The organism is Marivivens donghaensis, assembly GCF_030410045.1.
GTDB classification, from domain to species: domain Bacteria; phylum Pseudomonadota; class Alphaproteobacteria; order Rhodobacterales; family Rhodobacteraceae; genus Marivivens; species Marivivens donghaensis.
The window spans coordinates 57672-173014 of the sequence record NZ_JAUFRA010000009.1; the positions used below are offsets into that span (position 1 = coordinate 57672).

Here is a 115343-nt window from a genome sequence, read left to right on the forward strand (position 1 = left end):
GATGAAACCGTCAGCGCCATGCACAAAGGGGCAGGGGCATCGGGTGCGAACTCTGGCAGCCGTGCGCAATCCCTGACCAACCGCCTGTGGGAAGGCCTCTCGGCTCATGTCTACGTCTTCCTTCATCAGGCCCGCCTGTCAGACGTGATCAACAACGGCCTCGCGCCGTGCCCTGCCGTTCCAGCCCTATTTGAGGTGGTGGACGAGTGACCCGCACGTATCTGGATCATAACGCGACGGCGCCCTTACGTGCTGAGGCCAAAGAGGCCATGATTGCCGCGATGGATATCGTCGGCAATCCGTCGTCTGTGCATTCGGAAGGTCGTGCGGCGAAGGCTTTGCTTGAAAAATCCCGTCAGCAGATTGCTGAGGCTTTGGGTGCAGGCAATGCTGATCTGGTGATTGTCTCTGGCGCGACAGAGGCGGCGGCGTTGGCCTGTGCAGGTCGCACGCTCAAAGGTGCGCAGATTGAACACGACGCTGTAGGCGCGTGGCTCGATATGTCGTTGCCTGTTAATGCGAACGGGATTGTGACGGTCGACGATCCTGCGAATAGCTGCCTGCAACTGGCAAACTCCGAAACGGGAGTCATTCAGAGCCTCCCTAACGGTTTGGCGGTATCCGACGTGACCCAAGGGTTCGGCCGCATCCCGTTTGCCTATAGCTGGGCGGGCGTTGAAATGGTCTTTGCCTCCGCGCACAAAATTGGCGGGCCCAAAGGCGTCGGTGTTCTCGTGATCCCGCAAGGTCACGACCTCAAGGCGCAGTTGTTGGGCGGTGGTCAGGAAATGGGACGCCGTGCTGGGACTGAGAATTTGATCGGCATCGCGGGCTTTGCGGCTGCTGCGGTTGCGGGGCAGAAAGACCTCGCTGATGGGCGCTGGGACGAAGTCGCAGAATTGCGGAATTTGTTAGAGGCACGTATTGCCGATGCCTCAAAAGAAACTATTTTTGTCGGGAATGCTGTTACGCGGTTGCCCAACACCTCGTGCTATGTGACACGGGGCTGGAAAGGCGAAACCCAAGTAATGGCAATGGACCTCGCCGGATTTGCGATTTCAGCAGGATCAGCCTGTTCATCCGGCAAGGTAAAAGCCAGCAGAGTTTTGCAGGCGATGGGATTGGACGAAGTCGAAGCCGCTAGCGCGACGCGGATTTCGCTTGGTCTGGAAACAACGAAGGCCGAAGTGCTGGCATATGCCGATGCTTGGGCTGATCGATACAAAAAGATGCGCGCACGCGCCGCTTAAGAGAGGAAAGGTCATGGCTGCACTAGACCGCCCCGAGATGGACGTAAAAGAAGGTGTCGATCAGGACACCGTAGATGCCGTTGCAAAGCTGTCGGGCAAATACAAATACGGTTGGGAAACCGAGATCGAGATGGAATACGCCCCCAAGGGCGTAAACCCCGATATCGTGCGCCTGATCTCTGAAAAGAACGAAGAGCCAGAGTGGATGACCGAATGGCGTCTGGCTGCGTTCGAACGTTGGGAGACGATGACTGAACCCAAATGGGCGATGGTCAACTATCCCGAGATCGATTTTCAGGACCAGTATTACTACGCCCGTCCGAAATCGATGGCTGAGAAGCCCAAGTCGCTCGACGACGTCGATCCGAAACTCCTTGAGACCTACAAAAAGCTCGGCATCCCGCTCAAAGAGCAGATGATCCTTGCGGGTGTTGAGGGCGCTGAGGACTACAAAGAAGGCGAACGTAAGGTCGCCGTCGATGCCGTCTTTGACTCTGTGTCGGTCGGTACAACGTTTAAGAAAGAGTTGGAAAAGGCTGGCGTCATTTTCTGTTCAATCTCTGAAGCGATCAAAGATCACCCTGAGCTGGTCAAAAAATACCTCGGCTCTGTGGTTCCTGTGTCTGATAACTACTATGCTACGCTGAACTCTGCCGTGTTCTCGGACGGGTCGTTTGTCTACATCCCGCCGAACACCCGCTGCCCGATGGAATTGTCGACCTATTTCCGCATCAACGCGGAAAACACGGGTCAGTTCGAACGCACGCTGATCATCGCGGACAAGGGCTCTTATGTGTCCTACCTCGAAGGCTGCACCGCGCCGCAACGCGATACCGCACAGCTCCATGCTGCGGTCGTTGAGATCATCGTCGAAGAAGACGCAGAAGTGAAATACTCCACCGTTCAGAACTGGTTCCCAGGTGATGAAAACGGCAAAGGCGGCATCTATAACTTTGTGACCAAACGCGCAGACTGCCGCGGTGATCGGTCCAAAGTGATGTGGACGCAGGTCGAAACAGGCTCTGCCGTCACTTGGAAATACCCGTCCTGCATCCTGCGTGGCAACGATAGCCAAGGCGAGTTCTACTCGATCGCGATCGCCAACAACTACCAGCAGGCCGATACGGGCACAAAGATGATCCACCTTGGTAAAAACACCAAGAGCCGGATCGTGTCCAAAGGCATCTCGGCAGGTAAGGCGCAGAACACCTACCGTGGTCTGGTGTCGATGCACCCGAAAGCTAAAAACAGCCGCAACTACACCCAATGTGACAGCTTGCTGATCGGCTCGCAGTGTGGCGCGCATACCGTGCCTTACATCGAGGTTAAAAATAACTCGTCCCGCGTGGAACACGAGGCAACCACCTCCAAGGTGGATGACGATCAACTCTTCTACTGCCGCCAGCGCGGCATGGACGAAGAAGAGGCCGTTGCTCTGGTGGTGAACGGGTTCTGTAAGGAAGTGCTTCAGGCGCTGCCGATGGAATTCGCTATGGAAGCCCAACAGCTCGTCGCGATCAGCCTCGAAGGCTCGGTCGGTTAAGATATTCGCCCGCGCAGGGCACAACAGTTAGTGCGGGTGGCGCGACACCCGAAGGAGATAAAGATGCTGGAAATCAAGAACCTGCATGTCAAACTTGAAAACGAGGACAAGCAGATCCTCAAAGGTGTGAACCTCACGGTTGAGGCTGGTAAGGTCCACGCGATCATGGGTCCGAACGGGTCGGGTAAATCGACGCTGTCCTACGTTCTGTCGGGCCGCGATGGCTACGAGGTCACAGACGGTGAAGCAACGCTTGATGGTGCTGACCTGCTCGATCTGGAACCCGAAGAGCGCGCCGCTGCAGGCCTGTTCCTCGCGTTCCAATATCCCGTAGAAATACCGGGCGTTGGTAACCTGACGTTCTTGCGCACCGCTGTGAACGCACAGCGCAAGGCACGCGGCGAAGAAGAACTGTCCAGCGCAGACTTCCTCAAGGTCGTGCGTGAACGCGCAAAGACCCTGAAAATCGATGCGGATATGCTCAAACGTCCTGTGAACGTTGGTTTCTCGGGTGGTGAGAAGAAACGCAACGAAATCCTTCAGATGGCGATGCTCGAGCCAAAGATGTGCATCCTCGACGAGACCGACTCTGGCCTCGATGTGGACGCGATGAAACTGGTGTCCGAGGGCGTGAATGCGCTGCGCTCTGAGGGACGTTCGTTCCTCGTGATCACGCACTATCAGCGTCTCCTCGACCACATCAAACCTGACGTCGTGCACATTATGGCAAATGGCCGTATCATCAAAACGGGTGGCCCAGAGCTGGCGCTCGAAGTTGAAAATAACGGTTACGCTGACCTCTTGGCGGAGGTGGAATAATGGCTCTTCCCAAGATCAAGGCCGACGCGACCGACGCGCGTCTAGCGGCCCTGACCTTGCCGGATGGGGCAGGTTGGGCGGCCGAGGCGCGTCAGTCCGCACTCTCTCGTGTTGCGGCGATGGGTCTGCCGATCAAACGTGACGAATATTGGCGCTACACCGATCCGACCTCGCTGACGTCGATTGACGCGCCCGAGGCTGCGGTATTTGAGAACGACGAAGCACCTGTTTTCAACGATCTCGACCGTCTGAAAATCGTTTTCGTTGATGGGGTATTCGATGCCGAGGCGTCCGACGATCTGTCGCTCGACGGTGTGGAAATCGAACGTGTCTCGGATGCGATGAACCGCGATATTCACTGGGCCAAAGACCTCTACGGTGTTCTGGAAACCCGTGGTCAAACACCGGTTCAGCGTCCTCTGGCCGCGTTGAACACCGCCTTCGCGACCGATGGGATCGTGATCCGTGTGACCAAAGAGGTGAGCAAGCCGATCAACCTGACCTACTTGCACAAAGACGTGTCCTCTGACGCGATCCTCCACAATTTGGTAAAGGTCGAAGAGGGCGCATCGGTCACTTTGTTGGAAAATGGCCCAGGGGCTGCACGTTTCAACAAGGTGCTTGAGGTCGAAGTCGCTGATAAAGCGTCCTTCCACCACGTTCGCGCCCAAGGTCGTGACCACGAACGCCGTGCTGTGACGGGCATCTTTACCCGCCTCGGCACAGAGTCCGCGTTCAAATCGTTCACCCTAACCGTGAACGGCGTTCTGACCCGCAACGAGACCGTGATTGAACTCACGGGCGATGATGCGATTGCGCATGTTGCTGGTGCCTGCGTTGGCGATGGCCGCGATTTCTTGCACGATGATACGGTGTTCATCACCCACGATGCAGAGCGTTGCGAAAGCCGTCAGGTGTTCAAAAAGGTGCTCCGCAACGGTGCGACGGGCGTGTTTCAGGGCAAAATCCTCGTCAAAGAGGGCGCTCAGAAAACCGACGGTTACCAGATTTCCCAAGGTCTCTTGCTGGACGACGATTCAAACTTCCTCGCGAAGCCAGAGTTGGAAATCTACGCCGATGACGTGGCTTGTTCGCACGGTTCGACCTGTGGCGCACTCGACGATACGGCGCTCTACTACCTGCGTTCGCGCGGTGTTCCAAAGGGCGAAGCCACAGACATGCTGACGCTGGCGTTCCTCGCCGAAGCTCTGCAAGAGATCGAAAACGAGGAAATCGCGGACGAGCTTGGCCAACGTCTTGAACAATGGTTGGGGCGTCGTCGGTGAGCGTCACTCGCGATATGGTCGCCACATGGCGCGGACCGCGTGCGGTGATGGACAAACTTCTGTCCATGGGTCACCGCGAGGACCGCGCCTTGGCTTTCCTCATGGGCGGCTGCGCACTCAACTTCCTCGCCACATGGCCCTACGCCGTGCGGGTCGAGGAAATGACGGGCGTCAGCTCGCGTGAACAAATCACGGGGGCGCTGTTCCTCTGGGTCTTTATCGCACCGCTGTTTTTCTACGCCCTCGCCGCCTTCAGCCATCTGATAGCTAAGGCAATGGGTGGCAAAGGTAGCTTCTACTCTGCCCGCGTTGCGCTGTTTTGGTCCATCCTCGCGACCACACCGCTCGCGCTCTTTTACGGGCTGCTGCGTGGGTTCAATGGTGATGTTGCTGCGACCAATATCATTGGTGGGCTTTGGGGGCTTTCGTTCCTCTCTATCTGGGTCAAAAGCCTGATTGAGGCTGAAAAGGACGTCTGACATGTATGACGTAAATGCCATCCGCAAGGATTTCCCGATCCTATCGCGCACGGTCAATAATAAACCGCTGGTCTACCTTGATAACGGTGCCTCTGCGCAAAAGCCGCAGGTGGTGATCGACGCCGTGACCCGCGCGTATTCCGAGGAATACGCGAACGTCCACCGCGGTCTGCATTTCCTGTCGAACCTCGCGACCGACAAATACGAAAGCGTGCGTGGCGTTGTGGCAAAGTTCCTGAACGCTGCCGATGAGGACGAGATCATCCTCAATTCAGGCACGACCGAGGGTATCAATATGGTGGCCTACGCTTGGGCTGCGCCGCGCCTTCAGGCGGGGGACGAGATCGTTTTATCGTTGCTCGAACACCATGCGAATATCGTTCCATGGCATTTCCTGCGCGAACGTCAGGGTGTTGTCCTGAAATGGGTTGAACCTGATGCCGACGGCAACCTTGACCCGCAAGCTGTGATTGACGCCATTTCGCCCAAAACAAAACTTGTCGCAATTACGCAATGTTCCAACGTGTTAGGGACCGTTGTTGATGTAAAAACCATCTGCCACGCGGCCCGCGAGAAAGGCGTTCCTGTTCTCGTCGATGGCAGCCAAGGCGCGGTTCACATGTCTGTCGATGTCCAAGACATCGGCGCGGATTTCTATCCGATCACAGGGCACAAACTCTACGGCCCGTCAGGCTCTGGCGCGATCTATGTGCGCAAGGAACGTCAGGCGGAAATGCAGCCCTTTATGGGCGGTGGCGACATGATCCGTGACGTGACCCGCGATGCAGTGACCTATAACGACCCGCCGATGAAGTTTGAGGCCGGCACTCCAGGCATCGTGCAAACCATCGGCATGGGCGTCGCTCTCGACTACCTTATGCAAATCGGGATGGAGAATATCGCGGCCCATGAACACGCGCTTCGCGATTATGCGAACGATCGCCTGCGCGGTTTGAATTGGCTGAAACTTCAGGGCAACCCTAAGGATAAAGCCGCGATTTTCTCGTTCACTTTGGACGGTGCAGCCCACGCGCATGACATCTCGACCGTGCTTGATAAAAAAGGCGTTGCGGTCCGTGCGGGCACCCACTGCGCCATGCCCTTGATGGAGCATATGGGCGTTGGCGCGACCTGCCGTGCATCCTTTGGCATGTATAACACCAAGGCCGAAGTCGACGTTCTCGTGGACGCGCTAGAGTTCTGTCACGAACTTTTCGGTTAAGATTGGCCAAGTGGCGATTTCGCATTGCGACCAGAAATCGCCACGGCTATAGAACGGCTTAGGCACCCGTAGCTCAGCTGGATAGAGCGCTGCCCTCCGAAGGCAGAGGCCACAGGTTCGAATCCTGTCGGGTGCGCCATTTTTCCGAAAAAATTTTGCGCCTTTTTGTCAAAAATCCTTGTAAATAAGGGGTTTTGTGTACAGTTTCGGGTTCGATCTTCTTTGGTACAAACTTTGGTACAAAGAGGAAGATGTGACTAGATTTGTATTCGATTACGGGATGTTTAGTGTGTCTGCAAAATATCTGAGTAAGCAAAACGGTAGCAACAACTATTACTATACCCGCAGAATACCTGCCGGCGTAGTCAGAGCATTAAAGGCTCAGAGCGGCTTTAAAGGGCCTGCAAAAATCAAAGAGGTCATCTCGACACGTACCGCTGATAGGCAGAAGGCTCTCAAGGAGGCTAGTCGTATCAATAGGTACCTTGAGGCTCAGTGGGCCGCTATTGAGGCTGGTGAGCCTACGATCGAGGTTATTAAGAGTTCTGAAGAGCTTTTCAAAACATATCACAATCAGCCTTTTGATCTTGGCGATTTCATCGAAGAGCGTCTTAGCGGCGAAGCTAAGAAAGAACTCTTTGATATAGCTTTGGCGGGTGGGAACCGCGAACGCGAAGATGACATCCTGGAGCAAAATCTCGATGATGTCACATGGCAGGCTTTGCAGCGTTCAAGAGGTATTGACCTGTGGTCTTTGTCTGCAATTCAGCAGGAGTACCTTGAGTTAAAAGGTTGGGCAAATAACCGTAAACAGAGGAACTCGGTAGACGGAGCCTTTGCAACATTTATTTCTGCACTGGGAGATATCTCGACCTCTGATGTAAGTCGATTGGACGTCCATCGGTTGGTGAAAAATCTAATAGAAGAGCAGGGGCTAAAGACCGCTACTGTAAAGCGTAAGCTAAGCGTTATCCGTGCGGCCATCAACTACGTCGGTCAGTTACGTGAAATCGAACTTCATAATCCGTTCAAGAATGTCGAAATCCCCAATCTGTTAGAAGATGCCAAAGACCGAGAAGATTTCACTAAAGAGCAGCAAGAAATGATCCGAACAAGGCTCACGACGACCAACGAGCCTAATGAGATAGACAATCTTATCGGGCTCCTTATGGATACAGGTATGAGGGTTGCAGAGGTGGTTGGTTTGCAGGCCGATGATATCGTCTTAGATGCTGAAGTGCCTCATATTCGACTTCATCGGAACTCAATGCGGCGTTTGAAGACTAAAAGTTCGAAGCGGCTTGTGCCCCTTGTCGGAGCCGCACTTTCCTCGGCACTACGTGTCAAAGGAAATTCTGATACTTTTGTTTTTCCCCGCTACGTTGATGAAGATAGTGGAACTCTAAAAAACGACACAGCGTCTGCGTCTGTTAATAAGCGTCTAAAGGTGTGGTTGGGCGAGGGGGCTCCTACTTGTCATAGCTTTAGGCATACTATGGCAACGCGCCTTAGAAATGTTGGGTGCCCCAAGGATGTTCGTGACGAGTTAGGTGGCTGGGCAAAGAGTATCAGTGACAACTACGGTAGCCCTACTGACCTACGGTTAAAGCGAGAATATCTTCAGAATTCTATCGATACCGTTCGACGCTGAGAGCTGGCTTGGTCCAGATATATCAAAGCCAGCATAGAGCATGAGGCTGACAGCCCTTTTCTTGATAATGACCAGAGATCGGGATTCAGCGTAGTCGGTCGAAAAAGTAGTCGCCTTTTGCAATCCTATTTTCAATGAAAAGACCCAATCGGATTAGCATAACGAATAAGCTTTGGTGCCTTGGCCTCGACAACTCCATCCGCACAGCGTCATGTTAATCACAGGCCGTACCAAAATACGCAAAAAGCACCTACTCGAGAACATAGCTGAGTGCTCTCAGCAGTGGCTTCTATCGAGTCACACCCTGACTGGTGTGAGCAGACGACTGAGCATTTTGTCGCTGTAGAGCTGAACACGTGATCTAGTGTGCTTGTGTCCTAAGACCTCTCCTCCACTCCCAAGCCTCGCATAGGCGGTCTCAATCCTTTCCATGAATGTCTCTTAACGGCGGATTAACGTGATCCGCCGAGCGTTGTCGTTGGCGCGTGAGAGGCATTCATCGAGCGGATTGCTCGACAACGAAAATCAACGAAAGACGGAGAAATCCCATGAATATTATGATGACTGGCAAAGAGTGCCCTGTCATTATCCACGACTATGGCTGTGGGTATGGCAAAACGACAATGATGATCGAAGGCTTCACTGATAATGAGCGTTACCTAGTAATCGTTCCTTACATCTCGGAGGTCACTTGGACTATTGACCGTGATATGATTGTGTTCACTGAGCAGGTTGCTGATTGGGAGGGTGAGGAATGACTGCGGTTCCCAATAAAAAGAAACCGAACTCAGTTGCCAAGAAGAAGTTCGGCAAGACCTATCCAATCGTTAATAGCCCAGAGACAACGCTTAAAGATTTCTGGCTACTTCCTTTGTCAAAGGTCACAAACCGAGATGGCTCTGTGATCTTTAAGCATGAGGCGGAGCTTGAATCTGGACACAAGCTAATTGTTGAAGCAAGTGCCCAACTCAAAATCGGTCACACAAAACTATTTGATGTGCTGATGGAGAGTCTATGGACGCACAGTTACTACGATAAGGCCGAGCTTCTGACTGTAGATATCGTATCTGAAGCAATCGGCGTTGCTTATGAAAAACTCGATGCCGATTTAAGGCGTAGTATCACTTGCGAAAAGTATGATGCTGAACGTCTGAGCGCGGTTAAGGCCCTTCTGAATAATGCTCAACTCGAACGTTTCGAGTCCAAAAAGCCAACGGCTGCAAAGATACGCCAGAAGCTTAAAGACTTCGTTGACGCAATGCTTGAAGTCAGTGCAGCCCGAAGCAAGAAAAGCAGTGTTCGTGATACTATCGTACTGGGCGTACGGGGCACATTGAACCGCGTGGGCCGTAATGATCATAGGAAAACCCAGCGAGAGCTATTGTTCGCGGAACTAAAAACTTTGCAGAACACCTTTGTCTGCGTCGAGAATGCCGAAGGCTCATGGTTTAGGTACGGATTGATCAAATCGGTAGCATACGATCAGGCATATGACCGCATTGCTGTGACGTTCACTGAGGAATACCTGAAGCACTTTGGGTCGAGTGAGTACAGTCTCAAGTTCCTGTCGTCACAAGCTCGAGATAAGCTCACTTCAACGATCTCTCTCGGCATGATGCGATACTTGCAGGTTGCAGGTGCTAGCCGTCAGCGAGATGGGACCTTCGGGGTGAAAACATCCGTGTCTCGCGATGAGTTGATCAAGGTGCTTTCGCTCGAAGGCTCTGTGCGCCCAGACAACGCAATCACTCGAGCTTTTAGGGACATCAAAAAAGCAGTTGGCATCAAGTACGATTACAACAGAGGGACACAACTCTATACCCTGAATAAATCAGCGTATAAGGTTGTAGACCTTCTTCCGGAGGGTTTTGTTGATCAGGACGAATACATCACGGACGACCAGAACAACTAAGGTAGGCCTTCGGGCCTTCCTCACATAGAAATTATCGCCGTGATTTGATGCGTTGGTGTCATAACTTGGTGCTAATACAACATAGATTGATTCATTTGTAACATTGATTGGTTCATGTGAATCATGAGTTGATTCAAATGCACTTGTATTAATCAATAAAATAAGGAATTTTTGAAGTCACCATATAGCTAACAGATAGATACATATATCTATCAAATAGCTTTCATGGCGCTACGCTGCCGCCCCCTTTGAGGGGGGGCGTCCGCTGCACCCTGGGAAAAAGAAGTCCCGAAAGCGAACCTAGAGCGCTGTGTGATCTTTGGCTGTATGTGATCTGCTCACGCAGTGAGCTTTAAGACGAATTCGCCTTTTTTAAAAAGTCGCGATGGGCCAAAGTATGCCGCCTAGCCTTTGGGTGGTCAGCTTAAACTCACCTACTGTGGTCAGGGCTCTCAGAACCCGATTACAGGTGCATTTCAGATTTTGCTGGAGGTTACTGCTGAAGCTTTCGATACCCCTCCCCGCGAGGCTGTGAATGGCCTTGCGAAGCTTAAAGCGATCGAATGGATGACGCTTCGGTTAAGCTGCTTAATGCAGGTAGGCCCGTACAGCCACGGAGGGCCCTGTGTGGCGACGGTTATGATTGTGCTGCCTTTGGGCGACTTGGTTCGTCATGGGCTCCAGCGAGCTTCTCCGCGGCTCTAAGGTGCTTGTGGCGAGGTGCGCGTATCCGCCGGGTTCCTATGCATCTATTTAGGTGGGGATTGCTGGCCGTGGCCATGCCTGCCTCTCAGAGCCTAATGTTGCTTCAGTTGTGGTTGGATGGTGATGTAAGCAGGCTATCGGGCAACCATCAGGGTTGGCGCATTATGTGTTGAGAGAGTAGCGTCCTATTTTTTTGCTGTTTGTTGAGTGGGTTTGCTAAGATTGCAGTAAGGTTTCATGTGCAAGCACATACTTTTGATGTAAAAAGCGGTGCGTATCTACTGTCCAATCCTAAAGCTAGCCTGTCAGGACTCCAAAGATCAGATATGCACGCACTGTGAAATTGGATCGGTCGAATGAGGCTGCTAATATTCTGATGATGTCGAAGAGGAACTGCAGATGTTTAGTTCTAAGCAGGTGATCGCGATTTTAGGAGCGGCGATATTGAACGTTATGGCGGGGGCAGCGCCTGCCGACGAAGTAGTGCTGTATTGTGCGGAACAGCACATGGCGGGCATGCAGAACCAGGATGGTAATTGGTCGGGATTTTATGGCGGTGAGGAGTTTGGTCGCCGTTATGCTATCAGGTTCAATGATGGCATGACTGAAGTATCTGGCGTACAAGGTTCGGATACGGTGCATCGCTGTGAGAGGTATTTTCCTAACAAAGCTCCAGACGTCGTTACCTGCGTAAACTCTCAAGTTGCTACAATGCACTTTAGTTATTCGACTGAAAGCAAGCGTTTTGTGCTGGCAATGCTTGGGCCCGGTGGATGGCTGGCAGAGGGTACCGAGCGCGGGGAGCAATATGATGATTACCTGCCAGAGCAAGTAATAATGGGTCAATGCCAATCCTTCTAATTTAAATCTGCTTGCTTTTAGTCTCAGAGTGGTAGTCTATGGTTGGGAGTGAAATTTAGACTTCTCAGTCGATAAATTTGAATAGGGCTTTGAACATGAGAACAGCGGCTCTCTTTGCATTTTCTGTAGTTTGCTTATCAACTTTAGCGGGCTGTAAGGATCAGGTCTATGGTATGGGGTTAGTGCCCCAAAACGTTACTGGTGACGAGCATCATGTGAGTGTTTTTAATGTTTGGAAGGCATCTGATGCACAGCCCCTAGCGGATAGATGGTGCCTGCAATACGACAAAAGGGCAGTCTTTTCGAGTTCGGCTCCGATCACAATGATTTTTGATTGTGTCTAACTTCGATTGTGATGGCGACATACTATTCACGTGCAAGGAAAAATGGGTCAATAAATGGATTATCAAATTATTTTGATCATTACTGTATTGGGCGCGATCATCGCAACGGTGCTTAACAATGATAAAAGGCGCGCAGTCCAAGAAATTAAGGATGCACATCGAAAAGAAAAAGAAGATGCCGCCCTCGCTCACCTTAGTCGTGAAGAGCGAGCCAAAAGAGATTTGGAGCTCAAGGGAAATATGCATGATTGGTTGGTTTTGGGGGTCATAGATGCGCAACAGCACAGCGATAAAGTAATTGAGATAAATAAAAAATATGGTCTAAAAGCGACTTTCACGGGGTATTAGTAATTCCTGATGTGAAATTGGTGGTGGTCTGGAGATTAAGTTAATGACGAGCAATAGGTTATTTGGTTTGAGTGGGCTTTTTGTGGCTTTTTTATTTCCAAGCTTTGCATTGTCTGAGGTTGTAGCTGGAGACTTTACCTGTAGAGTGAGGGATAATTTCGAAGTTGGTATTGGTTTTGATGGTCGAACATTTATTGAAAAGCGTGAAGTTGGCGAACAATTCGTAATCCACTATGAGATCAACCATTGGCCTATTATTCAAAAAGCTACCGTAACATTTGGGACGGATTTTTTTCATAATCACAGGGACATTCAGACAATTTTTGATGCGAAGGATTCGAATGATCTATCGGTTATGAATCCAGATGCAGAAGTACCTTTTGTTGTACTTAATCACGGGAAAGAATTTAGTGTGAGCATGATTGGCTGGCACATCCCTGAATTCACCATGATATTTAAAAACGGGGTTTGGTTGGGTGCATACTCATATAGCTTTAGTGGCCATTCGGGTGCATCAGCCATAACTACACTAAGTGTTTGTGATACCAACCCAGAAGATTACGAAGTTTTCGTTGATACTCTTTTAAGTTACGTGAATTGAATGCAATTTTCAGTCGCAGAAATTAGTCGAACTTCAAGTGACAGATTACCTCTGATGTTCCAAATTGGGTACTCGATTTGCACTAATTTAGTGAAAGAACTTCCAAATTTTGATCACTGTATCTGGAATGGCATCTGCAGCGTCATCTACCGTCAAACTCCTGAAATACCATTACGTGTTGAGCTAGCTTGCAATAATCATCAGGATGAAGCCACGACCTTTTTGTTTCTGAGGTAAGCCATGGCCTCGTTTGACCAGTTTATAGCATCTCTTGAGGAAGAGTTTGGTGAACAAGGCAAAGGGAAGCCCTTTGAGCTGTTTTGTAAGTGGTTCTTGGAGAATGACCCTGAATGGTCAGCTACGATTGATAAGGTCTGGTTGTGGGACGATTACCCAGAGAAGTGGCAACGTCAGGACCTTGGGACTGACTTAGTCTTCAGAGATAATGATGGGTTGATCTGGGCCGTCCAAGCCAAGTGCTATTCCGAGCATCGAACTACGACCAAAGGGGACCTGAACTCGTTCCTTGCCGATACTGGTCGCAAGGAGGTCGATAAGCGGCTCTGGATGCAAACCACCAACAAGATGGAAGCCAAGGCTTTGAAGACCATCAAAGGTCAGGACAAGCCTGTCACAGTATTCCAGCTTCATGACTTTCGTGACGCCCAGATTGTTTACCCAGAGAGCTTCTCGAATATTCACAAGGCTAAGGTCAAGGATAAGCCCAAACCCGACACGCATCAGTTAGAGGCCATTCAGGCTGTTCGGGAAGGCTTACAGGCCAATGACCGTGGTCAACTCATCATGGCCTGCGGCACGGGCAAGACCTTCACGACCCTATGGATCAAAGAAGCGCTGGGCGCTGAGACTACCCTCGTACTACTGCCATCGCTGAGCCTCTTGTCTCAGACAATGCGAGAGTGGGCTTGGGCCAAGAACCAGCACTTTGAAATTCTGAACGTCTGTTCGGACAAGTCTGTCGGGGCACGATCCAAAGACGCCGAAGATATGCTTGTTGCAGATGCGTCCTTCCCTGTAACATCAGACACCGAAGAGATCGGCAGGTTTCTTCAAAAAGCTGGCCCAAAGGTTCTCTTCTGCACCTACCAATCGTCAGAGCTCATAGCTCAGGTTCAGGCTGACATTTCTGTTCCAGCATTTGATCTGGCTATTGCGGACGAGGCTCATAGATGTGCAGGTAAGGCTGATGCAGGTTTTGCAACGATCTTGGATGGTGAAAAGATCAGAGCAGCCAAAAGGCTCTTCACGACAGCTACACCTCGCTACTTTGGCAAAGCCATCAAGGACGAGGCTAATGCTCGGTCCATCGATGTCATCGGAATGGACAACGAGGAAATCTTTGGTCCTGTCGTCCACAAGCTTAGCTTCGGAGAGGCAATCCAAAGGGAACTCCTAACTGACTACCAAGTGGTTATTGTTGGTGTCGATGAGCCGATGGTGAAGGAGTGGATCGACAACTATGAAATCGTTTCAGCTAACCCCGATAAACAGCACGATGCTCGGACTCTGGCAGCAAAGATCGGCTTAATCAAAGCAATCAAGGACTACGATCTAGAAAGGGTGATCTCGTTCCACAGCAATATCCGCAGGGCAAGAGACTTCTCTGAAGAGTTACCCGAGATTGTTGAGATGGTTGAGGCAGAGCATCGCCCAAGTGGTGAGTTTCTCTCGAACTATGTCTCTGGCGAAATGAAGGCTGGTGACAGGAAAGATAAGATCGAAAAGCTCAAGAAGCTGGAAGGCTTCGACAGAGGCATCCTCACCAATGCTCGTTGTCTAGCTGAGGGTGTCGACGTTCCGTCTCTTGACGGTGTCGCCTTCATTGATCCACGTGGCAGTCAGGTAGACATCATTCAGGCTGTTGGACGGGCAATCAGGAAGGTCCGAGGGGCAATAGTCCAAAAGAAGGGTACCATCGTTATACCAGTCTTCATTGAGGATGGTGACAACGCAGAAGCCTCCATTGAGGCAAGCAACTTCAAACCTGTTTGGGATATCCTAAAGGCTCTTCGTTCCCATGACGAAGAATTAGCGGTAGTGCTCGATGCTTATCGGACCAACATGGCTAAGAATGCCAGTCAGTCGAAGGAAAACATCAGTGACAAGGTAATCTTCGACCTCCCACACTGTGTGAGAGCAGAGTTTGCAGGAGCTTTGAGGACTGTTCTGGTCGAAGCTACCACCGCTTCATGGGAGTTCTGGTTTGGGCTGTTGGAGCAGTTCAAACTAGAGAAAGGCCACTGCCGAGTTCCTAAACGCTTTAAACTAGGGGGGGGCAATCTTGGGTTTTGGGTGGCAACTCAAAGGCAAGCAGGGGGCGACCTGTCTCCTGACCGGATGAAGAGATTGGATGACATAGGCTTTGTCTGGGACGCAGTATCCGATGCATGGGACGAGGGTTTCACTAAGCTGGTTCAGTTCAAAGAACGGGAAGGTCACTGCAGAGTTCCCCAACGTTTTAAGCTAGATGGGTTCAATCTTGGGACTTGGGTGAGCAATAAGAGAGCCACACAATGCAAGCTGTCCTCTGAACACAGGCATAGACTGGATGGCATAGGGTTCGTTTGGGACCCCAATGCCGACCGATGGGAAGAAGGCTTCAGCAAACTGCTTCAGTTCAAAGAACTTGTAGGCCATTGCAGAGTTCCCCAACGTTTTAAGCTAGATGGGTTCAATCTTGGGCCTTGGGTTGGTACTCAAAGGACTATTCAAGACAAACTGCCCCCTGATCGGAAGAAGAGATTAAATGACTTAGGTTTCATCTGGGATGTAATTACCGAACAGTGGGAAGAAGGTTTTAGAAAGCTGCTTCAGTTCAAAGAGCGGGAAGGCCATTGCAGGGTGCCTGATGGTTATAACCCAGATGGATATAACCTTGGGAATTGGATTACGGTTCAAAGGCGGATTGAAGACAAACTGCCCCTCGATCGCAAGACGAGATTGGATGAATTAGGCTTCGTCTGGGACCCTCTATCCGAACAGTGGGCAGAAGGCTTCAGCAAACTGCTTCAGTTCAAAGAGCAGGAGGGTCACTGCAAAGTTCCGCAAGGCTTTGGCATGGATGGGTTCAACCTTGGGACTTGGGTATCCAATCAAAGGAGCAAAAAGGACCGCTTGTCCCCTGACCGGAAGCGGAGACTAGATGAGATTGGCTTTGTCTGGGATACCTCAAACCGTTGAACTCCAGCCATTGTAACCCCTTACAACACAGATCAGGCTGACCATTTCGTCTTTTAATGGCGCTTTTTGACAGCGTAAACAAGCAACCAAGTCTGTATGTCACCATCCTAAGTGAAGAGGGTTTGGCTGTGTTCGCCTCAGACTGCCATGCCATTGCACGGGCCAACGCCTGCTTGGCAGGTACCTTCAGCATCGTCATCGCCACCACCCTGCATGTCAAAGACTATATCAGTTCGGTTGCCAATAACTGCAATCATGGATCGCTGTAGGAAACTACTTCTACCCATTCACCTTCTTCGATGCGCAGTTCTCTTAGAAGCGGCACAATCGACTGAAACGTCTCCCAGTATTCATTCCATGTAGCCATGGCGAAGCAAGTATCGGCCCCAGCCATGCTCTCACCTGCGGCACCCTCATATGATGTTCCGTGCAGGGGGACCAATTAACCACATTAAGGGAAGTCCTGCCATCATTCTTCCTCCTTAGGTAGGCTCTCAGCGGCCACAGTTCTTGTAGTCTTGAGCGAGGCATTTGGATGCGAGAGCTTGTGCCTCCGCGATTTGAGCAGGAGTCATTTTGACTGCAATTAGTGTATCTCGCTGAGCCGCGGCGTCTGGGAATCCACCTGCAGCGGCCAAGTTACTCCACATGTGCGCGATAACGTAATCCTGCGGTACGCCGTCACCTGTTAGGTACATTGAGCTGAGAAGCCCTTGAGCATTCATATGGCCTTGCTCTGCTGCCAACCTTAGCCAGCGGGCTGCTTCCGCAGGATTTTTCGATACGCCCCGCCCTAAAATGTACATCCCGCCGAGATAGAATTGGGCTATGCTATTCCCTTGCTCTGCGGCTTGTTGATACCAATGCAGCGCCTGTGAATAATCTTGCGGAACAGCTTGTCCCTCATAGTAAAGAGCGCCGAGGTCGAATTGGGCGCTCATTTCGCCTTGCTCTGCAGCCATTTGATACCAGTGAAAAGCCTCGGCGTAATCTTGTGATACTCCATTTCCCTTTCGATACATCTCCCCAAGGGCGGCTTGCGCTCTCATGTCTCCCAACTCGGCCAACGGATAAAATTCCGCGAATGCCGCCTCAAAATCCCCGCGGGAATAAGCCAGCAAGGCCCTGTCGTAATCTTGCGACAATGCATTGCTTCCAATGCTAGCTGTAAAAGTAGAAGCTAAGAGAAGAGTCTTCATGCTGATCATGTTGTTGGTTACGCTTCCTGCCAAAATTTAAGGTTCAAATTCCTAAATCCGATTTAGGCTTGAATGGATAGGTTTCGCCGGGGAACTCTATAATATGCATCTTGACGATGTCTTTCTCAAACTCGTTTAGGCAAGTAAGAAAACAATGTCCGCTCCTCCGAGCGAGAACTTCGAGAACTCTATAACGCCATATGGTAAGTTTTCAAACCTTAGCTGGCTTTACCGCAGTCGGAATACTCCGAACGGCTTGATATCATCATGCAATCTTCAGGGCTGTCATCGGACGATAAATAGACGTCGAGGCGGTCGAGGTTTGTGGTCAAGATGGGCTCACTTTCAATAGTCGGACATATTAAGAAAAAGACAGAGTAATTGGCCAGGAAATTCTCCGGCCGCGTACATTGAGAGCGGACAAATCTACAATGAAACGCCCCTATGAAGGAGAACCTCGGGTGAATGGAGATAGGCGGGCGCAGTACGACTAGAAGGCTGAAATATCACCTTTGCAGAAAGCCCCCAAATGAAGGGGCTGCAAGCCATTTCTCTCCCGAGAGTACGCCCTTTGTGTATCCCTCGTCTTCAGCCAATATTTATGAGTGCACAACAGCCAAGTTGATCCCTCAGGCGGCACTACGATTGCGTAACGTTGGGCTGCAAAAAAATATTTAAAAAATCTGAAGGGGAATTCATCGAGAGGTGAATGGCGGTTTCCCCCATGCCCCCCCGCCAATAGTGATTAGTTGATGGAATACTTGCAGTTTCGCACCTTCAAATAAAGCCTTGGTGTGGGTGAGGGGAGGTGCGTGAGAAGTTCCGATCTACTTCGTAAATAATAGCTCTCATCATAGACCGAACTTTGGTACGAACTTTGGTACAAAATGAAGGTAGTGGTGGACTTGATGTTTTGGTTATAACCTTTTAAATAAGGTGTGCATTCGCTTGCGAGTGCAGGGAGTTCGAATCCTGTCGGGTGCGCCATTTACCTCTGAATATCGAACTCTGGCGGCGCGAGGGTGAAGCCTTCGAACTGGAACGCGGGCGATACCGTGCAGCCGACGAGCGTCCAATCACCAGTCGTTTTCGCGGCCTGCCAGTGATCTTTGGGCACGATGATTTGCGGGGCTTCGCCATTGAGCAGATCAGGCCCGAGGATGTGATCAACGGCTGGTCCATCATCATCCGCAGCCATCGACAGAATGATCGGGGCACCCGCGTAATAGTGCCAAATCTCGACCGCATCGACCTTGTGCCAATGACTGCTTTCGCCTGATTTGAGCAGGAAATAGATGCAAGTCCCCGCAGGGCGGCCTTCACCGTCCGCAATCCACGTTTGGCGGTAATACCCGCCTTCGGGATGTGGCTGCAGATCAAGGTGCGCAATGATATCGTCGGCTGTCATGCACTTAGCCTAAGACGCAACCAAACGTCCTACAACGAAAAAGCCCCGCACAAGGCGGGGCTTCTCAATCAGTTTTCGACCTGATTACTTCAGGATCGAACGACCTGCGTATTGAGCGGTCGCACCCAGCATTTCCTCAATACGGATCAGCTGGTTGTATTTTGCCAGACGGTCAGAGCGCGACAGCGAACCCGTTTTGATCTGACCGCAGTTGGTTGCAACTGCGAGGTCAGCGATGGTCGCGTCCTCGGTTTCGCCCGAACGGTGCGACATGACGTTAGTGTAACGTGCACGATGCGCCATATCGACGGCCTTCAGGGTTTCTGTCAGCGAACCGATTTGGTTCACTTTCACCAGCATGGAGTTCGCAACGCCCTGAGCGATGCCATCTGCCAGACGGGCAGGGTTCGTCACAAAGAGGTCGTCGCCAACCAGCTGTACCTTGTCGCCGAGCTTTTCAGTCAGCAGTTTCCAGCCAGCCCAGTCGTCTTCTGCCATGCCATCTTCGATCGAGATGATCGGGTAGTCAGCGCAGAGAGCGGCGAGGTAGTCAGCGTTTTCTTCAGAGGTCAGCGATTTGCCTTCGCCCTTCATCTCGTATTTGCCATCGACGAAGTATTCGGTCGATGCGCAGTCGAGAGCGAGGTAGATGTCTTCGCCAGCTTTGTAGCCCGCTTTTTCAATCGCGGTCAGGATGAAATCGAGAGCCTTACGGGTCGATTCCAGCGCAGGTGCGAAGCCACCTTCGTCGCCGATACCAGTGTTGTAACCAGCAGCAGAGAGTTCTTTTTTCAGGGTGTGGAACACCTCAGAACCCATGCGGATCGCTTCTTTCACGTTCGCTGCCGAAACTGGCATGATCATGAATTCTTGGATGTCGATTGGGTTGTCTGCGTGCTCGCCACCGTTGATGATGTTCATCATTGGAACAGGCAGAACGCGTGCGGAGGTGCCGCCAACGTAACGGAACAGCGGCTGACCTGTGTATTCTGCCGCAGCTTTGGCAACAGCGAGCGATACGCCGAGGATCGCGTTTGCGCCCAGACGACCTTTGTTCGGGGTGCCGTCGAGTTCGATCATCGCTTCGTCGATCTCAACTTGCTCCAGAACATCGTAACCGACGAGGGTTTCTGCGATTTCGCCGTTGACTGCAGCAACCGCTTCGAGAACGCCTTTGCCCATGTAACGGGATTTGTCGCCGTCACGCTTTTCTACGGCTTCATGTGCGCCGGTCGATGCGCCCGAAGGAACCGCAGCGCGGCCCATGGTGCCATCCTCAAGGATGACGTCGACTTCGACAGTCGGGTTGCCGCGGCTATCAAGGATTTCGCGGGCGTGGATGTCGATGATTGTGCTCATGAAGACAGGTCCTGTGCTGAAATGTCGTTATTTTCGTCCGCTCTATAACCGTCAACTTGACGAAGGGGAAGCGGAACGAGAGCGGGATTCGCGGTAGAACGTATAAATCCCCGATGTAATGACAATAAGAACGCCTAAGAGCATGACGCCATTGATCGAGTCACCTTCGTCAAACACGATCAGACCAACGGCCAGCGCAAAGACAATTCGTGTGTAACGGAACGGTGCGATCACCGCCATATCACCAAGCCGCGAGGCCATGATCAAAAGATAATACGCGCCCGTGCCGATCAGAACGCCCGCAACGATGTAGACCCATTGCAGTGCCGTCGGACGGACGAAGCTCTCGCCGGAATAGAGCAGAATGGCCCAGCCCAATGGCACGATTGTCAAAAATCCCCATGCGGCAAGCTGGAGCGAATGCAGGTGTCCCTTAAGCGCCCGTGTGGTCACATCGCGCATCGCCATGCCGAGAACACCGATAAACGCTAGGATCAGCAGCGGATCGTAGTTCGAACTCCCTGGCTGGATCACGAGGAGAACCCCGAGAAAGCCCACGCCAATCGCGGTCCAACGCCGCCAGCCAACCTTTTGACCGAGGAACAGCGCAGCCCCCATCGTCACAAACAAGGGCAGGGCCTGCATGACCGAAGAGGTCGCCGCCAATGCGCCACTTGTGAACGCTAGAACGTATGCACCCGTGCCGATGAACTCGCCAATGTTGCGGATCACCACGCCTTTTTCGATCAGTTTGGGCGAGAGCAGGCGAATCCCCTTGGGCAACATGAACGCCCAATAGGCCATCGTGCCGAGTGCGCCGAGGATGATTAGAACCTGACCGGTCGGCATGCCGTTCTCGCTGGCCAGCTTGATAAACATATCCTCAAGCGCAAAGCCTGCCATTGCGATGGTCATCAATATCGCGCCGCGGATGTTTTCCATGGTCTAGCCCCAAATATGTTCGCGCAATCGACTTAGCTGGAAATTTGATCAAACGGAATAGAGTGTCGCAACTTAACCACGAAAAAGGGCGGCCCACTGGACCGCCCCGTTATTCGGTTCTGTCAGATCGTTTAACCGATCGTCACCAGCGCATGGCGTTTCTTACCCGCCGAGAGCTTGAGCGGCTCTGCCAGATCAGCCGCGCTGAACATACGACCCGCATCCGAGCAAGGCTCGTCATTAACGCGCAAGCCACCTTCAGAGATCAGGCGCTTGCCGTCCTTACCCGTTTTGGCGAGGCCCGAGCGGACAACGAGTTGCGCTAGCGAAATACCATCGGCCACTTCTCCCGCGTCGAGCGTCAGCGTGGGCAGATCATCACCCACGCCACCTTTTTCGAACACTTCGCGCGCGGTGGCCTCAGCCGCAGCCGCAGCTTCGGCACCGTGTAGAAGGGTTGTGACCTCGTTTGCGAGGATGATCTTCGCCGCGTTGATCTCGGACCCTTCAAGAGCGCCAAGACGTTCGCACTCTTCGACTGGAAGTTCAGTGTAGAGCTTCAGGAAACGACCCGTGTCGGCGTCGGTGGTGTTGCGCCAGAACTGCCAGAATTCGTAGGGCGATTTCATATCGGCGTTCAGCCAGACCGCACCATCCTGCGATTTGCCCATCTTCTTGCCGTCCGAGGTGGTCAGAAGCGGCGAGGTCAGGCCAAAGATTTGTTCGTCCACAACGCGGCGCGTCAGGTCGATACCGTTGACGATGTTGCCCCACTGGTCCGATCCGCCCATCTGCAACAGACAGCCATAACGGCGGTTCAGTTCGAGGAAGTCGTAAGCCTGAAGGATCATGTAGTTGAATTCGAGGAACGACAGCGATTGTTCACGGTCGAGGCGCGATTTCACCGATTCAAACGACAGCATTCGGTTGACCGAGAAGTGGCGACCGATATCGCGCAGGAACTCGAGGTAGTTCAAACCGTCGAGCCACTCTGCGTTGTTGAGCATCAGCGCTTTGTTCGGGGCGTCCGTGTCGTAGTCGATGTAGGCCGCGAACACCTTCTTGATGCCTGCTATGTTGTCGTTGATCTGGTCTTCGGTCAGCAACGGGCGTTCGTCCGCACGGAACGACGGGTCGCCCACCTTTGTCGTGCCGCCGCCCATCAGGGTGATCGGCTGGTGACCGGTCTTTTGCAGCCAACGCAGCATCATGATCTGGATCAGCGATCCGACGTGCAGCGACTTCGCCGTTGCGTCAAAGCCGATATAGGCCGGAACCACGCCCTTGCTCAGTGCCTCATCGAGGCCTTGATAATCCGTGCAGTCCGAAAGGAAGCCGCGTTGCATCATGACAGCCATGAAATCGGATTTGGGATGGTAGGTCATCGTCTTGTCCTTGGTTTTCGTTCGCGGCACTCTATAAGCGGCTCAACGGGTGAGGGAAAGCGTATGTTGAAGTCTGGGGTAATTCGGGCGCTTGGTGCGATGTCTGGGACATCGTTAGACGGCGTAGATGCGGCTGTTTTGGTGACAGATGGCGTCACGATCACCGAATTCGGCCCGTCCGATTTCCGTCCCTATTCCAAAGAGGAATCATCGGTGCTCCGCGCGGCCTTGGGGAAATGGGGTGGCGCAGAGGTCGAAGCGGCCGCCGAAGTCATCGAAACAGCCCATGCGCAAATCCTGTCAGGGTTCGAAGATGTCGACCTGATTGGCTTCCACGGCCAGACCGTCGCCCATGACCCCGCCAACCGTGGCACGCTCCAAATCGGGGACGGCGCACTGCTGGCCGAAGTGCTCGAACGACCTGTCGTCTGGGACTTCCGCAGCAACGATGTGAAACTGGGCGGGCAGGGTGCGCCACTCGCCCCGTTCTACCACTTCGCCCTCGCGAAATTCATCGGCGCCACCGCGCCCGTCGCGTTCCTGAACCTCGGCGGCGTAGGCAACATCACGTGGGTCGATCCGACAAAAGCAAAGCCAGAGGACGCAGGCGCGCTGATCGCCTTTGACACTGGCCCCGCCAACGCGCCAATCAACGATCTGATGGTCAAACGCTTGCGCGTGGATCGGGATGAAAACGGTGACCTCGCTGCCGAAGGTAACGTGGATGAAGACATCCTGAACCGCTTCCTCGACCACCGCTATTTCTACAAAATCCCGCCCAAATCCCTAGACCGCGATGATTTCGCAGCTTTGGCGACTGAGGTCGAAGCCCTATCCGACGCCGACGCCGCAGCGACCCTAACTGCCTGCGCTGCGATGGCTGTCGTCAAAGGGATGGAACACTGTCCCTCGGTCCCCGCGAAATTGCTCGTCACAGGGGGCGGGAGGCACAATGCAACCCTCATGGCGATGCTCTCCGCTGGCCTCGATTGCGAGGTTGCGCCTGTCGAGGATGCCGGCCTCGATGGGGATATGCTAGAGGCCCAAGCCTTTGCCTTTCTCGCCGTCCGCTTGGCCCGTGGTTTGCCGACCTCTTGTCCTTCGACGACAGGCGTTGGTGCGGCCGTGGGGGGCGGCACGGTCAGCCATCCCCTGCGCTGATCTATAGACAGCCCCGTATTCCAGTGCTAACGATAGCCTCATGAAGAGCAACGCAATCATTATCAACTGCATTATTACCTGCTGACAAACGTCACGCGGGCCGCTCTTTCACGTTTCATTCGGATCAGTAAGTTGCTAAGCCCGCAGGCGAAAACCCTGTGTGAGAGGCCGTATGACCACGATCAAACTCCATAACTCGAAGACCCGCAAAAAAGAGGTCTTTGAACCGATCGACCCGCAGAACGTGCGCATGTATGTCTGCGGCCCGACCGTTTATGACCGCGCTCACCTTGGGAACGCGCGGCCAGTACTGGTGTTTGATATTCTCTACCGTCTTCTTCGCCATGTTTATGGTCCAGATGCAGTGACTTACGTGCGGAACTTCACTGACGTTGATGACAAAATCAACGCCCGTGCCGCCCGCGATAATCGCTCGATCCGTGACATCACCGATGAAACGATCGCGTGGTATCATGACGATATGGATGCACTCGGCGCGATGCGTCCGAACCATGAACCCCGTGCGACCGAATGGATCGGCGCGATGGTGTCGATGATCGAGGACCTGATCGCCAAAGGTCATGCCTACGAAAAAGAAGGCCACGTGCTTTTCCGCGTGCGGTCCTACGAAAACTACGGCGCCCTGTCGGGTCGTTCGGTTGACGACATGATCGCCGGCGCCCGGGTCGAGGTCGCACCGTTCAAAGAAGACCCGATGGATTTCGTCCTCTGGAAACCCTCGGACGCTCAAACACCTGGTTGGGACAGCCCTTGGGGATATGGTCGCCCTGGCTGGCACATCGAATGTTCCGCCATGTCCTATGAACTCTTGGGCGCATCGTTCGATATCCACGGCGGCGGCAACGACCTCCAGTTCCCGCACCACGAAAACGAAATCGCCCAAAGCTGCTGCGCCCACCCCGAAGGTGGCTTTGCGAACGTCTGGCTGCACAACGAAATGCTTCAGGTTGAGGGCAAGAAGATGTCCAAATCCTTGGGCAACTTCTTTACCGTCCGCGACCTCTTGGATCAGGGCATCCCGGGAGAGGTCGTGCGCCTCGTGATGCTCGGCACCCACTATGGCAAACCGATGGACTGGACCGAAAAGAAACGGTCCGAGGCAGAGGCGACACTGCGAAATTGGCGCGGGCTGGTCGCTGGGGTTGACGCGGGTGCCGTGGATCAAGAATTGATCGACACGCTGGCCGATGACCTGAATACCGCGGGTGCCATCGCGCGCCTCTACGTTCTGGCAAAAGGCGATGCTTCGGTCTTCAAAGCTTCGGCAGAGTTCATGGGCTTCCTCACCGATGCCCTCGGCGATTGGGCCAAGGTTGATGATGTTGATCTGTCCGCCCTTGCTGACAAACTCGCCGCTCTGCGCACGGCAGCAATGGAAACCAAAGATTTCAGCGCTGTTGATGCGATAAAAAACGCACTAATGGAGGCGGGCGTTGAGGTCCGCATGTCCAAAGCTGGAGTGGAACTTCTGCCCGCCGCAGGGTTCGATGCCGCGAAACTGGAGGGTCTATAATGACCAAAGAACGTCTTTACCTTTTCGACACCACACTGCGCGACGGTCAACAGACCCAAGGCGTGCAGTTCTCAACGGGTGAAAAGCAAAAGATTGCGGCCGCTCTGGATAAGCTCGGCATCGACTACATCGAAGGCGGCTGGCCGGGTGCGAACCCGACCGATAGCGATTTCTTTGACGCGGTGCCTGCGCTGGCGAACGCGACGATGACGGCCTTTGGGATGACCAAACGGGCAGGGCGTTCGGCTGAAAATGACGATGTTCTAGCGGCGGTGATGAACGCGAATACGCCTGCAGTGTGCCTTGTCGGTAAGACGCATGATTTCCATGTGACCACCGCGCTTGGCATCACGTATCAAGAAAACACTGAAAACGTCCGCGCCTCGATCGCGCATATCGTGGCCTCGGGCCGCGAGGCGTTGTTCGATGCAGAGCACTTCTTTGACGGCTACAAGTCGAACCCAGAGTATGCGCTCGAAGTGGTAAAGGCCGCGTTTGACGCGGGCGCTCGTTGGATCGTGCTCTGCGACACCAACGGCGGCACCCTGCCGTCCGAGGTGAAGGCGATCGTTGGCAAAGTGATCGAGGCGGGCATCCCAGGGTCCCACATCGGTATCCATTGCCATGATGACACGGGCCACGCTGTCGCGAACTCTCTCGCGGCAGTGGATGCGGGGGCGCGTCAAATTCAGGGCACGCTGAACGGTCTGGGCGAACGCTGCGGCAACGCGAACCTGACGACGATCATCCCGACGCTCTTGCTCAAAGAACCGTATAAATCGACGCTCGACACGGGCATCACGACCGAGGCTTTGGCGGGGATGCGTAAACTCTCGCGTCTGCTCGACGATATCCTGAACCGCGTGCCTGCGAAACAGGCGCCTTACGTTGGGGCCTCGGCCTTTGCGCATAAGGCGGGCCTTCATGCGAGCGCGATCCTCAAGGATCCATCGACTTACGAACACATCGACCCCGCTTTGGTCGGCAACAGCCGCATCATCCCGATGTCGAACCAAGCAGGCCAGTCGAACCTCCGCCGCCGTTTGGCAGAGGCTGGGTTTGAGGTGGACGACAAAGATCCCGCTCTGCCGCGTCTCCTCGAAGAGATCAAAGAGCGCGAGTCCCGTGGCTATTCCTACGACACCGCTCAGGCATCGTTCGAACTGCTGGCCCGTGAAACACTGTTCCAACCGCGTCCGTTCTTTGACGTGGACCGTTACCGCGTGATCACCGAACGCCGCCGTAATGCAAAGGGCGAAGTGATCAGCGTGTCCGAGGCCGTCGTCTCCGTCTGGATCGGCACACAACGCGTGACGTCCTTCTACGAGAACGAACATGCGGACCAACTCACTGACGCTGGTCCTGTGAACGCGCTGTCGATGGCGTTGGCCAAAGACCTCGGTCCGTATCAGTCCTTGATCGAGGATATGGAGCTGGTCGACTTTAAGGTCCGTATCACAAATGGCGGCACCGAGGCTGTGACCCGCGTGATCATCGACAGCGAAGACAGCACAGGCCGTCGTTGGTCCACCGTTGGCGTGTCCGCGAACATAATCGATGCGTCCTTTGATGCGCTCCTCGATGCGGTGAACTGGAAACTCGTCCAAGACGGAGCCGAACCCGTATGACCCTGAACGCCTGCGCTGAACTGGTTCGTCAGGGCGACCCTGATCGTTTTCTCGCGACAATGGCCGCCCCACCAGAGGCGCGGGCGAAACTCTTTCCGCTCTATGCCTTTAACCTAGAGGTCGCAAAGGCCCCATGGGTGACGCGCGAACCGATGATTGCGCAGATGCGGCTGCAATGGTGGCAGGACATCGTGACCGAAGTGGTCGAGGGCAAACCGCCCCGTGCGCATGAAGTGGCGGGTCCTTTTGCAGAGGTCGTGAAATCCGCTGCTCTGCCGCCGTCTGTGATCTCGACCATGATCAATGCGCGGTATTGGGACATCAACGGCGACCTCTTCGAAAACGAAGAGGCCGTGATCGCTCATATCGACCGTGGTGCAGGGAGCCTGACCGTACTGGCGGCTTTGGCGCTGGGTGCGGATGCTGAGAAAGAAGAAGCCATCCGCGAGGCCGCTATCGCCTCTGGCATCGCCAACTGGCTATTGGCCGTTCCCGCGATCAAGGCCGCGGGGCGCAAACCTTTGGCCCATGAAACACTGGCCGAGGTAAAGAACCTCGCCGACTACGGCCTTCGGATGCTTGCAAATCACCGCAGCACCGACTTTGGCCCCGCAGTTCCAGCCTTGCGCGCTGGATGGCGCGCCAAGGCGATCCTCTCAGCCGCTATTGCTGATCCACAATCGGTCCCCGACGGACGCCTGACCACGTCAGAGTTCCGCCGCAAGGGTTCGCTCATGCTGAAACAGCTAACGGGCCGTTGGTGATCAGAGGTCTTTTGGACGCAGCGCCAACCAGATCAGCGATCCACCGGCAAGCGCGAGGAATGGCACCATCGCCACGTTGACAGCCGTCCAGCCGTCAATCGGCGACCCGCCCGAACAGTTCATCAGACCGCCCGACGCCAGCGACGCCACCGTCACGCCGCCAAAGACCAACAGGTCGTTCAGCCCCTGAATGACACCGCGTTCATGCGGCTCGTGCGCCTGTGCCAACATCGTTGTTGCGCCGATAAAGCCAAAGTTCCAACCTACACCCAAGAGGATCAAACCGGCGTAAAAGCTCAACAGCGACGGCGACGACGCCTCATCAGCGAGCTGCACACCAGCGAGTGCCGCGATCCCAGCAAAGGCGAGGATCACAAGGCCCGTCGCCATGATCGTTTTTACGCCAAAGCGTGCAATCAGGTGACCGGTAAAGAACGACGGAATGAACATCGCCAGAACGTGCGCGGTGACGATATCGTTTGAACTATCAACGCCGTAGCCGCAGCCCACAACCGCCAGTGGGGTCGAGGTCATCACAAGGTTCATCAGCGCATAGCTGACCATACCAACGATGATTGCCACGATGATCGGCGGATGTGCGAGCAGCGCTTTACGTGTCCGCGCAATTGGCGCATCCAGAACTTTCGGCGCCGACTTGCTGCCTTTTGGCAAGTCGAGCGCGAGGAAAAGGAACAGACCAAACAGGTTGATCGCCACGATCGCGAGGTAACTGCCAAGGAACGGAATGACCGGATTGATGTCACCGACCACTTTGTTCAACTGTGGCCCAACGATTGCGGAAATCAGACCACCCGCCATCACATAAGAAATCGCCTTGGGCTTGAACGTGTCAGTCGCTGTGTCTGTCGCGGCAAAGCGGTAGAAGCCCTGCGCCGACATATAGATACCCGTGATATAGGACCCCAAGAGGAACAACGGGAAGTTCGCGAAATAGAGGCCAGCCGCCGAAATCATCGCGCCCAGCATCCCCGCAAAAGCACCGAGCATGAACCCAAACTGACGCCCGTTGCGCTGCATTAGCGGCGACAGCCACGGTGCAGTGGTCATTGACCCGAACACGATCATCGAAATCGGCAATGTCGCCCAGCAAGGGTTCGACGCCAATTGTTTGCCCGCAAGACCGCCAATGGCAAAGATCATCGGCATTTGTGCGCCCAAAATCGCTTGGGCCACCACCAGCACTGCTACGTTGCGTTTCGCGCGGCGGTCGTCGGTATAGATCGTATCCATGGGAAGTCCTAAATTCGTTACCGCCTTTGTGACGGCCTTAACACATGGCGTCAATCACATGTGCAAACGATCCATAGGCGCGGCCGAGCCGCAGTCCCATCGCGGGCAGGTCGTTGCCCTCGGCATCTTGGGCAGTAAACAACGCGTCACCTTCCGCGTTTATCGTGGTCGCATAGTGGAACTCATGCGCGGCCCAATGCCCTGCGAATGGACCCTGTGTGCCCGTCACTGTCCGATACCCCAGATGCAGTTTTCGTTGTGCAAACGATGTTTCCAATCGCAACAGCCCAGCCATCTCGTGTCGCGTTCCATCGGCATCAATCAGACCGTCACCCATGACCATATAGCCACCACATTCTCCATAAATATCAGTGGTTAATGCGGTGCCCTTTAGGTTCTGGATAAACCCTGATCCGACAATCTGACCCGCGTAAAGCTCTGGATAGCCACCAGGTAGATAAACCAGATCAGCCTCTGGGATCGGATCCCCATTGAGCGGTGAAAATGGAATGACTTCAGCCCCATTGCGTCGCCAATCTGCAATCATATGCGGATAGGAAAAGGCAAACGCGCGGTCTTGGGCCAGTGCAATACGCTGCGCGGGTGCTGTGAGGCCAGCGTGGGTGCCTGTCGCAACTGGGCGCAACAACTGCCGCAGCGTGTCAATGTCCACATGACGACGGACAAGAGCGGCAGCACTGTCCAAAAACGCATCTAAATCTTCGCGCTCGTCCGCTTGAACTAGACCAAGGTGACGGGACGGCTGAACGATCTGCGCATCACGTGGAACGGCCCCAAGAACGGGAATGCCTGTCGCGCTAAGTGCGCGGCGTAGAATGCCCTCGTGTCGCGGCGATCCGACTTTGTTCAGGATCACGCCCGCAACGGTCACGTCCGACGCAAAGCCCGCAAAGCCAGCGACCAGTGCTGCGATCGAACCCGCCATCCGCGCCGCATCAACCACCAAAACGACCGAGAGGCCCAGCGCACGGGCCAAATCCGCGCTTGACCCACGGTCATCAGGCGGTGCGCCGTCAAAGAGGCCCATCGCGCCCTCGACAATGAGCGGCCCATCACCAGCGGCGAGCGACCGAATACGATCAGGCGTCATCGCCCAAGCGTCCAAGTTTACACAGGGTTGTCCGCTGGCAACCGCATGAAATCGAGGGTCAATGTAATCAGGGCCAGATTTCGCACCGCGTACGTTCAGCCCGTCTTGGGCCATGGCGCGCAAAAGGCCCAAGGTGATCGTCGTCTTGCCCGATCCCGAAGCGGGTGCAGCAATGACGATCCCTGTCATGCGCTCTCTGCCGGACGACCACGCCCAAGGGGATCGAGGTTGCGCGGTTCAATGCCCTCAGCAAGGCTCTGCCAATCTAGAACCTGACGCATGAGGACCGAACGGCCCACGCAAATAATCGCAGGTGGTTCTAGCCCAGCGGCCGCGATGTCGGCCTCTAGGGTGCCCAAGGTGGACTCCAAAACCTGCTGGTTCGGCGTTGTAGCATTGGTCACGACAGCAACAGGTTCCGACAGCGGACGACCTGCATCAATCAGGCTACCTGCGATCAGGGCGATATGCTTCATCCCCATGTAGATCACGAGGACTTGCGACCCTTTGCTGATCGCCGCCCAATCGAGCGACTGTGGCGTTTCACCCGACTGGTCGTGCCCCGTGACAAAGGTCACCGATTGGTTCACGTCGCGGTGGGTGACAGGAATGCCTGCGTATGCCAAACCGCCGATACCTGCCGAAATGCCGGGGATAATCCGCACCGGAACGCCATGCTGGATCAGGGTTTGCGCTTCTTCGCCACCGCGGCCAAAGACAAACGGATCGCCGCCCTTGAGACGCAGAACCTTTTTGCCCTCTTTCGCCATATCGACGAGCTGGAGCGAGATGTCGCGCTGCTTTGCCGACGGTTTGCCGCCGCGCTTGCCCGCGTAGATATGTTCCGCATTCGGGGCGAGCGCGAGGATCGCCTCATCCACGAGCGCGTCATAGATCACCACATCCGCTTGTTGGAGGCCGTTCACAGCATGCAAAGTCAGCAGCCCAGGGTCACCAGGGCCAGCACCACAGAGCCATACCCAACCGGGTTTCAAAACGGGCCATGTCTGGCCGGAAAAGGGAAGCGAGTCGATCATGGGGTGGTTATGCCCCGTAAGCGGACCTGAATAAAGGCGACAAACGACGCAGTTTGCTGGATTGGCGGCACGGATAACCCGTTCTATAGTCACGCCATGACGCGTAAACCTGACACTCCTTTGCGCCGTGGCTGGACCACGGGCGCTTGTGCCACCGCCGCCACCAAGGCGGCGTTGCTGCGTTTGTGGGGCGGGGCGTGGCCTGAAACGGTCTCAATCACTTTGCCCAAGGGCGAAACACCTGTGTTCGAACTGGCCTATATGGACGCGGGCGAGGGCTATGCCGAAGCTGGAATCATCAAAGATGCAGGCGACGACCCTGACGTGACCCACGGTGCCTTGATCCGTGCGCGGGTCGAACGGTCGACGGGGGGCGTCACGTTCCATGCGGGCGTCGGTGTCGGGATGGTGACAAAAGCGGGATTGCCGATCCCTGTGGGTGAGCCTGCTATCAACCCCGTGCCGCGTGGCTTAATGGATGAGGTTGTCGCGGAATTGGCCAGCGAATTTGGCCAATCCCCCGATATTGCGATCACGATCACCGTGCCCAACGGGGCAGAGCTTGCGCAGAAAACATGGAACCCGCGTTTGGGGATCAAGGGTGGTTTGTCGATCCTTGGTACGACAGGCGTGGTGCGTCCGTTCTCTTGTGCGGCGTGGATCGCGTCGATCCACCGTGGGGTCGATGTGGCGCGGGCAGGGAACACGACCCATGTTGCGGGCTGCACAGGTGCGACGTCAGAGCGGATCGTGCAGGGGCTCTATGGTCTGCCCGATCACGCGATGCTCGACATGGGGGATTTCGCGGGTGGTCTGCTGAAATACATGCGTCAACATCCCGTGCCGCGCCTGACGATCGGTGGCGGCATCGGTAAGCTGGCAAAGCTGGCGCAGGGGGCGATGGACCTCCATTCTGGGCGGTCGCAGGTGGATTTCGACATGCTTGCCGATTGGATGGGTCACGACAGGTTGCGCGGTGCGAATACCGTCCTTGAGGCTTATGAGATTTGCGGCGCGCCTCTGGCCGACCTTATTGCCGTCAAAGCCCGTGAACAGGCGTTGTCGGTGGTGCGCGATGCGGGTATCGACATCGACGTTGTGGTCATCGACCGCGCAGGCAAGATTTTGACGAGGACAGGCGCGTGATCCTTTTATTGGCTGGTACGACAGAAGCCCGCAAAATGGCATGGCTGCTCCATGACTACGGGATCAAAGCGGTTGCCTCTCTAGCAGGTGAAACCGCATCCCCCACGGCCTATCCGATCGCAACCCGTATCGGTGGGTTCGGCGGTGAGGATGGCTTTATCCAGTATCTCGACGAGAACGGTATCACCGCGGTCATCGACGCCACGCACCCCTTTGCCACTGCGATCACCGAACGAACGGCGCGTGTCTGTGCCCAGCGCGGATTGCCCTATATCCAACTGATCCGCGCCGAGTGGGAGCCTGAGCCAGAGGATAAATGGATCATGGTTCCCGACATGGCGAGCGTGTCTGCTGTCGTCCCCGATGGCACGCGTGTCTTTGCTGCCGTGGGTCGCAAAGGTGCGGCAGAGTTGAACCTACCGAATTGTCACCTCGTGATCCGCACCGTTGATCCGCAGCCTGCTGAAGATGGCGTGACCTATATCACGGGCCGTCCGCCATTCCCCGAGGCGGATGAGGTGGATCTGCTCAAACAGCATGAGATCGACATCGTAGTTGCCAAAAACGCAGGCGGCATGACCGAAGGCAAACTCCTCGCTGCGCGGCAATTGGGAATACCTGTTGTCATGGTTCAGCGCCCGCCGATGGCGGATGCCTTGCGGCGTGAACGGGTTCAAGATGTCTTGGACTGGGTCATGGACCTATGATCGGGCGGATCATCGAAACCGATGATTGCATCCTCGAAGGGATCGCGTGGTTGTCAGCCGCCCATCCCGAATTCAAAGCTGCCTATGAACTGACTGGACCATTGCCTCTGCGTCGTACCAATGACGGGTTTGATCGGCTTTTGTCTGCGATTGTCAGCCAGCAGGTAAGCGTCGCAGCCGCCAGTGCGATCTGGTCACGGGTTGAGGCGGCGGGCATGACTGACCCAGAGAATGTCCTAAACGCCACTGAGGACGACCTTCGCGCCTTGGGCATGAGTCGCCAAAAAGTGCGTTATGCAAAGGCACTTGCGGGGGCTGGAATTGACTTTAACAATTTGCGGCAACTCCCTGATTTAGAAATCATTAAGGAGTTGACAGCTGTCAACGGAATAGGTGTTTGGACGGCTGAGATTTACGCAATGTTCGCGTTGGGTCGGGCGGATGTATTCGCCCCCGGTGATCTGGCTCTGCAAGAGGCCGCGCGGATGTTGTTCAACCTCGACGCCCGACCGACAGAGCGGGCACTGCGGAAAATGGCCGAAGACTGGAGCCCGTGGCGTGCCGTTGCGGCTCGGCTCTTGTGGGCCTACTACAAGGTAGCGAAAGACAGGGAAGGTATCCTATGACACGTGCTCTTCAGGCGGACCGGCGCGAACCGGTATCGGGCGATCTGCGCTCAGCTGTTGTGTTCCTGCATGGCTACGGTGCCAATGGGGCCGACCTTTTGGGGCTGGCTGATGTGCTGGGCGAACACCTTCCCGACACGATGTTCATTGCCCCCGATGCGCCCGAAGCTTGCGCAGGTGCGCCGATGGGGTTCCAGTGGTTCCCGATCCCGTGGATCGACGGGTCGAGCGAAGAGGAATCGCGTCAGGGTCTTGATCGTGCGTCTGACGATCTGAACGCGTTCTTGGACGGTGTGATGGTTGATTACGATCTTCTGCCTGAACAGGTTATGATCTTTGGCTTTTCCCAAGGCACGATGATGTCGCTGCACGTGGCACCTCGTCGTGAAGATGCCGTCGCGGGGATCTGTGCGTTCTCGGGTCGTCTGCTCGAACCAGAGTTGCTCGCCGACGAACTGTCCTGCCGCCCGCCAGTTCTATTGGTCCATGGCGACCAAGACGATGTCGTCCCCGTGCAATCGCTGCCCCAAGCCGCAGAGGCGCTTCAGGCCGCTGGATGGAAAGAGGTCTATGCGCACATCATGAAGGGCACAGGCCACGGCATCGCGCCTGATGGACTTTCGGTCGCCCTCGCGTTCATGCGTGAGCGGTTGGGCTACTGATCAAAGTCAGGGCAAATTGCCTAAAGTCGCGTCACTCGGCTGTTACATCCCTGCGGTTATCTGCGGGCACGCGTTGACGATATCGTGAGGCTTGATCCGTTTGGGCTACGATATATAGTTAATGCTATGCTGGGGCGGGTTGCTCCCGCTCTGGTGCCTAGAGCAGACAGAGTAGTGGAGATATGCTCCGATGGATGGCGATTTTAGGATAAATTTTGTTAGAGATCAGGCTGGGCCGCGGTCGCATCCCGCGCTCGTGCTGAACGCGGACTATCGACCGTTGTCGTATTACCCGCTTTCGCTTTGGCCTTGGCAAGAAGCGGTCAAGGCGGTCTTTCTCGATAGGGTGGATATCGTTGCCACCTACGATGAAGTGGTCCGCAGCCCATCGACAGAGTTCTTGATCCCGTCGGTTGTCGTCCTCAAAGATTATGTCAAACCTCAAAAGCGCGTGGCCTTCACGCGCTTTAATCTTTTCTTGAGGGACGAATTTCAGTGCCAATACTGCGGTGGGCATGGTGATCTAACGTTCGACCATGTCGTGCCACGGGCGCGGGGCGGGATCACCAGTTGGGAAAATGTGGTGGCGGCTTGTTCGCCCTGTAACCTCGCCAAAGGGTCAAAAAGCCTTCGGCAGGCGGGGATGCATCTGCGTAAACCGCCACGCCAGCCCAGCGCCGAGGAATTGCGAAACCTTGGGCGCAAATTCCGACCGAACCACCTGCATGAAAGCTGGTTGGATTACCTCTATTGGGACACCGAATTGGACGCATAAGCCGAGGAAGGTTTCATTTCCGTGCTAAGCCGCTAGACTTTATCCGTAGAGAATTGTAAGTCGCGAGCGTTAACGCTAACATAGCTAGCGTGATGTGATCTACGAGAGAGAAGCGGAGAACAGCATGGTATCGCGTGTCATTCCGGTCGAACCCTTCGACCTAGTGATTTTTGGGGGCACGGGCGATCTGGCCCGCCGTAAAATCCTGCCTGGCTTGTTCCGCCGTTATCTGTCGGGGCAAATGACCCCTGAATCGCGGATCATTGGTGCTGCGCGCTCTGAGATGGATGCCGAAGGGTTCCGCCAGCTTGTGGCAGACGCGATCCAAGAATTCGGCGGTGCCGAGAAGTCTGAAAAGAAAGCGATCGCAGAGTTCCTTGCGCGTCTCGACTATGTTGCGATTGATGCCAAAGGCGAGGGCGGTTGGGCGCAGCTTGCTGGTCTGATGCGGGACGGCGTTGTGCGCGCGTTCTATTTCTCTGTCGCACCGAGCCTGTTTGGCGATCTCGCAGAACGTCTGCACCTGCATGGCATTGCAAACCGCGAAAGCCGTATCGTTGTTGAGAAACCGTTCGGTCGCGATCTGGCGTCTGCCAAGGCGTTGAACGCGGTTCTTGCGACGCATTTCGACGAAACACAGATTTACCGCATCGACCACTATCTGGGCAAAGAAACCGTTCAGAACCTCATGGCTGTCCGCTTTGGTAACGTGCTGTTTGAGCCGCTGTGGAACAACCACTACGTCGATCACATCCAGATCACCGTGGCGGAAACCGTGGGTGTTGGCGGGCGCGGTGCATACTACGATAAATCGGGTGCAATGCGCGATATGGTGCAAAACCACCTGATGCAGCTTTTGTGCCTGATCGCGATGGAACCACCGAGCAAGTTTGAGGCCGATGAGGTCCGCAACGAAAAGCTCAAGGTTATCCGTGCCTTGCAGAACGTGGATCACCACCACATTGTGCGCGGTCAGTATGATGCCGATGGCAGCAGCCCGTCCTATCGTGACGACGCGGAAAACCCGCGTTCGTTCACCGAGAGCTTTATCGCGATGCGCTGCCATATCAACAACTGGCGTTGGGCTGGCGTGCCGTTCTACCTGCGCACTGGTAAAAAGATGAAAGCGCGGTCGTCCGAGATCGCCGTGGTGTTCAAAGACCTTGGTCACTCGATTTTTGAAGGGGACGAAGCGCGTCACCGCAACATCCTCGCCATCCGTTTGCAGCCGAACGAAGGCATCGACCTGCAAGTGACGATCAAGGAACCGGGTCCGGGGGGTATGCGTCTGATCGACGTGCCGCTGGATATGACGTTCTCTGAGGCCCTAGGTGATGATGCAGAGGATGTGACCGATGCTTACGAGCGTCTGATCATGGACGTGATCCGTGGCAACCAGACCCTGTTCATGCGTGGCGACGAGGTCGAGGCGGCTTGGGCTTGGACTGATCCGTTGATCAATGATTGGGAACGTCGCAACGATGTGCCTAAGCTTTACGATCAAGGCTCTGCTGGTCCAGATGATGCCCTCATGCTGATGCATCGTGACGGTCGTCGCTGGCGCGATATCAAAGGTTAAGCAAACGACGGCGGGCTGGTCCCGCCGTTGATCTGAAAGGACAAAACGATGGATTTCATCGAATACGCCGACGCGGAACTTATGATGATGAATCTGGCGGATAAGATCGCCAGCGAATTACGCGAAACGCTCCAGCATGATGAGTTTGCGACCTTGGCTGTTCCGGGTGGCACGACCCCTGGTCCGATTTTTGACTCGCTTTGTGCGGTTGATCTGGATTGGGCGCGGGTCAATGTGATGCTGACCGATGAACGCTGGGTGCCTGAAACCTCTGAACGGTCGAATACCCGCTTGATCAAGGAACGCCTGCTGATCAATCACGCTGCCGCCGCGACTTACCTGCCGTTGTTCAAAGAAGGCGGTTCGGCTGAGGAAAAACTGCCCGAATTGTCGGCTGTGATCGCGCCAAAGCTGCCGATTTCGGTCTGTGTGTTGGGTATGGGCGCGGACATGCATACGGCGTCGATCTTCCCTGAGGCGGATCGTCTGGCGGATGCGCTGCATGGCACCGATATCCTTTATCCGATGCGGGCACCCGGTGCGCCTGAGCCGCGGATCACACTCTCTGCGCATGTCCTGAAAGACGCAATGCGCCGTCATATCGTAATCAAAGGTGCCGACAAACGTGAGGCACTGGAAAAGGCTCGTCATCTGAGCGCGGATGACGCCCCTGTCGCCGCTGTTCTGTCGGGCGCAACTGTTCACTGGGCTGAAGCATGACCATTTTTGACGACCTGAAATCCCACTACGCGTCTATCAAAGACCGCCGTATCGAGAGCATGTTGGACGCACGTCGCGCCGATGATTTCTCGTCGCAGGCAGGGGATATGCTGTTCGATTACTCGAAGACCAATATCGACACCGATGCGCGGGACATGCTGATCGGTCTGTTGGAGACAACAGGCGTTGCCGCACGGCGCGATGCGATGTTTGCAGGCGAAAAGATCAACGAGACCGAAGGGCGCGCGGTGCTGCATACGGCGCTGCGGAACCTCGACGGTGGTGCGGTGAAGGTCGATGGCGAGGATGTGATCCCCGCCGTTCGCGACACACTCGCACGGATGGAGGCATTTGCGTCAGATGTCCGCGAAGGCCGTTACACAGGGCAGGGTGGCAAGATCACGGATGTGATCAACATCGGCATCGGTGGATCTGACTTGGGCCCTGCGATGGCGTATCGTGCGCTGGCGCCTTACGCTGATGGCCCGCGGTGCCATTTCGTATCGAACGTTGACCCTGCGGATATTGCGCAAATTCTGCGGTCTTGCGATCCCGCGACGACATTGGTGATCGTCGCGTCCAAGACCTTTACCACGATTGAAACCATGACCAACGCCCGCACTGCAAAGGCGTGGATGAGCGAACAGGTCACGGACCCTGCGGCGCAATTCGCGGCTCTGTCAACGGCGATGGATAAGACAGCGGCCTTTGGCATTCCTGCGTCCCGCGTGTTTGGGTTCGAGGATTGGGTCGGTGGTCGTTATTCCATGTGGGGGCCGATTGGCCTGTCGCTGATGATCGCCATTGGCGCGGATGCGTTCCGGGCGTTCTTGCGCGGTGGTCAGGCGATGGACACCCACTTCCGCGCTGCAAAGTGGGAAGAAAACCTGCCTGCATTGCTGGCTCTGGTTGGGATTTGGCACAATCAGATTTGCGGGTTCGCAACCCGTGCAGTGCTGCCCTATGACAACAACCTTGCGCGTCTGCCTGCCTACCTCCAGCAGCTCGAGATGGAGAGCAACGGCAAAGGCGTCAGCATGGATGGCGCTGACCTGCCGTTTGAAAGCGGTCCTGTTGTTTGGGGTGAGCCCGGCACCAACGGTCAGCACGCGTTCTATCAGTTGATCCACCAAGGCACGCGGGTGATCCCCTGCGAATTCCTCGTTGCTGCGACGGGTCATGATGAAGGGCTGCACCATCAGCACCAGTTGTTGGTGGCGAATTGTCTTGCCCAGTCTGAGGCCCTGATGAAGGGTCGGACGCTGGATGAGGCGCGCGCAAAGAACGCGGATAAATTCGAGGGCGCAGAACTGGAACGCCAAGCGGCCCACCGTGTGTTTACGGGGAACCGCCCGTCCGTGACGATTGCCTATCCAAAGCTGGATCCATTCATGCTCGGCCAGATTATCGCGCTGTATGAACACCGCGTGTTTGTTGAAGGCGTGGTTCTGGGCATCAACTCTTACGACCAGTGGGGAGTTGAGTTGGGTAAGGAGCTTGCCACCGCGCTTCAGCCGATTGTGGAGGGCAAAGCGGATGCCACGTCCAAAGATGGATCGACGGCGCAGCTCGTTGGGTTCTTGCGGACCAACGGCCTATAATAAAAAGGGCCGCTGCGACCTTAATCGCAGCGGCCCCATCGTAGTCCCTGGGAGGGATTACATTGCAGGCAGCATCACCGCGTCGATCACGTGGATCACGCCGTTCGACTGCTTCACATCCGCAATCGTGACAGTCGCAACGTTGCCGTTTTCATCGGTCAACGACATGACGCCGTCAGCGTAGCTTGCCTTGAGAACGCAACCGCCGAGGGTCGGCACGTCATGCACGCCGCCGTCATCGTCGATCATGCCCATCATTGCGTCCGACATGACTTCTTTGCCGACCACATGGCAGGTCAGGATTTTTACCAGCTGATCTTTGTTTTCAGGCTGGAGGAGCGTTTCAACAGTGCCCTCTGGCAGGGCGGCGAAGGCGTCATTCACTGGTGCAAATACGGTGAACGGGCCGTCACCTGCGAGGGTATCAACGAGGCCTGCAGCCTGAACTGCAGCAACTAGCGTGGTGTGATCCGCCGAGTTCACCGCGTTTTCTACGATGTTCATAGTCGGGAACATTTCAGCGCCACCCACCATCGGGTTCGCAGCCGAATGGCCATCAGCAAAGCTAGCAATAGGAGCAGCGAAAAGCGTTGCGGTGAGTGCGGTTACAGAAAGAATGTTTTTCATGATGTCCTCTACATCGGGGTTAAGATGTGAGGGATACGGGGCGGAGGCGGTTTTGGTTCTCGCGTTTTGTTCACAAGTACTAAACATAAACGTGTGTGATTTGTGTTTGCTAAAACCAAAGGGCGACCTACCGGCCGCCCTTTTAAATTCCGTATGTGTGATGTGGATTACATCAGTTGCAGCAGCAAGTAGGGCAACCCAAGCATCCCTGCGGTGGTCAGCACAATTGACAGAAACAGGCCTTTAAACATCGTCATCCTCCATAGTGTTTGGAGGGAGATAGGGGGTTAAAATCCCTATTCAAGATACGAAATTAAAGAGAATTTGGAGCGGGTAGCGGGAATCGAACCCGCACGTTCAGCTTGGGAAGCTGACAGGCTACCACTACATCATACCCGCAGCCCTGCGCGACGAAGTAGTCGCGAGGTCAGCCAGCGTCAAGGGGCATTTAGCCCCTCCGACGACGGCGTCCGCCAGCCTCTCCGCCACTGCTGGCCGTGTTAAAGGACACGTCGGGCAGGTCGACAATCGACAGCAAGTTCGGGAACGGATCCGTCGCGTGCGGGATTGCGTTCGCGTTGACGAAGTGTTCTTGGAACTTTGGCTCGATCGCGGTTTCGATCTTGGTGATCTCGCGCACGGTGTGTTCGATGCTGGACCGCGCAGCCTTGGAACAAAGCGCGATACGTGCACCTGTGCCAGCGGCGTTGCCAGCGGAGGACACTTTATCCAGCGGCACGTCAGGGATCATGCCAAGAACCATCGCGTGTTTCGCACTGATATGCGCACCAAAGGCACCAGCGAGCACCACACGATCCACGGTATCGACGCCCATTTCATCCATCAGCAACCGTGCTCCCGCATAGAGCGCGGATTTGGCGAGCTGGATGGCGCGGATGTCGCCTTGGGTCACGGTGATGCGCGGGCCGCCGTCGGCGCTGGCGTCATGGATCAGGTAGCTGTTGGTGCGGCCCGTGGCCTCGCAGCGTGGGGTTCCTGTCTGTTCTGCGCTGCCGATCAGACCTTTGGGGTCCAAGAGGCCCGCGATGCGGAGTTCAGCGACGGCCTCAATGATACCCGAGCCACAGATGCCCGTGATGCCAGAGCCAGCGGTCGCCTCGGCAAAGCCTTCCTCGTCCGACCAGAGGTCGCAGCCGATGACACGGAAGCGGGGCTCTTTGGTGACGGGGTCAATTTCGATCCGTTCGATAGCACCCGGCGCTGCGCGTTGACCGCTGCTGATCTGTGCGCCCTCAAATGCGGGGCCAGTGGGCGACGAACAGGCGAGAACCCGTTCGGTATTGCCAAGAAGGATTTCCGCGTTGGTGCCCACGTCGACGATGAGCGCGAGGTCTTTGGACTTTTGCGGTTCCTCAGACAAGGCGACCGCGGCGCAGTCCGCACCGACGTGGCCAGCGATACATGGCAGGATGTAAACGCGGCCTGCAGCATTTAACGCCGTAAGGTCCAGATCGCGGGCGTCGAGTGTCATGCTCTCTGCCGTAGCGAGGGCGAAGGGCGCCTGACCCAGTTCAACAGGATCGATGCCCAGCAAGAGGTGGTGCATTACGGGGTTACAAACGAACACGGTTTCCATGATCCGCGCCGCGTCAATCTGCGCCTCAGATGCGAGTTCGGAGGCCAGCGTATTGATCGCCTCACGTACGACGGTCGTCATTTCCACATCGCCGCCCTTGTTCATCATCGAATAGGACACGCGGGACATGAGGTCTTCGCCAAAGCGGATTTGCGGGTTCATGATGCCCGACGATCCGATCACAGCACCTGTTTTCAGGTCGCACAAATGCGCCGCGATGGTGGTCGAACCGAGGTCGATGGCGAGGCCAAAGATCGGCGTTTCATCAAAGCCCGGGAAGATATCGATAAGGCGATGTTTGCCACCGTGGTGATCGCGGTTCAGGGCAACGGTTGCCTTGAACGCGCCTTTGCGCAGGACGGGCTGAAGTTTGCGCAACACGCTGAGGGGGGCCGAGATACCGTCGATGTCCCATTGTTCGCGCAGCGCGGTTTCCAGACGTTCGAGGTCGCCCGACGGGTCGTGCATATCTGCTTCGGCCACTTCGACGTAGTAAAGCGCGGTTGCGGGGTCCATCACGATGTCACGGTCGGTGGCGGCTTTGCGCACGACCTGACGGTGGACTTGGCTCTCTGGTGGGACGTCGATGACCACATCAGACTGGATGCAGGCCTGACAGCCCAAGCGACGACCCGTTTTCAGGCCGCGCACACGGTCGTAGCGCTCTTCGACCGCGTTGAATTCGGTGAGCGCATCATCCGCGACGGTCACGCCATGTTTCGAAAACTCGCCATAGGACGGTTGGATTTGGCATTTAGAGCAAATGCCACGGCCACCGCAGACAGAGTCCAGATCAACACCCAACTGACGTGCAGCCGTCAGAACGGGGGTGCCGACCGGAAAACGGCCGCGTTTGCCAGAGGGTGTGAAAATCACAAGAGGATCGGTCATGGTGTGGTCCTGTTCGCTATCGCAAAAGGTATAGCCCGATTGGGTCCAGTAAAAAGCCGGATCGCGTCATTTGGCGCACCGGAAACGGCATTTGTCCAAAGGTCAAAGCCCAACCATCGCACGGATATCGTCGGGCGTCGCACCTTCGGCACGGAATTTCGAAATTGCCTTAGCGTCTGTGCGTTTGGCGAGGCGTTTGCCATCGGCGTCACGGATCAGATCGTGGTGATGATAGAGCGGGGTGGGCAGGTCCAGAAGGGCTTGGAGCAGGCGGTGAATAACGGTCGCTTCAATGAGGTCTGCACCGCGCACGGCTTCGGTCACGTTTTGGGCGGCGTCATCGACAACGACGGACAGGTGGTAAGCCGCCATGCCTGTGTCTTTGCGAAAAAGGACGATATCGCCCACGTTTTCGATAAGGTGTTGTGCGGAAAGTGCGTGATTACCGGTCTCGAACGGACCTGTTTCGGTGTAAAACAGGTGCGATACGTCGCCGAGGTGGGCAATCGCGGCCGCCATGTTCAGGCGGATCGCGTCGTTTGAGGATGCCTCGGACATGGATTTGGAGCGACAGGTGCCCGGATAGACGATGCCGTCAGGTCCTATTGGCACGCCTTCTTGCGGGGCGGAAAAGGCGGATTGGATGTCCTTGCGGGTGCAAGAACAGGGATACAGCAGTCCTAGGTTTTGAAGGCGGTCACGGGCCGCATCGTATAGGGGGATGCGATCCGTCACTCGCGCAATCGGTTCGGGCCACGAGAGGCCAAGCCAGTGCAGGTCCTCATAGATCAAAGCCTCCCATTCGGGACGGCAGCGAGTGGTGTCGCCATCCTCGATCCGAAGGAGAAATTGCCCGCCGTTGGCCTGCGCGCGGTCCCACGCGATCAGCGCAGAAAAGGCGTGACCCAGATGCAGCGGACCTGTTGGGCTCGGTGCGAAGCGGGTCACGTAGTTCATTAGCTTTGCGCCGCAAGCCATTGATTGAAATCTTCTTTGGCGCGATCCGTGTAGCCTTTGTAGCGCTCTTTGCGACCCTTACGGCCACCGCGCATCCCGTCGAGCGGCGGGAACAGGCCGAAGTTCACGTTCATCGGCTGGAAGGTTTTTGCCTCGGCCCCGCCAGAGATATGGGTCACAAGTGCCCCCATCGCAGTTGTGTTCGGGATTGGATCGACGCTGCGGCCTTGGATTTCGGCAGCGGCCAAACGGCCCGCCAAAAGACCCATCGCGGCGCTTTCAACGTAGCCTTCAACGCCCGTGATTTGACCCGCGAAACGGATGTTCGGTCGGGATTTCAAGCGCATTTCAGCATCAAGAAGCGTGGGCGAGTTGATAAAGGTATTACGGTGAATACCCCCAAGTCGCGCGAATTCAGCATTCTCCAGACCGGGGATCATGGTAAACACTTCTTTTTGCGCGCCGTATTTCATTTTGGTCTGGAAGCCGACGATATTATACAACGTTCCCAATGCGTTATCGCGGCGAAGTTGAACCACGGCATAGGGTTTGTTGTCCGGGTCGTTGGCGTTGGTGAGGCCCACGGGCTTCATCGGACCAAAGCGGAGGGTTTCACGACCACGTTCCGCCATCACCTCAATCGGGAGGCAGCCGTCGAAATAACCCGCGGTTTCGCCTTCGTGGAATTCGGTTTTATCCGCGGCCAAAAGCGCGTCGATGAAGGCCTCATATTGGTCTTTGGTCATCGGGCAATTGAGGTAGGCGGTGCGCTCTTCCTCGGTTTCGCCTTTGTCGTAGCGGGACTGCATCCATGCCACATCCATATTCACGCTGTCGAAATAGACGATGGGCGCGATGGCATCAAAGAAGGCGAGCGCTTCAGCGCCTGTCTCTGCCTGAATGGCTTTGCCTAGGCCCTCGGACGTGAGCGGGCCTGTTGCGATGATCCAATGACCGTCGGAAGGAAGCTCTGTAATCTCTTCATAAGACACAGAAATATTCGGGTGCGCCATCAGTGCGGCAGTCACGCTTTCGGCAAAGGGATCACGGTCAACGGCCAGCGCGCCGCCTGCAGGGAGACGGTGTTTCGCGGCCATTTCCATAATGATCCCGCCCGCCTGACGCATTTCCCAATGCAAAAGACCCACGGCGTTTTGTTCGTGATCATCTGAACGGAACGAGTTCGAACAGACCATCTCGGCGAGGTTGCCCGTGCGATGCGCAAAGGTTTCGACCTTGGGACGCATTTCGTGGATAACCACTTGAACGCCTGCGTTTGCAGCCTGCCAAGCAGCCTCTGATCCGGCCATTCCGCCGCCGATAATATGAAGTGTCTGTGTCATGGTCGGGGATTTAGCTGTGGTGGGGGCAAAAGAAAAGGGCCGCGAGATGCGGCCCTGTCCTTATTCTTCGGTTGCCGGTGTTTCGGCTTCGCCCGTATCTGGGGCTTCTTCTTCGGCCTCTTCGATGCGGGCCACGGAAACGACCGTTTCGTCGGCTCGGGTGTTGAACACCTTTACGCCGCCAGCAGAACGTGAGCGGAAGCTGATGCCCTCGACAGGGACGCGGATCGATTGGCCAGTCGAGGTGACGAGCATGATCTGGTTGTCCATGTCGATTGGGAAGCAGGACACAATCTCGCCGCCGCGCATCTGTTTTTCAAACGCTGTGACACCCATGCCGCCACGTCCGCGCACAGGGTAATCGTGGGACGAGGTGATCTTACCAATGCCTTTGGCGGTGATGGTCAGGATCAGGTTTTCTGCCGCCGACATCTCTGCATAGCGTTCGGTGGACAGTTCGCCTGCTGGAACGTCATCCTCATCCGTCGCGTCATCCTCTGTCACGCCAGCCATAGCGCGGCGCATTTTGAGGTAAGCGGCGCGTTCTTGCGGATCAGCCTCAAAGTGGCGGATGACCGACATCGACACTACACGATCGTCGCCATTCAGACGAATACCGCGTACACCAGTGGAGGCACGCGAGTTAAACACGCGAACGTCCGTCGATGGGAAGCGGATCGCACGGCCAGAGTTGGTGACGAGCATAACGTCGTCATCCTCAGATGCGATGCGTGCGTTCACCAGTTCAACGCCATCAGGCAGTTTCATTGCGATTTTACCGTTACGCATAACGTTGGTGAAATCGGAGAGACGGTTACGGCGCACATCACCTGCGGAGGTCGCAAAGACGATTTGCAGGTTGTCCCATTCTTCATCCGGACGGTCGACGGGCATGATCGCCGCGATCGAGACGCCTTGCGGAATTGGCAGAATGTTGATGATCGCTTTGCCCTTGGCAGTGCGGCCACCTGCGGGCAGGCGCCACGTCTTGAGCTTGTAGACCATACCATCGGTCGTGAAGAACAAGAGCTGCGTGTGGGTGTTGGCCACAAAGAGGGTGGTGACCACGTCCTCTTCTTTGGTTTGCATACCCGACAGGCCTTTGCCGCCGCGACGCTGCGACCGGAATTCGGCGAGAGGGGTGCGTTTGATGTAGCCACCCGAAGTTACGGTCACGACCATATCCTCGCGTTCGATCAGATCCTCGTCGTCCATATCGGCGGCCCATTCGACGATCTCTGTGCGGCGCGGAACCGCAAAGAGTTCACGCACTTCGCGTAGTTCGTCGGAAATGATGCCCATGATCCGTTCGCGAGAGGCGAGGATTTCGAGGTATTCTTTGATCTTCTTCGCCAGCTCTTGCAGTTCGTCGGTGACCTCTTGGACACCGATTTGTGTCAGACGCTGGAGACGCAGTTCGAGGATTGCACGGGCCTGAGCCTCGGAGAGGTTATAGGTGCCGTCGTCGTTCACAGGGTGAAGCGGATCGTCGATCAGTTTCAGGTATTCGATGATCGAGCCAGCGGGCCAGCGACGAGTCATCAGTTTTTCGCGTGCATCCGCTGCGTCAGCAGAGGCGCGGATGGTTGCAACAACTTCGTCTACGTTGGTCACGGCAACTGCCAGACCACAGAGGATGTGCGAACGGTCACGTGCCTTGCGCAGTTCAAATGCGGTGCGGCGGGCGACGACTTCTTCGCGGAAGGTCACGAAGGCCGAAAGGAAGCCGTAAAGCGTCAGGGTTTCAGGCTTACCACCGTTCAGCGCGAGCATGTTGCAGCCAAAGCTGACTTGCATCGGGGTGAAGCGGAACAGCTGGTTCAGCACGACCTCGGCAGTGGCATCGCGTTTGAGTTCGACAACAACGCGAACGCCGTTACGGTCGGATTCGTCCTGAACGTGGGCGATGCCTTCGATCTTTTTGTCGCGGGCACACTCGGCGATCTTTTCGATCATCGACGCTTTGTTCACCTGATAGGGGATTTCGTCGACGACGATGGCCCAACGATCTTTGCGGATTTCTTCGACGTGGGTTTTGGCGCGGAGCACAACAGAACCACGCCCCTCAAGATACGCTTTGCGCGCACCAGAGCGGCCCATCATGACGCCGCCCGTAGGGAAGTCAGGACCCGGAACGTATTCGATCAGGTCAGCCGACGACAAATCGGGATTGTCGATCAGAGCAAGGGTGGCATCCACAACTTCGCCAAGGTTATGCGGCGGAATGTTGGTCGCCATACCCACCGCGATACCGCCCGCGCCGTTGACCAGCATGTTCGGGAAGCGCGACGGAAGAACGGTCGGCTCTTTATCTTTGCCGTCGTAGTTGTCGACAAAATCAACGGTGTCTTTGTCGATGTCAGCCAGCATATAGGCAGCTGGTTTATCCATGCGCACTTCGGTGTAGCGCATCGCCGCGGCACGGTCGCCGTCCATCGAACCAAAGTTACCCTGACCATCGAGCAAGGGCAGCGACATAGAGAAGTCCTGCGCCATGCGGACCAAGGCGTCATAGATCGCAGAGTCGCCGTGCGGGTGATATTTACCCATCACATCGCCCACTGGACGCGCCGATTTGCGGTAGGGTTTATCGTGCCCGTTGTTGGTCTCGTGCATCGCGAAAAGGATGCGACGGTGCACGGGTTTTAGACCGTCCCGAAGGTCGGGAATGGCACGGCTCACGATCACGCTCATCGCGTAATCGAGATACGAGGTCTTCATCTCGTCGATGATAGAAATCTGCGGTCCGTCGTGGTGCATACGCACGATCGCGGTTTCTTCTTCGTTTTCAGGGGTTTCCGGAGTATCGGTCACGTTGTCCGCCTGTCTGCCTGTTGGCTTCTATATCTTGTTTGGGTTCTTATACCGCAGTCAGGATATAGGGTGCAATGGCGGAAGGCGGAAAACGTCACCTGATTGGAAATACGGCCTATTTTGCCCGTTGTAGCATACCGAAAAGGTCGCGGGGATCGTCAGGGTCGGCCAACATATCGATGTTCGTATAATAAGGCGTTCCTGCGATAGCGCGGTGGACGTAACGCAGGGCGCTGAAATCCTCGATCGCAAAGCCGACGCTGTCAAATAACGTGATTTGATCGGCGCTGGTGCGGCCTGCCGCGGTCCCTGACATGACTTTCCAGAGTTCGGTCACGGGGTGATCCGCGTCGAGTTGCTGAATTTCGCCTTCGACCCGTGTTTGCGGCGGGTATTCCACAAAGATCGATGACCGATGCAGGATCGCGGAAGCCAATTCCGTCTTGCCGGGGCAATCGCCGCCGATGGCGTTGATGTGCACACCTGGGCCGACCATGTTGTCCGACAGGATCGTCGCGTATTGTTTGTCCGCGGTGCAGGTCGTCAGGATCTGTGCGCCCTCAATCGCCGCTTCGGCGCTGGTGCAAGGCGTCACGTTGAGGCCCGACGCCGCGAGGTTACGGGCGCATTTGGCGGTGGCGTTCGCGTCTTTGTCATAGAGACGCACGTCGGTGATGCCGCAGATTGCCTTGAATGCGATGCACTGAAATTCCGACTGCGCACCATTGCCGATCATGGCCATCGTCGTCGCACCTTTGGGCGCGAGGTGTTTGGCGGCGAGGGCTGACATTGCTGCCGTCCGTAGCGCGGTGAGCAAAGTCATTTCAGTGAGTAAAACTGGATAACCTGTCGCCACATCGGCCAAGATACCAAAGGCGGTGACCGTTTGGAGGCCTTCGCTCGTGTTCTTTGGGTGGCCGTTGACGTATTTGAACCCGTAATTTTCGTGGTCAGCGGCGGGCATGAGTTCAATCACACCAACATCAGAGTGGGACGCCACGCGCGGGGTTTTGTCGAATTCTTCCCAACGTTTGAAATCGCTTTCGATCTCGTCCGCGAGGTCACGCAGGATAGTCTCGAGGCCGATATGATGGACCAGTCCCATCATGTGGTCGACGGAGACAAACGGCACGAGGGCTTTGTCAGAGGGAAGGGTCATGCATAGCTCCGTGTAGGTCGGTCAAAGACGCGGCGACCAAGGAGAGAGGCCGTCAGGTCCACCATGAGGGACGCGGTTTTGCCGCGATCGTCGAGGAATGGGTTGAGTTCAACGAGGTCAAGCGAACAGACCGCGCCGCTGTCGCAGAGCATCTCCATCACGAGGTGCGCTTCGCGGACGGTTGCGCCGCCGGGGACGGTTGTGCCGACTGCAGGGGCGACCGAAGGGTCAAGGAAATCAACGTCGAGCGAAACGTGAAGGATGCCGTTCGCGGCTGCGACCTTATCAAGGAAAGATTGCAGCGGTTTGACGATGCCGACCTCGTCGATGGTGCGCATATCAACCAGCGTCGCGTCCGTGTCCGAGAGTGCATCATGTTCGGCAGGATCAACGGACCGCAGGCCAATCATGCAAAGGCGATCTGCGGGAATGGGAGCGGCAAGCGGCGGGAAATCTTCAAAGCCCTCACGGCCCGACACATAGCCCAACGGAGTGCCGTGTAGGTTGCCCGTCGTTGTGGTGTTGGGCGTGTGGTAATCGGTATGCGCGTCGAGCCAGAGCACGAAAAGAGGGCGCCCAATCTCCTGCGCATACTCCGCCATGCCCGCAACAGAACCGAGCGACAGCGCGTGGTCGCCACCTAAAAACACAGGCATCCCGTTTGGCGCATGGTCAACTGCCGCTTTGGCCAAGGTCCGTGTCCAGCCGACCGTTTCGTCGAGCTTGTAAACCTCGGGGTTTGAATGCGCGGGCAGGGGTCGCGTATCGGGCGTCAGGTTCCCGATGTCTGTCACGCTATGGCCGAGTTCAGTGATCGCTTCGGCAATGCCAGCGGTGCGAAAGGCGTCAGGCCCCATAAGGCAACCCCGACGGCGTTTGCCGCAGTCGACTGGTGCCCCGATTAAGATAAGGTGTTTCTGTGTCATAGGCCAAATATCCTTGCGAAATGGGGATGACAGAAGCGATCAAAATGTGCGAAATGAGCCAGCACTGATCAAATTGGAAAGCTAAGATGGACGAACTGGATCAACGCCTCATTGTCGCATTGAAACGTGACGCGCGTGCGAGCCTGTCCGAACTGGCTGCTGATTTGAACGTCACGCGCACGACGATCCGGTCACGGCTCGCGCGGCTTCAGGACAGCGGGGAAATCGTAGGCTTTACCGTGTTGACCCGCAACGACGTAGCGAAGAGCCCTGTGCGTGGTTTGATGATGTTAGAGATTGAGGGGCGCGGGACAGAGCGGATCATGTCCCGACTTTCTGCCATGCCAGAGGTAATGGCGGTTCATTCAACCAACGGTCAGTGGGATCTTATCGCTGAGATCGGGACGATGACCCTCGAAAAATTCGACGAAGTGCTGTTTGCCATTCGCCGTTTGGACGGGATCACGAGCAGTGAAACGAACCTACTGCTTTCAACCCGCCGTGGGGCGCGACGCTAGGACTGCTTTGATCCAGATGACCGCGAGGATGAAGGAAATAATCGCGTTCCAGCCTGGCATTGAAATACCCAAAAGCTCCCAGCTGATCTGATCGCACATCACGAGCTTTGGCCCGCTATCAACCGCGAGAAGGTCGTTGACGTTCATGCCTGAAAGGCCAGACCCCGTGCAAGAGGCTGGGCCATCCCAGTATTTGTGCTCAACGCCGAAGTGGTAAACGCCAATTGCACCAGTCGTCAGCGCGGCGAGTGCACCGAGTCCCGGCAAGAGGCGACCTTGGATCATCAGTGCGAGAAGGCCGATAACAACAGCAGCCGCATGGGGCCAACGTTGCCAGATGCACATTGCGCATGGCGGCAGGGCCATCAGCCGTTGAAACACGACCATCGCACCAAAGAGCATCGCGGCCGAACCGCCAGCCGCCAAAAGAACGTAGGTTTTGCGCGATGTGGTCATAGGTATTTCACCAGATAGAAGCCGCCGAACAAAAGAACGCAGCAGATTGCAAAGACGAGGCCGAGGCGTTTTTCGATAAAGTCACGGATCGGTTCGCCGAATTTCCACAACAGGCCTGCAACGATAAAGAAGCGCAGCGCGCGTGCCACGATGGCCGAGAGGATAAACGGGATCAGTGCGAATTGCAGCACGCCCGACGCGATTGTGATGACCTTGAACGGGAAGGGGGTCACACCTGCGACGAGGACGGCCCAGATACCAAAGCTGTCGAACTTGGCCTTGAACACTTCAAACTCGGCGCCTTTGCCGTAGAAATCGAGGATCGGTTTGCCGATGACGTCAAAGAGGCCGTAGCCGATATAATAGCCGAGCAGTGCACCAAGGACCGAGGCAATGGTCGCAACAGCTGCAATAAGGAACGCGCGGTTCGGGCGCGCCATGATCATCGGGATCATCAGGACATCTGGCGGAATTGGAAAAACGGACGATTCAATGAACGAAAGAAACGCTAGAACCCAGAGTGCATGCGGGTGATCCGCCAGCGACATGGTCCAAGAATAAAGTTTGCGAAGCATATGCGCCGTGCCTGTGTTGTTTTGCGCTTTAGGCCATGCAGGACCATCGGCGTCAAGCTTGCAGACGAACACGTTTTTGTTCAGAAACGCATGAGTTGAGTTGCGACAGGCGGGTGCATCATGAAATGGCAAGGACGGCGACAGAGTAAGAACATTGTTGATCGGCGTCGCGGCGGAGCCACGGGTGCCGTCGGTGGTGTGGGGGTTGTCGTGGTTCTATTGATCGGATGGGCGCTGGGTGTGGATGTCACGCCGCTCTTGTCAGAGCTCGAAGGGCAGGGTGGGACAACACAACTTTCGGCCGCCGATGAACGTGCGGCTGAGTTTGTTGCCGTGGCTCTTGCGGACACCGAAGAGATTTGGGCCGATATTTTGCCCGATCAGGCAGGGCAACAGTATGCAGAACCTGCCTTGGTTCTGTTTTCGGGCGCAACGCAGTCTGCTTGTGGTGGGGCTTCGGCGGCGACGGGGCCGTTTTATTGTCCCGCGGACAAACAGATTTATCTCGATACGGATTTCTTTGTGACGATGGAGCGGCAGTTGGGCGCGGGCGGTGATTTCGCTGCTGCCTATGTCGTCGCGCACGAGGTCGCACATTCTGTCCAGGATCAGCTAGGCATCTTGGGCGAAGCAAATCGAGTTCGTGCGCAGGTGAGCGAGGCGCAAAGCAATGCCATCTCTGTTCGGATTGAGCTTCAAGCGGATTGCTATTCGGGGATCTGGGCGCGTGCCGCGTCTCGAACATTGGGTACCGTTGAACGGGGTGATTTGGATGAGGCACTGAATGCGGCGCGGCAAATCGGCGACGATACATTGCAGCGCAATGCAGGGCGGAGCGTGCAGCCGCATACCTTTACGCACGGGACGTCGGATCAACGCGAACGTTGGTTCGAAAAGGGGTATCAGAGCGGCGACATGCGCCAATGCGATACATTTTCAGTTCAGCGACTTTGAGCGTTGACGACCCTGAAACAGCAGGATAAACGACCGCCACTGGCCGGTGTGGCGGAATGGTAGACGCAGGGGATTCAAAATCCCCCGACCCTAGGTCGTAAGAGTTCGAGTCTCTTCACCGGCACCAGTATTCTCTTAACAACACGATCTACCTTGCACCTGATGCGCTGTCGCGCGGCGGGTTCTTTTGTGCCGTTTGGCATGGTGTTTGCATCCGCTCTGACCACTTACGAATCAAATTCACCAAAGGGTGATTTTTTATATCCTTTCGAGAAGCTTTTTGGCCTCGATTCTTCAAAATATGCCGCCAATTAGAGCAAAATGTTCAAAATGTTTCTGTTTGGGAAACGAAGGGGCGACTTTGTCAGGATTTTTTTCGTGCTCAAATGAGGAAACTTTGTGTCGGGTTGGTTGATCACCAAGTCGAACCAATTTTCCACTATAGCGTTAGTTGGCTGGGCACCTTCTGATTTAAAATAAAGGAAAAATTCAGAATTTGGATTTTGGCGCTGTTGCGGTGAGATAAACAATAGCGTGTTTTTATGCGGCATCTTTCACGCATAAGGACGCAGAAACGCCACAGGTCTTTCTGTTAGGTTAAGGCGTTCATTACATTTTTCTCTTTGTTTGACCTATCCAATCGAATATCCAGTAATAGCCTAACTGGGGGGGGCAAATGACCGATTGGTGCGGTCATGGTGAGTGTCGGTTGCCGACATGAGCCGAATTGTGTCTGCGAAAGGGTTTTCCTTTTTGCCGATTTTTGGATCAACGCGCTTGAGGTGACTCTAGCGTGCGAGGTCCGAGTGTGTGCCCCTTGCAGGGGAGTGCACCGGAACTCGCATTTCCGGTCGGTTTTACCGATCGGGTGGGCAAATGGAGTTATAAGGTATGTCACTGTTCCTGCTGGATTGGACAAAGTGTCTTTTTGGTTCGACAAACACATTTACGGGTAGCTGGGGCAGCCTTGACTGCTACACCTCGTCAACATCAGGCTGCCATACGGTGTCGTATAACAACGACGACTGTTTGAAGCTCGATAACCACTATTCGGGTAACACTTACGACTTCGGTTTTGGGTGCGATGTTCAGGACGTCAGCTTTAACCTCTACGACATCAGCCTGAGCAAGTGTGGCACAGGCAACCTCTGTGACGTGGTATTTAAGAACGCTCTCGGTGAGATTGTTGAAGCGAAATATGAATGGATCAACAACTGCGTGTGCGTAACCTGCGCCGAGCCGATTGAAACGATCAAAATCTGCTACGATCCGAGCTGGCTCAATTATTGTGACCTGAAAATCGGTACTATCAGCTGCGCCCCCGTGCCCACCGAGGATGGCGTTGTTGAAGGCACTGCAGGCGATGATCTGATCGACGTAGCCTACGTTGGTGATCCTGACGGCGACAAAATCGACAATAACGATGCGATCTTGGCTGGTGAGACAGGCAATGACGACATTGTTGTTGCAGGTGACGGCGACGACACCGTGATCGCGGCTGATGGCAATGACGAAGTTTACGGCGGCGCTGGAAATGACGACCTCTACGGTGGTGCTGGCAACGACGTTCTGATTGGCGATCGTGAGAGCGCTGTTTACGGTTCGCCAAGCACGACAACGACTGTCCGCGAAAGCTTTAACTGGTCGCAGGCGCCCGATCCGCATGACAACACGTCGATCGATAATGACGATGATCTGAACACATTTACCCAGAACACAGGTTCGGTAAATGTGACCTTCTCGACCATTGCGACGGTGTATAGCCCTGACACGAACTTTGCGACCGATCAGCAAAAGGTTCACTCGATCGACAGCGGTACTGAAACGGTTAACGCTTATTCCTCGCTGGAATCTGAGTTGAACGCGAAGGGCGAAAGCGCGACCTACCAGTGGAGCTTTGACACCTCGGTCGAGAATATCTCGTTCCGTATCAACGACGTCGATTTTGACTCGACCGTTCAGGTTTATGCCTATGACGCCAACGGTGTTGCAGTTCCTGTCGATATCTCGGCTGGTGGCGGTGTAACGCTCAAGAACCTCGATGGCGTTGCTGGCTATGAAACTGGCGTCTCAAACGGTGGCGGCTCTGCCGATACTGACCCGTATTATTCGATGCTGGTGAATGTTGCTGGCCCTGTAACCAAGTTGGTCGTGAAGCACCTACAGGACGGCTACGACAATGCGGGCGTGAACATCACCGACTTGTTCTATGACGTAACGGTCAGCACCGACGATGGCGTTCCTGGTGACGATTTCATCGACGGCGGTGCTGGTGATGACATCATTGAAGGCAATGAAGGGAACGATACCCTTATCGGTGGTTCTGGCGACGACATGATCCACGGTGGTAGTGGCGACGACACCATTCAGGGTGACGGCGATAGCACAGGCAACGTGAGCCCCCAACCAGCTGTTTTGGATTGGAGCGATTTCGGTAGCACAGGTGCGACCGTTGCTAACGGCGCAACCCAAGATCTGGGCGGCGTCACTGTAACCTTTGGTTTTGATCCAGCGGTATCGGGTGCGACTGCGACTGTTTCGGGTGCTGCTCAATACGTCGAAACTGGCGAGAACTTTGACAATCACTCTGGTCTGCAGCTTTACGGTCCGACCACGGGTCACGCTGGTGATACCTCGACTGTTACGCTTGATTTCGCATCGAACACAGGCGGTTACTCTGACGAAGTTCAGAACGTAGCGTTCCGTATCAACGATATCGATGTCGGTACATCCTCCGATCCTCACCAAGATATCCTGACCATCCACGCCTATGACGCGAACGGCGTTGAGGTTCCTGTGACCTTTGTGGCCGAAGGTGGTCAGACGATCTCTGGCAACACGATTACCGCGCATGATCTGGACAACGGCACGATCAACACGGGCACTGCGAAAGGCTCTGTCCTGATCCAAATCGCGGATCCTGTGGCCCGCATCGTGATCGACTACGGTAACGGCGCGACCACGGACCAAGCGGTCACGATCACCGATATGTCGCTGGAAACCATTTTGGCGGATGACGATGCTGGTAATGACTACCTTGACGGTGGCGACGGCAACGACTTGATCGAAGGCAATGAAGGCGATGACCGTCTCATCGGCGGCGACGGCAATGACACTCTTTTGGGGGGCGACGGCAACGACATCATCGACGACGTGCGCGGCACCGACAATGACGGCAACGGCGATGACTACGCTGACGGCGGCGCAGGCAACGATGAAGTTTGGACTGGCAAAGGCAACGATACGCTTCTGGGTGGTGATGGCGACGATACCCTGGGCGGTGAAGCTGGCGACGACATCCTTGATGGTGGAGAAGGTGCGGATATCATCCTTGGCGGTGATGATGCTGACGTTATCTATGGTGGCGCTGGCGACTACGTCGACGGCGGCGCTGGTGGCAACGACTTCGATGTTCTCGACCTGACGGGTAAAGGCCCGTTCTACCTCGAGAATGTGACACCTGACAGCAACGGCAACGGCACCAACGGTACCGTCGTCTTTGTTGACGCCAACGGCGTACCGACGGGTGAAACCCTGAACTACGTCGAAATCGAACAGATCATCGGTGATGAGTTCAATCGCGCTCCGGAAGCCAATGATGACTCGATTACCACGGATGAAGATACAGCCGTGACCATCAATGTGCTGGCAAACGATACGGACCCAGATGGCGACACGCTGACCATCACCGAAGCCACGGTTCCTGCTGAGCAGGGCTCGGTCGAGATTGTGAACGGCCAGCTGGTGTTCACTCCTGCCGATGATTTCAACGGTGAAGCGACGATCAGCTACACGGTCACCGATCCAGACGGCAACACGGACACTGCCAATGTTGTGGTCACCGTTAACCCTGTTGATGACGCACCAGAAGCTAACGACGACACCGCGACCACCGATGAGGACACCGCTGTCACCATCGACGTGCTCGACAACGACAGCGATCCGGACAACCAGCCGCTGACGATTACTGAGGCGACGGTTCCTGCTGAGCAGGGCTCGGTCGAGATCGTGAACGGTCAACTGGTGTTCACCCCTGCCGATGACTTCAACGGCGAGGCAACGATCAGCTACACGGTCACCGATCCCGATGGGAACACGGACACCGCCAATGTTGTGGTCACTGTTAACCCTGTTGACGATGCGCCGGAAGCGTTGGACGACACGGCGACCACCGATGAGGACACCGCTGTCACCATCGACGTGCTCGACAACGACAGCGATCCGGACAACCAGCCGCTGACCATCACCGAAGCCACGGTTCCTGCCGAGCAGGGCTCGGTCGAGATTGTGAACGGCCAGCTGGTGTTCACCCCTGCCGATGACTTCAACGGCGAGGCAACGATCAGCTACACGGTCACCGATCCCGATGGGAACACGGACACCGCCAATGTTGTGGTCACTGTTAACCCTGTTGACGATGCACCGGAAGCTAACGACGACATCGCAACCACCGATGAGGACACAGCTGTCACCATCGACGTGCTCGACAACGATAGCGATCCGGACAACCAGCCGCTGACGATTACGGAAGCCACGGTGCCTGCTGAGCAGGGCTCGGTCGAGATTGTGAACGGTCAACTGGTGTTCACCCCTGCCGATGACTTCAACGGCGAGGCGACGATCAGCTACACGGTCTCTGATCCAGACGGCAACACGGACACAGCGAATGTTGTGGTCACCGTTAACCCTGTCGACGATGCACCGGAAGCGTTGGACGACACGGCGACCACCGATGAGGACACCGCTGTCACCATCGACGTGCTCGACAACGACAGCGATCCGGACAACCAGCCGCTGACGATTACAGAAGCCACGGTTCCTGCCGAGCAGGGCACGGTTGAGATCGTGAACGGTCAACTGGTGTTCACACCTGCCGATGACTTCAACGGCGAGGCAACGATCAGCTACACGGTCTCTGATCCAGACGGCAACACGGACACTGCCAATGTTGTGGTCACCGTTAACCCTGTTGATGACGCACCAGAAGCTAACGACGACACCGCGACCACCGATGAGGACACCGCTGTCACCATCGACGTGCTCGACAACGACAGCGATCCAGACAACCAGCCGCTGACGATTACTGAGGCGACGGTTCCGGCAGAGTAGGGCTCGGTCGAGATTGTGAACGGTCAACTGGTGTTCACACCTGCCGATGACTTCAACGGCGAGGCAACGATCAGCTACACGGTCGCGGATCCAGACGGCAACACGGACACCGCCAATGTAGTTGTGACGGTGAACCCTGTTGACGATGCACCAGAAGCGTTGGACGACACCGCGACCACCGATGAGGACACCGCTGTCACCATCGACGTGCTCGACAACGACAGCGATCCAGACAACCAGCCGCTGACGATTACTGAGGCGACGGTTCCTGCTGAGCAGGGCTCGGTCGAGATCGTGAACGGTCAACTGGTGTTCACCCCGGCGCCTGACTTCAACGGCGAGGCGACGATCAGCTACACGGTCACCGATCCCGATGGCAACACGGACACAGCGAATGTTGTGGTCACCGTTAACCCTGTTGATGACGCACCGGAAGCGGTGGACGACACCGCGACCACCGATGAGGACACAGCTGTCACCATCGACGTGCTCGACAACGACAGCGATCCAGACAACCAGCCGCTGACGATTACAGAAGCCACGGTTCCGGCCGAGCAGGGCTCGGTCGAGATCGTGAACGGTCAGCTGGTGTTCACCCCGGCGCCGGACTTCAACGGCGAGGCGACGATCAGCTACACGGTCACCGATCCCGATGGGAACACGGACACAGCGGTTGTGAATGTTGATGTTCTGCCGGTGAATGACCTCGTTGCGGTGGATGACGTTGCGCAGACGGACGAAGATACGCCTGTAACCATCGACGTTGTGGCCAACGACCAGAACCCAGATGGCGGTGCGCCTACTGTGATTGGTGCAACTGTCCCTGCAGCCCAAGGCACTGTGGCGATTGTTGGTAATAAGCTGGTCTTTACACCTGCAACGAACTTCTTTGGTGAGGCGACGATCGACTACACCATCGAGGACGAAGAGGGTGCGGTCGATGTGGCTAAAGTCACGGTCACTGTAAACAGCGTTCTTGAGGCACCGATTGCGGTTGATGATGTTGAAACGACTGACTTTGAAACGGCAGTCACCATTGACGTTCTGGAAAACGACAGCGATCCAGATGGCACTGTCCTAACGGTGACAAATGCATCTGTCCCTGACGTTCATGGCAGCGTCGCAATCGTTGACAATAAGGTTGTCTTTACACCTGCAGCTGGCTTCGAAGGTGAGGCGACAATCAGCTATACCATCGAAGATGCGGATGGTCTGACCGCTGATGCTGTTGTCACTGTGACGGTGAATGATACGCCTCCGCCGCCTCCGCCAGTTCCAGATGGAACGGTCGAAGGGACCTCGGGCGACGATATCATTGACGACAACTATGCGGACGATCCGAATGGTGACTTCGTTGACAATGATGACGCGATCCTGCCGGGTGACACTGGTAATGACGACCTGATCTATGGCTACGAGGGTGATGACACCATCCTCTCGGGCGATGGAGATGACGAAGTCTATGGCGGCGTCGGCAATGATACGATCCTAGATGATAGTGGTTCGGATACAGTCTTTGGTGAAGATGGTGACGATATCATCAACACCGCAGGTGGTCAGCAAAGCCCCGATACGGCCTATCCAGGTGTCTATGCGGCTGATAGCGATCCATTCGATGATCGGGATACCGTTTATGGCGGAGCTGGCAACGACACGATCACCACGGGCGATGACAATGACACCATTTATGGTGGCACTGGCAATGACACGATTGACGGTGGCGTCGATGACGACCTGATCTACGGTGAGGATGGCAACGATACCATCATCGGCAGCGAAGGCGATGACCAGATCCTCGGCGGTGACGGCGACGACCTGATCTACGGTGGTTTGACGACTGATGTCCTCGACCTTCCTGATGATCTGGATGGCGACGGTGATAGCAACGACCTCGGTGAAGACCTTGTTACCAATAACAACAAGGACATCATTTCGGGCGGTGCTGGCAACGACACCATCTACGGCGGCGATGACGATGACCTGATCAGCGGTGGCGCTGGCAACGACTTCGTTGATGGCGGTATTGATGACGACGTCATTCACGGCAACGCTGGTGATGACACGCTGCAAGGTGGCCAAGGTGACGACCTCATCTTTGGTGGGGACGATGATGACATCATCATCGGTGGCCCGGGCGAAGACATCATGCAGGGTGGCTTCGGGAATGACACCTTCTACGGCGGCAACGGTGGCGACATTGTTGTCGGTGGCGAAGACGCTGATGGTCTAGATGTTGACGTGCTGAACCTGACCGGCAGCGGTGTCGATCATATCGTCTACAACAGCAACGATCCTGAAGCTGGGACTGTGTTCTTCAACGATGGGTCCGTGATGACCTTCTCGGAAATCGAGAATGTTATTCCGTGCTTCACACCAGGTACGTTGATCGCGACACCGCGTGGCCAGGTTCCTGTGGAACAGCTCCATGTTGGTGACAAGATCATCACCCGCGACAATGGCATCCAAGAGATTGCTTGGTTGGGTCAGAAAGAGATGCCGGGCAAGCAGCTGATTGCGAACCCGCACCTCAAGCCGATCCTGATCAAGGCAGGCGCTTTGGGTAACGGTCTGCCGGAACGTGATATGCTTGTGTCGCCGAACCACCGTGTTCTGGTCGCCTCTGACCTCACGCAACTCTACTTTGAAGAGCGTGAAGTTCTGGCTGCGGCGAAACACTTGGTCGGTAGCGGGGGTATCCATCAGGTTGATGTGACCAACACGACTTACATTCACTTCATGTTTGAACGTCATGAAGTGGTGCTGTCGGATGGCGCGTGGACAGAGAGCTTCCAGCCGGGTGATTACAGCCTCAAAGGTATCGGCAACAGCCAACGGAACGAGATTTTCGAACTCTTCCCAGAGCTGAAAGAGAAAGCGGGCATTCAGGATTATCAATCCGCTCGTCGTGCGCTGAAAAAACACGAGGCCAAACTTCTGGTCCGTTAAGACGTGCAGCTGACCGGAAGGGGGCTACTTTTCCGGTCGCAAGTCTGAAGGTGGGTCAGACAGCCATCCCGATGATCTTGGGCGACACCCTCGTGGCCCGAGACATCGGGATGTTGCGTTTCAGCGGCCTGTTTCTGCGCGAAATTCGGCCCAGTCCTCGGGCGTGTCGAGGTCGCGTCGGGCGCGTTGATCGGGCAGGGGAATGAGGTGCATTCGGTCGCGATATGGGCGCACGATGCAGTTGCCACCTTGATCGCCGCTAATCGTAGCAAAATTTTCGCGCAACGAGCCGTCGAAAAGGATCGGATGACCGGGTTGCAGGTCTTCGGTTGCGCCGCGCCAAATGAGGGCATCGGGGGCAATGGTTGGACCCGCTAGAACAGCGGCCATATCTGTGGTTTCAATTTCAACCAAATCAGGCAGAACCATGAGCAAATGGGACCACTCCGGCATTTGCGCGACTGCTCCACGCATGGAACCTGACATTCCCTCGGATGCTTCGGGGACGATGAGATGGTTCACGGGCAGGTCCGCGATGAGCGCCAGACGCGGGTGGTCTGCCGATGACAGGGCGACGTAGACGGGAAGGCCAAGCCCGAGCGCGCGTTCACACTGAAGCCGCAACAAGGGCACGCCATCGACAAGCTCGCACAGTTTATCACCGCCGCGCATCCGCGACGACTGCCCAGCAGCGAGGATCAGGACGACAGTGCCAACGGAGGGTGCCGGCGCTGTCATGATTTTACGGAAGGATGCGGGTGTATTTGGTGCCTTCAAGCGTGGCGCCAACGCGGAACCCCGCCTGAGCGAACACGACCGCAATCACGGGTGACAGCGAAGTCGTCGTCTGAGCGCGCAGTGTATCGCCCTGATCGTTCAGCGCGTATTCGATGTCCGCACCTGCGGCCCAACCCGTAGAGGAACGGAACTCCATCAGCGCTTCTTCGGTCATGAAGAACAGGACGTGGCTATATTGCTGACCGCCAAGCTGGAGGCCCGCGCTTGCCGATGCGGCAGAGTAGTAATCGACGGTGGATTGGCTGATCCGCAGGGCACCACGACCGAACGATCCACCTAGGCCAAAGCCAACTTCGGTGACGAGCGGCATAACCAGCATACCAGCGGCTTTCATCGAAAGATCGCGGGTCGCAGGGTAGGTGCTATACATATACGACAGCGTGCTATCGACGCGCGCGTCAATTGTCGCGGCGGCATTTGTGCCAACACCGTTGGAACAGGCGGCGACAGTCGTTGCCAAAGAGCCTAGCGCAAAATTGCGACGGGTAAGAAGGGTCATTGCTCGTGCCTCTATCTGGGGGCGGCTTATGCCGCTCTATCACGCGAACTATAGGCGCGATTTTCGCTCCTGTCATCCACTACATAAGGTGTGCGCGGGTGTCAGCCGTTTAAGAGCCGCGCCGCCTCGGGGGCGAAATACGTCAGGATGCCGTCGCAGCCTGCGCGTTTAAAGCACAGGAGGCTTTCGAGCATGACTTTTTCCCCATCGAGCCAACCGTTTTGAACGGCCGCTTGGATCATCGCGTATTCGCCTGAAACTTGATAGGCATAGGTCGGCACGCCAAAGCTGTCTTTCACACGACGACAGATGTCGAGGTAGGGCATTCCCGGTTTCACCATAACCATATCCGCGCCTTCCATTAGGTCGCGTTCAACAAGTCGCAGCGCCTCATCACTGTTGCCCGGATCCATTTGGTAGGTCTTTTTATCGCCCTTTAGCGCGCCCGATGCACCAACGGCATCTCGGAACGGACCATAGAAACCCGACGCGTATTTGGCGGTGTAGGACAGGATCGCAACGTTCTGATGGCCTTCGCTCTCTAGCGCTGATCGCATTGCGCCGATGCGGCCATCCATCATGTCGGACGGGCCGAGGATATCCGCACCAGCTTCTGCCTGAGCCAGTGCCATTTTCACCAATGCCTCTACCGTTTCATCATTGATGATCTCGCCATCGACCACATAACCGTCGTGCCCATTGATGTTATATGGATCGAGCGCGATGTCCGTCATGATTGCCATTTCGGGAACGGCATCTTTGATCGCGCGAATTGCTGTGTTCGTCAGGTTGTCGGGTGACCACGCCATCGCGCAATCTTCGGTCCGATGTTCCATCGAGGTGTAGGGAAACAGGCACATCGCGGGGATACCCAAGTCGTGCGCTTCTTTGGCCGCCTTTACCACGCGGTCGATCGTTTTACGGGTCACACCTGGCATCGACGCGATTGAGGTTTCATCGTCGCGGCCTTCCATGAGGAAGACGGGCCAGATGAAATCGTCTGTGGTCAGCGTGTTTTCACGAACCAAAGCGCGAATGGCAGGGGATTTACGAACGCGGCGCAAACGAGCGGCAGGGTATTGGGCGACGGTGGGTTTCATAGCGGGCCTTTCATGTCACACACGATGGGTGCCACGGAAATTTCATGACGACAAGTCTAGGCTTTGCCGCAGGTGAAGTTTAGGTTGGCGCAAAACAAAGATCAGGCACGACAGTGAACTGGACCCAGACGGTATTTGAAGTCATCGATTTGCGCTCTTTCTCGAACCTTTGGTTCTGGATTGCGCTCGCTGTGCTGTGGTCGACGACCAGCCATTGGGTGATTGGTGTTCCCTTTGACCTTATTCAACGTGCCGCCCGCGAGGGTGGAGAGCCGTTTGCAGACCTTCAAGCTATTGTTCGGGTCAACGTGAATCGTCTTTTGTATATCTCTCATCAATCCGGGCTATGGCTTACGGGCTTTATGTGCTTTGTGCTGACGGGGCTGTTTTTGTTGGCGTTCGTTTACCATATCGAATTCGCAGAAGCGCTGTTCCTCCTCGGGTTTCCGTTGTCATTGGTTGGACTTTTGTCGATCAATACGGCGATGCTGATTAGGTCCGAGGGCATGGAGCCTGAGGTGCTGTTTCGCCGTTTGCGACGTCACCGCACCTATGTGCAATTCATCGGTATGTTCTCAATCTTTGTGACTGCGACTTACGGGATGTATCAGAACCTTGGCGGTGCCTACGGGTTCTGAGTTGACTTTACCCCGTGGCGGGGTAGGTCTCGCGCATGAAATCACAATCCCACATTACCGTTTGCGGCGCCCCCGAAGGGTTTGACGCGAAATTGATCCTTGATGAAGTCGGAAAATCCGGCGCTCCCGTGCTCCACATCGCACGGGATGATCGTCGATTGACCGAAATGCAGGCGGCCTTGGCGTTTTACGCGCCTGAGGTGCCTGTAGTCGTGTTCCCTGCGTGGGATTGTTTGCCTTATGACCGTGTGTCACCGAACGCTGATATTTGTGCGGCCCGTATGGCGACCTTGGCGGCATTGGCGCATGGAATGCCAAAGCAGTTCGTTCTGCTGACGACGCTCAATGCAGCGACACAACGTGTCCCTGCGCGGGGGCTGCTGAAAGAGGCGTCCTTTACGGCGCGGGTGAATAGCCGCATCGATGAGGCTGCGTTAAAACAGTATTTGGTCCGCATGGGATTTACCCAATCGCCGACGGTGATGGAGCCTGGCGACTATGCGGTTCGGGGCGGGATCATTGATATCTTCCCTCCAGGTGAAGCGGGTCCTGTACGACTGGACCTCTTTGGTGACGTTCTCGACAGTGCGCGACGGTTTGATCCAGCGAGCCAGAGGACAACGGAAAAGCTCGATGTCGTAGAACTCGCGCCTGTCTCAGAGGTGATCCTCGATGAGGCAGCGATCACGCGTTTTCGTCAGAACTACCGTATCGAATTTGGCGCGGCTGGCACTGACGATCCGCTGTATGAGGCGATCAGTGCGGGGCGCAAACATGCGGGCGCGGAACATTGGCTCGGGTTTTTCCACGACCACCTCGAGACGCTGTTTGATTACGTCCCAACCGCAACGGTGACGATTGACGATCAGGTCACGCCAACGCGGCTCGCCCGATGGACGATGATCGAAGACGCCTATGACACGCGGATGTTTGCCCTGAAACAAAAGGGGCGGATGGACAGCGTTTATAAGCCAGCACCGCCCGCCTTGATGTATATGGACGATCCCACATGGGATGCCGTCATCGCGGATCGTCGTGTGCTGCAATTTACGCCGCTCAAACAATCGACTGGTCTGGGTGTGATCGACGCAGGCGGTCGTATTGGTCGCGATTTCGCACCTGAGCGCCAGCAGGAAAACGTAAACCTTTTCAAAGCTCTGATGCTGCACGTTAAGGCGCGGGCGTCTGAAGGGCCTGTTGTTGTTGCCTCCTATTCCGAGGGTGCGCGCGAACGTCTGATGGGGCTTTTGGAGGATGAGGGCGCTGGCGAAGTGATCCCCGTGCAGAACTTCTCTCGCGTTGGGAAATCAGGTCTACACCTCGCCATATGGCCCCTTGAAAAAGGATTTGAAACCAAAGGCCTGACGGTCATTTCAGAACAGGATGTTCTGGGTGATCGCCTCATTCGCCAGACCAAGAAAAAGCGTAAAGCTGAGAATTTCCTGACCGAAACGCAGAGCCTGACACCCGGTGATCTGGTCGTGCACGTTGATCACGGTGTCGGACGATACAAGGGGCTTGAGGTCGTTCAAGCCTTGGGCGCCGCGCATGAGTGTATTCTCCTTGAATATGCCGAAGGATCAAAGCTTTACCTGCCTGTTGAGAACATCGAACTGCTGTCCAAATTTGGGCACGAAGATGGTCTCTTAGATCGTCTGGGCGGTGGTGCATGGCAGGCGAAGAAAGCCCGCATGAAAGAGCGTATTCGCCAGATGGCGGAACGTTTGATCCGCGTAGCGGCCGAACGTGAGTTGCGCAAAGCGCCTGTTCTGTCACCACCCGATGGCATGTGGGATCAGTTCCTTGCGCGTTTCCCCTATGCAGAAACCGAGGATCAGCTACAAGCGATTTCCGATGTGCTAGAGGATCTAGATTCAGGTCGTCCGATGGATCGTTTGATCTGCGGCGATGTGGGTTTTGGCAAGACCGAGGTTGCAATCCGCGCCGCCTTTGTTGCGGCGATGTCGGGTGTTCAGGTGGCGGTGATTGCGCCGACGACTCTGCTTGCGCGTCAGCACTATAAGAACTTCGCCGAACGGTTCCGTGGCTTCCCGATCAACGTCGCGCCTCTGTCGCGGTTTGTCAGTGCTGGGAATGCGGCGAAAACCCGTGAGGGCATGGCGAACGGGCAGGTCGATATTGTTGTCGGAACCCATGCGCTGCTGGCGAAAGGCGTGAAATTCAACAACATCGGCCTCCTGATCATCGACGAAGAGCAGCACTTTGGCGTTCAGCATAAGGAACGTCTGAAACAATTGCGCTCTGATATTCACGTTCTCACGCTGACCGCGACGCCGATCCCACGGACGCTGCAATTGTCGCTCTCTGGGGTGCGCGATCTGTCGATCATCGGCACGCCACCCATCGACCGTTTGGCAATCCGTACTTATGTCAGCGAGTTTGACACCATCACGATCCGCGAGGCGCTCTTGCGCGAGCATTATCGTGGTGGCCAGTCGTTCTTTGTTGTGCCGCGTCTGTCTGATCTGCCTGAAATGGAGGATTGGCTCAAACGCGAAGTGCCAGAAGTGTCGTTCGTCGTTGCACACGGTCAAATGGCGGCGGGTGAGCTCGATGATCGTATGAACGCGTTCTACGACGGGAAATACGACGTGCTGTTGGCAACAACGATTGTCGAGAGCGGGTTGGATATTCCGACAGCGAACACTATGATCGTGCATCGTGCTGATATGTTTGGTCTGGCACAGCTCTATCAAATCCGAGGGCGTGTTGGTCGATCGAAGACCCGAGCCTATGCCTATCTGACGACGAAGCCGCGTGCGAAACTGACGCCTCAGGCTGAAAAGCGTCTTCGAGTACTAGGGAGCCTCGATACCCTCGGGGCTGGATTTACCCTTGCGTCGCAAGACCTTGATATCCGTGGTGCAGGTAATCTGCTCGGTGAAGAGCAGTCGGGCCACATCAATGAGGTCGGGTACGAGTTGTATCAGCAAATGCTGGAAGACGAGATTGCGCGGATCAAGTCTGGCGCGATTGGTCTGTCGGATGATGATGGACAGTGGGCGCCTCAGATCAACCTTGGCGTTTCTGTATTGATCCCAGAGACTTATGTGGCTGACCTTGATGTGCGTCTTGGTCTCTATCGTCGCTTGTCTGCGCTGACCAAGAAGGTCGAACTCGAAGGGTTCGCGGCTGAACTGATCGACCGTTTCGGTCCGTTGCCGAAAGAGGTGAACACCCTGATGCTCATCGTGCGGATCAAAGCGATGTGCAAACGCGCGGGTATTAGCCAGCTAGACGGTGGACCGAAGGGTGCTACCATTCGGTTCCACAACGATAAATTCGCATCACCTAAAGGGTTGGTCGAATTTATTCAGGCGCAAAAAGGCATGGCGAAGGTCAAAGACAACAAGATCGTCGTTGGCCGCGAGTGGAAAACTGAAGCGGACAAGATCAAAGGGGCCTTTGCAATTGCCAAAGACCTTGCTGAAAAAGTTGCTGAGGATAAAAAAAGTAAGCAGGCGTAACGCGTTACGCCTGCCTTTTTATGCATCTGTTGCGATCATCTCTTTGATGTCAGCGATGACTTTCGACCACAGGTCGGTCGGTTGTGCGCCCGCGATAGCGTGTTGGCCGCCGACGATATAGGTCGGCACCGAACGGACACCCATTTCGCGGCTGTGCGCCTCGCGGTTAAGAATACTTTCCACATCTGAGTCCGACTTCAAAAGTCGTGCAATAACAGCCGCGTCCAGTCCGATGCTATCAGCGATATCGCAAAGGACCTCGGCGCTACCGATGTCTCGACCTTCGGTCCAGTAGGCCTTCAGCAGGGCAGACATGGCTGCCGTTTGACGGCCTTCGATCCCTGCCCAGAACACGAGGCGATGTGCGTCCAAGGTGTTCGGCGTGGTTTTCATGTCATCGAAATTGAACGTCACGCCAGCTTGATCCGCGTGTTTCTGCAGTTCGACATGAGCCGCGACTGCAGCGTCCTTGCTGCCAAAGATCCCTTCGAGGTACGCGGCGCGATCGACGCCGCCCTTGGGCAGTGCGGGGTTCAGCTGGAACGGGTGCCATTCAACGGTAAAGGGATGGTCTGGCGCTTGTTCTAGGGCACGGTCCAGATAGGCCTTGCCAATATAGCACCACGGGCATGACGGATCGGCGAAAATATCAAGCTTGACCATGTGTGGCCTCCCAATCGGCGCGCAAGTTGCGGCGCAGTAGTTTGTTGTTTGCGCCACGCGGTAACACAGAGACACGCACAAAGATACGAGGGCATTTATAGCGAGCAATTCGCGAGGCCGCAAAAGCCGCGAGCGCGTCAGTGTCGATCTCTTTGGCGCTGGTGTAAAAAGCGGCGATCACGGTTGTGTCGGCTTTGACGGTGACTTCGCTCGCGGCGACCTCGTGGATGTCGGGGTGCGTGGCGAGGGCTTCTTCGACTTCGACAGGCGAGACGCGATAGCCGCCTGCGTTCATCATATCGTCCGCGCGGCCCTCATATGTGATGGCGCCATCCTCTGACATTCGACCAACATCGCCCGTGAGGAACCAATCGCCGACAAATCGCGCTGCGGTTTCTTCGGGTTGATCGAGGTAGCCGATCATCAACCCGAGATCGGATTTGTGAACTGCGATGGTGCCTGCCGTGCCGATAGGCGCAGGGCCGTTTTCATCGATCAAAGCGATCCGTCGACCTGTCTGAGGGAAACCGAGTGTTCCAGTGGGCGCAGGGCGCGACGGGGAACTCGATAGGAACGTCGAACATTCGGACATGCCGTAAGCTTCGTAGAGTTTGGAGCCTGTCGCGGCGGTCCACGCCTTACGAAGGCTTTCGGGCAGTTTTTCGCCCGCGGAAAACCCGTGTCTGAGGGTCGACATGGCAGGAATCTCAGAGCGCAACATTTGACGATACACACCCGGTGCTGCGGCGATTAGTGTTGCCTTATGTGCTGTGATGAGCGCGGGGAGGTCCGTAGGTTTCGTCCCGTTTGCCGGGATGAGGGCCGTTGCACCAGCTGCCCAAGGGTCCATGAGCCCCGTGCCCAGCGTATAGGTCCAGTTGAATGCGCCTGCGTGCATCAGGCGGTCTGTCGGACGCAAATCATACCAGCCCGTCCACATCATTTGACGCGCCCAGACTGCGCGGTGGGCGTGAACGACGGCACGAGGTTTTCCAGAGGTGCCAGAGGTGTAGATGATATAGGCGGGTCGATCAGACGGTCCGAAATCAAACGGCGCAGGGGCGAGGCTGTGAAACGCCTCCAGTTCTGACGCCATCAGGATAGGAGCGGAGTGATCGGGGAGGGCGATCCCGTCATCGGCAACGATGAGGGCTGGGTCAATCTCTTTTGCGATCTTGCCGATCTCTGTCGCGGTGAGCTGCGAGGAGGTCGGGACAGGAATGAGCCCGACGGCAATGGACGCCAGATAGCAAATCGGGAACTCGGGCGTATTGCCCAAGCGCATCAAAACGCGGTCACCAACGGTCAATCCTTTGGCCAGAAGTCCAGCCGCGACGCCACGGATTGCGGTTTCTAGATCCGCAAAAGTCCATTCCTCGGATGTGTTTTCGCTGATCACAGAGAGGGCGACCTTGTCGGGCGTTGCACGGCCAGCCTGCAGGACGTGGTCGGCCATATTGAACGGCTCAGGACAGGCAGTGAAAGGGCTGGTGTCGATTTCGCTAATCATGTGACATCGCTAGAAGGGCTTTGAGGTCATTGCAAGCATATCAATCAAAGCCGTATACAGACGCCATGACAAAAAACGACAATACGAGCCTCATCCGCATTGCCCGCGAAAGCGGCGAAACTGAATCGGCACTGCCTCTCGATTTAGGGGTGCGGGTTCGTGAGTTGCGCAAAGAACGGGATTGGACGCTTGAGCAAGCGGCCCAACAGGCGGGGCTTGCGCGGTCGACCTTGTCAAAGATTGAAAACGGGCAAATGTCACCGACCTATGACGCACTTAAAAAGCTCGCTGTCGGGTTGGGAATTTCCGTGCCTCAGTTGTTCACGCCGCCCAGTCGGACTCAGGTCAATGGCCGCATGGTCATGACACGTGGTGGCGAAGGTGGTGCGCATATCACCGCAACCTATGAACATGAGATGCTGGCGGATCAGTTGACCAAAAAGCAAATGCTGCCGTATCGCGCTCGTGTCCGAGCACGCAGCATGGATGAGTTCGACGGTTGGGTGCGCCACGATGGCGAAGAGTTTTTGTATGTGCTGACGGGCACGGTCAAACTATTCACCGAATTTTACGAGCCTGTTGAGATGAAACGCGGCGATAGCGCCTACTACGATGCGTCAATGGGGCATAACGTTGTGTCGACCAGCCCCGAAGATGCATTGATCCTTTGGGTCACTTCGCTCGCCTAATGAAAAGGGCCGGCGAGCCGGCCCGAATTTCAGCTTAGAACCACGTTTGAACCGTGCGTGCACCGCCTGCGATATCTTCGCCGACGCCTGCAACCGTGTTGCAGCCAGCGAGAGCCAGAAGCGTCGCAGCGACTAGGACGGCCTTAGTCTTCATGCCACCAGACATCCGGTTGCCAGCCTGGCCAGTCGCCAAAGATGGGCATTTCTGCGGGGTAGTGGAGGTCTTTGTCATGCGCAATCCGTGTGATGTTCCATTGGTAGATCGGTAGGACGTATCGCCCCGAAGTGAGGACGCGGTCAAGTGCCCGTACTGCCGCTACAAAATCGTCTTGGCTCTCTGAGGTCAAGAGATGCCCGATTAAGGCGTCTACAGCTTCGGACTTTACGCCCATGAGGTTACGCCCGCCTTGGGTGTCAGCATATTCAGAGCCGTAGTAGGCGTATTGTTCGTTGCCAGGCGAGAGTGACAGGCCACGTCGGTAATAGGTCACATCGAAATCATAGGTGCCGTTGCGTTCTGCAAACTGGGCGCTGTCGACGTTTGTCACTTTGGCCTGAACCCCGACCCGCTGGAGGGCTTGGACATACATATCGGCGATGGCTTCGATTTCGCTTGCGCCTGTTTGGATCAGGATTTCGAATTCAAAGGCCTGACCGTCAGCATCGCGTAGAACGCCGTCAGCACCGGGCGTCCAACCAGCTTCTTCGAACATGGCGAGAGCTGCGCGCACTCCACGACGGTTAAACTCACTGCCATCACTTACGGGCAGTTCGTATCCGTCAATCGCACCAGGCAGGAGGCTATCTGCGAAGGGTTCTAGGAACTCACGAACGCGGCCCTCAGCGGGACCATTTCTCATCCCGAGCGGCGAGTTTGAATAATAAGAGGTAATGCGCGGCTGGCTGCCACCTGTCATCGCCTCGTTGATGAATTCAAAGTTGAACACCTGCAGCATCGCATCACGCACGCGCCAATCGTCGAACGGGGCGCGGCGGGTGTTCATCACAAAGCCTGTCATCCCAGAAGGACGTTCGTGTGTCAGGACGGCCTTTACCACGTCGCCGTCTTGAACGCGGGGGAAGTCGTATTGGGTGTCCCAGCGGGCCTCGTTGAATTCACGGGTGAAGTTGACTTCGCCTGTTTTGAACGCCTCAAACGCTGGGGTTTCGTCGCCGAAGAATTCAATGCGCAGAGTGTCAAAGTTCGCTGTGCCACGGCGGAACGGGACATCCTTGCCCCAATAATCAGGGTTTCGGGTCAATTCGACGTAACGGCCCATCTCATAATCGGTGATCACGTAAGGCGATGATGTGATCGGGATCATGTCTGGCCCATCGTTGGCAAAATCGACGCCTTCGAACTGGGCCTTTTGCAAGATCGGACGCAGACCCGCGAGTAGGGCGAGTTCGCGGTCTTCGGTATTGAAGGTCAGGCGGACGGTGCGGTCACCCTTTGCTTCAATGCTCTCGACCTTTGACCAGAAGCCACGGTAGCGACCATTGCCGACCGTGCCGAGCGTTTCAAAGGACCATATCACATCGTCAACAGTGACAGGACTTCCGTCCGAGAATGCAGCCTCTGGACGCAAGGTGAACTCGACCCATTCGCGGTTCGGCCCTGTCTCAATGCTTTCGGCCAGAAGTCCGTAAAGAGAGAAAGGTTCATCCAAAGACCGCCCCATCAGGCTTTCACCCGCGAGGTAGCTGATCTGCCAAGGAACCTTGCCGCTGTCGGTATAGGGATTGAGGCTGTCAAAGCTGCCGACCTCGGCAGTGATCATAGCGCCACCCTTTGGCGCATCTGTATTGGCATAGGGAAGGGAGATGAAGCCATCCGCCAATGCAGGTTCCCCATACATCGAAATGCCATGCATTGGTTCTGCAAACGCAAAGGTGGAGGCGAACAAAAGCGGAAGCGCGGTCAGCGACTGGCGCAAGTTCCTGAAAAACACTGGTCTCATTTCGATAACAATCCCCCGTTGGCCTGTATTGTTTGAATCAAACCGTATCTAGGGTTCTGATCCTTTTCAAACTTTTAGCTTGGATAGTGGCAATGGATTGCTTATAAAGAAGACACTGCTCGATAGGTTTCTTGCCTGTATGAAACCTGCCTCAATGACTTAACGCCGGCCTTGTGCCGGCGTTTTTTTCTTGGGCTTTCCCGCAAATGTGATCCTGCGTGACCCTCTTAGGAATCGGTTCCCATTTGGGGCGATTCTTTTGCGTTTGGCTGGAAGATTCGTTGAATTATTTTGCAGTTGCAGCATTATGGTGCCCAACGAGTAATCGAATAGGGGACTATCTATGTCACTCAAAGGTAAGACCGCCGTCGTCACAGGTTCAAACTCTGGTATCGGTCTGGGCGTTGCGCGCGAACTCGCCAAGGCGGGTGCGGACATTGTTTTGAACTCGTTTACGGACCGTCCTGAGGATCACGACCTTGCGGCCTCTATGGCGGCGGAGTTCGGGGTGTCCGTGCGATACATACAGGCAGACATGTCCAAAGGCGAAGACTGTCGTGCCCTGATCGAAAAAGCAGGCGTCTGCGATATCCTAGTGAACAACGCGGGTATTCAATATGTGTCACCGATTGATGAGTTCCCAGTTGAGAAATGGGATGCGATCATTGCGATCAATATGAATTCTGCATTCCACACAACGGCTGCTGCATTGCCGATGATGCGTCAGGCGGGTTGGGGGCGCGTGGTGAACATCGCGTCTGCGCATGGCCTGACCGCATCGCCCTTTAAGTCGGCCTATGTTGCCGCCAAACACGGTGTAGTCGGTATGACCAAGGTGATCGCTCTCGAGACCGCGCAAGAAGACATCACATGTAATGCCATTTGCCCAGGCTACGTACTGACGCCGTTGGTCGAACAGCAAATCCCAGCGACGGCGAAGGAATACAACCTGACCGAAGAAGAAGCGGTGGCTCAGGTTATTCTCTCGCGCCAGCCATCTAAACAGTTTGCGACCACGGAACAAATCGGCGGGACGGCTGTGTTCCTGTGTTCGGATGCTGCGGCCCAAATCACTGGCACGACAATTAGCGTCGATGGCGGCTGGACTGCGCTGTAAGTGAACGATTGGCGCCCATTGGGGCGCCAGTTGACCCCCCGACGGGACATTTGTCGGGAAAGTTTCTGTACTAGAGCGGCTTATTTTTCGCTGCTTGCTGCATCATTGGGGAATTATGACCTATAAAATCAATCTTGCCCTGCAGGGCGGGGGCGCTCATGGCGCTTTTACGTGGGGTGTGTTGGATCGTTTGCTCGACGAGAGCGACGTTGAGGTCGCGGCAATTTCAGGCACATCCGCGGGAGCACTAAACGGAGCTGCGTTTAAAGCTGGCTTTGTGAATGGTGGCCGAGAAGGCGCTCGTGAGAGCCTAAATTGGGTGTGGCGTCAGGTTGGGGCTGTCACGGACACAAACCTTGCTAAATGGATTGCGCCCTTTGCGCCTGCGACTGAACTTTACACCCAAGCGTTGACCTATTCTCCTGCCTATTTTTGGTGGGATACTGCGGCGCGTGCTTTGTCGCCATATGCCTTTGGCGGAGTGATTAAGAACCCGCTGGAACGCGTTATTCGTGAATTGGAATGGGACGCCGTGTGTGCGTCCGACGGGCCTGAGCTGCATGTGTGTGCGACGAACGTGAGGACGGGCAAAATCAGAGTGTTCAAGGACGATGAGGTGACGACGAAGGCAATCCTCGCGTCGGCATGTTTGCCCACCTTGTTCGAGGCCGTTGAAATCGATGATCCACAAACAGGCAAGACAGAAGCCTATTGGGACGGCGGATATACGGGGAATCCTGCTCTTTTTCCGCTATTTCCCAACCACTTGCCAGACGACATTGTGATCGTGAACATCAACCCATTGTATCGCGATACGGTGCCGCAAGACAGCCAATCCATTCAGAACCGTATCAATGAAATCAGCTTTAACACCTCGCTCTTGCGCGAGTTGCGGGCGATCAATTTTGTAAAACGGTTGATTGCGGACGGCTCGGTCAAAAAGGGTCGGATGAAAGACGTGAACGTTCATCTGATCGAAGACGATGCCTTGATGACGGAACTTAGCGTTGCGACCAAGATGATCGCGATGCCTGTCATCCTGTCACGCCTAAAAGAAGCTGGACGTCTGGCGATGGATGACTTCTTGCGCAATCACAAACACACCATCGGAAAATCGAGCAGTTTCGACTTGGCGGGTATGTTTGATTAAGGTTTTTCCGTTGGTTTCGTGTCCGAGGGGATGACCTTTTTATCGTTCGGATACACGAGGCCTGCAGAGATCACTAATTTGGCGGCATCTTCGACCGACATGTCGAGGTAGGTGATATCCGATTCAGGCACGAACAACAGGAACCCTGATGTGGGGTTTGGTGTGGTCGGCAAGAATACCGTCATGATCTTGTCGTCGCTTTTCACCTTTGTTGCGATTTCACCTTTGGCTTTGATCGAGATGAAGCCGACAGCCCAAATGCCTTTGCGCGGGTATTCGATCATACAGGCGCGATCAAAGCTGGTTTCAGTTTGGGCAAAAACGGTTTCAGCGAGCTGTTTCGCGCCATTGTAGATCGAGCGTACGACGGGCATCCGCGATACAAGCCCTTCGCCCCAGCTGATAAAGCTGCGGCCAATCAGGCCTTTTGCGACCCAGCCGGTGAGGATCGTGACTATAAAGAAAAGCACGACACCGAGGCCACGGACGTTAATCGTGATGTGGTCAGGGCTTAGTGGATTTGGGTCACCGAACCAACGGTTGATCAGTGCTTCTGGATGGTAGGATCCAGGGACAAACGGCCAAACAAAACCATCAACCCAGCCCACGACCGTCCAGATGAGCCAAGCGGTCAAACCGATCGGGGCGATCACAACGAGACCCGCAAGGAAATTGTTGCGTAGGCCGCTGATCATGGAGTGGCGGCGCTTGGGTGGTTCGATGTGGGAGAATTCGTTCACGATTAAGCCGATCGGTTAAGTCAGTGTGATAAGTAGGGTCTGGGCGAATGCTCTGCAATCGCCCAAACACTCGAATACCTCACTTATGTGTCAGTTCGTGCAGAGCTGCTGCAATTTTGGCCGCCAAACGCGCATTATTTTGCACGAGTGCGATGTTAGCGGTCAGGCTGCGGCCTTCGGTCATTTGATACATCCGATCAAGGAGGAACGGCGTGACCTCTTTGGCGGTGATGCCTTGAGCCTCGGCTTCCTTCAGCGCAGCCTCGATCACCGGTGCGAGTTCGGAGGCAGCAATTTCAGCCTCAACTGGGATTGGGTTGGCGACGAGTTGTCCACCTGGCAGGTCGAGTAGGCCGCGCATTTGGTGTGCGCGGGCAATATCTTCGGCGCTGTCCATACGCAGTGGTGCGGGAATGCCTGAGGTACGGGACCAAAATGCTGGCAGTTCGTCTTGACCATAGGCAATCACGGGGACGCCATAGGTTTCCAAGACCTCAAAGGTTTTCGGCAGGTCGAGAATGGCTTTGGCGCCAGCAGCCACAACGGTCACGGGCGTCTGGGCGAGTTCGGGCAAGTCAGCCGAGATGTCAAAGGTTTGATCGGCACCGCGGTGTACGCCACCGATCCCGCCCGTTGCAAAAACACTGATGCCTGCGTGGTGGGCAGCGATCATCGTCGCGGCAACTGTCGTCGCACCCGTGCCACCAGACGCGAGGCATGCGGCAATGTCGGCGCGGCTGAGTTTGGCGACGCCGTCAGCTTGACCAAACATCTCGAGCTGCGCGTCATCCAGGCCGATGCAAAGAACCCCGTCGATCACCGCGATTGTGGCTGGCGCTGCGCCGTTTTCGCGGACCTCGGCCTCTACCAGTCGGGCGGTTTCGACGTTTTGCGGATAGGGCATGCCTTGGCTGATGATCGTGCTCTCGAGCGCTACAATCGGCGTGCCGAGCTTCATGGCCTCAGAGACTTCGGGGGAAAAGGACATGGGGATCATCGAGGGAGTTCTCCTGAAACGTAAGTTGCGGCGGCGGAAAGGGCGCGATGTAGCGCCTCTTCACGGTCTGCGCCAGCGTGTTCGGCAGCGATATGCGCGGCCATAAATGTATCGCCAGCACCCGTCACACGGGTAACGAGCACTTGAGGCGGGGTTTGTGTAAGGACGCTATCGCCAGTGGCCTCGGATGCGGATTTTCCGCCATCGGTCACAAGAACCCGTTTCGCACCGCGTGCGATTAGACCTCTGGCGCCGTCTTCGGAGGTTTCAAAGGTTTGACGACATAAGAGGCCAGCCTCTTCGAGGTTCACGTAAAGCGTGGCTGATGGATGGCCGAGGAGCGCCAAGAGGCGATCGGCCTTGCCGGGGCTTGCGGGGGCAACACGGAGGTCTGCAGCAGCAAAAAGCGGCGAGACGGCGATATCCCGCAGCAGGTCTACCGTCAGGTTGCCGTCGAGGGCGACAGGTCCAGCGTAGGGGGCCTCTGCGGTTCCAAGTGCGCCGTTCGACAACGGTCGAAGAATTTTTTCGCCTGCTTGTTCCAAGGAATGCGCATCGGCAATCGCAGCGATCAGGCCGTTCGCACCTTCGATAGCCATATAGGTGTCGGTCGGCAAATCCTCGGAGCGATAGACGTGATCGGTCAGGATGCCCATCCGCTGACATTCGCCAACCAGTTCTTCGCCTTCGTTATCGCGGCCAATGGCGGTGAGTAGGGTGGGTGTCATCCCAAAACGGGTGAGCGTCATCGCGATATTCATCGCAACGCCGCCAGGAATACGAGTGATGCGGCCCGGGACGTCTGACCCGACGCGCATGACCACTGAGGACCGTCCGATCACGTCCCAGAGGACCGACCCGATGCATAAGATGTCAGCTTTGGTTTTCATACGCCTGTCATGACGCGGCTACGCTGCCGCTGCAAGCTATTCTGGAACCGCAAAGGTGAGGTTGGCCCAGAGCGTTTCATAAACGGCCTCGGTCTGATCATCTTCGGACGGTTCTCGGATCACAACGGCATCCAGCATGTAAGCGTGACCCGCAGTGACGGGCAGGGTTACAATCCCTTGGTCATCGGTGCGGAGCCGCTCAATCGTCACGGTGCCATCTGGTGCTTTGTCAAAAACTTCAACCTGCTCGTTGGCGCGGACATCGTTGTGGTAGAACAGCTGAGCGGCAAAGCCGTTAGACAGATCATCAGTGTAAGGGTTCATGAGGGCGACGACTTCGGTCTCTAGCCCCACACGTCGATCCGTTCCCGCTGCGTCTGCGACGCCGACGAGTGACTTGGAAAACCGTATGTAGGTTTCTTTGAAGTTGGTGTCGGGGATACCGCGGGCATCGTGATCGGCCCGTTCAATCCCCAGATCTTTGTGTTCGACAAATCGGGCGAACTTTTCCCAGTTTTCGTAATTCAACAGCGTGGGCGTAGACTGATACACGAGAATTTGGAGCCCATCAGTTGGTGCATCCATGGCAAGGGCAGGGCGGTCGCCAGCGCGGCCGGCTACTTCGGTTTCGAGGTCAAGGCTAATCACTTCAAACCGTTCGAAACGTTGGGGAAGGTAGACCAAATTGGGGCCTTCAAAGTTTTGTCCGTTGACAATATTCGCTTCAATTCTACCCTGACTACTCACCTGATAGGCGAGCGGTTCGAGCCAAAGCTCGTGGGACAACGCTGGAGTTGCCAGCAAGAGCAGAGCGAGTGAGGCAATACGCATGATCAAATCCTTAATAGGCCTAGTAAAGGTGATCTTTGCTGGTGTTCTGTCAACTCTCGTTTCGGTGATGATCGAAGCACCGACCGCCCAAGCACACGAGGTTCAACCCGCTGTTGCGGACTTGGCCTTCGTTGATGGGCGGATCGAACTGACTTTGGAGATGAACCTAGAGGGTGTTCTGGCTGGCATCGACCTCGGTTCCGTTCTTGATACGAACGAAGCGCCAGAGGCGGCACGGTATGATGCTCTGCATGCTTTGTCGGGCGCGGATCTAGAGAGTGAATTCGCGGCCGCGTGGCCAGAGTTTTCGGAAGGCATTGGTCTTTCCGTAGATGGGGCATCTGTGCCTCTAGAGTTGGCCGCTGTAGCTGCCCCTGAGGTCGAAAATCCAGACGTTCCTCGTCTATCGACAGTGAAGATTTTTGCCGATGTTGGGGTAGGGGCGAATGAGGCCACTTTTGAATGGGCGTCGAATTACGGGACGATTGTTCTGCGTCAAATCGGAGTGGACGAACCCTACACGGGATACCTCGTTGGCGGCGAAAATTCTGGACCGATCCCTCTTGGCGGTGGTGGTGCTTTGCCGATTTGGCAAACCTTTGTCAGCTACATTCCAACAGGCTTTGCCCACATCGTGCCGATGGGCTTGGATCATATCCTATTCGTGCTCGGCCTGTTTTTCCTCTCGACCCGCATGAGGCCGCTTCTGTGGCAGGTGTCCGCATTTACGGCGGCACATACGATTACGCTTGCTTTGGCGTCGTTGGGTTATGTTGCTGTGCCCGGATCAATTGTTGAACCGCTGATCGCGGCGTCGATTGCATATGTGGCGATTGAAAACATCTTTATGAAAGGTCAGTTGACGCCGTGGCGACCTTTCCTGATCTTTGGGTTCGGGTTATTGCATGGCCTCGGCTTTGCGTCTGTGCTTGAGGAATTTGGTCTGCCGCAACATGGTTTTGTTGCTGCTCTGATCGGATTTAATATTGGCGTCGAACTGGGCCAGTTGTTCGTCATCGCCGTAGCCTTCCTCGCGGTCGGTCTGTGGTTCGGGAATAAGCCGTGGTATCGCCGTGTGATCGCAGTTCCAGCGTCAGCTGCGATTGCGATGATGGGGATTTGGTGGGTGATTGAGCGCACCATTCTATAACATTTGTAAAACGGGTTGCGTCTTGGGTGAGCGTGGTATAGACGCGCACCACTTCAACTCCGCAGGCGGGGGCGGGTGCTGTGGGGAGAAATCCCATATCATCCTCCGGTTGGACGAATGTCTGATCCCCCGCTGAGGCTAAACCGGTAAGGAATAACGACATGGCTCTTCCAGAGTTCACCATGCGTCAGCTGCTTGAAGCTGGCGTTCACTTCGGCCACCAGAAACAGCGCTGGAACCCGAAGATGCAGAAATACATCTACGGTTCGCGCAACGGCATCCACATTTTCGACCTAACTCAGACTGTTCCGATGCTGGACCAAGCTCTGAACGTCATCCGTGACACCGTTGCCAAAGGCGGCCGCGTTCTCTTTGTTGGCACCAAGCGTCAGGCTCAGAAGCCTGTTGCTGAAGCTGCAGAGAAATGCGCTCAGTACTACATGAACCACCGTTGGCTCGGCGGCACTCTGACCAACTGGCAGACTGTTTCGCAGTCGATCAACCGTCTGAAAGCAATCGACGAATCCGCAGAGCGCGGCTTTGAAGGCCTGACCAAGAAAGAGCGTCTGAACGCTGAACGCGAGCAGGCGAAACTGCAAGCGTCGCTCGGCGGTATCCGCGAAATGGGCGGCATTCCGGACCTGATGGTCGTTATCGACGTAAACAAAGAAGACCTGGCTATCCTCGAAGCAAACAAACTGGGTATTCCGGTTGTTGGCATCGTTGACACCAACTCTTCGCCAGATGGCGTTGACTACGTTGTTCCGGGCAACGACGACGCTGCACGCGCTATCGCTCTCTACTGCGATCTGGCTGCACGCGCTGCTCTGGACGGCATGTCCGCTCAGATGGCTAAAGCTGGCTTTGACCTCGGCGCCGTTGAAGAAATGGCTGAAGAAGTTCTGGCTGATGAAGCTGCTGCAGCTGCGGCTGCTGCAAACTAATCGCGGCACTGTCGCAATATCGTTACCGGGCGCTTGCTATCTCGGCGCCCGGACACCCAAATTTGCAGGAGATGTGAAATGGCTATCACCGCAGCTATGGTGAAAGAACTGCGCGAGTCGACCGGCGCAGGCATGATGGACGCTAAAAAAGCGTTGACCGAAACTGATGGCGACATGGAAGCAGCCGTAGACTGGCTCCGCACCAAAGGCCTCGCGAAAGCCGCGAAAAAAGCTGACCGTACTGCTGCTGAAGGCCTCGTTGCTGTTGCAGTAGCTGGCGGCAAAGGCGTTGCGATCGAAGTTAACTCTGAGACCGACTTCGTTGCTAAAAACGCAGAATTCCAAGGCATGGTTACCGCAATCGCGGGTGCTGCTCTGACCGTTTCTGACGTTGATGCGCTCAAAGCAGCTGAAATCAAGGGCAAATCCGTTGAGTCGACTGTTACCGACGCAATCGCGAAAATTGGTGAGAACTTGACCCTGCGCCGCATGGCTGTAATCGAAGGCGCTTCTGTTGTGACCTACGTTCACAACGCTGCTGCGGACGGCATGGGCAAAATCGGTGTTCTGGTTGCTCTTTCGGGCGAGAACGAAGCATTCGGTAAGCAAGTTGCAATGCACATCGCTGCAGCGTCGCCTGCTGCACTCAGCGAAGCGGACATGGATCCGGCTCTCGTTGAAAAAGAGCGCTCTGTTCAGATCGAAATCGCACGTGAATCCGGCAAGCCGGACGCAGTGATCGAGAAGATGATCGTTGGCCGTATGGCTAAATTTGTTGCTGAATCGACACTGCTGGGCCAAGCGTTCGTTGTGAACCCTGACCTGACCGTCGAAGCCGCCGCTAAAGAAGCTGGCGTTGAAGTTACTGGCTTCATCCGCATGGCTGTTGGCGAAGGCATCGAAAAAGAAGTTAGCGACTTCGCAGCTGAAGTTGCTGCAATGAACAAATAATTCTGCTTTAGCAGTTTTAGGGAAGGGGCCTGCCAATTTTGGCGGGCCTTTTTCGTTTTAGCCCCTGAGACTAAAACAAAAAAGCGGCGCGACATCGGGAGAACGTCGCGCCGCAAAATCATGCAGATATCAGGATGGGATGGACACCCACATGCTTTTTATGAGCTGGACCATCAAGGCAAACCTTAACACCCCAGCAACCGGTTAAACCGGAACGATACGGTTATCCTGACAATTAACAGGGGTTCCGCATCGCTTTGTCCCAGGCCCAAGGCCACCACTCACGGACAATTGTAGGTAACCGTAAAAGTTTAGAGGCGAAAAGTACGGTAAACCTGACCTTTAACTTAGTATCAGTCGTATACTTTGCGCGTTTAGGTTGTTTTAGGGGTCTATCACAAACATTTGGTTGAAAAATGCAGCCTTTAGAACGGCTTGTGCGGTGGTGTCGACGTCGAGATTGTCGCGTGCTAGGCGCAAATGTTTCTCAACTGTTGCCGCCGTAAGGCCCATAATCTGTGCAATATCTTGGGTCGTTTTTCCGTCACCGACCCATTCGAGAACCTCGCGCTGACGTTTTGTCAGAGGTCGCGCATGGGAGTAGGGTAGGGTCATTAACTTGAGATAAGCTACATTGTTAATGAGAACGATTTTGCGGCCATGTTCGGCCCAAATTCGATCCACATCAGCTTGGCTTAGGCCTTTGCGTCCAGTCAGCGCAATGGCGCCTTTGGTCCGAGCGGAAATGGAACTGAAACTGATCGTGTAGCCAGCGACAACATCCATCGATCGATTAAACTCTAACGCTGCGATTTCTGCGGCGCTCAGTTCGCCTGCAGCGATCCGATCATGGAGCCAAGACCAGCTACAGGCGCCTTCATTTTCCAGCGCCCAGCGAACCATCGGAGCGTTGAAATACAAACCTTCATCGATGAAGTGCCGCATGTATTCTGGCGACTGATTGGTCAGCAGAACCCAGTCGAGTGGATCGCCCAAAGAATGTTCGGTCCGATACCGCGTGTACCCAAAAATCAAACGATCAAAGCCGTATCCCGCCATGGCTTCAGTCATCAAGCTCCAAAGAACGTCAACGCGCGGAGCGTTCGTGATTTCTTCGAGGAGACGAATAAAGTTCATTATATGGACGTTCTGATGTGATCTTTGTCGCTAAAGTAGATATCATTGTAAGATGACCTGTCCAAGACTTACTTCTTGACACATATATTAGCATAATACTGATTATGCACCTTTTATGCTGACGCAAATGACACTTCTAGATTTTGAAAAGCATGGTCTCTTTTTCATGCCCTACAGCTCAATCAGAGATGTAAGTATCTGATCTTAAGTGTTTATAAATTCCTTTGATATCCTCTCGTGCAAGATTTCATTGGGAGTTGATCCTCTGTTTAGCTACCCTCGTCCCGATCAAATACGCGACGGGAGGCGCTGAATTTCATGAGCACTACGACCTTTGACTATGTCGTTGTTGGCGCTGGGACAGCTGGATGTCTTCTTGCGAACCGTCTTTCTGCTAACCCAAAGAACCGTGTTCTACTCCTCGAAGCTGGTAAAAAAGACAATTACCCGTGGATACATATTCCTGTCGGCTATCTATATTGCATCGGTAACCCTCGGACGGATTGGCTTTTTAATACCGAAGCCGAAGCTGGTTTGAACGGTCGGTCGTTGCGGTATCCGCGCGGTAAGACGCTCGGCGGATGTTCGTCGATCAACGGTATGATCTACATGCGCGGTCAAGCACGCGACTACGACAATTGGGCGGACCTTACGGGTGATGACGATTGGTCGTGGGAAAACACCCTGCCCGCTTTCAAGGCTCATGAAAATCACTACAAATTGGACGATGACGCAGATCCTGCAGATGGCGACAATGGGCGTTTTTCCGATTTGCACGGTCATGGTGGTGAATGGCGTATCGAAAAACAGCGATTGAGATGGGATATCCTCGATAGTTTTGCTGAAGCTGCTGAACAATCTGGTGTGCGCCGCACCGAAGATTTTAACACTGGTGACAATGAAGGTGTTGGATATTTCGAAGTAAATCAACGCTCTGGCTGGCGTTGGAATAGTTCCAAGGCGTTTCTGCGGCCAGCGTCTAAGCGACCAAATCTAGCCATTTGGACTGAGGCTCAGGTCGAGAAACTCACCTTTGAGACCGATGCTAATGGTCAGTTGAAATGCACCGGCGCGGTTGTGAACCGCAAAGGTGCTCAGGTGACTGTCGCTGCTAATAAAGAAGTCGTTTTGTCCGCTGGCGCAATCGGTTCGCCGCAAATTCTGATGTTGTCAGGTGTCGGCCCCGCCGAAGAACTAACCGCGAATGGCATACCTGTTGTTGCCAATGTTCAAGGTGTCGGTCGCAACCTCCAAGATCACCTTCAAATCCGTACCGTGTTCAAAATAGAAGGCGCTAAGACGCTGAATACGCTTGCGAATAGTTTGATTGGCAAGGCGATGTTCGGGCTGGAATATGCGCTAAAACGCACTGGCCCAATGAGCATGTCGCCGTCTCAACTTGGGGCGTTCACGCGGTCCGATGCATCCCGCACCCATGCCAACTTGCAGTATCATGTGCAACCGCTGAGCCTCGATGCATTTGGTGATCCGTTGCACGATTTTCCAGCCTTCACGGCGAGTGTCTGTAACCTTAACCCGACCTCGACAGGCAGCGTTACGCTTCGATCTGCTAACCCGTTTGACGCGCCGAAAATTGCGCCCAACTACCTCTCAACTGAAGAGGACCGTTTGGTCGCAGCAGAGAGTATTCGTCAGGTCCGTAATATCGTGGCGCAGCCTGCTTTGGCCAAATACAAACCCGTCGAATGGAAACCGGGTCCTCAGTTCCAAACGGACGAGGAATTGGCCCGCCTTGCTGGTGACATCGCCAGCACGATTTTCCATCCTGTTGGCACCACCAAAATGGGACGCGCGGACGATGATATGGCGGTTGTTGATAGCCGTTTGCACGTCAAAGGTATCAAGGGCTTACGCGTTGCAGATGCGGGCGTGATGCCAAAGATCACGTCGGGCAATACGAATTCGCCAACGCTGATGATTGCTGAAAAAGCGGCGGGATATATCCTTGCCGATGCACACTAACACCCCCTTTTCAGGATTTCGGAAATGACCATCCCTTCCCGTGACACGCTCCCTCTCGCCGGAGTTAAAGTCATTGATTTTGGACAATATATCGCTGGCCCCGCGGTTGCGATGATCCTTGGCGATCTGGGGGCTACGGTGGTGCATATCGACCCGCCCGGTGGTCCGATGTGGCAGAGCCCCGCGAACGCGACCCTGAACCGCAACAAGATGATCGTAACGATCGATCTGAAGTCTGCCGAGGGTGTCGAACAGGCCAAAGCGCTGATCGCGGAAGCTGATATCGTGGTCGAAAATTTCCGTCCGGGGAAACTGGCGAACCTCGGCATTGATTTCGCGGAATTGCGCCAGTCACAGCCTGACCTGATCACCGTGTCGATTCCCGGTTTTGCGTCAGCGGACGAAGAACGTCGTGAGTTGCGCGCTTACGAAAGCGTCATAGCGGCGAGTTCGGGCGTGTTTACGGATATGGGGCTGAACCGTGTTCTGATGGGCGTGAACCCTTCGTTCTCTCCCCTACCCCTCGCCTCGTCCTACGGTGCGATGATGGCGGCCTCTGCTGCGGTTTTGGCGCTTCAGGCACGGGAACGTACGGGGTTGGGTGATCAGATCGAGGTGCCGTTGGCGAGCGCGGTTATGGAAGGCCTGTGCTACAACTCGATCAAGATCGACGGTTTGCCCGAACGCTATATCACTCAGCGCGAACAAGAGATCACCCGTCGTCGGACCGAAGGCCTGCCGATGAATGTGACCTATGAAGAGCTGCAGGAGCTCCTTGACCCATTCTACCGCAGCTACCTCTGCAAGGACGGTCGGATGTTCTATGTCGTCTGTCCGAGCCATAAGACCCACGCGAAACGGTGTCTGCAGACGCTGGGTATCTATGACGATCTTGTCGCCGAAGGCCTTCAGGAAGAAGACGATACCTACAAGCCCACCAGCGAATGGTCGTCCGACGTGTCACTGGGTGTTTATCCGCTCCCGAAATTCTGGGCGGATAAGATCGCGGCTAAGATGAAAGAAGTGTTCATCACGCGAACCGCCAAAGAGTGGGAACGCATTTTTGGTCGCAACAAATTCCCCGGTGCGCCGCAACGCTGGTTGCAGGAATGGATCAATGACGACCACGCGGAAACCTCTGGGCTTATGATCGACGTTGAGGATCCTGAATACGGAATGATGATCCAACCTGGACCTGTCGTCTGGTTAGAGGAAAGCGGTGAAGCCGCGCTCTATCCGATCCCACGCCGTTGGGTCGATGTAAGCAGTGCCCTTGCCCAGTTAAAGAAACAACGCACCAAACTGCCGCGTGTGACCGATCCGAACGATCGGTCTGGCTGGCTCGAAGGTGTCCGCGTTCTCGACCTTTGCAACGTGATCGCAGGCCCGCATTCGGTGAGCTATCTGGCACGGTTTGGCGCTGAGGTGATCAAGCTTGATCCATCGAAGCCTATGTACGACGCGTGGAACACGGTGATTTTTGGCATGTCGCACATGCGCGGCAAGAAGTCAGTTCTGACAGACATCACGTCCGAACATGGTCGCAAGGTATTTGAGAACCTCGTGCGGTCCGTCGATGTGATCGTTTGGAACGCGCCAGACAACCAGATCAAAGCGATGGGATTGGACGCGGATAACCTCGCGCGGCTGAACCCCGATGCGATCTTCTGCAAGCTCGACTGTTTCAGCGGCGTGCGTCGTGGCCCTCGGACGGATTATGTGGGCTACGATGACCTCGTGCAGGCGACGACGGGTATTATGTTGCGCTTTGGTGGGCTGATGAGCGAACCAGAGGAACATGCGCACGTTGGTACGATTGACGTGATGTGTGGGTTTGGCGGCGCATTGGGCGTCGCGACAGCCCTGTATCAAAAACTGAAGACGGGCAAAACGGGTCGCGGTCGTACATCGCTTTCTGCGAACAGCGGTCTGCTGCAGGTGCCGTTCTGCTATGACTACACTGGGCGTGGTCTGTTCGATGAACCGTCAGGGCGGTATGTAAACGGCTACGATGCCTTGTCGCGGTTCTATTACACGGCGTCAGGGGAATACCTCCTGCTCTCAACCTACGAGAAAGACATTGGACGCCTAGAAGCGATCGAGGCTTTCGCGGGACTGTCCGCCCTGCCCCATGAGGAACGCGAAGGGTTCCTTGCTGGCGTGTTTGCCAATGATACCTCTGCGGCATGGCTAGAAGTGTTGCGGGCGAATGATATTGGCGCGGCGGTCTGTGACAACATCGACGCCTTGCGCGCGGCCTACGTTCGGACGCCTGATGGCACTCCGGGCATTGATCGCGGCAGCTATTCGTTCTCGGTCTATGAGGACCACCCGAGCGGCCATACGGTCACACAGCTCGATCCATTTGCCGTTCGCCCCACTCGTAGTGCTGTGAATATGATGGATCCTGCCGAAAAATACGGGGCCTCAACGCGGTCGGTCTTGCTTGAGCTTGGCTATAACGAGACCGACATCGATGTGATGTTGCAAAACGGATCGATCAGCGAAACGTGGAGCAAAGAATATCTGCCGAGTTAAGTCGGCCAAACGTCGTCAATGGCTTCAAAGGCAAGTTGAACAACTGGATCATCGCGGCGCTGCGCAAGGCAGAGAAAGCTCAGCGATGTATCCAGTCGTTTGCCCGTCAGGATGGTGACGTTGCCGGACTGGGCCTCACGGAGTGCAATGGATTCACGCGCGAGGCTGAGGCCAACCCCCGTGCGCACCATTGCGAGCATGGACGATTCCTGATCGACCTGTGCGACTTGGTTTTGGCGCAAACCCATTCGGTCAAAAACTTTTGTCAGCAAACGGTTATGAACCGATGCTGGTGGTGTCCCGATCCACGGCAACGCAGCCAGTTCGCGCCAATCGTAGTCTTTGGCCGATCCTAAGAGCGCAGGTGGCGCCACCACGCAATACGTCAGCGTAGATAGGTGACGCACGTGGAACTGTTCGGCGTCCGCTGGCTGATCCAAGTCACCGAGGTAAAATCCGACATCCAAGGTGTCGTTCCGCAGATAGTCCAGCACTTCACCACTGATCCCATGCCGAAGTGAGGTCGAAACCCCTGGCCCAACCTGCAACATCTGCTGCAAAAACGCGCCCAAACGGGTGAATTCAGGGTCGATGATGGTGCCCACGCGCAAGGTGCCCTGAAGATGGGTCCGCATCGTTTGAAGGAGACGGTTGAAGTCCTGGACCGAGCCTAGAACCTGTTCGGCCTTCGTCGCCAATAGCGCCCCGTCTTTCGTAAGTTCTAGCCCCGTCGCGGTTCGTTTGAACAAAACGAGGCCGCTCAATTGACCCAGCTTGCGCAGTTGGAAACTCACCGCAGGTTGGGAGAGGTTCAGGATGTCTGCGGCACGTGTGACGTTCCCCTCACGGGCAACGACGACAAGTGCGCGCAGCAGTTTTAGGTCATGGACGGCAAGTCGTTCAACATCGCTCATCGCCGCCCTCCTCTGTGTTGCACCGATTACGACTTGATAACGATACCGCTAGGGGTTTTGCAAAGAAGTTCGTGACCAGTTTCGGTGATAACAATCGGTTCGGTCGTTTCAATACCACCGTCGTCAAGCCAAAGCGCAGGCATAAAGTGGAACGTCATCCCCGGGCGTAGAACCGTTTTATCGCCCGCGCGGAACGACATCGTGCGTTCGCCCCAATCCGGCGGATAGCTCAGGCCGATGGCGTAGCCGCAACGACTGTCTTTGACAAAACCGAGCTTGTTGAGCGTCTGGTTAAAGGCGTTAGCAACGTCTTCGCAGCGGTTGCCCGGTTTCGCTTGTTCGAGGGCAGCTGCAGTAGCTTCAGTCACCGCATGTTCTGCGTCGATGAACTTTTGCGGCATGGTGCCAAAGAACAGCGTACGGGATTGCGGGCAGTGATAGCGGCGGTGAACGCCAGCAATTTCAAAGAACGTCGTTTCACCTGTCCGCAGCGGTGTATCATCCCAGGTCAGGTGTGGTGCGGTCGCGTCTAGGCCAGACGGTGCCATGGGCACGATTGCAGGATAGTCGCCCCAGTGGCCGCCGACGCCTTTGATCGCGGTATGGTAAATTTCGGCAACCAGATGGTGCTTTGGCATACCTGGTTCGGCGACTTCGGCGATACGCGCGTGCATGGCTTGAACTATTTCGGCGGCACGGCGCATGTAGGTCAGTTCGGTCGGGCTTTTGATTGCGCGCTGCCAGTTCACGAGGCCTGTCGTATCGACGAAAGTCGCCTTTGGCAGACCTTTGATTAATGATCCATAGGCTGCAGCGCTGAAATAGTAGTTGTCCATTTCGACGCCGACGCGACCTTCGTCCCAGCCATAGCCCGCTATGACCCGTGACAGGTCTTCCATCGGATGTTTGTCAGGGTTCTGAACGTAGCTGTCTTCATAGCCAAAGATATTGTCTTCGTGCATGAAAACGGTGCGCAATGCGCCTGCTGCGTCCATACCGCGACCCCACCAAATGGGTTCGCCTTCTAAGCCGAGGATCACGGCCTGATGAACGTAGAACGACCAGCCATCGTACCCCGTGAGCCAAGCCATATTGGATGGGTCGGAGACGATGATCGTATCAACGCCAGCGGCTTCCATCGCCGCGCGGGTTTTCTCAATACGATCCCAGTATTCTGAATCGGCAAACGATGGGCTTGTGCGCGTGCTTGGCATAGGGAAACCTTTCGAAGTGGTTTCCCTACGCTACGCGATTAATTTGCGTTTAAAAGCCCAAAAACGGCTTAGCCCAGGGCGTATCCGGCACCGCGAACGGTGCGTACTGGGTCATTACCACCATGGGCGGTAAGCGCTTTTCTTAGTCGCCCAACGTGCACGTCAACGGTGCGAGTATCGACGTAGATATCGCGTCCCCAAACACGGTCCAGCAGTTGATCACGCGACCAAACACGCCCCGGTTTTTCAATGAAGGTCGACAAGAGACGAAACTCTGTCGGGCCGAGTTTCAACTGTTCACCATCACGGGTGACGCGATGGGTTTCACTGTCGAGTTGGATATCCTCGAACACCATAACCTGCCCAGCCATTGTTGGACGGGAACGGCGGAGCTGCGACCGAACGCGAGCCAGCAGCTCTGTCACCGAATAGGGTTTGGTCACATAGTCGTCGGCACCTGTTTCCAGACCGCGAACCTTGTCGCCTTCCTCTGACCGCGCAGAGAGCATGATGACAGGGATTTCACGTGTCTCGGGGCGTGTTTTCACCTGACGGCAAACCTCGATCCCAGAGACGTTCGGAAGCATCCAGTCCAGAACGATTACATCGGGAAGCTCTTCGCTGATCATCAGCAGTGCTTCTTCGCCATTTACTGCGAAAGACACCGTGTAACCTTCTGATTCGAGGTTATATTTCAGAACCTCACGTTGCGCGGGTTCATCTTCGACGACGAGAACAAGGGGTTGCTGAGCCATTAATCAACCTTGGAAATATACGAGGTACTATCAGCTTTGGGACGGCTATCTTCGGGCAGTTCACCTGTCACCAAATAGATGACTTGTTCAGCCATATTGGTCACCAGATCGCCCATGCGTTCGATGTTCTTCGCGATGAAATGCAGGTGCATACAGGCGGTGATGTTACGCGGGTCTTCCATCATGAACGTGAGGAATTCGCGGAACATGGCGTTATACATCTGGTCGACGTCGTGGTCGTGTTCACGGACCTGCTCAGCCAGTTTCGCGTCGCGTTGAATGTAGGCATCCAAAACGTTACGCAGCATGCCTTCGACTTCACGGGCCATACGGCGCAGGGACGCGTCGGGGCCTGGGATTTCGCGCATCTCGACCAGAACATTGGTGCGTTTCGCCATGTTCTTTGCGTAGTCGCCGATACGCTCTAGGCTGCCTGCCAGTTTGAGCGTGGTCAGAACGGTGCGCAGGTCTTTGGACACGGGCGCACGCAGGGCGATACAACGTGCCGCTTCTTCGTTGATGCGAAGTTCCAGCTCGTCGATAGCTTTATCATTAGCGCGGACTTTCGCCGCCAATTCTACGTCGCGGGTTTCTAGCGACTGTGCGCCGTCGAGAATTGCAGCCTCAACGAGGCCACCCATTTTCATAACCAAAGCTTGAATGGCTTCGAGGTCGCGGTCGTAGGCGGATAGGATGTGTTGATCACTCATTATGTGCGCTCCTTAGCCAATGCGGCCGGAAATGTAGCTCTCGGTGCGGGGATCAACCGGATTGGTAAAGATCTGACCCGTCTCGCCGTATTCAACGAGGTTACCGAGGTGGAAGAAGGCGGTCTTTTGGCTCACCCGTGCAGCTTGCTGCATCGAGTGGGTTACGATCACGACCGAGAAGTTGGACCGAAGTTCGTCGATCAATTCCTCAACCTGCGCTGTCGCAATCGGGTCGAGTGCCGAACAAGGTTCGTCCATCAACAGGACTTCAGGCTGTGTCGCTACAGCACGTGCAATACACAGACGCTGCTGCTGACCACCAGAAAGCCCAGTGCCCGGAGCATCAAGACGATCCTTGACCTCATTCCACAGCGCCGCACGCTTTAGCGAACTTTCGACGATCTCATCGAGGTCGGTCTTGTTCTTCGCGAGGCCATGAATACGAGGGCCATAGGCGATATTGTCATAGATCGACTTGGGGAACGGGTTCGGCTTTTGAAACACCATGCCGACCTTTGCACGCAGTTGCACAGGGTCCACGCGTTTGTCGTAGATGTCTTCGCCGTCCAAGAGGATGTCGCCTTCCACACGGCAAATATCGATGGTGTCGTTCATCCGGTTCAGCGAACGCAAGAACGTGGATTTACCGCAACCCGACGGGCCGATGAACGCAGTCACGGTTTTATCCGCGATATCAACATTCACGTCTTTGATGGCATGCGTGGTTCCGTAGTAGACCTGCACGTTGCGGGCCGAAAATTTGATGTCCTTCATGTCCACCGCTCTATCTATTAGTCGCATATCGTTCATGGTTTTAGACCTTCTTACCACCGGCGTTCAAAACGGCGGCGCAGGATGACCGCGATTACGTTCATGGCGAGAAGGAACACCAACAGGATGATGATACCTCCCCAAGCCCGTTCGTAATAGGCTGGATCAGCGCGTTTGGCCCATTCGTAGATTTGAGCAGGCATTGCGGAGTTTGGGGACAGGAAGCCGTCAATTGGACCTGTCGGGTAATTCGTCGCGATAAAGCCGACCATACCGATTAGCAGAAGCGGTGCAGTTTCACCCAAGGCCTGCGCCAAACCGATGATCGTGCCTGTCAAAATGCCAGGCATGGCGAGAGGCAGAACATGGTGGAATACTGACTGCATTTTCGAGGCCCCTACCCCAAGCGCTGCTTCGCGGATCGAGGGCGGAACAGCTTTGAGTGCGGCGCGGGTCGAGATGATGATCGTCGGCAGGGTCATCAGTGTCAGCACCAGACCGCCGACCAGAGGTGCGGATTTAGGCAGGTGGCCGATCTGGATGAATACTGCCACGCCCAAGATACCGAAAACAATCGACGGAACAGCAGCTAGGTTCGAGATGTTCACCTCGATCAAGTCGGTCCAGCGGCTCTTTGGTGCGAATTCTTCGAGGTAGATCGATGCAGCGACACCAATCGGGAGCGAAAGGAAAAGAACCACAAACATCATGAACAGAGAGCCTAGGATAGAGACGCCCATCCCCGCCTGTTCTGGACGTTCTTCGGACGCATCCGAGCCGATGATGAAATCGATATTAAACCGTTTTTCGACCATGCCAATGTCACGCATCTGATCAACCAGATCGAGGTGAGCGGCATCGAGGTTCTTATCGTTCGCGAGAGACTCGCGGGTCACGCGGCCTTTCAAATAGCCATCGACGCGAGAGGAGGTCAGGAAATCGAAGGAAACCGTATCACCGATGCGGTCAGGGTTCGCCAAAACGAAATCACGCATTTGCGCAGGCGCCGAGGACGACAGCATGTCGCCAAGTTTGCCAGCATCCATGTCGGTCTCGATGTTGGCCTCAGACACTTCGGTCAAAAGCGCCGCTTCGATCATTTTGCGATACTGCGACGTTTTCATCATCGACGCTTCTGCAGCCTCAATAGCCGCGGCGTCGAGTGTCACAGGAACGGTCACAAACGTCTGGCGGAATGCGCGGCTACCGTTGAACGCAATCGCGGTCACGAGAAGGATCAGGAACGCGCAGCCGATGGCAATCGCCGTGATGCCATACCACTTGAACCGTGCCTCGACAGCATTGCGATTGCGCGTGCGGGCATCCTGAACGAGCAGCGATGATTTACCCGATGCGGAGTTATTTGCGGACGCGTCGGTCATTCGTACTGCTCCCGATATTTGCGGACAATGTAAAGGGCGAGAATGTTCAGCCCGAGGGTGACAACAAAGAGTGTCATCCCCAAGGCAAAGGCGACCAGAGCGGTGGCCGATGCAAAGTCGGTGTCACCTGTCAGCTGGGCAACGATGCGGGTCGTCACAGTGGTCATCGCATCGAAGGGGTTCAACGACAGCTGCGCCGCGGCCCCTGCCCCAAGCACAACAATCATCGTTTCACCGATGGCACGCGAGGCCGCCAAAAGTACCGCACCTACGATACCAGGCAGAGCGGCAGGCAGGACAACTTGCTTGATCGTTTCCGACTTTGTCGCGCCGAGGCCATAAGAGCCATCGCGCATCGCCTGAGGCACAGCGTTGATGATGTCGTCAGAAAGCGACGAAACAAATGGGATCAACATGATGCCCATTACAAGGCCAGCGGTCATTGCAGCGTCTGCACTACCCATCCACTGAACGCCAAGAACGCCACCGTCACCAAAGGCGGACTTCAGCAGCGGACCAACGGTCAAAAGAGCAAACAAACCGTAAACGATGGTCGGGATACCAGCCAGAACCTCAAGCGCGGGTTTTGCGACGGCACGAACCCCTTTGGACGCATATTCAGATAGGTAGATCGCAGCGAAAAGGCCGATTGGAACAGCAACTAGGAGCGCGATGATCGAGATGTAAACGGTGCCCCACATCAGTGGCAGGATGCCGAGATCGCTTTCGCCTTGGAAACGGGGGAGCCAGTTTAGACCAAAGAAAAAGTCAGTGGCCGAATACATGCCAAAGAACTTCACCGTGTTGAAGATCAGTGAGAGAACGATGCCGATTGTGGTCAGGATAGCGATCGATGCGGCCGTGATAAGAACGTAGCGCACAAAGGATTCGACCTGATTGCGAGCCCAGAGGTCGGGCCGAATTTTCGTTAGTGCAAAGGCGCCGCCAGCAATGGCCGCGGCCAGAACCACGATGGTTTTGAAAAGCGTTCCCGTCGCGTTCATGTTACGTGATGCACGTGCCGCATCAAGAATTTCAGGGGTGATATCAGAGCCTACGACCTTGCCGACTTGGGACAGAAGGCCTTTGATGTTGTCCGTCTCAGCATTCAAAGCTGCGACTTCGTTGTCCGTGATAGCGCCTGCGGCAATTGCGGCGTCCAAACCTTCGGAAACATTGGTCACGTTGGACAAAACGAGCCCAAGCGTCGCACTGTCAGAAGCCTCTACCGATGTAATCATCGGGGCAATCGACATATTAACGATAATGGGCTGGGCGATCATCCAACCGGCGAGGATTGCAATCGACGGAACCATTGCGCCAATCGCAGTGTTCCAGCCGTAAAATCCAGGGAGAGAATGAAGTTTGCGGGAGTCGCCGCCTGCACTCTGTACTGCACGCTGCCGACCCAAAACAAACGCAACCGATGCGATAATGATGAGGGCAATTAAAATCCAGAGAAACGGCATAGGGACCCCAAATGCGTAAATTCTTGTTTGTGCCTTTAGACACGAAAAAGCGGAGGGACGGAACCCGTCCCCCCGCCTATTTCAGGCCGATTAGTTCGAGCCCATGGTCTCTTCGTTAGCAACCATTGCTTGGGTTGCTGCCAGCTCCGGATCCGAAACCAGACCGTAAGCTGCGAGCGGGCCGTCAGGACCAGCGAGTTCGTCAGATACGAAGAACTGTGCGTACTCTTTCAGGCCCGGGATTGCGCCGATGTGAGCTGCTTTGATGTAGAAGTACAGCGGACGCGATACAGGGTATTCTGCAGCAGCGATCGATGCAGTCGAAGGAACAACGCCGTTCATGGTCGCAACCTGAAGTTTGTCAGTGTTGTTTTCGTAGAACGCGAGGCCGAACACACCGATGCCGTTGGTGTCAGCCGCGATACGTGCGAGGGTCTCAGTGTAGTCGCCGTCGATGTCTACGGACAGACCGTCGCCACGGATGGTCATACATGCTTCTTCAGCAGCGTCTTCGTCACCACCGTTGATCTCGAGAATTGCAGCCATCGCGCCAGTGTCTTCACAACCCTGAAGGATTACCTTCTCGTCGAATACTTCGCGGGTGCCGTGCTTGGTGCCCGGGATGAAGGCTTGGATCGGCTGGTCAGCGAATTTTTCGTTTACTTCAGCCCAGTTGGTGTTCGGGTTTGCAACCATTGCACCGTCAACTGGCAGTTCAGCAGCCAGAGCAAGGTACCAGTCAGACGGTGTGAACTCGAAGGAGTTACCGTTGATGTCGGATGCGAACACAATGCCGTCATAGCCGATGCGAACTTGGATGATGTCGGTTACGCCGTTTGCAGCGCAGGTTTCAACTTCCGACGATTTGATAGCGCGCGAAGCGTTTGCGATGTCGATCGTATTCTCGCCTACGCCTTCACAGAAAGCTTTGAGGCCAGCAGACGAACCGCCCGATTCTACAACGGGGGTCGGGAAATCGGTGTTTTCGCCGAATGCTTCTGCAACGATCGAAGCGTAAGGCAGAACGGTCGACGAACCAGCGATCTGGACGTTGTCACGTGCTACTGCAGCAGTTGCGGATACGGCGGCGATCGCCAGGGTCGAGGCGGTCAGTTTCATGAACGACATTAAATAAACTCCTGTCTGTCAGACATGGGTCACACGCGAGCCGCGTGACCTATGCGCCCCACCTAAGGGCGGCGTGACAACCTTTTGTGACACTTTTGTAAGAGTTTTATGACATCCTAAGATTTTTGCAGAAAACTTCATTCAACAGGCAAAATAACTGCGAACTCAGTACCCTCATTTACTACGGAATTGATCCGAAGGCGCCCGCGATGTCGGCTGATGATATGTTTTACAATCGCAAGCCCAAGGCCTGTGCCGCCAACTTCGCGGCTACGGTGGCTATCAACGCGGTAGAATCGTTCAGTCAGGCGAGCAATGTGATGCGCTGCGATCCCTTCGCCATAATCCCGAACGCGCACCGTGATGCCTTGACCGCGCAAAAGTGCACTTTCTTGGGCCTCATCAATGATGACGTCGATTTTGCCACCACGTGCGCCATATTTGATCGCGTTTTCGATAAGATTGCGAAACACTTGACGTAATTGGTTTTCATCACCCGGAATGGACGGAACCGTTGGCGGGAAATGTGTAGTGACAGCGACCGCAGCCTTTTCCGCGACAGGCGCAAGCGCAAGGATCGTCGAATTGAGGATCGCATCAAGGTTAACGGGTTGAACGGGGCGAATGCGTTCATTCTCCTCAACCTTACTCAGCGACAATAGGTCCGAAACCAGCTGCGACATCCGCGTGGCTTCTTGTTCCATGATGGACAGAAACCGATCTTGCGCCTTGGGATCATTCCGTGCGGGCCCACGCAGCGTTTCGATAAACCCCATCAGCGCAGTGAGTGGCGTTTTTAGTTCATGACTGACGTTCGCCACAAAATCGCGACGCATTTTTCCCGCATCTTCAATATCGGTGAGGTCTTCGAAGGTGATCAGGACAGAGGTCCCCTTACCCGTTTCAATCGGAGCAATGTTGACCCGAAACGTCGTATCTCGCCCGCTATCGCGCCCAAGGTAGCGTGATTCTTGCTTCGTCTTCGTGCGAAACACCGTCTCAATCGCGTCGAGGATATTGGGTTGCCGTAACCCCGTAATGCAGTGGCGCCCCACGATTTCCTGACCCAATAAGGCTCGCGCATGCCCATTGGCAACGGTGATCCGTTCGTCTGGTCCAATGATCAAAGCCACCAGTGGCAGGGCTTGGACGATCTGGGCGGGGGTTGGGATATCTGGCGTCATGCCGCTATTCGTAGCGTCCGTTTGTTTCCCTGCAAGTCTTTTCAACTCCCCCTTAAAGGTGATTGCGACATGAGAAATACTCCGTATAATTGTATACGCAGTCGGTGTGTCTGACTGCATGACGAACGACTAAGAGTGGGGAAATCGGGGATGGGAACCCTAAAAGCAACGCGCCTGCGCAGCACTGCGCAGCGATCTGTGATGCTTGTGATTGGACAGAAATCCGAGTGGGCTGATCCGGGTATTGCGGCAGAGGTTGCCGATTATCACTACGTCGATTTTTCCGACTTAGACCGTGTGCTTATGGCGCGTATTGAACCCGACACAGTCGTGTCGTCCCTCTTTGGTCGAGGGTTTGATGCGATTGATATCGCGAAGCAACTTCACCAACTTGAGTTTACAGGGCGCTACCGCGCGCTCACGGGGAACCTGCCCAACCCCGACATGATCCGTCGCGAAGTCGCACAAGTCGCGCCGGGTTTGGATTTTGACGTTCTGAACTTTCTAGCGCCCAAGATCACTCTGCACTGATCGCTCTGAGCCCTTTGCGATAACGCTCTGCGTTTTTCTGATAGCTCAACGCCGATCTGGTCAGACCTTCGATGGCGTCGTCGGTCAAGGTACGGATGATCTTACCCGGTGCCCCCATGACGAGCGACCCATCGGGGATCACTTTGCCCTCGGTGATCAATGCCCCTGCCCCGATCAAGCAGTTTTTACCGACCAAAGCGCCGTTCATCACCATCGCACCCATCCCGATCAATGTGTTGTCGCCAATGGTGCAGCCGTGAAGCATAACCTTGTGACCGATGGTGCAGTTTTTACCGATGGTGAGCGGATACCCCATATCTGTGTGGAGCACGCTGTTTTCTTGGATATTGCTCCCCTCGGCGAGTGTAAGCATTTCGTTGTCACCGCGCAGCGTTGACCCAAACCAGACCGAAGATTTCGCGGCCAGCGTCACCTTGCCGATCAAGTTCACATCGTCAGCAACCCAAGCGCTTTCATCAATAATCGGGGCGATTCCGTCGAGTTCGTAAATCATCTGGCTTCAAACTCCTTGTTCAATCCGCGGACAAATTCATTGAGGCCCGGTTGACGATTAGCACGGGACCGTTCCGCCATGAGGATCGTTTTTAGTTCGGCTTCGGCGGCATCCACGTCGCGGTTCACGATCACATAGTCATATTCAGCCCAATGGCTGATCTCATCGCGACTTTGGGCCATGCGGTTCGCGATCACCTCATCGCTGTCTTGTGCACGTCCACGTAGGCGCGATTCCAGATCAGCGATCGACGGAGGCAGAATGAAGATCGACACAACGTCATTGGCCAAGGCAGAGCGTCTGATTTGTTGACCGCCTTGCCAATCGATGTCGAAAATCGTGTCACGACCAGCCATCATAGCTGTTTCAACGGGGCCTTTCGGTGTGCCGTAGTAATTCCCGAAAACTTCCGCATGTTCTAGCATGTCGCCAGCGTCGACCATCGCTTCAAATTCGGGCTTGGTTTTAAAGTAATATTCGACACCATCGGTTTCGCCGGGGCGCGGATTGCGCGTGGTGGCCGAGACCGAAAACGAAAGTGTCGGGTCCCAGGCCATCAAACGTTTCGCCAATGTGGATTTCCCTGCCCCTGACGGCGAGGACAAAATGATCAAGAGACCACGGCGTTGGATGGCAGACATCAATTACTCCACATTCTGAATTTGTTCGCGCATCTGTTCGATGACGGCTTTTAACTCTAGCCCAACGGCCGTAAGCCCAACAGCCTGAGATTTCGAACACAGGGTATTGGCTTCACGGTTAAATTCCTGCGCGAGAAAGTCGAGCTTGCGTCCCGCAGGGGCCGGATCGCTGATCAAACCACGGGCCGCATCGACATGAGCGCGAAGACGATCCAATTCCTCGGTCACGTCTTGTTTTACCGCAAGAACAGCGAGCTCTTGGGCCAGCCGTTGATCATCGACCTCTGCAATATCGGCGAGCACACGTTTCATCGCAGAGGTAAGTGCAGCGCGAACGTCGGCCTTACGCTCTTCGGCAGTAATCGATGCCTTTTCAATGAGTTCTTCGATCTTATTGAGGTGGTCTGTCACAACCGCATGCAGCGCCCGCCCTTCGGTTGCCCGCATCGCGGCGAAATCGTCGAGCAAGGGGCCAAAGTCATCGATCAAGTGTTTCAGAAGGTCGTCGTCATCTTCGGACAGGTTCGTTGGAACGAAAACGCCTTTGATATTGAGGATTTCGGCCGAGGTCGGGGTGTTGACCTGTAGCCCCATTGCTGCTGCACGTGCCTCGATGCGGCCAAGTGCCTCCAAAGCGCGGTCCAACGCTGCGGTGTCCACATCCAGTTTTTTATCTGTCTCGTCCCGCGTAAGCCGCAGGTTCAAGGTGATGTTCCCCCGCGAAAACCGTTTGGTCAGCGACGTGCGCACCGATTGTTCCAGCCCTTCAATGCCGTCTGGGAGGCGTAGGCGAAGGTCGAGTCCCCGTGCGTTCACGCTGCGAATGTCCCAACTCCATTGGGTTGCGCCATGTGCGCCCGTTCGGCTGGCGAATGCGGTCATTGATCGGATCACGATGGCCTCTCCTTTTGTTGCCAATGGCTTAATGCAAATTGGGGCACTGCGGCAAGTGGCGCGACGGCCTGTTAACCTTGATGCGCGAAGGGTCGTGTCAATTTGAATGAATTGTTTTATGAATTTGAATCACCCGTTAAGGATGTGCGACATGGACACGCCACACCAAACAAATAGCGAAACGCTCAAGGTGCTTGAGGCCTATTGGCATGAATTGCGCGGCCCTAAAACGTTGCCTGAACGTCGTGCCATTGATCCAACGCGAATTGACGCGGCTCTGCCCTATTCTTTTATCTTGGAACGTGTGGCCCCGGGTGTAGGGCGGTTGCGTGTCAGCGGTCAAAAAATCAACGACCTGATGATGATGGAGGCGCGCGGCATGCCTCTGTCCATGCTGTTTGAACCGACCGAACGGGATCGTTTGCAGACCTATGTTGAGGCGTGTTTTGCCGATCCAGCGATTGTCGAGCTGTCGTTGACCACTCAAAGTGGCCTCTCGCGGCCAAAGTTTACAGGGCGGCTCCTCTTGATGCCGCTCGCGGGTGTGAACGGAATCCCGACGCGGGCACTTGGTGCAATTGTGACTGAAGGTATTCAGGGGCGCAGCGCACGTCGGTTCTCTATCGAAGTCCCAGCCCCTGTTCGTCACGAAAAGATCAATATTGCCCCCATGCAGGCTTTTGATCAGGCGCTCTATGCGGGTGAACGAAAAAGGCCGACCCAACGGCCGGCCCTTCGTTTGGTTGTCGACAACGACCGCGATTAAGCGTTTGCCGCTGCTGCCAGTTTTTCGCGACGCGCAGAGAGTTCTTCCGCAACAAGGAACGCAAGCTCCAGAGATTGCGACGCGTTCAGACGCGGGTCACAGGCGGTGTGGTAACGATCGCTGAGATCCTCATCGGTCACAGCGCGAACACCACCCGTGCATTCGGTGACGTCTTTGCCTGTCATTTCGAAGTGTACACCACCCGGGATCGATCCTTCAGCGTTGTGAACTGCAAAGAATTCGCGGACTTCACGCAGTACGCTGTCGAATGGACGGGTTTTGTAGCCTGTCGACGACTTGATCGTGTTGCCGTGCATCGGGTCACAGGTCCAAACAACGTTTGCGCCTTCTTCCTGAACAGCTTTGATCAGGCGTGGCAAATGTTCACCGACGTTGCCTGCACCGAAACGCGCGATCAGAGTCAGACGACCTGCTTCGTTCTGTGGGTTCAGCGACGCCATCAACGATTTCAGGTGACCAGAAGTCATCGAAGGACCGCATTTCAGGCCTATCGGGTTCTGAACCCCTTTGCAGAATTCAACGTGCGCGCCATCAGGCTGACGGGTACGGTCACCGATCCAGATCATGTGACCCGAACCTGCAAGCCATTTGCCCGAGGTCGAATCCAGACGGCAAAGAGCTTCTTCATATTCCAAGAGCAGCGCTTCGTGGCTGGTGAAGAAGTCGACGGTCTGCATCGCATGGTTCGCCTCATCACGAATGCCAGCAGCGTTCATGAAATCAAGCGTATCGCTGATGCGGTTTGCCAGTTCGCGGTAACGCTCTGCCTCAGGAGACGCGGTGAAACCAAGCGTCCAAGAGTGCACTTTGTGCAGGTCAGCATAACCGCCTGTCGAGAATGCGCGCAGAAGGTTCAGCGTTGCAGCGGCCTGCGTGTAGGCCTGCAGCATACGGTCTGGATCAGGAATGCGAGCCTCAGGTGTGAAGTCGAAACCGTTGACGATGTCGCCACGGTAGCTCGGCAGTTCCGCGCCATTGATCACTTCGGTCGGTGCCGAACGCGGCTTTGCCATCTGGCCAGCCATACGACCTACTTTGACCACAGGAACCTTCGCACCGTAGGTCAGAACCATTGCCATCTGCAGCATCACCTTAAAGGTGTCGCGGATGTTATCAGCCGAAAATTCAGCAAAGCTTTCAGCGCAGTCACCGCCCTGAAGAAGGAAGGCCTCGCCACGGGAAACTGCACCCAGTTTCGCTTTGAGTTTGCGTGCCTCGCCAGCAAAGACCAAGGGCGGATAGCTTGCCAGCTTCGCTTCTACAGCGTTCAGCTTTGCCTCATCCGTATAGTCGGGCATCTGAACCCGCGGTTTTGCACGCCAGTCCGTTTTCTGCCACTCGGTCATTGTCTCGCTCCGTTTTGCGTTCAAATTCGACCCGCATAATCGATTTTAGCGGTATCAGGACGCGTTTATAGCTTCTGACTTTGACACGGCAACGTAAAAATCACTTTACTCAATTTGTGACCTGTCCTTTAGCGACACTGAGGTCGCAAACAAACAACTCTTGCCTTTGTCGAGAAAAAGATGTTGTGGTCGAAAATCACCTCCGTTTTCGAGACCCAAATGGACACAGAAATTCAAATCGTCGAAGTCGAAGCGCCCAAGAAAGCAAAGCGTTTTGTCTTCGTGCTCTTGGAACAATTTACTATGCTGTCCTTTGCCAGCGCGGTGGAGTGTTTGCGCATTGCGAACCGCATGTCGAATGCTGAGCTGTATTCATGGGCTCTCGCGGGTGATGGCGGCGAAATGGTCGCCTGTTCGAACGGAACTGAATTTAAGCTGCAGATGGACCTCGATGAACTCACCCGCGACGATGTTGTTATCGTGTGCGGTGGAATCGATGTTCAAAAAGCCACGAACAAACGCGTGCTGAATTGGCTCCGGCGTGAGGCGCGTCGTGGCGTGGTTATGGGCGGTCTCTGCACGGCGAGCTATGCGCTGGCCAAAGCGGGTCTCCTTGATGGAAAACGTGCGACGATCCACTGGGAAAACCAAGACAGCTTTGCCGAAGAATTCGAAGAAGTTGACCTGACGAAATCGGTTTTCGTCGTCGACGGAAATCGCATTACGGCTGCCGGTGGCACGGCCTCCCTCGATCTTATGCTGAAAATCATCGCGGACGATCACGGTGAAGAGCTCGCCAGCGCAGTGGCAGATCAGCTGATCTATTCGTCGATCCGCACCGACCAAGACACACAACGTTTGTCTATCCCGACCCGCATCGGTGTTCGCCATCCAAAACTGAGCCGCGTGATTCAGATGATGGAACAGAACATCGAAGAGCCAATCAGCCCAGCGACCCTCGCCAAAGACGTGGGCATGTCGACCCGCCAGCTAGAGCGCCTCTTCCGTCGATATCTTACACGGTCGCCAAAGCGCTATTATATGGAACTGCGTCTTCAAAAAGCGCGGAACCTGCTGATGCAAACCGACATGAGTGTGATCAACGTCGCTCTCGCCTGCGGCTTTGCCTCACCGTCGCATTTTTCGAAATGCTATCGTGCGCATTACCAGACCACACCCTACCGCGAACGCGGTGCACATGGGCGTCGCGACTAGTCAAATCTCTGCTTTCTTGACCGTTTTAGGCGTCTCGCAGGCTAATTGACGGAGTTTACACCCGTCTGCGGGAAAATTCACCTTGCGTCACCGCTTCACTTTTCCAAATGGTCCAATTAGCTTCGCTACAGGATAAGAACATCCGATAGGGAGTCTAAAAATGAAAAAACTGCTGCTGGCCACTGCGGCCACCGCTCTGGTTGCTGGTGCTGCTTCGGCAGACGAAGTGAAACTGGGCGTTATCCTTGGTTTCACTGGTCCGATCGAATCGCTGACACCTGACATGGCTGCTGGCGCTGAAATGGCGATGGCCGAAGTTTCTGCATCGGGCAACCTGCTCGGCGGTATGACTGTTACGCCAATCCGCAAGGACTCGACCTGCGTTGACGCTGCTGCTGCGACCGCTGCTGCCGAAGAACTGATCGCTGAAGGCGTTGCTGGTATCTTTGGTGCTGACTGCTCTGGTGTAACCGGTGCGATCCTCCAGAACGTTGCTGTGCCGAACGGCATGGTTATGGTTTCGCCGTCCGCGACCTCCCCGGGTCTGTCGACCGTCGAAGACAACGGTCTCTTCTTCCGCACTGCACCGTCTGACGCACGTCAGGGCGTTGTGATGGCTGAACTGCTCAAAGAGCAAGGCGTTGGCTCGGTCGCTCTGACCTACATCAACTCCGACTACGGCAAAGGCCTCGCAGACAGCTTCCAAGCTGCATACGAAGGCATGGGCGGCACCGTCACTATCTCTGCTGCGCACGACGTTGGCAAAGGTGACTACTCTGCAGAAGTTGCAGCGCTGTCCTCCGCTGGCGGTGAGCGTCTGGTTGTTGCTGGCTACGTTGACCAAGGTGGCGGCGATATCGTTCGCGCATCGATCGACGCTGGCGCATTCGACCTGTTCCACTTCCCTGATGGGATGATCGGTGACGCACTGCCGGCAACTTTCGGTGCTGACATCGACGGCTCCTACGGTCAGGCTCCTGGCTCGGACAACCCCGGCTACCAGACTTTTGTTAGCCTTGCAGAAGGCTTCAACGGCGAAGGCACCTATGCGTCGGAATCCTATGACGCTGCAGCTCTGATCCTGCTTGCTATGCAGGCTGCTGGTTCGACCGACCCGAACATCTACAAAGAATACGTAGAGTCGGTTGCGAACGCTCCAGGTGAGCCGATCATGCCGGGCGAACTGGGCAAAGCTCTCGAAATCCTCGCAGCTGGCGGCGACGTTGACCTGATTGGCGCGACTGGCGTTGAACTGGTAAACGGCGGCGAAGCTGCTGGTTCCTACCGCGTTGTCACCTTTGAAGGTGGCGAAATGGTAACCGCTGAATACCGCTAATCGTCAGAAATGACGTTCTTTGCGGCGCGGGGTTTGTCCCCGCGCCGTTTTCCATAAGATGAGCGCGATCAATCGCGCCGTTGGGGATCAAAATGATTGTCGTCGACAACCTCCATAAACACTTCGGCGGCTTTCATGCCGTAGACGGAGCTTCGCTGAGCATCGAAAAAGGCTCGATCACTGGGTTGATCGGTCCAAATGGTGCCGGAAAAACCACTCTTTTCAACGTGATCGCGGGCGTTCTTGAGCCGACATCTGGGCGTGTGATGATGGACGGTGAGGATATCACTGGCCTGCCGCCGCATGAACTGTTCGGTAAGGGCCTCCTGCGGACGTTCCAAATCGCGCATGAATTCCATTCGATGACCTGCCGTGAGAACCTGATGATGGTTCCCGCTGGTCAATCGGGCGAAACCCTCTGGAACACATGGTTCGGTCGCAAGCGTATCGCGGACGAGGAACGCGCCTTGCGTGCCAAAGCGGATGAGGTTCTAGAGTTTCTCACCATCAGCCATTTGGCGGACGAAAAAGCGGGCAACCTCTCTGGCGGCCAGAAAAAGCTGTTGGAGCTTGGCCGCACGATGATGGTCGACGCAAAGATCGTGTTCCTCGACGAGGTTGGCGCAGGTGTGAATCGCACCCTCCTCATGACCATTGGTGATGCCATCCTCCAGCTCAACAAAGAGCGCGGCTACACCTTCGTCGTTATCGAACACGACATGGACTTCATCGGCAAAATCTGTGGCCCCGTCATTTGTATGGCAGAGGGCAAGGTTCTGGCCGAAGGAACACTCGCTGAAATCAAGGCAAACGAGCAGGTAATCGAAGCCTACCTCGGCACTGGCCTCAAGAACAAAGACAAGGTGGGCGCATGAGCGAACCATTCCTGATCGGGGACAACATGACGGGCGGCTATGGCCGCGGTCCTGACATTCTCCACAATTGCACAATCTCTGTGAACAAGGGCGAAATCGCCGTGATCGTTGGCCCGAACGGGGCCGGTAAATCGACCGCGATGAAGGCGACCTTTGGGATGCTGAACGTCCGCTCTGGTGCTGTGCGACTTGATGGTGAGGACATCACCAAACTTTCGCCGCAAGAGCGCGTGATGAAGGGCATGGGTTTTGTCCCGCAGGTGCGCAACATCTTCCCATCGATGACGGTCGAAGAGAACCTCGAAATGGGCGCCTATATCCGCACCGACGATTTCCGCGAGACGATGGAACAGGTCTATGACCTTTTCCCGATCCTGCGTGACAAGCGTTTTCAGGCAGCGGGCGAACTGTCTGGCGGTCAACGTCAGCAGGTGGCAGTTGGCCGTGCTCTAATGACAAAGCCCAAAGTGCTCCTCCTTGACGAGCCAACCGCTGGCGTATCGCCCGTTGTGATGGACGAACTCTTTGACCGTATCATTGAGGTCAGCCGCACAGGTATTCCGATCCTGATGGTGGAACAGAACGCCAAACAGGCGCTCGAAATCGCCGACCGTGCTTATGTTCTGGTTCAGGGCGCAAACGCCCACACTGGCACGGGCAAAGACCTACTGGCCGACCCTGAAGTCCGCCGTTCCTTCCTCGGGGGTTAAGATGAGCTTTCAAAAATGGGGAAAGGTTGCTGCAACTGTCATGGTTGTCTTTGGGTTAATTAGTCTAATTGCAGGAACTTTGTTCGAAACAACTTCCTTGGCTGCTTCGTTAGGTGCTCCTGCCGATGGTAGTATCCTGCATTCACAGGGTTTCATGATGCTCTTCGCTGGTATGGTGATCGGTAACTTGGCCGAGATTAATCAATCACTTTCGAATAGAATGCGGGGTTAATATGGATTTCCTCAACGCTGTGGTGGCAATCACCAACCTCCTTATCATTCCCGCAACGACCTATGGCGCTCAGCTTGCTCTGGGTGCGTTGGGTGTGACGCTGATCTATTCGATCCTGCGGTTCTCTAACTTTGCGCATGGCGACACGATGGCCTTTGGCACCGTAGTAACCATTGGCATTACGACGTTGTTCCAATCGTGGGGCATCAGCCTCGGGCCGCTTCCAACCGCCCTCTTCGCCCTGCCCTTTGCCATTGCGATTACGGCGGTTCTGCTCGTCGGCACCGACTTTGCGATCTACCGCTTTTATCGCAAGAAACGCGCTGTTCCGATCATCTTTGTGATGGCGTCTTTGGGCGTTATGTTCGTGATGAACGGCCTTATTCGTTTCATGGCTGGCGTGAAGGACCAAACCTTTGACGACGGCACGCGCTTCATCATCAAGGCGCGAGATTTCAAAGAGTGGTCTGGCCTTGACGAAGCCCTCTCGCTGCGCACGACCCAAGTTCTAACCCTCGTTGTCGCAATCGCGATTGTGGCGTGGCTGTTCTGGTTCCTGAACAAGACCCGCACGGGTAAATCCATGCGCGCCTTCTCGGACAACGAAGATTTGGCGCTCCTGTCGGGTATCAACCCGAACCGGGTTGTGATGGTGACTTGGGTGATCGTGGCGATGCTCGCGACGACGGCTGGCGTTCTCTATGGCCTTGATAAGGCCTATTCGCCTTACACCTACTTCCAGCTTCTGCTGCCGACCTTTGCGGCCGCGATCGTTGGTGGTCTTGGCAACCCGCTCGGTGCAATTGTCGGCGGCTTCGTCGTGTCTTTCTCCGAGGTCATGGTCACCTACGTTTGGAAGAAGGTCGCAATCTATCTGCTGCCCGAAGCACTAGAGCCGAATGGTCTGCTCCAGTTGATGTCGACCGAATATAAATTCGCGGTCAGTTTCGCGATCCTAGTTGTCGTGCTTCTGTTTAAACCGACCGGCCTATTCAAGGGGCAATCCGTATGACCCAATCCATGCGTGCAATCCTATTCTTTGGTTTCATGGCTGCGCTCTTTATCATTGAGGGCAGCACGAACTTTTGGATATTTTCGGGCTCATGGAACACCTCCCTGGTGATCCTGAACATGGCGCTGGTTTCGGCTGTCATGGCGTTGGGGGTGAACCTCCAGTGGGGCTATGCGGGTCTGTTTAACACGGGCATCATGGGCTTTGTGGCCTTGGGTGGTCTGGCTGTTGTGGTGACCTCGCTTCCGCCCGTGACAGAGAGCTGGTCGGCTGGTGGGTATCGGATCATCCTAGGTCTGATCCTTGGTGCGCTGACCATAGCTGGCACGATCCTGATGCGCATGAAACTGCCCCAAGGTCGTCTGCGTGGCGCACTGACCCTCGCGATCCTGATCGGTGGTTTCTTTCTCTACCGCGCTGTGTTTGATAGCGGCGTTCAAGCGGTAGAGGCGATTGATCCGTCGGTCACAGGGAACATTGGTGGCCTTGGCCTGCCTGTGTTGGTCGCTTGGCCTGTTGGTGGTCTCCTTGCGGCGGGTGCTGCGTGGATTATCGGTAAAACGGCTCTTGGTCTGCGGTCTGACTACCTCGCCATTGCGACACTCGGCATCGCCGAGATCATCGTTGCTATCCTTAAGAACGAAGAGTGGCTGTCGCGTGGTGCAAAGAACGTGAACGGCCTGCCGCGTCCTGTTCCTTACGAAGTCGACCTTCAGCAGAGTGCCGAGTTTGTGGCGAATGCGGCGAGCCTTGGCCTCGATCCAGTTACAGCATCGACGCTCTACGTGAAGATCGGTTACGCACTGTTGTTCACCGCTGTGCTTGTGACGATTCTCGTTCTGTCGCAGTTGGCGCGTCACAGCCCATGGGGCCGTATGATGCGCGCCATTCGGGATAACGAAACCGCTGCGCGTGCGATGGGCAAGAACGTCACACGCCGTCACCTCGAGATCTTTATCCTCGGGTCTGCGGTCTGTGGTTTCGCAGGCGCAATGATGACAACGCTTGATGGTCAGTTGACCCCTGCGTCTTATCACCCACTTCGTTTCACTTTCCTCATCTGGGTGATGGTGATCGTTGGTGGCTCTGGCAATAACCTCGGTTCTGTTCTCGGTGGCTTCCTGATCTGGTGGCTCTGGGTCAAGGTTGAACCGCTGGGCCAGTGGCTCGCCCAAGTGTTGACCTACGGATTGCCCGAAGGTCACTGGGTTGCCGTTCGCATCACAGAGGCCGCAGCACACATGAGGCTCTTTACCATGGGCTTGGTCCTTCTGTTCGTCTTGCGGTTCAATCCCCGCGGCATGCTTCCAGAAAATTAACAAAGCGGGGCCTCAGGGCCCCGTTTTCATATTTGGTCGCGGGCTTGTCCCTTTTGCTTTTGCCGAATATGCACCATCACGATAAGTAGAGCCGTCGGCACCAAAACGAACGCCGATGCTGTGCGTTGGGGGCAGTATGATCACCGTGTTTCGTTTGATGTTTTGGCTTGCGTCTGGGCTCATTGGCTTGACCTTGGCGGCTTTCGTGCTGGCCTATTATTTCGCCTCACGGTCCCTGCCCGATTACAACGAAACGATCGCCGTGAATGGTCTGGGCGCAACGGTCGAGGTCGTGCGCGATAATTCTGACGTGCCGCATATTTTCGGTGAAACCGATCCCGACGTTTTCTTTGCGCTTGGCTTTGCCCATGCCCAAGACCGCATGTGGCAGATGATCACCGATCGCCGCACCGCTCAAGGACGCATGGCTCAGGTTTTCGGGCAATCGATGCTGCCGTCCGATATCCTAATGCGGCGTCTGGATCTCTATAATCTGTCGTTATCGAGCGTTGAGGCGCAGGATGACCAAACCAAAGCCGCGCTTGAAGCCTATAGCGCAGGTGTGAACGCGTGGTTGAACGAGGTGAACAATGGCGTGCGAGGTCGTGGCGCACCCGAAATGTGGGTGTTCAATCAGCCCATCGCCCCTTGGCAGCCTGCCGATAGCATCGCGCTCTTTAAACTCTATGCCTTCCGTCAAAGCGGCCACCTTCAGGCCGAAGTTCTGCGCGCCAGCGTGTCGCAGCGCATCGCTGACGACCGTATCCATGATATTTTGCCCGAGGTTCCGGGAACGAGCGTCACTGCGCTGCCATCCTATGCGTCGCTTGTTCACGATCTGCCGACCGAAGTTGCGTTCGATTGGTCCGACGCTTCGCGCGCGGGTTTTCCTGCCGCTGATTTTTCGGGTGCCTCGAACGCTTGGGCTGCGGGCCCATCACGGTCTACATCTGGATCGACCCTTCTCGCCAATGATCCGCATGGGATGCTGACCGCGCCATCGCCGTGGTATTTGGCACGTTTGGAGCTGTCGACTGGCGGCGTTATTGGCGCAACGATCCCCGGTGTACCTGTGGTGCTCACGGGACGCAGCGCGAGCCTCGGTTGGGGGATCACCAGCGCTTGGGCCGACGATATGGACCTCTACCTCGAGGAGGTCGATGAAAACCAATCCAATCGGTATCGCACCGCGGATGGCTGGGCCGACTTTGTAACTCGCGAAAGCATCATTGAAATCGCCGATGCGCCTGCCGTTACCCTTAAACTCTTATGGACCCAGAACGGACCTGTTCTGCCGCCCGATCAGTTTAACCTCGCGACCATCCGTCCAGCGGGTCATGTCGTGTCTCTGGCTTGGACTGGTCTGAGCGATCAGGACACCTCATTGTCCGCGGCCATGGGCATCATGCGCTCTCGCTCTGTTCGGTCCGCGATTGATGCGGGTCGGAGTTATATTGCACCCGCTCAGAACCTGATGCTGGCCGATCCGAATGGGATTGCTATGCAAACCATCGGTGCGATCCCGTCGCGCGACGAAGCACACCAGAGCAAGGGCCGCATGCCGACGTATGGCTATCTTCCGCAGAACCAATGGCTCGGCTCCCTGCCTTATGACAGCAATCCGTCGATCGTCGATCCCGAGGGTGGCATCATCGGCAACACCAACAACAAAACCAGCACCGCTGCGTTCCCGAACCATGTGTCCTATGTCTGGGGCGACAGTCAGCGCATATATCGTTGGCAGCGCCTTATGCAGGCGCGAGGCGTCCACACGCGGGAAAGCTTTATCGAAGCGCAGCTGGATACGGTCAGCTACACTGCCCGTTCGCTCTTGCCTCTCGTTGGTGCGGACCTGTGGTTCACTGGCGATCCTGCACCCGAAGGCACACCAGAACGTCGCCGTCAGCAAGCGCTCGATATGTTGGCCTCGTGGAATGGTGAAATGAACGAACACCTGCCCGAGCCGCTGATTTATGCGGCGTGGATGCGTGCGTTACAGGATCGATTGATCCGCGATGAACTGGGTGATGTGGCGGACGCATTTACGCACGTTGATCCGATTTTCATTGAGCGGGTTTATCGCGACATCGGTGGTGCCTCCGCTTGGTGCGACGTGATCCAATCTGCACCTGTTGAGACCTGCGTCGACATCGCACGGCAGTCTTTGGATGAGGCGTTGATCTGGATTTCTGAGAACCAAAGCGGTTCGCTTGAGTCGCTTCGCTGGGGCGACGCTCATACCGCGGTTCACTTGCACAAGACGCTCGCAGATGCACCCATTTTGCGCTGGTTCGTTAATATTCACCAATCGACCTCGGGCGGCGACAACACGCTCTTGCGTGGATTGACCTCGGGCGTCGACCCTACCCCGTTCCGCAATGTTCACGCTGCTGGGTATCGTGGGGTTTATGATTTTGCGGACCCAGATAGTTCTGTCTTTATCATTTCAACGGGTCAGTCTGGCCACCCGCTCAGCCGCTATTACGATGACATGGGCGAACTGTGGCGACGCGGGGAGTATATCCCCATGTCGCTCGATCCATCCCTTGCGCGTGCGGGTGCCGTGGGCGTTACTGTTCTGGTGCCGAACTGATCAGAGGCGTTCGTAGCGGTCTTTCTGGATTTGTGTCCATTTGACCGTCATCTGATAGCCTTCGTCGGTCTGAACATCCGCTTCGACTACGCCTTGCGCAAACAGCCATGCCCGTGCTTTGCCTGCGCTAAATGGCAAGGTCAAAACCTCGATCATGTGATCAGGGCGCAGTTTCAGCGAAATCGCGTCGAGCAGCGTATCTATGCCTTCGCCCGTAATCGCCGAAATCGCAAAGATATCTTCGGTACGCTCGGCCTGTGTCCGAACCGCGTCAGCCTGCTCGTCGTCGAGACGATCAACCTTGTTCCAGACCTCGATCATCGGCGCTGTTTCAGCAACGCCAAGTGACTGAAGGATGGTATGAACATCCTCTGACTGTTCTTCGGTCTGTTCGTGGCTGATGTCACGGACGTGAACGATAAGATCGGCGTCGAGAACTTCTTCGAGGGTCGCACGGAAGGATGCGACTAACTCGGTCGGCAGGTCAGAGATAAAGCCCACCGTGTCGGAGAGGATGATCTCTTCACCGCTCGGCAAATTGAGACGACGCATCGTCGGATCGAGCGTCGCAAAGAGCATGTCTTTGGCAAACACCTCCGCACCGGTCACGCGGTTGAACAGCGTCGATTTCCCAGCGTTGGTGTAACCAACCAGCGCGACAATCGGGAACGGCACCTTAGCGCGCGCCTTGCGGTGCAGTTCGCGCGTCTTAACCACTTTGTCCAACTGGCGACGCAGACGAACGAGCTGTTCGTCGATGGCGCGGCGGTCCGCCTCGATCTGCGTTTCCCCCGGACCACCCACAAAGCCCAAACCACCCCGCTGACGCTCAAGGTGGGTCCATGCCCTCACAAGACGCGTGCGTTGATAGGACAAGGCAGCCATTTCGACCTGCAGCACACCTTCGCGGGTGCGTGCACGATCCGAGAAAATTTCGAGGATCAGGCCAGTGCGGTCGAGAATCTTAACGCCCCATTCTTTTTCAAGGTTCCGCTGCTGAACAGGACTCAGGTGTCCATCGACCAAGACGAGTTCAATCTCTTCGGCTTTGAACTGCTGGTTCAATTCCTCGATCTTGCCCGAGCCGAACAAATAACCCGGCTGAACTTTAGGCAGCGATACGACCGTCGCACCAAAGACCTCCAACGATGGAAGGGCCGCCGCAAGTGCGACAGCCTCGTCTAGCGCCGGAGCAGCAGCACGGCGGTTACGATCCGATTTGATGTCTGGGTGGAGCACCCAGGCCCGCGTTGCAGGCCTGTCCGTTTCCTCCATGATGGTCTTACTCTTCGCCGTCATAAAGGCTGACAGGTGCAGCCGGCATTATCGTGGAGATCGCGCTCTTATACACCAGTTGCGATTTACCATCGCGGCGCAGGAGCACACAGAAATTGTCGAACCACGTGATGTCGCCCTGCAGTTTTACACCGTTCACTAAAAAGATAGTGACCGAGATTTTAGCTTTGCGAACATGGTTAAGAAAAGCATCCTGAAGGTTCTGCTTGTCGGCCGCCATTGATATTATCCTTTGTTCTTGTGGCCGCGGACCGGCCTCCGTCTTTGGTGTGAGTATGTCTAACCCGCGAAAGAGATTCCAGCCCCAAAATCAACCATCTATCGTAGGGTCTATTTGCGCCAAAAATCGGGGTTGAAAAGAGCAATAATCGCCAGCGCCTCAAGCCGCCCCAGTACCATCGCAAGCGCCAGCACCATCTTGGCCTCATTGGTCACGCCAGAGATTGAAATCGGTGCCTCAGCTGCGATTTCGACCAAGGGACCCGTGGTCGACAGCGCGGCAACGGCGAGCACCATTGCGTTCTCAAACTGCACGCCAGTTAGTGAAAGCGCAGTGAGCACGCCGACGATGGATAGCGCAAAGAGCATGAAGAACACCCATGCAATCTGCGCCCCCTGCCGACGAATGCGACGCGCCTCTTGGCCCGATCCACCAACGGAACTAGGGTGAACCAGCCGTTCCAATTCGCGTTCGGAATGGCGGAACAGTGCGTAAACTCGCAAGAGTTTGACCCCGCCCGCGGTCGTCGCAATCCCGCCGCCTGTGATCGACAGGCCAAGCAAAACCAACCCCGGCGTTGAGAGTTCGGACCAATCCGCGACTATCGACCAGTAACGTGATTCAAACCCTGTCGTGGTCAAGAACGACATTACAGTGAAGACGCTACCCCAAAGGGCCTTTAGACCAGTGAAAAGCCCGTGGATGCGATGTTCTTCAAGGATGCCAACGTAATGGCGAAGATACAAGAGCGTCGGCACAATCGTGATCAATAAGAGCGCCATTTGTATTTCGGGGTCTTTGCGCAAACGGCCCTTTTCTTGGGCGAGGATATCGCTGCTGAAAGTTAGACGAGAGACCGCAAAGAACATAAAGGCAAAGATCAGTATTTCGCCAAGAACGCCACCGTTGGCCCAATACAAACCGCCCGTCGCCGAAATCCCTGAGGTCGACATGGTGGACATCGCGTGGATGAGAGCGACAAAGGGACGTTCACCGACGGCTGACAGACCAACCCAAAGTGCGAATGTCAGCCCGATATAAAGCGGCGCAAGTTGCAGGGTGTAGCGCGTCAAACGCTCGGACGTATTTGCGACCCGCGTGATTTGAACAAAGCTCTGCACAGTGCCCTGAGGTGCACCCGCGTTCCGCACCTCGAATCCGCCTAGGTTCATCGGTGCGAGGATCGCGACAGCGGTGATCCAAATAAACAGACCACCCATCCAACCCACGATCGCGCGCCAAAGGTGCAGCGCCGCATTCATCCGCCACGGACTGTCGTAGAGCGTAGACCCCGTGGTGGTGAAATCCGACACCATCTCGAACCACGCATCGAAAAAGGTCGTTCGACCGTGGGCTTCGTGAAATGGAACGGCGAGGAGGATCGGTAGGATCAGGTAGGCGCCGACCAAAGTGATCAGGTGGCTACGCGCCACACGGCGCGGTTGCTGGCCATGTGTTGCGAACCCGATCAGGGTCGTGAGCAACATAAACAGGATCATCGAATAAAAGAACGGTCGCGCAATCGCGTGGTGCCCATGCGACAATGCAAAAGCCGCAGGCGCAATCATCGCCAGAGACGATATCCCCATAAGAAGGACAAAAAACGGAAGGTCTGTGATCCGCTTAAGCATCAGAAGAAATCGATCGAAACCTGAAGCAACTGTTCCACTGCAGGAACATCAGAGGTCATCGCAAAGATCGCAACGATGTCCCCTTCTTCGACACGCAAGTCGCCAGTGGGTTTGAGGTATTTCCGATCACGGAAAATCCCACCGACCAGCACGCCCTCTGGGAAATCAATCTCTCTGATACGTTGCCCAGAAATTGGCGAAGTACCGAGGACATAGGCTTCGATCATCTCGGCTTCGGCATCACCAATCGAATAAACCGCCCGTACGCGACCGTGGCGGATATGTCGTAGGATCGAGGAAACGGTTGTGGCTCGTGGGTTGATGTAGGCGTCGATGTCGAGTGGCCCCATCAACGGCACCAAAGTCGGGTCGTTGGTCAAACAGATCGACATACCCGCGCCAAGAGATTTTGCACGCACCGCTGCCAGCATGTTCGTCTTATCGTCGTCCGTAATCGCCAAGACTGCATCCGCGCTGCTTACGTTCGCCTCTTCAAGGAGCGCCGCGTTCAAGCCGTCACCATGCAAAACAATCGTCCGCTCTAGGGCGTCAGCCGCAATCTCAGCTCGCGCACGGTTCTTCTCGATGACCTTCACACGAACGCGGTCCGTGCTGGTTTCCAAAGCACGCGCCACAGCGAGGCCGACATTGCCCCCACCGATGATCACCACGCGCTCCTGTTTGACGTTGGTTTTGCCAAACACCTCTAGCGTTCGTGTCACGTCATCGGTGCTTGTAAAGACATAAACATCATCGCCCGGGAAAATCTGATCGCCTGGCGCGGGTGCGAACAGTGTTCCCTCGCGGCGAATACCGACAACAATAGCGCGCAAGGTGGAAAACAGGTCGGTCAACTGGCGCAGAGGCGTGTTAATAACGGGACAATCCTCGCGGACGGTGATCCCCAAAAGCTGTGCCTTCCCCTCAAAGAAGTTCTCAGTGTCAAAGGCCGCTGGCGATGACAACCGCTGCAGTACGGCCTCTGCCACTTCGCGTTCAGGGCTAATCACCACATCGATGGGCAAATGATCGCGACGATACAAATCGGAATAGATAGCGTCCAAATAGCTTTGTGCCCGCAAGCGCGCGATTTTGCGCTGAACGGCAAACACGGAATGCGCCACCTGACAGGTGACCATGTTCACTTCGTCAGAATGTGTCGCGGCGATGATCATCTCTGCATCCCGCGCCCCTGCCCGTTCTAGCACGTCGGGATAGGATGCATGTCCAGTCACACCGTTCACGTCCAAGGTCTCTGTCGCACGACGCACCAGCTCGGGATTGTTATCAACAACGGTTACGTCGTTTCGTTCCGAAGACAGGTGCCGCGCAATCTGCCAACCAACCTGACCAGCGCCACAAATGATAACTTTCATGACCGAGCTTCCTAATATCTTGGTTGGGCTACAAGTGGCAGATGCACAGGAAAGGGTCAATGGAAGCCCTCTCTTTGATGCTAAGGTAAGGAATTCCTTACTAATCCATAGCGTGCATTAGATTAACTATCGTCTTGCTTGAATTGTAAGAATAAAATTCGCAGCACATTATCCAGTAAGAAGAGTTTAGTGATGTCAAAACTACATCGTTCAATGGTTCAATCGACCGGTCGGATTGCCCAAAAGGCAAAAACTAGAAACCAACTTTTGAACGCCACCAGAGAGTTGATGGCTGAACAAAGCGTGGTCACCGTTGCAACTGTTGCCGAACGCGCAGGGATTTCCACCGCGACAGCCTACCGTTATTTTCCAAACCCAGAGACGCTCCAACTCGAAGCCGTCACGAGCCAAGACATCGGTGCGCAGGCCGACTTCATCCAGCATTTTCAATCGAACTGTACGGAAGATTTGTCTGTCATTGATCGCGTCAATCTCGCCAATCGTATCGTGATTGATTTCGTGATGCGAAATGAGGCTGGATATCGGTTGTTTATCGCGAAAACGCAGGAAAAATTGGCATCTGCCGCAAATTCTGACGTATCGGCTATTCCCTACGCGGCACGGCGTTTGGCTCTGATCCGCTTGGCGATGGACCCGCTGCGCCAGAAGCTCGGAACCTCTTTCTATCAGGCCTGCGATATGGTGTTTGTCGCATCTGGACCTGAGGTCTACTTTATGCTTCGCGATACCTGCCGCCACAGTGCGCAGGACGCAGCGCGCAGCATCGAAAACAATCTGCGCGCCATCATTTCATCATTCTAACAGCAATTAATCCTGTTCGATTTGGGCGATCCGTGCGCCCGCTTTGCTCGTCGTCACAACGCCTAGCGATTTCAATTTGCGGTGTAGCGCGGACCGTTCCATCCCGACAAAGGACGCGGTGCGGCTAATGTTGCCACCAAATCGGTTAATTTGGGTCAGCAGATATTCCCGCTCAAACAGTTCACGTGCCTCACGCAGCGGCAAAGTCGCAAGCGCCCCAGACAGAACGATCCGCCCTTCGGTCGCAGCACTCTCCTCAACATTTGGAAGCTCCTTCGCGCTGATCGGCTCGGAACTATCGCCAAGGATAAGAACGCGTTCGATCACGTTCTTCAACTGACGCACATTCCCTGGCCAAATCATGGTTTGGAGCATGGCACGGGCATCTTCGGACAGCGCCCGCATTGGCAGGCCCTGCGACTTATTCAGTTCAGCGATAAAGTGTTCTGCCAAAAGCGGAATATCATCGCGACGCTCTTCCAAGGTCGGGACCTCAATCGGAACAACGTTCAGACGGTGATAGAGTTCTTGGCGGAAATTACCCGCCTCAATCTCGGCATTCAGGTCACGGTTGGTAGATGAGATCACACGAAGATCGACCTCAATTACATCGGAACCGCCGACGCGAGAAAACTTTTGATCAACAAGGACCCGCAAAATTTTGGTCTGTGTTCCCAATGGCATATCGGCGATTTCATCGAAATAGATGACGCCACCATTCGCCTGCTCCAGTAGCCCTTTCTCTAGGCCACGCTCGGTGCCTTCGCGCCCGAACAGAACTTCTTCCATGCGGTCTGGATCAATCGATGCAGAGCTGACCACTACAAACGGAGCATCCGCTCGGTTCGAATTCGCATGAATGTACCGCGCCGCAATTTCTTTGCCCGCACCAGGACCACCCGTTAACATCACGCGGCCATTGGATTTTGTGACCTTATCCAGTTGCGATTTCATGATGCGGAATGTTGCACTATCGCCTAGCATTTCCGCCGTCGGGCCATCA

The 115343-nt window shown here is 55.4% G+C and carries 96 protein-coding genes, 3 tRNA genes and 2 pseudogenes (2 of these 101 cut by a window edge); 54 read left to right on the forward strand and 47 right to left on the reverse strand.

The window, feature by feature from the left end; genetic code table 11:
* The 16 genes from iscR to QWY83_RS13595 form a co-directional block, all read left to right on the forward strand.
* Positions 1-210, forward strand: partial view of a Fe-S cluster assembly transcriptional regulator IscR gene (gene iscR / locus QWY83_RS13520; RefSeq protein WP_067547762.1) — the final stretch only. 249 nt of this gene lie to the left of the window's left edge; only the last 210 of its 459 coding nucleotides appear in the window; its start codon lies off the left edge, out of view; its stop codon occupies positions 208-210.
* Positions 207-1250 (forward strand): cysteine desulfurase family protein, encoded by a 1044-nt coding sequence (locus QWY83_RS13525; RefSeq protein ID WP_249947154.1) that lies wholly within the window; start codon positions 207-209, stop codon positions 1248-1250. Before iscR ends, QWY83_RS13525 begins: the two co-directional genes overlap by 4 nt.
* Before the next feature lie 13 nt (positions 1251-1263).
* Complete coding sequence (gene sufB / locus QWY83_RS13530; protein ID WP_249947153.1) at positions 1264-2793, forward strand: Fe-S cluster assembly protein SufB; 1530 nt, start codon at positions 1264-1266, stop codon at positions 2791-2793.
* Positions 2794-2856: 63 nt separating this feature from the next.
* A complete protein-coding gene (sufC, locus tag QWY83_RS13535) occupies positions 2857-3612 on the forward strand; it encodes a Fe-S cluster assembly ATPase SufC (RefSeq protein ID WP_249947152.1) in 756 nt (251 codons plus the stop codon).
* Entirely contained in the window at positions 3612-4898 is a 1287-nt protein-coding gene (locus tag QWY83_RS13540) for a SufB/SufD family protein (protein ID WP_249947151.1), read from the forward strand. Before sufC ends, QWY83_RS13540 begins: the two co-directional genes overlap by 1 nt.
* Positions 4895-5377, forward strand: coding sequence for a YIP1 family protein (locus tag QWY83_RS13545; protein ID WP_249947150.1), 483 nt, complete (start codon positions 4895-4897; stop codon positions 5375-5377). The genes QWY83_RS13540 and QWY83_RS13545 overlap by 4 nt, the downstream gene beginning before the upstream one ends.
* A gap of 1 nt (position 5378) precedes the next feature.
* Positions 5379-6599 (forward strand): cysteine desulfurase, encoded by a 1221-nt coding sequence (locus tag QWY83_RS13550; protein ID WP_249947149.1) that lies wholly within the window; start codon positions 5379-5381, stop codon positions 6597-6599.
* 62 nt (positions 6600-6661) lie between these two features.
* Positions 6662-6738: transfer RNA gene (locus QWY83_RS13555), tRNA-Arg, on the forward strand.
* Between the two features lie 114 nt (positions 6739-6852).
* Positions 6853-8250 (forward strand): site-specific integrase, encoded by a 1398-nt coding sequence (locus tag QWY83_RS13560; RefSeq protein ID WP_249947148.1) that lies wholly within the window; start codon positions 6853-6855, stop codon positions 8248-8250.
* Between the two features lie 560 nt (positions 8251-8810).
* On the forward strand, positions 8811-9008 hold the full coding sequence (locus tag QWY83_RS13565; RefSeq protein ID WP_249947147.1) for a hypothetical protein: 198 nt from the start codon (positions 8811-8813) through the stop codon (positions 9006-9008).
* Positions 9005-10162 carry a hypothetical protein gene (locus tag QWY83_RS13570; protein WP_249947146.1) on the forward strand — a complete coding sequence of 386 codons (1158 nt, stop codon included), beginning with the start codon at positions 9005-9007 and terminating at the stop codon, positions 10160-10162. The genes QWY83_RS13565 and QWY83_RS13570 overlap by 4 nt, the downstream gene beginning before the upstream one ends.
* A gap of 1104 nt (positions 10163-11266) precedes the next feature.
* A complete protein-coding gene (locus tag QWY83_RS13575) occupies positions 11267-11728 on the forward strand; it encodes a hypothetical protein (protein WP_249947145.1) in 462 nt (153 codons plus the stop codon).
* 398 nt (positions 11729-12126) lie between these two features.
* A complete protein-coding gene (locus QWY83_RS13580) occupies positions 12127-12420 on the forward strand; it encodes a hypothetical protein (protein ID WP_249947144.1) in 294 nt (97 codons plus the stop codon).
* Between the two features lie 43 nt (positions 12421-12463).
* Positions 12464-13021 (forward strand): hypothetical protein, encoded by a 558-nt coding sequence (locus QWY83_RS13585; protein WP_249947143.1) that lies wholly within the window; start codon positions 12464-12466, stop codon positions 13019-13021.
* Positions 13022-13261: 240 nt separating this feature from the next.
* Positions 13262-16222 (forward strand): DEAD/DEAH box helicase, encoded by a 2961-nt coding sequence (locus QWY83_RS13590; RefSeq protein ID WP_249947142.1) that lies wholly within the window; start codon positions 13262-13264, stop codon positions 16220-16222.
* Between the two features lie 56 nt (positions 16223-16278).
* Positions 16279-16491 carry a hypothetical protein gene (locus QWY83_RS13595; RefSeq protein WP_249947141.1) on the forward strand — a complete coding sequence of 71 codons (213 nt, stop codon included), beginning with the start codon at positions 16279-16281 and terminating at the stop codon, positions 16489-16491.
* Positions 16492-16716: 225 nt separating this feature from the next.
* Here QWY83_RS13595 and QWY83_RS13600 read toward each other — a convergent pair whose 3' ends face one another.
* From QWY83_RS13600 to tyrS, 5 genes are all read right to left on the reverse strand, one after another.
* Positions 16717-17430, reverse strand: a complete 714-nt coding sequence (locus QWY83_RS13600; protein WP_249947140.1) for a tetratricopeptide repeat protein — start codon at positions 17428-17430, stop codon at positions 16717-16719.
* 979 nt (positions 17431-18409) lie between these two features.
* Positions 18410-18829: a cupin domain-containing protein gene (locus QWY83_RS13605; RefSeq protein WP_249947139.1), complete on the reverse strand. Its 420-nt coding sequence runs from the start codon at positions 18827-18829 to the stop codon at positions 18410-18412.
* Between the two features lie 84 nt (positions 18830-18913).
* Positions 18914-20188 (reverse strand): phosphopyruvate hydratase, encoded by a 1275-nt coding sequence (eno, locus tag QWY83_RS13610; protein WP_249947138.1) that lies wholly within the window; start codon positions 20186-20188, stop codon positions 18914-18916.
* A 51-nt stretch (positions 20189-20239) separates the two neighbouring features.
* On the reverse strand, positions 20240-21130 hold the full coding sequence (locus QWY83_RS13615) for a DMT family transporter (RefSeq protein ID WP_249947137.1): 891 nt from the start codon (positions 21128-21130) through the stop codon (positions 20240-20242).
* A gap of 131 nt (positions 21131-21261) precedes the next feature.
* Positions 21262-22515: a tyrosine--tRNA ligase gene (tyrS, locus tag QWY83_RS13620; protein ID WP_067547795.1), complete on the reverse strand. Its 1254-nt coding sequence runs from the start codon at positions 22513-22515 to the stop codon at positions 21262-21264.
* A gap of 63 nt (positions 22516-22578) precedes the next feature.
* On the opposite strand from tyrS, the gene QWY83_RS13625 reads away from it, so the two are divergent.
* The 4 genes from QWY83_RS13625 to QWY83_RS13640 all read left to right on the forward strand — a co-directional run bounded on the left by QWY83_RS13625 (position 22579) and on the right by QWY83_RS13640 (position 27602).
* Positions 22579-23676, forward strand: coding sequence for an anhydro-N-acetylmuramic acid kinase (locus tag QWY83_RS13625; protein ID WP_249947136.1), 1098 nt, complete (start codon positions 22579-22581; stop codon positions 23674-23676).
* A gap of 172 nt (positions 23677-23848) precedes the next feature.
* Complete coding sequence (gene cysS / locus QWY83_RS13630) at positions 23849-25210, forward strand: cysteine--tRNA ligase (RefSeq protein WP_249947135.1); 1362 nt, start codon at positions 23849-23851, stop codon at positions 25208-25210.
* Positions 25210-26838, forward strand: a complete 1629-nt coding sequence (gene cimA, locus QWY83_RS13635; RefSeq protein WP_249947134.1) for a citramalate synthase — start codon at positions 25210-25212, stop codon at positions 26836-26838. Before cysS ends, cimA begins: the two co-directional genes overlap by 1 nt.
* Positions 26835-27602: a squalene/phytoene synthase family protein gene (locus tag QWY83_RS13640; protein WP_249947133.1), complete on the forward strand. Its 768-nt coding sequence runs from the start codon at positions 26835-26837 to the stop codon at positions 27600-27602. Before cimA ends, QWY83_RS13640 begins: the two co-directional genes overlap by 4 nt.
* Here the strand turns inward: QWY83_RS13640 and QWY83_RS13645 are convergent, their stop codons facing one another.
* Genes QWY83_RS13645 through cobA form a run of 3 tightly spaced genes read right to left on the reverse strand, consistent with a single transcriptional unit; the run spans position 27603 to position 31001 of the window.
* Complete coding sequence (locus tag QWY83_RS13645; protein WP_249947132.1) at positions 27603-28853, reverse strand: MFS transporter; 1251 nt, start codon at positions 28851-28853, stop codon at positions 27603-27605.
* Between the two features lie 37 nt (positions 28854-28890).
* Positions 28891-30153, reverse strand: coding sequence for a cobyrinic acid a,c-diamide synthase CobB (locus QWY83_RS13650; protein WP_249947131.1), 1263 nt, complete (start codon positions 30151-30153; stop codon positions 28891-28893).
* Positions 30150-31001 (reverse strand): uroporphyrinogen-III C-methyltransferase, encoded by an 852-nt coding sequence (gene cobA, locus QWY83_RS13655; RefSeq protein WP_249947130.1) that lies wholly within the window; start codon positions 30999-31001, stop codon positions 30150-30152. The genes QWY83_RS13650 and cobA overlap by 4 nt, the downstream gene beginning before the upstream one ends.
* 96 nt (positions 31002-31097) lie before the next feature.
* Here cobA and QWY83_RS13660 point away from each other — a divergent pair, with 96 nt between their 5' ends.
* The 8 genes from QWY83_RS13660 to pgi all read left to right on the forward strand — a co-directional run bounded on the left by QWY83_RS13660 (position 31098) and on the right by pgi (position 38817).
* Entirely contained in the window at positions 31098-32147 is a 1050-nt protein-coding gene (locus QWY83_RS13660) for a cobalt-precorrin-5B (C(1))-methyltransferase (protein WP_249947129.1), read from the forward strand.
* Complete coding sequence (locus QWY83_RS13665) at positions 32144-32854, forward strand: cobalt-precorrin-6A reductase (protein ID WP_249947128.1); 711 nt, start codon at positions 32144-32146, stop codon at positions 32852-32854. The genes QWY83_RS13660 and QWY83_RS13665 overlap by 4 nt, the downstream gene beginning before the upstream one ends.
* A complete protein-coding gene (locus QWY83_RS13670; RefSeq protein ID WP_249947127.1) occupies positions 32851-33480 on the forward strand; it encodes a DNA-3-methyladenine glycosylase family protein in 630 nt (209 codons plus the stop codon). Before QWY83_RS13665 ends, QWY83_RS13670 begins: the two co-directional genes overlap by 4 nt.
* Positions 33477-34142: an alpha/beta hydrolase gene (locus tag QWY83_RS13675; protein WP_105235135.1), complete on the forward strand. Its 666-nt coding sequence runs from the start codon at positions 33477-33479 to the stop codon at positions 34140-34142. Before QWY83_RS13670 ends, QWY83_RS13675 begins: the two co-directional genes overlap by 4 nt.
* 190 nt (positions 34143-34332) lie before the next feature.
* A complete protein-coding gene (locus tag QWY83_RS13680) occupies positions 34333-34917 on the forward strand; it encodes an HNH endonuclease (protein WP_067547830.1) in 585 nt (194 codons plus the stop codon).
* A 124-nt stretch (positions 34918-35041) separates the two neighbouring features.
* A complete protein-coding gene (gene zwf / locus QWY83_RS13685; protein ID WP_249947126.1) occupies positions 35042-36496 on the forward strand; it encodes a glucose-6-phosphate dehydrogenase in 1455 nt (484 codons plus the stop codon).
* A 48-nt stretch (positions 36497-36544) separates the two neighbouring features.
* On the forward strand, positions 36545-37216 hold the full coding sequence (pgl, locus tag QWY83_RS13690) for a 6-phosphogluconolactonase (protein ID WP_105235132.1): 672 nt from the start codon (positions 36545-36547) through the stop codon (positions 37214-37216).
* Positions 37213-38817: a glucose-6-phosphate isomerase gene (pgi, locus tag QWY83_RS13695; protein ID WP_435404536.1), complete on the forward strand. Its 1605-nt coding sequence runs from the start codon at positions 37213-37215 to the stop codon at positions 38815-38817. Before pgl ends, pgi begins: the two co-directional genes overlap by 4 nt.
* 57 nt (positions 38818-38874) lie before the next feature.
* On the opposite strand, the gene QWY83_RS13700 is transcribed toward pgi, so the two are convergent.
* The 8 genes from QWY83_RS13700 to rocF all read right to left on the reverse strand — a co-directional run bounded on the left by QWY83_RS13700 (position 38875) and on the right by rocF (position 49131).
* Positions 38875-39444 carry a fasciclin domain-containing protein gene (locus tag QWY83_RS13700; RefSeq protein ID WP_249947125.1) on the reverse strand — a complete coding sequence of 190 codons (570 nt, stop codon included), beginning with the start codon at positions 39442-39444 and terminating at the stop codon, positions 38875-38877.
* 325 nt (positions 39445-39769) lie between these two features.
* A tRNA-Gly gene (locus tag QWY83_RS13705) sits at positions 39770-39843 on the reverse strand.
* A 49-nt stretch (positions 39844-39892) separates the two neighbouring features.
* The gene (locus tag QWY83_RS13710; protein WP_249947124.1) at positions 39893-41932 is read right to left on the reverse strand and encodes an ASKHA domain-containing protein; all 2040 of its coding nucleotides are present in this window, start codon (positions 41930-41932) and stop codon (positions 39893-39895) included.
* 102 nt (positions 41933-42034) lie between these two features.
* Complete coding sequence (gluQRS, locus tag QWY83_RS13715) at positions 42035-42889, reverse strand: tRNA glutamyl-Q(34) synthetase GluQRS (protein WP_249947123.1); 855 nt, start codon at positions 42887-42889, stop codon at positions 42035-42037.
* Positions 42889-44232, reverse strand: a complete 1344-nt coding sequence (gene trmFO, locus QWY83_RS13720; protein WP_249947122.1) for a methylenetetrahydrofolate--tRNA-(uracil(54)-C(5))-methyltransferase (FADH(2)-oxidizing) TrmFO — start codon at positions 44230-44232, stop codon at positions 42889-42891. The genes gluQRS and trmFO overlap by 1 nt, the downstream gene beginning before the upstream one ends.
* Before the next feature lie 60 nt (positions 44233-44292).
* The gene (gene gyrA, locus QWY83_RS13725) at positions 44293-47046 is read right to left on the reverse strand and encodes a DNA gyrase subunit A (protein WP_249947121.1); all 2754 of its coding nucleotides are present in this window, start codon (positions 47044-47046) and stop codon (positions 44293-44295) included.
* Between the two features lie 115 nt (positions 47047-47161).
* On the reverse strand, positions 47162-48205 hold the full coding sequence (gene ocd, locus QWY83_RS13730; RefSeq protein WP_249947120.1) for an ornithine cyclodeaminase: 1044 nt from the start codon (positions 48203-48205) through the stop codon (positions 47162-47164).
* A complete protein-coding gene (rocF, locus tag QWY83_RS13735) occupies positions 48202-49131 on the reverse strand; it encodes an arginase (protein WP_249947119.1) in 930 nt (309 codons plus the stop codon). The genes ocd and rocF overlap by 4 nt, the downstream gene beginning before the upstream one ends.
* Positions 49132-49217: 86 nt before the next feature.
* Here rocF and QWY83_RS13740 point away from each other — a divergent pair, with 86 nt between their 5' ends.
* Positions 49218-49649, forward strand: a complete 432-nt coding sequence (locus QWY83_RS13740; RefSeq protein WP_249947118.1) for an Lrp/AsnC family transcriptional regulator — start codon at positions 49218-49220, stop codon at positions 49647-49649.
* On the opposite strand, the gene QWY83_RS13745 is transcribed toward QWY83_RS13740, so the two are convergent.
* Complete coding sequence (locus QWY83_RS13745; RefSeq protein ID WP_249947117.1) at positions 49623-50105, reverse strand: disulfide bond formation protein B; 483 nt, start codon at positions 50103-50105, stop codon at positions 49623-49625. The genes QWY83_RS13740 and QWY83_RS13745 overlap by 27 nt on opposite strands.
* The gene (locus QWY83_RS13750) at positions 50102-50680 is read right to left on the reverse strand and encodes a YqaA family protein (RefSeq protein WP_249947116.1); all 579 of its coding nucleotides are present in this window, start codon (positions 50678-50680) and stop codon (positions 50102-50104) included. The genes QWY83_RS13745 and QWY83_RS13750 overlap by 4 nt, the downstream gene beginning before the upstream one ends.
* A 120-nt stretch (positions 50681-50800) precedes the next feature.
* Here QWY83_RS13750 and ypfJ point away from each other — a divergent pair, with 120 nt between their 5' ends.
* From ypfJ to QWY83_RS14250, 4 genes and pseudogenes are all read left to right on the forward strand, one after another.
* Complete coding sequence (gene ypfJ / locus QWY83_RS13755) at positions 50801-51634, forward strand: KPN_02809 family neutral zinc metallopeptidase (protein WP_249947115.1); 834 nt, start codon at positions 50801-50803, stop codon at positions 51632-51634.
* Between the two features lie 42 nt (positions 51635-51676).
* Positions 51677-51761: transfer RNA gene (locus QWY83_RS13760), tRNA-Leu, on the forward strand.
* A 764-nt stretch (positions 51762-52525) separates the two neighbouring features.
* Positions 52526-56542 (forward strand): annotated as a pseudogene (locus QWY83_RS14245) (Ig-like domain-containing protein); the annotation flags it as partial.
* 123 nt (positions 56543-56665) lie between these two features.
* Positions 56666-59689: pseudogene (locus tag QWY83_RS14250) on the forward strand (Ig-like domain-containing protein); the annotation flags it as partial.
* 120 nt (positions 59690-59809) lie between these two features.
* On the opposite strand, the gene QWY83_RS13775 reads toward QWY83_RS14250, so the two are convergent.
* The 3 genes from QWY83_RS13775 to hemB all read right to left on the reverse strand — a co-directional run bounded on the left by QWY83_RS13775 (position 59810) and on the right by hemB (position 62086).
* Positions 59810-60427, reverse strand: a complete 618-nt coding sequence (locus tag QWY83_RS13775) for a nucleotidyltransferase family protein (protein ID WP_249947114.1) — start codon at positions 60425-60427, stop codon at positions 59810-59812.
* A 4-nt stretch (positions 60428-60431) separates the two neighbouring features.
* Complete coding sequence (locus QWY83_RS13780) at positions 60432-60986, reverse strand: lipid-binding SYLF domain-containing protein (protein ID WP_249947113.1); 555 nt, start codon at positions 60984-60986, stop codon at positions 60432-60434.
* Positions 60987-61087: 101 nt separating this feature from the next.
* Entirely contained in the window at positions 61088-62086 is a 999-nt protein-coding gene (hemB, locus tag QWY83_RS13785; protein ID WP_249947112.1) for a porphobilinogen synthase, read from the reverse strand.
* 113 nt (positions 62087-62199) lie between these two features.
* Here hemB and QWY83_RS13790 point away from each other — a divergent pair, with 113 nt between their 5' ends.
* Together QWY83_RS13790 and mfd are read left to right on the forward strand one after the other, a co-directional pair.
* Positions 62200-62724 (forward strand): component of SufBCD complex, encoded by a 525-nt coding sequence (locus QWY83_RS13790; RefSeq protein WP_067544924.1) that lies wholly within the window; start codon positions 62200-62202, stop codon positions 62722-62724.
* A gap of 35 nt (positions 62725-62759) precedes the next feature.
* A complete protein-coding gene (gene mfd, locus QWY83_RS13795) occupies positions 62760-66212 on the forward strand; it encodes a transcription-repair coupling factor (protein WP_249947111.1) in 3453 nt (1150 codons plus the stop codon).
* Between the two features lie 18 nt (positions 66213-66230).
* Here mfd and QWY83_RS13800 read toward each other — a convergent pair whose 3' ends face one another.
* Together QWY83_RS13800 and QWY83_RS13805 are read right to left on the reverse strand one after the other, a co-directional pair.
* On the reverse strand, positions 66231-66875 hold the full coding sequence (locus tag QWY83_RS13800) for a DsbA family oxidoreductase (RefSeq protein WP_249947110.1): 645 nt from the start codon (positions 66873-66875) through the stop codon (positions 66231-66233).
* Positions 66862-68385: a class I adenylate-forming enzyme family protein gene (locus QWY83_RS13805; RefSeq protein ID WP_249947109.1), complete on the reverse strand. Its 1524-nt coding sequence runs from the start codon at positions 68383-68385 to the stop codon at positions 66862-66864. Before QWY83_RS13805 ends, QWY83_RS13800 begins: the two co-directional genes overlap by 14 nt.
* 65 nt (positions 68386-68450) lie before the next feature.
* Here QWY83_RS13805 and QWY83_RS13810 point away from each other — a divergent pair, with 65 nt between their 5' ends.
* Complete coding sequence (locus QWY83_RS13810; protein ID WP_067544937.1) at positions 68451-69074, forward strand: helix-turn-helix domain-containing protein; 624 nt, start codon at positions 68451-68453, stop codon at positions 69072-69074.
* 143 nt (positions 69075-69217) lie between these two features.
* On the opposite strand, the gene QWY83_RS13815 is transcribed toward QWY83_RS13810, so the two are convergent.
* The gene (locus QWY83_RS13815; protein WP_435404537.1) at positions 69218-71035 is read right to left on the reverse strand and encodes an extracellular solute-binding protein; all 1818 of its coding nucleotides are present in this window, start codon (positions 71033-71035) and stop codon (positions 69218-69220) included.
* A 343-nt stretch (positions 71036-71378) separates the two neighbouring features.
* Between QWY83_RS13815 and QWY83_RS13820 the strand changes: the two genes are divergently transcribed.
* Complete coding sequence (locus QWY83_RS13820) at positions 71379-72152, forward strand: 3-hydroxybutyrate dehydrogenase (protein ID WP_249947108.1); 774 nt, start codon at positions 71379-71381, stop codon at positions 72150-72152.
* Between the two features lie 115 nt (positions 72153-72267).
* Entirely contained in the window at positions 72268-73302 is a 1035-nt protein-coding gene (locus tag QWY83_RS13825) for a patatin-like phospholipase family protein (protein WP_249947107.1), read from the forward strand.
* On the opposite strand, the gene QWY83_RS13830 is transcribed toward QWY83_RS13825, so the two are convergent.
* The 4 genes from QWY83_RS13830 to QWY83_RS13845 form a co-directional block, all read right to left on the reverse strand.
* Positions 73299-73997: a DUF502 domain-containing protein gene (locus QWY83_RS13830; RefSeq protein ID WP_249947198.1), complete on the reverse strand. Its 699-nt coding sequence runs from the start codon at positions 73995-73997 to the stop codon at positions 73299-73301. The genes QWY83_RS13825 and QWY83_RS13830 overlap by 4 nt on opposite strands.
* Before the next feature lie 124 nt (positions 73998-74121).
* Complete coding sequence (locus QWY83_RS13835; protein ID WP_249947106.1) at positions 74122-75039, reverse strand: pseudouridine-5'-phosphate glycosidase; 918 nt, start codon at positions 75037-75039, stop codon at positions 74122-74124.
* Complete coding sequence (locus QWY83_RS13840; RefSeq protein ID WP_249947105.1) at positions 75036-75929, reverse strand: PfkB family carbohydrate kinase; 894 nt, start codon at positions 75927-75929, stop codon at positions 75036-75038. The genes QWY83_RS13835 and QWY83_RS13840 overlap by 4 nt, the downstream gene beginning before the upstream one ends.
* A gap of 36 nt (positions 75930-75965) precedes the next feature.
* On the reverse strand, positions 75966-76760 hold the full coding sequence (locus QWY83_RS13845; RefSeq protein WP_249947104.1) for a DUF4198 domain-containing protein: 795 nt from the start codon (positions 76758-76760) through the stop codon (positions 75966-75968).
* On the opposite strand from QWY83_RS13845, the gene QWY83_RS13850 reads away from it, so the two are divergent.
* The 3 genes from QWY83_RS13850 to tsf all read left to right on the forward strand — a co-directional run bounded on the left by QWY83_RS13850 (position 76759) and on the right by tsf (position 79805).
* A complete protein-coding gene (locus tag QWY83_RS13850; protein WP_249947103.1) occupies positions 76759-77910 on the forward strand; it encodes a HupE/UreJ family protein in 1152 nt (383 codons plus the stop codon). The two genes, QWY83_RS13845 and QWY83_RS13850, sit on opposite strands and share 2 nt — an antisense overlap.
* Before the next feature lie 161 nt (positions 77911-78071).
* A complete protein-coding gene (gene rpsB, locus QWY83_RS13855) occupies positions 78072-78854 on the forward strand; it encodes a 30S ribosomal protein S2 (RefSeq protein ID WP_067544959.1) in 783 nt (260 codons plus the stop codon).
* Positions 78855-78932: 78 nt separating this feature from the next.
* Positions 78933-79805 carry a translation elongation factor Ts gene (gene tsf, locus QWY83_RS13860; RefSeq protein ID WP_249947102.1) on the forward strand — a complete coding sequence of 291 codons (873 nt, stop codon included), beginning with the start codon at positions 78933-78935 and terminating at the stop codon, positions 79803-79805.
* Positions 79806-80189: 384 nt separating this feature from the next.
* On the opposite strand, the gene QWY83_RS13865 is transcribed toward tsf, so the two are convergent.
* Positions 80190-80942: a LuxR family transcriptional regulator gene (locus QWY83_RS13865; RefSeq protein WP_249947101.1), complete on the reverse strand. Its 753-nt coding sequence runs from the start codon at positions 80940-80942 to the stop codon at positions 80190-80192.
* Positions 80943-81260: 318 nt separating this feature from the next.
* On the opposite strand from QWY83_RS13865, the gene QWY83_RS13870 reads away from it, so the two are divergent.
* Positions 81261-82925 carry a GMC family oxidoreductase gene (locus tag QWY83_RS13870; protein WP_249947100.1) on the forward strand — a complete coding sequence of 555 codons (1665 nt, stop codon included), beginning with the start codon at positions 81261-81263 and terminating at the stop codon, positions 82923-82925.
* A gap of 24 nt (positions 82926-82949) precedes the next feature.
* A complete protein-coding gene (locus QWY83_RS13875; RefSeq protein ID WP_249947099.1) occupies positions 82950-85463 on the forward strand; it encodes a CoA transferase in 2514 nt (837 codons plus the stop codon).
* Here the strand turns inward: QWY83_RS13875 and QWY83_RS13880 are convergent.
* The 9 genes from QWY83_RS13880 to QWY83_RS13920 form a co-directional block, all read right to left on the reverse strand.
* Complete coding sequence (locus QWY83_RS13880) at positions 85460-86377, reverse strand: LysR family transcriptional regulator (protein WP_105235102.1); 918 nt, start codon at positions 86375-86377, stop codon at positions 85460-85462. The two genes, QWY83_RS13875 and QWY83_RS13880, sit on opposite strands and share 4 nt — an antisense overlap.
* A 26-nt stretch (positions 86378-86403) precedes the next feature.
* Positions 86404-87591 (reverse strand): ectoine hydrolase DoeA, encoded by a 1188-nt coding sequence (gene doeA, locus QWY83_RS13885; RefSeq protein ID WP_249947098.1) that lies wholly within the window; start codon positions 87589-87591, stop codon positions 86404-86406.
* 68 nt (positions 87592-87659) lie between these two features.
* Complete coding sequence (phoB, locus tag QWY83_RS13890) at positions 87660-88346, reverse strand: phosphate regulon transcriptional regulator PhoB (protein WP_067544982.1); 687 nt, start codon at positions 88344-88346, stop codon at positions 87660-87662.
* Positions 88346-89056 carry a phosphate signaling complex protein PhoU gene (gene phoU, locus QWY83_RS13895; RefSeq protein WP_249947097.1) on the reverse strand — a complete coding sequence of 237 codons (711 nt, stop codon included), beginning with the start codon at positions 89054-89056 and terminating at the stop codon, positions 88346-88348. Before phoU ends, phoB begins: the two co-directional genes overlap by 1 nt.
* 12 nt (positions 89057-89068) lie before the next feature.
* Complete coding sequence (pstB, locus tag QWY83_RS13900; RefSeq protein ID WP_435404538.1) at positions 89069-89830, reverse strand: phosphate ABC transporter ATP-binding protein PstB; 762 nt, start codon at positions 89828-89830, stop codon at positions 89069-89071.
* Between the two features lie 50 nt (positions 89831-89880).
* The gene (gene pstA, locus QWY83_RS13905) at positions 89881-91209 is read right to left on the reverse strand and encodes a phosphate ABC transporter permease PstA (protein ID WP_249947096.1); all 1329 of its coding nucleotides are present in this window, start codon (positions 91207-91209) and stop codon (positions 89881-89883) included.
* Positions 91206-92678: a phosphate ABC transporter permease subunit PstC gene (gene pstC, locus QWY83_RS13910; RefSeq protein ID WP_249947095.1), complete on the reverse strand. Its 1473-nt coding sequence runs from the start codon at positions 92676-92678 to the stop codon at positions 91206-91208. Before pstC ends, pstA begins: the two co-directional genes overlap by 4 nt.
* A 90-nt stretch (positions 92679-92768) precedes the next feature.
* Positions 92769-93806 carry a substrate-binding domain-containing protein gene (locus QWY83_RS13915; RefSeq protein ID WP_105235098.1) on the reverse strand — a complete coding sequence of 346 codons (1038 nt, stop codon included), beginning with the start codon at positions 93804-93806 and terminating at the stop codon, positions 92769-92771.
* A 137-nt stretch (positions 93807-93943) separates the two neighbouring features.
* Entirely contained in the window at positions 93944-94990 is a 1047-nt protein-coding gene (locus QWY83_RS13920; protein ID WP_249947094.1) for an ATP-binding protein, read from the reverse strand.
* A 150-nt stretch (positions 94991-95140) separates the two neighbouring features.
* Between QWY83_RS13920 and QWY83_RS13925 the strand changes: the two genes are divergently transcribed.
* Positions 95141-95521 carry a hypothetical protein gene (locus QWY83_RS13925; protein WP_249947093.1) on the forward strand — a complete coding sequence of 127 codons (381 nt, stop codon included), beginning with the start codon at positions 95141-95143 and terminating at the stop codon, positions 95519-95521.
* On the opposite strand, the gene QWY83_RS13930 is transcribed toward QWY83_RS13925, so the two are convergent.
* From QWY83_RS13930 to QWY83_RS13940, 3 genes are read right to left on the reverse strand one after another with little or no spacing between them, the layout of a single operon-like run.
* The gene (locus tag QWY83_RS13930; RefSeq protein WP_249947092.1) at positions 95508-96035 is read right to left on the reverse strand and encodes a gamma carbonic anhydrase family protein; all 528 of its coding nucleotides are present in this window, start codon (positions 96033-96035) and stop codon (positions 95508-95510) included. The genes QWY83_RS13925 and QWY83_RS13930 overlap by 14 nt on opposite strands.
* Positions 96032-96667, reverse strand: coding sequence for a guanylate kinase (gmk, locus tag QWY83_RS13935; protein ID WP_249947197.1), 636 nt, complete (start codon positions 96665-96667; stop codon positions 96032-96034). The genes QWY83_RS13930 and gmk overlap by 4 nt, the downstream gene beginning before the upstream one ends.
* Positions 96668-96679: 12 nt before the next feature.
* Positions 96680-97558, reverse strand: coding sequence for a YicC/YloC family endoribonuclease (locus QWY83_RS13940; RefSeq protein WP_249947091.1), 879 nt, complete (start codon positions 97556-97558; stop codon positions 96680-96682).
* Between the two features lie 163 nt (positions 97559-97721).
* Between QWY83_RS13940 and QWY83_RS13945 the strand changes: the two genes are divergently transcribed.
* Positions 97722-98336 carry a PAS domain-containing protein gene (locus tag QWY83_RS13945; protein ID WP_249947090.1) on the forward strand — a complete coding sequence of 205 codons (615 nt, stop codon included), beginning with the start codon at positions 97722-97724 and terminating at the stop codon, positions 98334-98336.
* On the opposite strand, the gene QWY83_RS13950 is transcribed toward QWY83_RS13945, so the two are convergent.
* Positions 98333-99703 (reverse strand): class II 3-deoxy-7-phosphoheptulonate synthase, encoded by a 1371-nt coding sequence (locus QWY83_RS13950; RefSeq protein ID WP_249947089.1) that lies wholly within the window; start codon positions 99701-99703, stop codon positions 98333-98335. The two genes, QWY83_RS13945 and QWY83_RS13950, sit on opposite strands and share 4 nt — an antisense overlap.
* Before the next feature lie 219 nt (positions 99704-99922).
* On the opposite strand from QWY83_RS13950, the gene QWY83_RS13955 reads away from it, so the two are divergent.
* From QWY83_RS13955 to QWY83_RS13990, 8 genes are all read left to right on the forward strand, one after another.
* Positions 99923-100918 carry a GlxA family transcriptional regulator gene (locus tag QWY83_RS13955; RefSeq protein WP_105236351.1) on the forward strand — a complete coding sequence of 332 codons (996 nt, stop codon included), beginning with the start codon at positions 99923-99925 and terminating at the stop codon, positions 100916-100918.
* 160 nt (positions 100919-101078) lie between these two features.
* Entirely contained in the window at positions 101079-102254 is a 1176-nt protein-coding gene (locus tag QWY83_RS13960; protein ID WP_105235090.1) for an ABC transporter substrate-binding protein, read from the forward strand.
* Between the two features lie 92 nt (positions 102255-102346).
* Positions 102347-103129, forward strand: coding sequence for an ABC transporter ATP-binding protein (locus tag QWY83_RS13965; RefSeq protein ID WP_249947088.1), 783 nt, complete (start codon positions 102347-102349; stop codon positions 103127-103129).
* Positions 103126-103839 carry an ABC transporter ATP-binding protein gene (locus tag QWY83_RS13970; RefSeq protein ID WP_249947087.1) on the forward strand — a complete coding sequence of 238 codons (714 nt, stop codon included), beginning with the start codon at positions 103126-103128 and terminating at the stop codon, positions 103837-103839. The genes QWY83_RS13965 and QWY83_RS13970 overlap by 4 nt, the downstream gene beginning before the upstream one ends.
* 1 nt (position 103840) lies before the next feature.
* Positions 103841-104071, forward strand: coding sequence for a hypothetical protein (locus tag QWY83_RS13975; protein WP_249947086.1), 231 nt, complete (start codon positions 103841-103843; stop codon positions 104069-104071).
* A 1-nt stretch (position 104072) separates the two neighbouring features.
* The gene (locus QWY83_RS13980) at positions 104073-105083 is read left to right on the forward strand and encodes a branched-chain amino acid ABC transporter permease (RefSeq protein WP_249947085.1); all 1011 of its coding nucleotides are present in this window, start codon (positions 104073-104075) and stop codon (positions 105081-105083) included.
* Positions 105080-106402, forward strand: a complete 1323-nt coding sequence (locus QWY83_RS13985; RefSeq protein WP_249947084.1) for a branched-chain amino acid ABC transporter permease — start codon at positions 105080-105082, stop codon at positions 106400-106402. The genes QWY83_RS13980 and QWY83_RS13985 overlap by 4 nt, the downstream gene beginning before the upstream one ends.
* 136 nt (positions 106403-106538) lie before the next feature.
* A complete protein-coding gene (locus QWY83_RS13990) occupies positions 106539-108995 on the forward strand; it encodes a penicillin acylase family protein (RefSeq protein ID WP_249947083.1) in 2457 nt (818 codons plus the stop codon).
* Here QWY83_RS13990 and hflX read toward each other — a convergent pair whose 3' ends face one another.
* The 4 genes from hflX to trkA all read right to left on the reverse strand — a co-directional run bounded on the left by hflX (position 108996) and on the right by trkA (position 113518).
* Positions 108996-110294: a GTPase HflX gene (gene hflX / locus QWY83_RS13995; RefSeq protein ID WP_249947082.1), complete on the reverse strand. Its 1299-nt coding sequence runs from the start codon at positions 110292-110294 to the stop codon at positions 108996-108998.
* A complete protein-coding gene (gene hfq, locus QWY83_RS14000; RefSeq protein WP_067545032.1) occupies positions 110278-110511 on the reverse strand; it encodes an RNA chaperone Hfq in 234 nt (77 codons plus the stop codon). The genes hflX and hfq overlap by 17 nt, the downstream gene beginning before the upstream one ends.
* A 110-nt stretch (positions 110512-110621) precedes the next feature.
* Positions 110622-112142: a TrkH family potassium uptake protein gene (locus tag QWY83_RS14005; RefSeq protein ID WP_249947081.1), complete on the reverse strand. Its 1521-nt coding sequence runs from the start codon at positions 112140-112142 to the stop codon at positions 110622-110624.
* The gene (gene trkA, locus QWY83_RS14010; protein WP_249947080.1) at positions 112142-113518 is read right to left on the reverse strand and encodes a Trk system potassium transporter TrkA; all 1377 of its coding nucleotides are present in this window, start codon (positions 113516-113518) and stop codon (positions 112142-112144) included. The genes QWY83_RS14005 and trkA overlap by 1 nt, the downstream gene beginning before the upstream one ends.
* Positions 113519-113731: 213 nt before the next feature.
* Between trkA and QWY83_RS14015 the strand changes: the two genes are divergently transcribed.
* Entirely contained in the window at positions 113732-114340 is a 609-nt protein-coding gene (locus QWY83_RS14015) for a TetR/AcrR family transcriptional regulator (RefSeq protein WP_290246019.1), read from the forward strand.
* Between the two features lie 6 nt (positions 114341-114346).
* On the opposite strand, the gene ntrX is transcribed toward QWY83_RS14015, so the two are convergent.
* Positions 114347-115343 carry the 3' portion of a nitrogen assimilation response regulator NtrX gene (gene ntrX, locus QWY83_RS14020; protein WP_105235081.1) on the reverse strand. Its footprint extends 401 nt past the window's final position, so only the last 997 of its 1398 coding nucleotides appear in the window; its start codon lies off the right edge, out of view; it ends in the stop codon at positions 114347-114349.

What these genes read in the sequence shown, in the direction of transcription:
- sufB (WP_249947153.1), top strand. Translation starts at nt 1,264, where the DNA reads ATGGCTGCACTAGACCGCCCCGAGATGGACGTAAAAGAAGGTGTCGAT.
- sufC (WP_249947152.1), top strand. Translation starts at nt 2,857, where the DNA reads ATGCTGGAAATCAAGAACCTGCATGTCAAACTTGAAAACGAGGACAAG.
- QWY83_RS13540 (WP_249947151.1), top strand. Translation starts at nt 3,612, where the DNA reads ATGGCTCTTCCCAAGATCAAGGCCGACGCGACCGACGCGCGTCTAGCG.
- QWY83_RS13550 (WP_249947149.1), top strand. Translation starts at nt 5,379, where the DNA reads ATGTATGACGTAAATGCCATCCGCAAGGATTTCCCGATCCTATCGCGC.
- QWY83_RS13565 (WP_249947147.1), top strand. Translation starts at nt 8,811, where the DNA reads ATGACTGGCAAAGAGTGCCCTGTCATTATCCACGACTATGGCTGTGGG.
- QWY83_RS13570 (WP_249947146.1), top strand. Translation starts at nt 9,005, where the DNA reads ATGACTGCGGTTCCCAATAAAAAGAAACCGAACTCAGTTGCCAAGAAG.
- QWY83_RS13575 (WP_249947145.1), top strand. Translation starts at nt 11,267, where the DNA reads ATGTTTAGTTCTAAGCAGGTGATCGCGATTTTAGGAGCGGCGATATTG.
- QWY83_RS13580 (WP_249947144.1), top strand. Translation starts at nt 12,127, where the DNA reads ATGGATTATCAAATTATTTTGATCATTACTGTATTGGGCGCGATCATC.
- QWY83_RS13585 (WP_249947143.1), top strand. Translation starts at nt 12,464, where the DNA reads ATGACGAGCAATAGGTTATTTGGTTTGAGTGGGCTTTTTGTGGCTTTT.
- QWY83_RS13590 (WP_249947142.1), top strand. Translation starts at nt 13,262, where the DNA reads ATGGCCTCGTTTGACCAGTTTATAGCATCTCTTGAGGAAGAGTTTGGT.
- QWY83_RS13595 (WP_249947141.1), top strand. Translation starts at nt 16,279, where the DNA reads ATGGCGCTTTTTGACAGCGTAAACAAGCAACCAAGTCTGTATGTCACC.
- QWY83_RS13600 (WP_249947140.1), bottom strand. Translation starts at nt 17,430, where the DNA reads ATGATCAGCATGAAGACTCTTCTCTTAGCTTCTACTTTTACAGCTAGC.
- QWY83_RS13605 (WP_249947139.1), bottom strand. Translation starts at nt 18,829, where the DNA reads ATGACAGCCGACGATATCATTGCGCACCTTGATCTGCAGCCACATCCC.
- eno (WP_249947138.1), bottom strand. Translation starts at nt 20,188, where the DNA reads ATGAGCACAATCATCGACATCCACGCCCGCGAAATCCTTGATAGCCGC.
- QWY83_RS13615 (WP_249947137.1), bottom strand. Translation starts at nt 21,130, where the DNA reads ATGGAAAACATCCGCGGCGCGATATTGATGACCATCGCAATGGCAGGC.
- tyrS (WP_067547795.1), bottom strand. Translation starts at nt 22,515, where the DNA reads ATGACCTACCATCCCAAATCCGATTTCATGGCTGTCATGATGCAACGC.
- QWY83_RS13625 (WP_249947136.1), top strand. Translation starts at nt 22,579, where the DNA reads ATGTTGAAGTCTGGGGTAATTCGGGCGCTTGGTGCGATGTCTGGGACA.
- cysS (WP_249947135.1), top strand. Translation starts at nt 23,849, where the DNA reads ATGACCACGATCAAACTCCATAACTCGAAGACCCGCAAAAAAGAGGTC.
- cimA (WP_249947134.1), top strand. Translation starts at nt 25,210, where the DNA reads ATGACCAAAGAACGTCTTTACCTTTTCGACACCACACTGCGCGACGGT.
- QWY83_RS13640 (WP_249947133.1), top strand. Translation starts at nt 26,835, where the DNA reads ATGACCCTGAACGCCTGCGCTGAACTGGTTCGTCAGGGCGACCCTGAT.
- QWY83_RS13645 (WP_249947132.1), bottom strand. Translation starts at nt 28,853, where the DNA reads ATGGATACGATCTATACCGACGACCGCCGCGCGAAACGCAACGTAGCA.
- QWY83_RS13650 (WP_249947131.1), bottom strand. Translation starts at nt 30,153, where the DNA reads ATGACAGGGATCGTCATTGCTGCACCCGCTTCGGGATCGGGCAAGACG.
- cobA (WP_249947130.1), bottom strand. Translation starts at nt 31,001, where the DNA reads ATGATCGACTCGCTTCCCTTTTCCGGCCAGACATGGCCCGTTTTGAAA.
- QWY83_RS13660 (WP_249947129.1), top strand. Translation starts at nt 31,098, where the DNA reads ATGACGCGTAAACCTGACACTCCTTTGCGCCGTGGCTGGACCACGGGC.
- QWY83_RS13670 (WP_249947127.1), top strand. Translation starts at nt 32,851, where the DNA reads ATGATCGGGCGGATCATCGAAACCGATGATTGCATCCTCGAAGGGATC.
- QWY83_RS13675 (WP_105235135.1), top strand. Translation starts at nt 33,477, where the DNA reads ATGACACGTGCTCTTCAGGCGGACCGGCGCGAACCGGTATCGGGCGAT.
- QWY83_RS13680 (WP_067547830.1), top strand. Translation starts at nt 34,333, where the DNA reads ATGGATGGCGATTTTAGGATAAATTTTGTTAGAGATCAGGCTGGGCCG.
- zwf (WP_249947126.1), top strand. Translation starts at nt 35,042, where the DNA reads ATGGTATCGCGTGTCATTCCGGTCGAACCCTTCGACCTAGTGATTTTT.
- pgl (WP_105235132.1), top strand. Translation starts at nt 36,545, where the DNA reads ATGGATTTCATCGAATACGCCGACGCGGAACTTATGATGATGAATCTG.
- pgi (WP_435404536.1), top strand. Translation starts at nt 37,213, where the DNA reads ATGACCATTTTTGACGACCTGAAATCCCACTACGCGTCTATCAAAGAC.
- QWY83_RS13700 (WP_249947125.1), bottom strand. Translation starts at nt 39,444, where the DNA reads ATGAAAAACATTCTTTCTGTAACCGCACTCACCGCAACGCTTTTCGCT.
- QWY83_RS13710 (WP_249947124.1), bottom strand. Translation starts at nt 41,932, where the DNA reads ATGACCGATCCTCTTGTGATTTTCACACCCTCTGGCAAACGCGGCCGT.
- gluQRS (WP_249947123.1), bottom strand. Translation starts at nt 42,889, where the DNA reads ATGAACTACGTGACCCGCTTCGCACCGAGCCCAACAGGTCCGCTGCAT.
- trmFO (WP_249947122.1), bottom strand. Translation starts at nt 44,232, where the DNA reads ATGACACAGACACTTCATATTATCGGCGGCGGAATGGCCGGATCAGAG.
- ocd (WP_249947120.1), bottom strand. Translation starts at nt 48,205, where the DNA reads ATGACCCTTCCCTCTGACAAAGCCCTCGTGCCGTTTGTCTCCGTCGAC.
- rocF (WP_249947119.1), bottom strand. Translation starts at nt 49,131, where the DNA reads ATGACACAGAAACACCTTATCTTAATCGGGGCACCAGTCGACTGCGGC.
- QWY83_RS13740 (WP_249947118.1), top strand. Translation starts at nt 49,218, where the DNA reads ATGGACGAACTGGATCAACGCCTCATTGTCGCATTGAAACGTGACGCG.
- QWY83_RS13745 (WP_249947117.1), bottom strand. Translation starts at nt 50,105, where the DNA reads ATGACCACATCGCGCAAAACCTACGTTCTTTTGGCGGCTGGCGGTTCG.
- QWY83_RS13750 (WP_249947116.1), bottom strand. Translation starts at nt 50,680, where the DNA reads ATGCTTCGCAAACTTTATTCTTGGACCATGTCGCTGGCGGATCACCCG.
- ypfJ (WP_249947115.1), top strand. Translation starts at nt 50,801, where the DNA reads ATGAAATGGCAAGGACGGCGACAGAGTAAGAACATTGTTGATCGGCGT.
- QWY83_RS13775 (WP_249947114.1), bottom strand. Translation starts at nt 60,427, where the DNA reads ATGACAGCGCCGGCACCCTCCGTTGGCACTGTCGTCCTGATCCTCGCT.
- QWY83_RS13780 (WP_249947113.1), bottom strand. Translation starts at nt 60,986, where the DNA reads ATGACCCTTCTTACCCGTCGCAATTTTGCGCTAGGCTCTTTGGCAACG.
- hemB (WP_249947112.1), bottom strand. Translation starts at nt 62,086, where the DNA reads ATGAAACCCACCGTCGCCCAATACCCTGCCGCTCGTTTGCGCCGCGTT.
- mfd (WP_249947111.1), top strand. Translation starts at nt 62,760, where the DNA reads ATGAAATCACAATCCCACATTACCGTTTGCGGCGCCCCCGAAGGGTTT.
- QWY83_RS13800 (WP_249947110.1), bottom strand. Translation starts at nt 66,875, where the DNA reads ATGGTCAAGCTTGATATTTTCGCCGATCCGTCATGCCCGTGGTGCTAT.
- QWY83_RS13805 (WP_249947109.1), bottom strand. Translation starts at nt 68,385, where the DNA reads ATGATTAGCGAAATCGACACCAGCCCTTTCACTGCCTGTCCTGAGCCG.
- QWY83_RS13810 (WP_067544937.1), top strand. Translation starts at nt 68,451, where the DNA reads ATGACAAAAAACGACAATACGAGCCTCATCCGCATTGCCCGCGAAAGC.
- QWY83_RS13815 (WP_435404537.1), bottom strand. Translation starts at nt 71,035, where the DNA reads ATGAGACCAGTGTTTTTCAGGAACTTGCGCCAGTCGCTGACCGCGCTT.
- QWY83_RS13820 (WP_249947108.1), top strand. Translation starts at nt 71,379, where the DNA reads ATGTCACTCAAAGGTAAGACCGCCGTCGTCACAGGTTCAAACTCTGGT.
- QWY83_RS13825 (WP_249947107.1), top strand. Translation starts at nt 72,268, where the DNA reads ATGACCTATAAAATCAATCTTGCCCTGCAGGGCGGGGGCGCTCATGGC.
- QWY83_RS13830 (WP_249947198.1), bottom strand. Translation starts at nt 73,997, where the DNA reads ATGATCAGCGGCCTACGCAACAATTTCCTTGCGGGTCTCGTTGTGATC.
- QWY83_RS13835 (WP_249947106.1), bottom strand. Translation starts at nt 75,039, where the DNA reads ATGATCCCCATGTCCTTTTCCCCCGAAGTCTCTGAGGCCATGAAGCTC.
- QWY83_RS13840 (WP_249947105.1), bottom strand. Translation starts at nt 75,929, where the DNA reads ATGAAAACCAAAGCTGACATCTTATGCATCGGGTCGGTCCTCTGGGAC.
- QWY83_RS13850 (WP_249947103.1), top strand. Translation starts at nt 76,759, where the DNA reads ATGATCAAATCCTTAATAGGCCTAGTAAAGGTGATCTTTGCTGGTGTT.
- QWY83_RS13845 (WP_249947104.1), bottom strand. Translation starts at nt 76,760, where the DNA reads ATGCGTATTGCCTCACTCGCTCTGCTCTTGCTGGCAACTCCAGCGTTG.
- rpsB (WP_067544959.1), top strand. Translation starts at nt 78,072, where the DNA reads ATGGCTCTTCCAGAGTTCACCATGCGTCAGCTGCTTGAAGCTGGCGTT.
- tsf (WP_249947102.1), top strand. Translation starts at nt 78,933, where the DNA reads ATGGCTATCACCGCAGCTATGGTGAAAGAACTGCGCGAGTCGACCGGC.
- QWY83_RS13865 (WP_249947101.1), bottom strand. Translation starts at nt 80,942, where the DNA reads ATGAACTTTATTCGTCTCCTCGAAGAAATCACGAACGCTCCGCGCGTT.
- QWY83_RS13870 (WP_249947100.1), top strand. Translation starts at nt 81,261, where the DNA reads ATGAGCACTACGACCTTTGACTATGTCGTTGTTGGCGCTGGGACAGCT.
- QWY83_RS13875 (WP_249947099.1), top strand. Translation starts at nt 82,950, where the DNA reads ATGACCATCCCTTCCCGTGACACGCTCCCTCTCGCCGGAGTTAAAGTC.
- QWY83_RS13880 (WP_105235102.1), bottom strand. Translation starts at nt 86,377, where the DNA reads ATGAGCGATGTTGAACGACTTGCCGTCCATGACCTAAAACTGCTGCGC.
- doeA (WP_249947098.1), bottom strand. Translation starts at nt 87,591, where the DNA reads ATGCCAAGCACGCGCACAAGCCCATCGTTTGCCGATTCAGAATACTGG.
- phoB (WP_067544982.1), bottom strand. Translation starts at nt 88,346, where the DNA reads ATGGCTCAGCAACCCCTTGTTCTCGTCGTCGAAGATGAACCCGCGCAA.
- phoU (WP_249947097.1), bottom strand. Translation starts at nt 89,056, where the DNA reads ATGAGTGATCAACACATCCTATCCGCCTACGACCGCGACCTCGAAGCC.
- pstB (WP_435404538.1), bottom strand. Translation starts at nt 89,830, where the DNA reads ATGAAGGACATCAAATTTTCGGCCCGCAACGTGCAGGTCTACTACGGA.
- pstA (WP_249947096.1), bottom strand. Translation starts at nt 91,209, where the DNA reads ATGACCGACGCGTCCGCAAATAACTCCGCATCGGGTAAATCATCGCTG.
- pstC (WP_249947095.1), bottom strand. Translation starts at nt 92,678, where the DNA reads ATGCCGTTTCTCTGGATTTTAATTGCCCTCATCATTATCGCATCGGTT.
- QWY83_RS13915 (WP_105235098.1), bottom strand. Translation starts at nt 93,806, where the DNA reads ATGTCGTTCATGAAACTGACCGCCTCGACCCTGGCGATCGCCGCCGTA.
- QWY83_RS13920 (WP_249947094.1), bottom strand. Translation starts at nt 94,990, where the DNA reads ATGACGCCAGATATCCCAACCCCCGCCCAGATCGTCCAAGCCCTGCCA.
- QWY83_RS13925 (WP_249947093.1), top strand. Translation starts at nt 95,141, where the DNA reads ATGGGAACCCTAAAAGCAACGCGCCTGCGCAGCACTGCGCAGCGATCT.
- QWY83_RS13930 (WP_249947092.1), bottom strand. Translation starts at nt 96,035, where the DNA reads ATGATTTACGAACTCGACGGAATCGCCCCGATTATTGATGAAAGCGCT.
- QWY83_RS13940 (WP_249947091.1), bottom strand. Translation starts at nt 97,558, where the DNA reads ATGACCGCATTCGCCAGCCGAACGGGCGCACATGGCGCAACCCAATGG.
- QWY83_RS13945 (WP_249947090.1), top strand. Translation starts at nt 97,722, where the DNA reads ATGGACACGCCACACCAAACAAATAGCGAAACGCTCAAGGTGCTTGAG.
- QWY83_RS13950 (WP_249947089.1), bottom strand. Translation starts at nt 99,703, where the DNA reads ATGACCGAGTGGCAGAAAACGGACTGGCGTGCAAAACCGCGGGTTCAG.
- QWY83_RS13955 (WP_105236351.1), top strand. Translation starts at nt 99,923, where the DNA reads ATGGACACAGAAATTCAAATCGTCGAAGTCGAAGCGCCCAAGAAAGCA.
- QWY83_RS13960 (WP_105235090.1), top strand. Translation starts at nt 101,079, where the DNA reads ATGAAAAAACTGCTGCTGGCCACTGCGGCCACCGCTCTGGTTGCTGGT.
- QWY83_RS13965 (WP_249947088.1), top strand. Translation starts at nt 102,347, where the DNA reads ATGATTGTCGTCGACAACCTCCATAAACACTTCGGCGGCTTTCATGCC.
- QWY83_RS13970 (WP_249947087.1), top strand. Translation starts at nt 103,126, where the DNA reads ATGAGCGAACCATTCCTGATCGGGGACAACATGACGGGCGGCTATGGC.
- QWY83_RS13975 (WP_249947086.1), top strand. Translation starts at nt 103,841, where the DNA reads ATGAGCTTTCAAAAATGGGGAAAGGTTGCTGCAACTGTCATGGTTGTC.
- QWY83_RS13980 (WP_249947085.1), top strand. Translation starts at nt 104,073, where the DNA reads ATGGATTTCCTCAACGCTGTGGTGGCAATCACCAACCTCCTTATCATT.
- QWY83_RS13985 (WP_249947084.1), top strand. Translation starts at nt 105,080, where the DNA reads ATGACCCAATCCATGCGTGCAATCCTATTCTTTGGTTTCATGGCTGCG.
- QWY83_RS13990 (WP_249947083.1), top strand. Translation starts at nt 106,539, where the DNA reads ATGATCACCGTGTTTCGTTTGATGTTTTGGCTTGCGTCTGGGCTCATT.
- hflX (WP_249947082.1), bottom strand. Translation starts at nt 110,294, where the DNA reads ATGACGGCGAAGAGTAAGACCATCATGGAGGAAACGGACAGGCCTGCA.
- hfq (WP_067545032.1), bottom strand. Translation starts at nt 110,511, where the DNA reads ATGGCGGCCGACAAGCAGAACCTTCAGGATGCTTTTCTTAACCATGTT.
- QWY83_RS14005 (WP_249947081.1), bottom strand. Translation starts at nt 112,142, where the DNA reads ATGCTTAAGCGGATCACAGACCTTCCGTTTTTTGTCCTTCTTATGGGG.
- trkA (WP_249947080.1), bottom strand. Translation starts at nt 113,518, where the DNA reads ATGAAAGTTATCATTTGTGGCGCTGGTCAGGTTGGTTGGCAGATTGCG.
- QWY83_RS14015 (WP_290246019.1), top strand. Translation starts at nt 113,732, where the DNA reads ATGGTTCAATCGACCGGTCGGATTGCCCAAAAGGCAAAAACTAGAAAC.